At 64.6% G+C, this 111,818-nt stretch carries 110 protein-coding genes (1 of these 110 running past the window's edge); 46 read left to right on the top strand and 64 right to left on the bottom strand.

Going from position 1 to position 111,818, the window contains the following annotated elements; translation table 11 throughout:
• Positions 1-260: 260 nt before the first annotated feature.
• From AB4Z51_RS06295 to AB4Z51_RS06315, 5 genes are all read right to left on the bottom strand, one after another.
• Positions 261-524 (bottom strand): hypothetical protein, encoded by a 264-nt coding sequence (locus AB4Z51_RS06295; protein WP_085403292.1) that lies wholly within the window; start codon positions 522-524, stop codon positions 261-263.
• A complete protein-coding gene (locus tag AB4Z51_RS06300) occupies positions 514-1,356 on the bottom strand; it encodes an enoyl-CoA hydratase-related protein (protein WP_244623263.1) in 843 nt (280 codons plus the stop codon). Before AB4Z51_RS06300 ends, AB4Z51_RS06295 begins: the two co-directional genes overlap by 11 nt.
• A gap of 569 nt (positions 1,357-1,925) precedes the next feature.
• Positions 1,926-3,041 carry a DUF2336 domain-containing protein gene (locus AB4Z51_RS06305; RefSeq protein ID WP_085403290.1) on the bottom strand — a complete coding sequence of 372 codons (1,116 nt, stop codon included), beginning with the start codon at positions 3,039-3,041 and terminating at the stop codon, positions 1,926-1,928.
• 388 nt (positions 3,042-3,429) lie between these two features.
• Positions 3,430-4,158, bottom strand: coding sequence for a sulfite exporter TauE/SafE family protein (locus tag AB4Z51_RS06310; protein WP_085403289.1), 729 nt, complete (start codon positions 4,156-4,158; stop codon positions 3,430-3,432).
• A 47-nt stretch (positions 4,159-4,205) separates the two neighbouring features.
• Positions 4,206-4,394: a hypothetical protein gene (locus AB4Z51_RS06315; protein ID WP_135215561.1), complete on the bottom strand. Its 189-nt coding sequence runs from the start codon at positions 4,392-4,394 to the stop codon at positions 4,206-4,208.
• A gap of 464 nt (positions 4,395-4,858) precedes the next feature.
• Between AB4Z51_RS06315 and AB4Z51_RS06320 the strand changes: the two genes are divergently transcribed.
• The 3 genes from AB4Z51_RS06320 (at position 4,859) to AB4Z51_RS06330 (ending at position 9,408) form a co-directional block, all read left to right on the top strand.
• Positions 4,859-7,963: an ATP-binding protein gene (locus tag AB4Z51_RS06320; protein WP_144030810.1), complete on the top strand. Its 3,105-nt coding sequence runs from the start codon at positions 4,859-4,861 to the stop codon at positions 7,961-7,963.
• A 759-nt stretch (positions 7,964-8,722) separates the two neighbouring features.
• On the top strand, positions 8,723-9,184 hold the full coding sequence (locus tag AB4Z51_RS06325) for a universal stress protein (RefSeq protein ID WP_085403286.1): 462 nt from the start codon (positions 8,723-8,725) through the stop codon (positions 9,182-9,184).
• 95 nt (positions 9,185-9,279) lie between these two features.
• Positions 9,280-9,408 (top strand): hypothetical protein, encoded by a 129-nt coding sequence (locus AB4Z51_RS06330; protein WP_256376431.1) that lies wholly within the window; start codon positions 9,280-9,282, stop codon positions 9,406-9,408.
• A 66-nt stretch (positions 9,409-9,474) separates the two neighbouring features.
• Here AB4Z51_RS06330 and AB4Z51_RS06335 read toward each other — a convergent pair whose 3' ends face one another.
• The 6 genes from AB4Z51_RS06335 to AB4Z51_RS06360 all read right to left on the bottom strand — a co-directional run bounded on the left by AB4Z51_RS06335 (position 9,475) and on the right by AB4Z51_RS06360 (position 13,033).
• Positions 9,475-10,041 (bottom strand): DUF1697 domain-containing protein, encoded by a 567-nt coding sequence (locus AB4Z51_RS06335; RefSeq protein ID WP_085403285.1) that lies wholly within the window; start codon positions 10,039-10,041, stop codon positions 9,475-9,477.
• Between the two features lie 170 nt (positions 10,042-10,211).
• Complete coding sequence (locus AB4Z51_RS06340; protein ID WP_085403331.1) at positions 10,212-10,484, bottom strand: hypothetical protein; 273 nt, start codon at positions 10,482-10,484, stop codon at positions 10,212-10,214.
• A 236-nt stretch (positions 10,485-10,720) separates the two neighbouring features.
• Positions 10,721-10,987, bottom strand: coding sequence for a DUF3551 domain-containing protein (locus AB4Z51_RS06345; RefSeq protein ID WP_085403284.1), 267 nt, complete (start codon positions 10,985-10,987; stop codon positions 10,721-10,723).
• A gap of 154 nt (positions 10,988-11,141) precedes the next feature.
• Positions 11,142-11,651: a DUF2867 domain-containing protein gene (locus AB4Z51_RS06350; RefSeq protein ID WP_063985328.1), complete on the bottom strand. Its 510-nt coding sequence runs from the start codon at positions 11,649-11,651 to the stop codon at positions 11,142-11,144.
• Between the two features lie 162 nt (positions 11,652-11,813).
• Entirely contained in the window at positions 11,814-12,704 is an 891-nt protein-coding gene (locus tag AB4Z51_RS06355; RefSeq protein ID WP_441497170.1) for a sigma-70 family RNA polymerase sigma factor, read from the bottom strand.
• A 20-nt stretch (positions 12,705-12,724) separates the two neighbouring features.
• The gene (locus AB4Z51_RS06360; protein WP_071917696.1) at positions 12,725-13,033 is read right to left on the bottom strand and encodes a hypothetical protein; all 309 of its coding nucleotides are present in this window, start codon (positions 13,031-13,033) and stop codon (positions 12,725-12,727) included.
• 263 nt (positions 13,034-13,296) lie between these two features.
• On the opposite strand from AB4Z51_RS06360, the gene AB4Z51_RS06365 reads away from it, so the two are divergent.
• From AB4Z51_RS06365 to AB4Z51_RS06375, 3 genes are all read left to right on the top strand, one after another.
• Positions 13,297-14,703, top strand: coding sequence for a DHA2 family efflux MFS transporter permease subunit (locus AB4Z51_RS06365; protein WP_085403282.1), 1,407 nt, complete (start codon positions 13,297-13,299; stop codon positions 14,701-14,703).
• A 197-nt stretch (positions 14,704-14,900) separates the two neighbouring features.
• Positions 14,901-15,638, top strand: coding sequence for an SDR family oxidoreductase (locus tag AB4Z51_RS06370; protein ID WP_441497171.1), 738 nt, complete (start codon positions 14,901-14,903; stop codon positions 15,636-15,638).
• Between the two features lie 26 nt (positions 15,639-15,664).
• Positions 15,665-16,162, top strand: a complete 498-nt coding sequence (locus AB4Z51_RS06375) for a DoxX family protein (RefSeq protein WP_167768142.1) — start codon at positions 15,665-15,667, stop codon at positions 16,160-16,162.
• A gap of 43 nt (positions 16,163-16,205) precedes the next feature.
• Here the strand turns inward: AB4Z51_RS06375 and AB4Z51_RS06380 are convergent, their stop codons facing one another.
• A complete protein-coding gene (locus AB4Z51_RS06380) occupies positions 16,206-16,889 on the bottom strand; it encodes a TetR/AcrR family transcriptional regulator (protein ID WP_085403281.1) in 684 nt (227 codons plus the stop codon).
• A 204-nt stretch (positions 16,890-17,093) separates the two neighbouring features.
• Between AB4Z51_RS06380 and AB4Z51_RS06385 the strand changes: the two genes are divergently transcribed.
• The 6 genes from AB4Z51_RS06385 to AB4Z51_RS06410 all read left to right on the top strand — a co-directional run bounded on the left by AB4Z51_RS06385 (position 17,094) and on the right by AB4Z51_RS06410 (position 22,111).
• Positions 17,094-17,927 (top strand): sugar phosphate isomerase/epimerase family protein, encoded by an 834-nt coding sequence (locus AB4Z51_RS06385; RefSeq protein WP_085403280.1) that lies wholly within the window; start codon positions 17,094-17,096, stop codon positions 17,925-17,927.
• A gap of 19 nt (positions 17,928-17,946) precedes the next feature.
• Positions 17,947-19,026 (top strand): Gfo/Idh/MocA family protein, encoded by a 1,080-nt coding sequence (locus AB4Z51_RS06390; RefSeq protein ID WP_094184291.1) that lies wholly within the window; start codon positions 17,947-17,949, stop codon positions 19,024-19,026.
• A gap of 100 nt (positions 19,027-19,126) precedes the next feature.
• Positions 19,127-19,795 (top strand): amino acid ABC transporter permease, encoded by a 669-nt coding sequence (locus tag AB4Z51_RS06395; protein ID WP_085403278.1) that lies wholly within the window; start codon positions 19,127-19,129, stop codon positions 19,793-19,795.
• A 9-nt stretch (positions 19,796-19,804) separates the two neighbouring features.
• On the top strand, positions 19,805-20,446 hold the full coding sequence (locus AB4Z51_RS06400; protein ID WP_063985335.1) for an amino acid ABC transporter permease: 642 nt from the start codon (positions 19,805-19,807) through the stop codon (positions 20,444-20,446).
• A 22-nt stretch (positions 20,447-20,468) separates the two neighbouring features.
• Positions 20,469-21,311, top strand: a complete 843-nt coding sequence (locus AB4Z51_RS06405; RefSeq protein WP_167768141.1) for a transporter substrate-binding domain-containing protein — start codon at positions 20,469-20,471, stop codon at positions 21,309-21,311.
• 41 nt (positions 21,312-21,352) lie between these two features.
• Entirely contained in the window at positions 21,353-22,111 is a 759-nt protein-coding gene (locus tag AB4Z51_RS06410; protein WP_085403328.1) for an amino acid ABC transporter ATP-binding protein, read from the top strand.
• A 53-nt stretch (positions 22,112-22,164) separates the two neighbouring features.
• Here AB4Z51_RS06410 and AB4Z51_RS06415 read toward each other — a convergent pair whose 3' ends face one another.
• The 7 genes from AB4Z51_RS06415 to AB4Z51_RS06445 form a co-directional block, all read right to left on the bottom strand.
• On the bottom strand, positions 22,165-22,962 hold the full coding sequence (locus AB4Z51_RS06415) for an adenylate/guanylate cyclase domain-containing protein (RefSeq protein ID WP_085403327.1): 798 nt from the start codon (positions 22,960-22,962) through the stop codon (positions 22,165-22,167).
• 86 nt (positions 22,963-23,048) lie between these two features.
• Positions 23,049-23,261: a hypothetical protein gene (locus AB4Z51_RS06420; RefSeq protein WP_014497603.1), complete on the bottom strand. Its 213-nt coding sequence runs from the start codon at positions 23,259-23,261 to the stop codon at positions 23,049-23,051.
• 1 nt (position 23,262) lies between these two features.
• Complete coding sequence (locus AB4Z51_RS06425) at positions 23,263-23,448, bottom strand: hypothetical protein (RefSeq protein ID WP_085403277.1); 186 nt, start codon at positions 23,446-23,448, stop codon at positions 23,263-23,265.
• A gap of 79 nt (positions 23,449-23,527) precedes the next feature.
• Positions 23,528-23,740, bottom strand: coding sequence for a hypothetical protein (locus AB4Z51_RS06430; RefSeq protein WP_063985337.1), 213 nt, complete (start codon positions 23,738-23,740; stop codon positions 23,528-23,530).
• Between the two features lie 704 nt (positions 23,741-24,444).
• Entirely contained in the window at positions 24,445-25,638 is a 1,194-nt protein-coding gene (locus AB4Z51_RS06435) for an adenylate/guanylate cyclase domain-containing protein (RefSeq protein ID WP_441497172.1), read from the bottom strand.
• 126 nt (positions 25,639-25,764) lie between these two features.
• Positions 25,765-26,349 (bottom strand): HutD/Ves family protein, encoded by a 585-nt coding sequence (locus tag AB4Z51_RS06440; protein ID WP_085403276.1) that lies wholly within the window; start codon positions 26,347-26,349, stop codon positions 25,765-25,767.
• A 101-nt stretch (positions 26,350-26,450) separates the two neighbouring features.
• Positions 26,451-26,972, bottom strand: coding sequence for a hypothetical protein (locus tag AB4Z51_RS06445; protein ID WP_135215557.1), 522 nt, complete (start codon positions 26,970-26,972; stop codon positions 26,451-26,453).
• 800 nt (positions 26,973-27,772) lie between these two features.
• Between AB4Z51_RS06445 and AB4Z51_RS06450 the strand changes: the two genes are divergently transcribed.
• The gene (locus tag AB4Z51_RS06450; protein WP_085403273.1) at positions 27,773-28,072 is read left to right on the top strand and encodes a hypothetical protein; all 300 of its coding nucleotides are present in this window, start codon (positions 27,773-27,775) and stop codon (positions 28,070-28,072) included.
• A 57-nt stretch (positions 28,073-28,129) separates the two neighbouring features.
• Here the strand turns inward: AB4Z51_RS06450 and AB4Z51_RS06455 are convergent, their stop codons facing one another.
• Genes AB4Z51_RS06455 through AB4Z51_RS06465 form a run of 3 tightly spaced genes read right to left on the bottom strand, consistent with a single transcriptional unit; the run spans position 28,130 to position 30,213 of the window.
• Positions 28,130-28,975, bottom strand: a complete 846-nt coding sequence (locus AB4Z51_RS06455) for an SDR family NAD(P)-dependent oxidoreductase (protein ID WP_085403272.1) — start codon at positions 28,973-28,975, stop codon at positions 28,130-28,132.
• Between the two features lie 10 nt (positions 28,976-28,985).
• Positions 28,986-29,537, bottom strand: coding sequence for a carboxymuconolactone decarboxylase family protein (locus AB4Z51_RS06460; RefSeq protein WP_085403271.1), 552 nt, complete (start codon positions 29,535-29,537; stop codon positions 28,986-28,988).
• On the bottom strand, positions 29,515-30,213 hold the full coding sequence (locus AB4Z51_RS06465; RefSeq protein WP_085403270.1) for a TetR/AcrR family transcriptional regulator: 699 nt from the start codon (positions 30,211-30,213) through the stop codon (positions 29,515-29,517). Before AB4Z51_RS06465 ends, AB4Z51_RS06460 begins: the two co-directional genes overlap by 23 nt.
• Before the next feature lie 168 nt (positions 30,214-30,381).
• Here AB4Z51_RS06465 and AB4Z51_RS06470 point away from each other — a divergent pair, with 168 nt between their 5' ends.
• From AB4Z51_RS06470 to AB4Z51_RS06490, 5 genes are all read left to right on the top strand, one after another.
• Complete coding sequence (locus AB4Z51_RS06470; RefSeq protein WP_441497173.1) at positions 30,382-31,593, top strand: ABC transporter substrate-binding protein; 1,212 nt, start codon at positions 30,382-30,384, stop codon at positions 31,591-31,593.
• A 4-nt stretch (positions 31,594-31,597) separates the two neighbouring features.
• Entirely contained in the window at positions 31,598-32,491 is an 894-nt protein-coding gene (locus AB4Z51_RS06475; RefSeq protein ID WP_085403268.1) for an MBL fold metallo-hydrolase, read from the top strand.
• Positions 32,492-32,502: 11 nt separating this feature from the next.
• Complete coding sequence (locus AB4Z51_RS06480; RefSeq protein ID WP_167768140.1) at positions 32,503-33,471, top strand: Bug family tripartite tricarboxylate transporter substrate binding protein; 969 nt, start codon at positions 32,503-32,505, stop codon at positions 33,469-33,471.
• Positions 33,472-33,502: 31 nt separating this feature from the next.
• Positions 33,503-34,042, top strand: a complete 540-nt coding sequence (locus AB4Z51_RS06485; protein ID WP_135215556.1) for a VOC family protein — start codon at positions 33,503-33,505, stop codon at positions 34,040-34,042.
• A gap of 100 nt (positions 34,043-34,142) precedes the next feature.
• Positions 34,143-34,955: a class I SAM-dependent methyltransferase gene (locus AB4Z51_RS06490; protein WP_085403265.1), complete on the top strand. Its 813-nt coding sequence runs from the start codon at positions 34,143-34,145 to the stop codon at positions 34,953-34,955.
• Positions 34,956-34,965: 10 nt separating this feature from the next.
• Here AB4Z51_RS06490 and AB4Z51_RS06495 read toward each other — a convergent pair whose 3' ends face one another.
• Positions 34,966-35,931, bottom strand: a complete 966-nt coding sequence (locus AB4Z51_RS06495) for a GlxA family transcriptional regulator (RefSeq protein ID WP_135215555.1) — start codon at positions 35,929-35,931, stop codon at positions 34,966-34,968.
• A 265-nt stretch (positions 35,932-36,196) separates the two neighbouring features.
• On the opposite strand from AB4Z51_RS06495, the gene AB4Z51_RS06500 reads away from it, so the two are divergent.
• Positions 36,197-36,490 carry a hypothetical protein gene (locus AB4Z51_RS06500; RefSeq protein WP_085403325.1) on the top strand — a complete coding sequence of 98 codons (294 nt, stop codon included), beginning with the start codon at positions 36,197-36,199 and terminating at the stop codon, positions 36,488-36,490.
• A 151-nt stretch (positions 36,491-36,641) separates the two neighbouring features.
• On the top strand, positions 36,642-37,046 hold the full coding sequence (locus AB4Z51_RS06505; protein WP_063985350.1) for a hypothetical protein: 405 nt from the start codon (positions 36,642-36,644) through the stop codon (positions 37,044-37,046).
• Positions 37,047-37,139: 93 nt separating this feature from the next.
• Here AB4Z51_RS06505 and AB4Z51_RS06510 read toward each other — a convergent pair whose 3' ends face one another.
• The 17 genes from AB4Z51_RS06510 to AB4Z51_RS06590 all read right to left on the bottom strand — a co-directional run bounded on the left by AB4Z51_RS06510 (position 37,140) and on the right by AB4Z51_RS06590 (position 55,619).
• Complete coding sequence (locus AB4Z51_RS06510) at positions 37,140-38,702, bottom strand: L,D-transpeptidase (RefSeq protein WP_085403263.1); 1,563 nt, start codon at positions 38,700-38,702, stop codon at positions 37,140-37,142.
• A 220-nt stretch (positions 38,703-38,922) separates the two neighbouring features.
• Positions 38,923-39,141: a hypothetical protein gene (locus AB4Z51_RS06515; RefSeq protein ID WP_085403262.1), complete on the bottom strand. Its 219-nt coding sequence runs from the start codon at positions 39,139-39,141 to the stop codon at positions 38,923-38,925.
• A gap of 102 nt (positions 39,142-39,243) precedes the next feature.
• Positions 39,244-40,437 (bottom strand): CaiB/BaiF CoA transferase family protein, encoded by a 1,194-nt coding sequence (locus AB4Z51_RS06520; RefSeq protein ID WP_085403261.1) that lies wholly within the window; start codon positions 40,435-40,437, stop codon positions 39,244-39,246.
• Positions 40,438-40,525: 88 nt separating this feature from the next.
• Entirely contained in the window at positions 40,526-41,740 is a 1,215-nt protein-coding gene (locus AB4Z51_RS06525) for an ABC transporter substrate-binding protein (protein WP_167768139.1), read from the bottom strand.
• Between the two features lie 235 nt (positions 41,741-41,975).
• On the bottom strand, positions 41,976-42,671 hold the full coding sequence (locus AB4Z51_RS06530; RefSeq protein ID WP_063985355.1) for an ABC transporter ATP-binding protein: 696 nt from the start codon (positions 42,669-42,671) through the stop codon (positions 41,976-41,978).
• The gene (locus tag AB4Z51_RS06535; protein WP_085403260.1) at positions 42,671-43,462 is read right to left on the bottom strand and encodes an ABC transporter ATP-binding protein; all 792 of its coding nucleotides are present in this window, start codon (positions 43,460-43,462) and stop codon (positions 42,671-42,673) included. Before AB4Z51_RS06535 ends, AB4Z51_RS06530 begins: the two co-directional genes overlap by 1 nt.
• Complete coding sequence (locus AB4Z51_RS06540; RefSeq protein WP_135215553.1) at positions 43,459-44,739, bottom strand: branched-chain amino acid ABC transporter permease; 1,281 nt, start codon at positions 44,737-44,739, stop codon at positions 43,459-43,461. The genes AB4Z51_RS06535 and AB4Z51_RS06540 overlap by 4 nt, the downstream gene beginning before the upstream one ends.
• Complete coding sequence (locus AB4Z51_RS06545) at positions 44,736-45,683, bottom strand: branched-chain amino acid ABC transporter permease (protein ID WP_038936438.1); 948 nt, start codon at positions 45,681-45,683, stop codon at positions 44,736-44,738. The genes AB4Z51_RS06540 and AB4Z51_RS06545 overlap by 4 nt, the downstream gene beginning before the upstream one ends.
• A 119-nt stretch (positions 45,684-45,802) precedes the next feature.
• The gene (locus AB4Z51_RS06550; protein ID WP_085403258.1) at positions 45,803-47,035 is read right to left on the bottom strand and encodes a branched-chain amino acid ABC transporter substrate-binding protein; all 1,233 of its coding nucleotides are present in this window, start codon (positions 47,033-47,035) and stop codon (positions 45,803-45,805) included.
• 245 nt (positions 47,036-47,280) lie between these two features.
• Positions 47,281-48,405 (bottom strand): mandelate racemase/muconate lactonizing enzyme family protein, encoded by a 1,125-nt coding sequence (locus tag AB4Z51_RS06555; RefSeq protein WP_085403257.1) that lies wholly within the window; start codon positions 48,403-48,405, stop codon positions 47,281-47,283.
• Between the two features lie 48 nt (positions 48,406-48,453).
• Positions 48,454-49,491 (bottom strand): tagatose 1,6-diphosphate aldolase, encoded by a 1,038-nt coding sequence (locus tag AB4Z51_RS06560; RefSeq protein WP_085403256.1) that lies wholly within the window; start codon positions 49,489-49,491, stop codon positions 48,454-48,456.
• Positions 49,488-50,447 (bottom strand): sugar kinase, encoded by a 960-nt coding sequence (locus tag AB4Z51_RS06565; RefSeq protein ID WP_085403255.1) that lies wholly within the window; start codon positions 50,445-50,447, stop codon positions 49,488-49,490. Before AB4Z51_RS06565 ends, AB4Z51_RS06560 begins: the two co-directional genes overlap by 4 nt.
• A complete protein-coding gene (locus AB4Z51_RS06570) occupies positions 50,444-51,517 on the bottom strand; it encodes an ABC transporter ATP-binding protein (RefSeq protein ID WP_085403254.1) in 1,074 nt (357 codons plus the stop codon). The genes AB4Z51_RS06565 and AB4Z51_RS06570 overlap by 4 nt, the downstream gene beginning before the upstream one ends.
• A 6-nt stretch (positions 51,518-51,523) precedes the next feature.
• Entirely contained in the window at positions 51,524-52,528 is a 1,005-nt protein-coding gene (locus AB4Z51_RS06575) for a zinc-dependent alcohol dehydrogenase family protein (RefSeq protein ID WP_085403253.1), read from the bottom strand.
• An 8-nt stretch (positions 52,529-52,536) separates the two neighbouring features.
• The gene (locus AB4Z51_RS06580; RefSeq protein WP_085403252.1) at positions 52,537-53,364 is read right to left on the bottom strand and encodes a carbohydrate ABC transporter permease; all 828 of its coding nucleotides are present in this window, start codon (positions 53,362-53,364) and stop codon (positions 52,537-52,539) included.
• Positions 53,365-53,368: 4 nt separating this feature from the next.
• Positions 53,369-54,256 (bottom strand): carbohydrate ABC transporter permease, encoded by an 888-nt coding sequence (locus tag AB4Z51_RS06585; protein WP_063986668.1) that lies wholly within the window; start codon positions 54,254-54,256, stop codon positions 53,369-53,371.
• 61 nt (positions 54,257-54,317) lie between these two features.
• A complete protein-coding gene (locus tag AB4Z51_RS06590) occupies positions 54,318-55,619 on the bottom strand; it encodes an ABC transporter substrate-binding protein (RefSeq protein ID WP_085403323.1) in 1,302 nt (433 codons plus the stop codon).
• A 192-nt stretch (positions 55,620-55,811) separates the two neighbouring features.
• Here AB4Z51_RS06590 and AB4Z51_RS06595 point away from each other — a divergent pair, with 192 nt between their 5' ends.
• Both AB4Z51_RS06595 and AB4Z51_RS06600 read left to right on the top strand, forming a co-directional pair.
• Positions 55,812-56,852: a LacI family DNA-binding transcriptional regulator gene (locus AB4Z51_RS06595; protein ID WP_063985365.1), complete on the top strand. Its 1,041-nt coding sequence runs from the start codon at positions 55,812-55,814 to the stop codon at positions 56,850-56,852.
• A gap of 10 nt (positions 56,853-56,862) precedes the next feature.
• Positions 56,863-57,597, top strand: a complete 735-nt coding sequence (locus AB4Z51_RS06600; RefSeq protein WP_085403251.1) for an SDR family NAD(P)-dependent oxidoreductase — start codon at positions 56,863-56,865, stop codon at positions 57,595-57,597.
• A gap of 9 nt (positions 57,598-57,606) precedes the next feature.
• Here AB4Z51_RS06600 and AB4Z51_RS06605 read toward each other — a convergent pair whose 3' ends face one another.
• Positions 57,607-59,043, bottom strand: coding sequence for a lipopolysaccharide biosynthesis protein (locus AB4Z51_RS06605; protein ID WP_085403250.1), 1,437 nt, complete (start codon positions 59,041-59,043; stop codon positions 57,607-57,609).
• A gap of 353 nt (positions 59,044-59,396) precedes the next feature.
• Here AB4Z51_RS06605 and AB4Z51_RS06610 point away from each other — a divergent pair, with 353 nt between their 5' ends.
• Positions 59,397-60,464 carry an endo-1,4-beta-xylanase gene (locus AB4Z51_RS06610; RefSeq protein WP_085403322.1) on the top strand — a complete coding sequence of 356 codons (1,068 nt, stop codon included), beginning with the start codon at positions 59,397-59,399 and terminating at the stop codon, positions 60,462-60,464.
• 9 nt (positions 60,465-60,473) lie between these two features.
• Here the strand turns inward: AB4Z51_RS06610 and AB4Z51_RS06615 are convergent, their stop codons facing one another.
• From AB4Z51_RS06615 to AB4Z51_RS06625, 3 genes are all read right to left on the bottom strand, one after another.
• Complete coding sequence (locus AB4Z51_RS06615) at positions 60,474-61,427, bottom strand: DUF6492 family protein (RefSeq protein ID WP_085403321.1); 954 nt, start codon at positions 61,425-61,427, stop codon at positions 60,474-60,476.
• A gap of 95 nt (positions 61,428-61,522) precedes the next feature.
• Positions 61,523-62,317, bottom strand: coding sequence for a protein-L-isoaspartate O-methyltransferase family protein (locus tag AB4Z51_RS06620; protein ID WP_085403249.1), 795 nt, complete (start codon positions 62,315-62,317; stop codon positions 61,523-61,525).
• The gene (locus AB4Z51_RS06625; RefSeq protein ID WP_441497174.1) at positions 62,314-65,784 is read right to left on the bottom strand and encodes an ATP-binding protein; all 3,471 of its coding nucleotides are present in this window, start codon (positions 65,782-65,784) and stop codon (positions 62,314-62,316) included. The genes AB4Z51_RS06620 and AB4Z51_RS06625 overlap by 4 nt, the downstream gene beginning before the upstream one ends.
• Before the next feature lie 135 nt (positions 65,785-65,919).
• On the opposite strand from AB4Z51_RS06625, the gene AB4Z51_RS06630 reads away from it, so the two are divergent.
• The 4 genes from AB4Z51_RS06630 (at position 65,920) to AB4Z51_RS06645 (ending at position 74,618) form a co-directional block, all read left to right on the top strand.
• On the top strand, positions 65,920-72,363 hold the full coding sequence (locus AB4Z51_RS06630; protein WP_441497175.1) for an amino acid adenylation domain-containing protein: 6,444 nt from the start codon (positions 65,920-65,922) through the stop codon (positions 72,361-72,363).
• A 142-nt stretch (positions 72,364-72,505) separates the two neighbouring features.
• On the top strand, positions 72,506-72,676 hold the full coding sequence (locus AB4Z51_RS06635) for a hypothetical protein (protein ID WP_014497648.1): 171 nt from the start codon (positions 72,506-72,508) through the stop codon (positions 72,674-72,676).
• A gap of 233 nt (positions 72,677-72,909) precedes the next feature.
• Positions 72,910-73,641: a 4'-phosphopantetheinyl transferase family protein gene (locus AB4Z51_RS06640; RefSeq protein ID WP_085403246.1), complete on the top strand. Its 732-nt coding sequence runs from the start codon at positions 72,910-72,912 to the stop codon at positions 73,639-73,641.
• A complete protein-coding gene (locus tag AB4Z51_RS06645; RefSeq protein WP_441497176.1) occupies positions 73,638-74,618 on the top strand; it encodes an LLM class flavin-dependent oxidoreductase in 981 nt (326 codons plus the stop codon). The genes AB4Z51_RS06640 and AB4Z51_RS06645 overlap by 4 nt, the downstream gene beginning before the upstream one ends.
• Here the strand turns inward: AB4Z51_RS06645 and AB4Z51_RS06650 are convergent.
• The 3 genes from AB4Z51_RS06650 to AB4Z51_RS06660 are packed head-to-tail and all read right to left on the bottom strand — an operon-like array spanning position 74,615 to position 77,620.
• Positions 74,615-75,454 (bottom strand): ABC transporter ATP-binding protein, encoded by an 840-nt coding sequence (locus AB4Z51_RS06650; RefSeq protein ID WP_085403244.1) that lies wholly within the window; start codon positions 75,452-75,454, stop codon positions 74,615-74,617. The two genes, AB4Z51_RS06645 and AB4Z51_RS06650, sit on opposite strands and share 4 nt — an antisense overlap.
• A complete protein-coding gene (locus AB4Z51_RS06655) occupies positions 75,451-76,251 on the bottom strand; it encodes an ABC transporter permease (RefSeq protein ID WP_085403243.1) in 801 nt (266 codons plus the stop codon). The genes AB4Z51_RS06650 and AB4Z51_RS06655 overlap by 4 nt, the downstream gene beginning before the upstream one ends.
• Before the next feature lie 4 nt (positions 76,252-76,255).
• Positions 76,256-77,620, bottom strand: coding sequence for an ABC transporter substrate-binding protein (locus tag AB4Z51_RS06660; RefSeq protein WP_094184296.1), 1,365 nt, complete (start codon positions 77,618-77,620; stop codon positions 76,256-76,258).
• A gap of 19 nt (positions 77,621-77,639) precedes the next feature.
• Here AB4Z51_RS06660 and AB4Z51_RS06665 point away from each other — a divergent pair, with 19 nt between their 5' ends.
• Positions 77,640-77,894: a hypothetical protein gene (locus AB4Z51_RS06665; RefSeq protein ID WP_094184283.1), complete on the top strand. Its 255-nt coding sequence runs from the start codon at positions 77,640-77,642 to the stop codon at positions 77,892-77,894.
• Between the two features lie 87 nt (positions 77,895-77,981).
• Positions 77,982-78,821 carry a Crp/Fnr family transcriptional regulator gene (locus AB4Z51_RS06670; RefSeq protein WP_135215550.1) on the top strand — a complete coding sequence of 280 codons (840 nt, stop codon included), beginning with the start codon at positions 77,982-77,984 and terminating at the stop codon, positions 78,819-78,821.
• A 156-nt stretch (positions 78,822-78,977) separates the two neighbouring features.
• Here the strand turns inward: AB4Z51_RS06670 and AB4Z51_RS06675 are convergent, their stop codons facing one another.
• From AB4Z51_RS06675 to AB4Z51_RS06685, 3 genes are all read right to left on the bottom strand, one after another.
• Complete coding sequence (locus AB4Z51_RS06675) at positions 78,978-80,003, bottom strand: histone deacetylase family protein (RefSeq protein ID WP_085403242.1); 1,026 nt, start codon at positions 80,001-80,003, stop codon at positions 78,978-78,980.
• Positions 80,004-80,131: 128 nt separating this feature from the next.
• On the bottom strand, positions 80,132-81,073 hold the full coding sequence (locus AB4Z51_RS06680; protein ID WP_085403241.1) for an SMP-30/gluconolactonase/LRE family protein: 942 nt from the start codon (positions 81,071-81,073) through the stop codon (positions 80,132-80,134).
• Complete coding sequence (locus tag AB4Z51_RS06685; protein ID WP_441497177.1) at positions 81,030-83,096, bottom strand: PQQ-dependent sugar dehydrogenase; 2,067 nt, start codon at positions 83,094-83,096, stop codon at positions 81,030-81,032. Before AB4Z51_RS06685 ends, AB4Z51_RS06680 begins: the two co-directional genes overlap by 44 nt.
• A gap of 207 nt (positions 83,097-83,303) precedes the next feature.
• Between AB4Z51_RS06685 and AB4Z51_RS06690 the strand changes: the two genes are divergently transcribed.
• Positions 83,304-83,537 (top strand): DUF6894 family protein, encoded by a 234-nt coding sequence (locus AB4Z51_RS06690; RefSeq protein WP_014497658.1) that lies wholly within the window; start codon positions 83,304-83,306, stop codon positions 83,535-83,537.
• A 9-nt stretch (positions 83,538-83,546) separates the two neighbouring features.
• Positions 83,547-83,723: a hypothetical protein gene (locus AB4Z51_RS06695; protein WP_201266224.1), complete on the top strand. Its 177-nt coding sequence runs from the start codon at positions 83,547-83,549 to the stop codon at positions 83,721-83,723.
• A gap of 136 nt (positions 83,724-83,859) precedes the next feature.
• Here the strand turns inward: AB4Z51_RS06695 and AB4Z51_RS06700 are convergent, their stop codons facing one another.
• Entirely contained in the window at positions 83,860-84,633 is a 774-nt protein-coding gene (locus AB4Z51_RS06700) for an enoyl-CoA hydratase-related protein (RefSeq protein ID WP_028149550.1), read from the bottom strand.
• 119 nt (positions 84,634-84,752) lie between these two features.
• Here AB4Z51_RS06700 and AB4Z51_RS06705 point away from each other — a divergent pair, with 119 nt between their 5' ends.
• On the top strand, positions 84,753-86,342 hold the full coding sequence (locus AB4Z51_RS06705; protein ID WP_441497178.1) for a gamma-glutamyltransferase family protein: 1,590 nt from the start codon (positions 84,753-84,755) through the stop codon (positions 86,340-86,342).
• Positions 86,343-86,433: 91 nt separating this feature from the next.
• On the top strand, positions 86,434-86,664 hold the full coding sequence (locus AB4Z51_RS06710; RefSeq protein WP_041955033.1) for a hypothetical protein: 231 nt from the start codon (positions 86,434-86,436) through the stop codon (positions 86,662-86,664).
• A gap of 56 nt (positions 86,665-86,720) precedes the next feature.
• Here AB4Z51_RS06710 and AB4Z51_RS06715 read toward each other — a convergent pair whose 3' ends face one another.
• Genes AB4Z51_RS06715 through AB4Z51_RS06730 form a run of 4 tightly spaced genes read right to left on the bottom strand, consistent with a single transcriptional unit; the run spans position 86,721 to position 90,186 of the window.
• Positions 86,721-88,007 (bottom strand): NAD(P)/FAD-dependent oxidoreductase, encoded by a 1,287-nt coding sequence (locus AB4Z51_RS06715; RefSeq protein ID WP_085403239.1) that lies wholly within the window; start codon positions 88,005-88,007, stop codon positions 86,721-86,723.
• A 12-nt stretch (positions 88,008-88,019) separates the two neighbouring features.
• Complete coding sequence (locus AB4Z51_RS06720; protein ID WP_085403238.1) at positions 88,020-88,751, bottom strand: amino acid ABC transporter ATP-binding protein; 732 nt, start codon at positions 88,749-88,751, stop codon at positions 88,020-88,022.
• Positions 88,748-89,401, bottom strand: coding sequence for an amino acid ABC transporter permease (locus tag AB4Z51_RS06725; protein ID WP_014497665.1), 654 nt, complete (start codon positions 89,399-89,401; stop codon positions 88,748-88,750). Before AB4Z51_RS06725 ends, AB4Z51_RS06720 begins: the two co-directional genes overlap by 4 nt.
• A 26-nt stretch (positions 89,402-89,427) precedes the next feature.
• The gene (locus AB4Z51_RS06730; protein ID WP_085403237.1) at positions 89,428-90,186 is read right to left on the bottom strand and encodes an ABC transporter substrate-binding protein; all 759 of its coding nucleotides are present in this window, start codon (positions 90,184-90,186) and stop codon (positions 89,428-89,430) included.
• Positions 90,187-90,365: 179 nt separating this feature from the next.
• On the opposite strand from AB4Z51_RS06730, the gene AB4Z51_RS06735 reads away from it, so the two are divergent.
• Complete coding sequence (locus AB4Z51_RS06735) at positions 90,366-91,007, top strand: helix-turn-helix domain-containing protein (protein ID WP_085403236.1); 642 nt, start codon at positions 90,366-90,368, stop codon at positions 91,005-91,007.
• A 266-nt stretch (positions 91,008-91,273) separates the two neighbouring features.
• On the opposite strand, the gene AB4Z51_RS06740 is transcribed toward AB4Z51_RS06735, so the two are convergent.
• On the bottom strand, positions 91,274-92,539 hold the full coding sequence (locus tag AB4Z51_RS06740; RefSeq protein WP_441497179.1) for a D-amino acid dehydrogenase: 1,266 nt from the start codon (positions 92,537-92,539) through the stop codon (positions 91,274-91,276).
• A gap of 70 nt (positions 92,540-92,609) precedes the next feature.
• Positions 92,610-93,938, bottom strand: coding sequence for an aspartate aminotransferase family protein (locus tag AB4Z51_RS06745; RefSeq protein ID WP_085403317.1), 1,329 nt, complete (start codon positions 93,936-93,938; stop codon positions 92,610-92,612).
• A 149-nt stretch (positions 93,939-94,087) separates the two neighbouring features.
• On the opposite strand from AB4Z51_RS06745, the gene AB4Z51_RS06750 reads away from it, so the two are divergent.
• Together AB4Z51_RS06750 and AB4Z51_RS06755 are read left to right on the top strand one after the other, a co-directional pair.
• Positions 94,088-94,636 carry a cupin domain-containing protein gene (locus AB4Z51_RS06750; protein WP_014497670.1) on the top strand — a complete coding sequence of 183 codons (549 nt, stop codon included), beginning with the start codon at positions 94,088-94,090 and terminating at the stop codon, positions 94,634-94,636.
• Positions 94,637-94,783: 147 nt separating this feature from the next.
• Complete coding sequence (locus AB4Z51_RS06755; protein ID WP_166082130.1) at positions 94,784-94,936, top strand: hypothetical protein; 153 nt, start codon at positions 94,784-94,786, stop codon at positions 94,934-94,936.
• A 43-nt stretch (positions 94,937-94,979) separates the two neighbouring features.
• Here AB4Z51_RS06755 and AB4Z51_RS06760 read toward each other — a convergent pair whose 3' ends face one another.
• Genes AB4Z51_RS06760 through AB4Z51_RS06770 form a run of 3 tightly spaced genes read right to left on the bottom strand, consistent with a single transcriptional unit; the run spans position 94,980 to position 98,783 of the window.
• Entirely contained in the window at positions 94,980-97,241 is a 2,262-nt protein-coding gene (locus tag AB4Z51_RS06760) for a xanthine dehydrogenase family protein molybdopterin-binding subunit (protein ID WP_135215545.1), read from the bottom strand.
• Positions 97,234-98,289, bottom strand: coding sequence for an FAD binding domain-containing protein (locus AB4Z51_RS06765; RefSeq protein ID WP_085403234.1), 1,056 nt, complete (start codon positions 98,287-98,289; stop codon positions 97,234-97,236). The genes AB4Z51_RS06760 and AB4Z51_RS06765 overlap by 8 nt, the downstream gene beginning before the upstream one ends.
• Positions 98,286-98,783, bottom strand: a complete 498-nt coding sequence (locus tag AB4Z51_RS06770) for a (2Fe-2S)-binding protein (RefSeq protein WP_441497180.1) — start codon at positions 98,781-98,783, stop codon at positions 98,286-98,288. Before AB4Z51_RS06770 ends, AB4Z51_RS06765 begins: the two co-directional genes overlap by 4 nt.
• A 252-nt stretch (positions 98,784-99,035) precedes the next feature.
• On the opposite strand from AB4Z51_RS06770, the gene AB4Z51_RS06775 reads away from it, so the two are divergent.
• On the top strand, positions 99,036-99,686 hold the full coding sequence (locus tag AB4Z51_RS06775; RefSeq protein ID WP_193560905.1) for a TetR/AcrR family transcriptional regulator: 651 nt from the start codon (positions 99,036-99,038) through the stop codon (positions 99,684-99,686).
• A 65-nt stretch (positions 99,687-99,751) separates the two neighbouring features.
• A complete protein-coding gene (locus tag AB4Z51_RS06780; RefSeq protein WP_085403231.1) occupies positions 99,752-100,159 on the top strand; it encodes a DUF4864 domain-containing protein in 408 nt (135 codons plus the stop codon).
• Here AB4Z51_RS06780 and AB4Z51_RS06785 read toward each other — a convergent pair.
• Positions 100,156-101,421 carry an MFS transporter gene (locus AB4Z51_RS06785; RefSeq protein ID WP_071916413.1) on the bottom strand — a complete coding sequence of 422 codons (1,266 nt, stop codon included), beginning with the start codon at positions 101,419-101,421 and terminating at the stop codon, positions 100,156-100,158. The two genes, AB4Z51_RS06780 and AB4Z51_RS06785, sit on opposite strands and share 4 nt — an antisense overlap.
• A gap of 150 nt (positions 101,422-101,571) precedes the next feature.
• Between AB4Z51_RS06785 and AB4Z51_RS06790 the strand changes: the two genes are divergently transcribed.
• From AB4Z51_RS06790 to AB4Z51_RS06825, 8 genes are all read left to right on the top strand, one after another.
• Positions 101,572-102,009 (top strand): hypothetical protein, encoded by a 438-nt coding sequence (locus AB4Z51_RS06790; protein ID WP_167768135.1) that lies wholly within the window; start codon positions 101,572-101,574, stop codon positions 102,007-102,009.
• A gap of 79 nt (positions 102,010-102,088) precedes the next feature.
• A complete protein-coding gene (locus AB4Z51_RS06795; RefSeq protein ID WP_085403229.1) occupies positions 102,089-102,373 on the top strand; it encodes a hypothetical protein in 285 nt (94 codons plus the stop codon).
• 9 nt (positions 102,374-102,382) lie between these two features.
• Positions 102,383-103,807 carry a TolC family protein gene (locus AB4Z51_RS06800; protein WP_441497181.1) on the top strand — a complete coding sequence of 475 codons (1,425 nt, stop codon included), beginning with the start codon at positions 102,383-102,385 and terminating at the stop codon, positions 103,805-103,807.
• A gap of 13 nt (positions 103,808-103,820) precedes the next feature.
• Positions 103,821-105,152: a copper oxidase gene (locus AB4Z51_RS06805; protein WP_085403316.1), complete on the top strand. Its 1,332-nt coding sequence runs from the start codon at positions 103,821-103,823 to the stop codon at positions 105,150-105,152.
• 32 nt (positions 105,153-105,184) lie between these two features.
• Positions 105,185-105,640, top strand: coding sequence for a cupredoxin domain-containing protein (locus tag AB4Z51_RS06810; RefSeq protein ID WP_028149531.1), 456 nt, complete (start codon positions 105,185-105,187; stop codon positions 105,638-105,640).
• 14 nt (positions 105,641-105,654) lie between these two features.
• Positions 105,655-105,957, top strand: a complete 303-nt coding sequence (locus tag AB4Z51_RS06815; protein ID WP_441497182.1) for a copper-binding protein — start codon at positions 105,655-105,657, stop codon at positions 105,955-105,957.
• Positions 105,958-106,371: 414 nt separating this feature from the next.
• Complete coding sequence (gene flhA / locus AB4Z51_RS06820; protein WP_441497183.1) at positions 106,372-108,513, top strand: flagellar biosynthesis protein FlhA; 2,142 nt, start codon at positions 106,372-106,374, stop codon at positions 108,511-108,513.
• A gap of 295 nt (positions 108,514-108,808) precedes the next feature.
• Positions 108,809-109,012, top strand: coding sequence for a hypothetical protein (locus AB4Z51_RS06825; protein ID WP_014497685.1), 204 nt, complete (start codon positions 108,809-108,811; stop codon positions 109,010-109,012).
• 270 nt (positions 109,013-109,282) lie between these two features.
• Here the strand turns inward: AB4Z51_RS06825 and AB4Z51_RS06830 are convergent, their stop codons facing one another.
• The 3 genes from AB4Z51_RS06830 to AB4Z51_RS06840 all read right to left on the bottom strand — a co-directional run.
• The gene (locus AB4Z51_RS06830) at positions 109,283-110,503 is read right to left on the bottom strand and encodes an NAD(P)/FAD-dependent oxidoreductase (protein ID WP_135215542.1); all 1,221 of its coding nucleotides are present in this window, start codon (positions 110,501-110,503) and stop codon (positions 109,283-109,285) included.
• A gap of 115 nt (positions 110,504-110,618) precedes the next feature.
• On the bottom strand, positions 110,619-111,578 hold the full coding sequence (locus tag AB4Z51_RS06835; RefSeq protein ID WP_135215541.1) for a helix-turn-helix transcriptional regulator: 960 nt from the start codon (positions 111,576-111,578) through the stop codon (positions 110,619-110,621).
• Between the two features lie 195 nt (positions 111,579-111,773).
• Positions 111,774-111,818: the end of an anti-sigma factor gene (locus tag AB4Z51_RS06840; RefSeq protein WP_085403224.1), read on the bottom strand. The gene runs 1,017 nt beyond the window's last position; the window shows 45 of its 1,062 coding nt (coding positions 1,018-1,062); its start codon lies off the right edge, out of view; its stop codon occupies positions 111,774-111,776.

Genomic DNA, 111,818 nt, shown 5'->3' on the forward strand with positions numbered 1-111,818 from the left:
CCCTCGTCGTCTACCCAATCCTCCAGACATTCCGGCAAGAGCGTCAGCTGGGATCTGTCCGCGCCTTCAACGAAGCGTCCCATCCACATCCCCCATCAGGAAACGGAGGAATCGTAACCGACTCGTGGCTTTTCACACAGCCAGGGTCAAAAACGGCGCTTGGGAAGTCGGCCGGTCACTTCCGGTCCGCCCCGATAAGCGGACCACTTCGCAGTTCGCTTGCAGTTCGCATTGGGGCCATCAGGAGAAGTAAGCCGTCCTCACTCGATCACTTCGTCGGTGCGGGCGAGGAGCCCTGGCGGTACAGCCACGTCGAGAGCCTTTGCCGTTTTGAGGTTGACTGCCAACCCCGTCCCGATGCACCCAACGACTTCTTTATCCAGCCCGCCGCCATCCCAATGAGGCGTGGCACGTCGCCCAACAGTCGAAGAGCGCCTGCCCTTCGGCGAGACTTGGTAGAACGAAATACGCTGGCGATACGCGAACGCAACACGACCGTCCGCGAGCTTGTTGTCACCGTCCATCGTAAACGGGTGGACGCTTTTGTGCCTCGGCATCACGGCCTTCCTGGAAATCCCTGGTCGTGAGCAGCGCACTATATTGGTCGCCGAGCTTAGCGAGCGCCGTCTGAGAGTCTTCGAGCGCCATATGGGAGGAGGCCAGGGACGTCTTAATCCCGAGAGGGCCGCATGCGGCGATCTTGTTGGCGATCTCGACAGCCTTCGCGAGAGCCGCATCTCGGTTTGGGGCCACTTCCTGAACCGTTCCCATCCGGAGGGCTTCCTTCGCACCCCAATGATCGCCTGTTAGAATGAACCGCATGGCATTTCCCCATCCGGCTTCTCTGGGGAAACGAACCGTTGCACCGCCTCCGGGAAAACGGCCGTGCGTATTCTCATCCTGACCGAACTCCGTGTCTTCCGACGCTACGCGTATGTCCGCTACAAGGAAAAGCTCGTGCGCCATATTCCAGGTGTCGCCATGCACCGCGACAACCAGAGGCTTCGTGAGCGCTGGCCCGGTCCGCCCCAGAGGGTCGATGAAGCCGGGCCCATCCATCATCTTTTTTCCCGACTGAGCGAATGCCTTGTAGGCATCGACATCGACACCTCTGGAGAAGCGGTCGCCATAGCCGAACAGAACCGCCGCACGGAGCGAGGGGTCCCGATCATACTCGTAGTATGCTCTCGCCACGCTTTCTGTCGCATCCGGATCCAGCCGGTTGTCGATGTAAGGCCGATTGATGCCAATCAGTACAATTTGGCCTCTGCGCTCGATGGTGATCTTCGTCTGCTGATCGTACGGGATGTCCGCCATAAGCCTGGACTGCGCAGCCTCGTCGGTTTGTGATGTCATCGACTTGTCTCCCGATTTCTGGGCCTGCAACGCAACCGTCCCGAAAAGAACGGCCACTACTCACCGCTATCGGTGCTGAAAGCTGTGGTGTTGAGCAACGCCAGGCATTGCCCCATAAGCCCTGTTGGCCCCATACCAGGGAGCCGCGCCGCCAGGGAGTTCGAGGCCCATTCTGCCTGCTGGCGTTAACTCGCAGTCGTTCAATATATCCCTATTGGGATATTGCGCCTGAAACGAAGCTGGATTTTGAGTCGCCCACGTCGGGCACTGGGCACTTGCAGAGGTTATCGCGCCAATCGACATCATCGCTGCAATAATGGAAGTCCTGAATCCAATCATAATCGTACTCCGAACGGTTGTTGTTTTCGTGCGGAGCGTTCGCGCTGGCTAGAATCGGCTGCTCTGTTGAAAGCGTTTCCTGCGAATTTTTTTGACAAGGATTAGCTAGGTATGCGCTTGGGAAAAGACACGCAGTGGAAAATCACAGCTGCGCGAACGGCAAATCGGCACGCTCACCATTGCGTGAGCCGCCCCCACATCCACGGATGTCTGACGTCGGGATTGCGGTCCTAGATCATGCGCCGAGGCTGTTGAAAGGAGCCGCCAAAAACCTCCTCCTTTCGCGTTCGGTAGATGGTGACGACCTCCCGGCACGCTTTGACATTCAACCGGTGGAAATCGATCTTCAATTGATCCAGCTCGCCAACGGTTATCCGGTAGTTGGCCGCGCCCAGGAACAGCAGCGCCATTGTGGTGGGCCATGAGAAATCGAGAGACTTGGCCAGGATCAACACCGGCTCGCGATCCTTCTCGATCAATGCCCGTTCCGCGACGTCTATTGGAAGCCCACAGAGCAACGACAGGGCAACGGTGGTCTCGTTGAACTTGAGAGAGTGAGCAAGCTCGAAGACCTTGTCTTCCGTCAATTCGCCTCTCTCGTGCAGTTTTGCCACCGTGCGTTTCGCCGTGAAGTAATCCTTCGACGCCGGGCCAAACCTGGCGTGAATGGCGCCGGTGACATCGACGACGACGCGATGGACCTGATTTTCGATATCCGGACGCTCCCTCTTCAGCTTTTGCCGCACCTCTTCAGAGGCTTTGGCGATCAACTGGTGGAAGAGATGTCGAGGAATATCCTTTCGAAGTCCTACCGATTCAGCGAGGATCGAATCCCCTTCCGACCGCCGCACCAGGTGCAGAAATCCGGATTTGGAGAGGTTCGCCCCGGCATTTGAAGCGACCGAGGTTACGACCTCGGGAGATCCGCGCACCACCAGGACATCGGTGACCGTTTCCGGGACCGTTTGCCGCTTGGAGATTGCAAGCAAATGTTGCTGGCTCTTGTTCTTGGCACACGCAATCAATGTCTCGGTGTCGAGGCGCTCCGACTGACTGAGAACCGGCCATGCGACATCGATGCAGTCGTCGCTTGCCATCTGCCGGGTCAACGCATAGGGCGCGTTTGAGCTGCATGCGAGCTTTCCCGCGAGCTTCGCCCGCGCGCTCGTTTCAATCTCTTGCGCGAGACGACCGATGACCTCACCGAACGTCCAGATCTGCTCCTCGGAATAAGTGCCGGCGATCAGGATGTCCGCCGCATGCCAGAGCGCCCGCAGACAACTCTCGGGATTTCCTCTCGCAACTGCTTCGTCCAACTCGGCCAAGAATGACGTGATAGCAGCCATTGATGCGCTCGCGGTTTGAAAATAATCGAACGACAAAAGCGGATTTCAAACGAATGGGCGATGACACCACTCCAGACCTGAACACGCCGTAAAATCATTCCCGCCGCCTCGGATCGGGCATAAGATTCGCCTAATCAGATCGATCGAATTTTAGGTAGTGCCTGACTTGGAGGAAGCGGACGCCGTCAACACCCGCCCAACGTAGCTGCACCCGCGAGGTCACGCGTTTTGACCAGCAGCAGCCTCCGGCAAGCGAAGGATACCTCGGCTGGGGCAGCAGCACCGCCCACCGAATGGTTCGGCTCACGCTTAAGGGATTACGGCGACAGTGCTACTGCGCGCCGTACTCGAATGGCTGAAATTGTAACTGGAGGCGCGACCGACGTAACTACAATACCAGCAACAGTCCCGAAACCAGCAAGATGCTGAGGATAATTCGCCGGAACAGCGCGTCATCGACGCAGCGAAAGACAAAAATCCCGAGCGCCGTTCCTGCAACGAGCGCCGGGATGCCGACGGCGAAGTCAACCAGGACCTTTGTCGACAGATCTCCTCGGATCAGCATGAGAACAAGTGCGAATATCTGCATGGCGGCGATGAAGGGTTGAACCATTCCGCGCTGTTCGGTTTTCGGCACGCCGTGGATGTCACACCATATGGTCGGTATTGCACCCGGCATTGCCGTCAACCCGCCGACAAAGCCTCCGCCGAAGCCGATCAATGCATTACGTCCCGCATTCATCTGCAGGCGATGAGAAAGCGCCGGCCGGAACAACGTGTAGGCCGCGTAGCAGGCGACGGCGAGACCAAAGCTCTCCCTGAAGATCCGGGCGTCTGCAGCTTGCAGCAACCACACGGCGATCGGAACGCCAAGCAATCCGCCGACGACCAGTCCCGAGCTCTGCTTCCAGCGGATGCTTTTTCTCAAGGCCCAAAGACCCGCGGCTTGCACGGTGATGCTGCAGGCCATCATCAGCGGGACCGCCTCCCGTGGCGGGAGAACGTGAAGGAGAATCGCGCCGGCCACCGCCGAAAAGGCAAAGCCCGCGAGGCCCGAGACGAAAGCGCCGCAAAACACGGCGATGCTGAGCAGGCAAAACGACGCCATGTCGCCCATGAGCTAACCCTTCGTGTCTGTCAAATCCTGGAATAGCGAGCTGGCGATCAGTCCCCGGACGACAGTCCGGGCGGCTCGGGCGGTGCCCCAGCATCGCTCTGGCGGGTCGACGTCAACATCGTGGCTGCAAGAATGTGAAAAATGACAACGCCGATGGCGATCGTTGCGAGCAGCGTATTCTCGCCCGGCGCCGAAATCCGAAGCTTGCGTTCGGACGGCTTTTCACTGACCGGCATTGTCTCGCCCTCCAACATCTGACCGAGAGGCAAACTGGGGCCACGCATTGTCGATCAGGTGGTAGTTCTGCCGAAGGGTGCGCTCTGCCTGCAGCCGTCGCGCATGGTGGAGCGCTTGAAGGAGGCGCCCAAACCAGCCTTCCTTTCGGGAAGACCCCGTGGAGGCGACAAACGAACTCGCTGAAATTGACGCATCGCCTCTGGGTGAAGCTCTGCCGTTAAACAATGGTACGGAGGATGCCACGAGCGACTGAAACATCTTGTGAAGCAACAACCCATAGAACACGCGGGTGAGACGCCGTGCCTTATCTTCCAAGCGCATGACACGAACACCTTGTGTGAGTGACCGGATACGGCTGGAAGTATCGAGCGGGACGCGGGGCCACGCTTTAAGGCGAGCTTAATTTGTTCTTATCGTTTCCTTGATTCTGAAGGGTGTGCTTGCTTTCGGGCCCGCGTACCGGTTGAATATCCGCCTTGCGCACACCTCCGAAGGCATTGTTTTGCTGTACCTATTTGACGAGTTTGTCCTCGACACCGACCGGCGGGAATTGCGCCGTGACGGACGTACGATCCCGTTGCAGCCCCAGGTTTTTGACGTCCTCGAATATCTGATCCGCCACCGCGCCCGGGTGGTGACCAAGGACGATCTGATCAGTGCAATCTGGGGCGGGCGCATCGTCTCGGAGTCGGCGCTCACCACCCGCATCAACGCAGCCCGTACCGGAATAGGCGATTCCGGCGAGGCGCAGCGGCTGATCAAGACTTTGCCGCGCAAAGGCGTCCGCTTTATCGGCACGGTGCGGGAAGCGGCCAGGGAGGTCGAGAACGCGGTCGTACCTCTGAAAACCGAAATCTCCACCCCGGTGGTCGGCCGGACCCCCTCCTTCGAGACGATCGACCAGATGACGCGGCACGTCCTGTCCGGCAAACGGCAGATGGCTTTTGTCACCGGAGAAGCCGGGATCGGCAAGACGGCCTTCATCGCCAAGGCGCTCGAGCAGCTGACGGAACAGGGCTTCGATCAGCTCTATGGGCGCTGCACCGAACGGTTCGGAACCGACGAAGTCTTTCTTCCACTCATCGATGCGCTGGTGAGCCGCTATCGCGCAAACGGCCCGGAACTGATTTCGGCAGTTCGCGCCCACGCACCCACCTGGATCCTGCAATTGCCAGGCGTCATCGACGCATCGGAACGCGCGGCTTTCCAGGACGAAGTGTTCGGCGCGACGCGCGAACGGATGCTGCGCGAATTCTGCGATCTTCTGGAAGCGCTGAGCCTCGACCGCCCCTGGGTTCTTGTTCTCGAAGATCTGCACTGGAGCGACTTCGCGACACTCGACGTCCTGTCTCGGTTCGCACGCGGGAACGGCAACGCGCGCGTGCTGGTCCTCTGCTCCTATCGTCCGGCCGACAGTTCCGTCGGCGGGCATCCCATCCCTCGCCTGCACCGGGACCTCGAGATTCACGGATACTGCAGCGAATTGCGCCTCGATCGGTTGTCGCGTCCGGAGGTCGAGCGTTACCTGGCATTGCGCTTCGGCGACGAGCAGCTTGCCTCCAGCCTGTCAAAGCCGGTATTCGAGCGAACGCTGGGACATCCGTTGTTTGTTGCCACGCTGCTCAAGCACTTGATCGACCAGGAGTCGATCATCGAAATTGACGACGGATGGCGCCTGTCCTCACAGGCGGCATTTGCGCAAGACCGCATTCCGGACAGCCTCGTGAACATGATCGGCCACGAGCTCGATCGCCTCACCGACAACGAGCGGCGTCTGCTCGACGTCGCCAGCGTTGCCGGCGAGGAATTTTCTGCGGCCCTCGTTGCGGCCGGTCTGTCCGACGATGCGATCGACGTCGAAAGGGACATCGAAGCGTCGATCCGGAAGGATCAAATCCTCGCTCGGTCAGGGGTTTCCGAGTGGCCCGATGGCACATATTCGGGCTGCTACGCTTTCCGTCACATTCTCTATCAGAACATCATCTACCAGAATCTGCCGCCGGGGCGCCGCGCACAAACGCACAAGCGCCTGGGCAAGAGGCTGGAGGAGGCCTATGCCGGCCGCACCCCTGAAATAGCGCCTGCGCTCGCACTTCACTTTGAGCAGGGTCGCGACTTTCCGAGCGCGTTGCGTTACCTCCGGGAAGCGGCAAAGAACTCGACGAAACGCCTCGGCCACGCGGAGGCCGCAAGCTATCTCACCCGCGCGCTTGGCATACTCGATCGTTTCGATGCTGCCGACAAATTCTCGACCCGCGTCGCTCTTCTGCGGGAGCGAAGCTGGGCTCTTCGCTCGTGCGGCGACCTCGCCGGCTCCATCCGTGATCTGCGAGACATGATTGCCTGCGCCGAACAAGCGGGCGAGATCAAGCAACAGCTCAACGGCCTTACGGCTGTGAGCAGCCTCTGCTTGCGCGTGGATCGCCACGCCTGCCTTGAGGCCGCTGAAGATGTGCTGTCGCGAAGCCAGGCGCTGGCGGACGACACATTCAAGGCTCTGGTCCAGGGCAGCAGCGCGAGCGTCAACCTGTTCCTCAACGGCTGGCGCAAACAGGACGCCACGCTCTGCGACAGGGCGATCGAGCTGAGCGCGAATGCCACGCATTATGGCATCCTGATCAGGCGCAATGGAATATCCGGTATCGTCGATTGCTGGAGGTCGCGGTACCAGGAGTGCCGCCGCGCCGGCACGGAAGGCAAGCGGTTGGCCCGTCTGGCCGGCGACGTCTACACTTTTGTTCTGTTCAACGTTCTTGAGTCGATCGCGCTTATTCATCTGGGCGAGTGGCGCGAGTTGCGACTTGAAATCACGGCCGGCCTCGAACTGGCCGTCAGGAACGCGAACGGCCCCAGCAGCGCATTGTGCCGGCTGACGCTTGCGTGGTTGCACGTCGAAGCGATGGACTTTGATGGAGCCCGTGAGCTCTGCGAAAGCGTCGACGATAGTCTGCTGGTCGGAGATCAGTCGACCTACTTCCACAAGCGGGCCGTCCTTGCCAAGGCCTATGTCGGGCTGAACGACCCGTCGGGAGCTCGCAGGCAATTTGATGACATCGAGCGCCGCAGGCATGAAGAAGGCATCGATATCGAGTTTACCGCCGCGACGCAGGTGTATCATTGTCTCGGCGAATATTACCTGCAGGTTGACGACTTTACGCAGGCTGAGAGCTGTGCGCGCCAGCTCCACGACTATGTGGCCACGGCTCCGGATCTCAATCACCTGGCCCAGGCCCACGGACTGCTCGCCCGTACTGCGCTTGCCATGGGCAATTCAGCGGAGGCTCAGTTGCAGCTGTCCCGCGCGCTGGAGATCGTCGACAGCGCCGACTTCCCGATTGCTTCCTGGCGGGTGTACCGCACGGCCGCCGAGATCTTCGCGAAGTACGGCGACGTCGACAGAGCGGCGACGTATCGCATGCGATTTGTCGAGACCGTCCGAAGGCTCGCGCAAAATTTCGAACCCGGGGATCGGCTGCACAAGAGCCTGCTCGCCATGTTGGCGACGCGAACAGCGCAACTGGAAGCAATGACCTCTCTGCCTTCGCGGCCCGACAGTGCACGCCATTGACCCGATCCGCCTCGACACGCATGGCGGCCAGGTCTGCAATCTACCGATCGGTCGGCCGAAATGGCGATAAACTGTGCGGCAAGTTGCGATGAAAATGGCCAAGCTACTTTGAGCTTCGGCGCCGCGCGCCAATCCTTGCGAACGCCGGCGAGGTCCGCTGCTCAGCATATCATGGGGTTATCCCCGTGGTCGCAAACTCCACCCGGTTGATCCGAGGGCACTGGCGCAAATGCGTGGTAGGCCGGCGCAGCGATCGATCGCTCGAAGCGGGAGCTCGCCCCCACGCCCTGTTCGGTGTGCCGATCGCCAGTGCGGTGCTCACGCGCCTGGAGCGGCGTGCTGAAGATTGCGGTGACGACCAGTCCGGTCAACAACGCCTTGGACAGGACTGATCCGACGAGATTTTTGAATGGTGTCATCGTGGTGGTTCCTTTCGTTTGGGGGATCCCCCGCGAGGCAAGAGATCCGATCCACCACCCTTAGACGTGCGTTGTCGCGCGCTTATTCCCAAGTCACAACGTAGTTTCCGAGGCGCGTACAATCTTCTCGGACACGAGACAGAGCTCTACGCCAGATTCGGTTGCCTGCATCGAACGTGAATAAAAGTTTAGTTAGCCGAGAGCCGGGCGCGTCCACGCGGTGCGAGGCGAACCTTGTTGAGGCTGTGACGGCGAGACCGAAAACGCGGATGGACCCACGGCGCGTATGAGATCATATTACCCAGGCATCACTTTGTTCGAAGAGCAAAGGATTAATCGAATGTACGCCAACATTCTCTTGAGCACGGACGGATCGGACGTCGCGCGAAAAGGCGTTGAGCATGGCATTGCCCTGGCGAAGGCGTTGAACGCCAGGCTGACGATCATCACTGTGACGGAAGCGCTGCCGGTCGACTATGGGAGCGGACACGCCTCGGGATGGATTCCGACCCAGGAGGAGGTTGACAGCTATGACGCAGCCTGCAAAGCCCGTGCAGGCAAAGTGCTCGATGAAGCGCGCGCCATGTCGGAGCAGATCGGCACGCCTGCGGAACTCCTGCACGTTCCGAATGCGCACCCGGCGACTGCGATCATTGAAACAGCAGAGTCGAGAGGCTGCGACTTGATCGTCATGGCCTCTCATGGGCGTCGCGGCCTCAGGAAGCTGTTTCTGGGCAGCCAGACATCCGAGGTCCTGGTGTACGGAAGCGTGCCGGTGCTGGTCGTGCCAAAACCGGCATAGTGCAGGGCTTACCCGACGCCACTCGGCTGTTCTGCCGGGCGAGCCCAACCGAAACAAGGCGCCAATCGACCGCTCTCACGCGGCAGGAGAATTTTATGGTCAGTGAAAAAGGCCCGAACATCAAAAAGAAGCAGAAATGCAAAAATTGCGAGGGCAAAGGCTTGCTCAAGAAGGGCGAGAAGGTGGTGAAGTGCCAGCGCTGCAAGGGCACGGGGGTGCGGTGATGTTGAGTTGATGACCGCTCTATTCCCGGGGGATTGAGATGACAGTGCACTTCCAAGCAATCGATTTTATTTTTGATCAGCCCGGCTGGATCGGACCGAAGTCACGGCGTCACCGATTCGCCTTAGCGTATTCGTGTTGCGCAACGTGCCGACGCCCTTCAGGCGCCCCGCGCCTAACGCCGAAAGCAAACGCGATCGCGCTGGATCGCCCGTAAAATGGATCCAGAGATCGCCGCCGGCGACGGCTATYCGTTCATCGCTGACATAGCGTGCGAGGGCGTTTTCGCCACCTTTCGGGATTGGACTGCGCATCACGCGAACGGCGACCCTTTGCGGATCAGCGGTCGCTTCGGCACGAAACGGGTTTGCGCGTAGCAGGCGTCGCCACGCGTCAGCGTTGCGAACGATGATTGCGACATGCTTGCCGAACCGCACGTTGAAGGCCGCTTCGAGATTTTCTTCCAACTCGGAAATCGACGCCTTGTCGCTGTCAAACGTCAGATTTCCCGTCGCGCCGATGGTTCTGGGGTCGTGGAGGCCGAGGCCTTGCGCCATGGCACGCAGCTCGGCCATCGCCAATCGCCGGCCGAGCGGGAGAACCACACTGTAAAGCAGGGCCACGTAGGTCGTCATCGTTGGATGGCTCTCGTTCTCGGTCGGCTATCCTGACCAGCTTTATCGTTCACAACGTCAAATATCTTACGGGGTGCAGTCAAGCACTGTCACCGTAGTAGCCCGCACCATGAAGCCACTGGTATTCCGGCCGGCAACATCAAGCTTCGTGCGGTATTCTGGGCGATCCATCACAGAAAGGTCGTGAGCTCATAAGCCAGCACGGCTCCGCCAAGACAGCGCCGCCATGGGTTCACCCCGCGGAAAATCTCGTCGAGGGCCCAAACGATGAGGCCGCCTTTGAACACGATGTCCAGGGCAATAGCGGCATTGCCCGGCGGCTGCCAGATCCAGCGCAGGGCACCGGCCACGATGACGACCCAGAGAACGAGGTTGGGGGCCTGGGCGATCGTGATGTCACCGGTTTCGCGATTCCGAAAGAACCATTGCAGGAACCTGGACATGATCGCGCTCGCCTCTCCGATCGCGAAGATTATCGAGTACTCCGGTCGCCGCGATTCCCGATGTTTGCGATCGAGGGCCGCATCGGGTCTTTCGCGGTTTCGGGAGATGACGACGACAGCGCTGGATTGCTCGCCATCGACGGGCAGCCTATGCGTCCCGACGCATTGCGGCTGCTTCGGTGGAGCAGCCACATCGAACAAGGGCGCCGTCGCCGGCGCCCTTCATCGCTTGCCGCTCAATCCCGGCTGCGATGCAGCACGTGCCGTTGCTGCTGCGGCGCGTAGGCCCGCATCGGGTTGATACCGCAGCTCTCGTTGGTGCCGCTCGCGGTGGCGCGGCACTGCTCATAGGTGGAAAACTCGCAATTGCCGGGGTAGCCCGATTGGCGGCCCTGCAGGCAATAATTGTCTTGCACCTCGGTTGCGGACGCGGCGGTAGAGGATGCCGCGACGGTCAAGGTGGAAACGGCCGCAAGGACGGCGATGGCAAGATGACGATGCATGAGGGAACTCCTGTGTAGCGCTCGCCGGATGCGAGGACTCTCGTAAGCTAACGTTTGAGATCTCGAATACTTCGCAGCCGGAGAGATTAAATCGCTGTTATGTGCCACAGGGGCGGCACGCCCGTGCTCCGCTCTTGCGCCGCGGCGCGCGACCTTACAGTTCAGCTGGCCAGCCCGATCGCTCGGCTCGACGCAAGGACGACTTTACGATCAGGCGATGGAAGGGCGCGATTCCCGCGATATAGGCCCGCCCTCCCAAATGATTGAAGGTCACGACCGTTGTGGCGACAAGTCGGCGGCACAAGGCGGACTCTTCAACCAAAACGGACAAACGGAAGTCGAGATGGCGATCGTCCTCGCCAAGGATAATCTCATGACGACGCCGATCGTAGACCCGAAAGAAATCGATCCTGTCGGTCGCAACGTCATCGCGCAAGTCAGACGATGTCTTAAGACCGAACCCCGCAACCAAAGTGTCCCTTAGAGCCACCAGCCAGCCAACCCACCGCGCCTGACCCATAAGCATATGGGTGGCGAGGCGCTCGGCGTCGCCCGTCGCATGGCTCGGCAGATCGATCGCGAATGCGTCAGCGAAGCCCGCCTTGGCGTAGAGCGGCTTGAGCACCGAACGCTGCGGCAAATCCACTCGAGCAACGCGCGCCATAGATGTTCTGCCCGGACTGAATGGAAGCGAAGAGGCGGTGGAGACCAATAGCACCGGCGGGGCGCTCCAACAAGCGGCGAGGCCCCCGGGCAAGTCGATGCCCCCTCCCCACTCAGCGGTCATTGAAACTGAAGCGCGGACCACGCTGCCGGCCACGCCCACTCACCCTCCATCCACTACGCACTCCGCACCATCGATAACGTAGGCTGCGTGACGAAAATCCCTGATGATGGCGAGCTTGTCGGCGGACCAGTTCAACAGCATGAAATATTTCGCCCGCCCGCTCGGCTCATTCGGATCGAACACCAGGATCGCGGGACGTCCGTCGACCTGCCCCGTCACCAGGTGCCAGTCGCTGATCTTCGAATAATTGCCGAAATAGCGCGACACCTCGGCCTTGCCGTTCAGCCTGGTGCGGTTGATGAGCTCGAGCCTGACGTCATCGGCGATCATGGCGCGGATCGCGTCGAAGTCGCGCGCATTGAAATGGCCGACATAGGCGTTGAGCCGCGTGCGATCGGCCTCCGACAGGCCTGGCTGCGGCACATCGTCAGGCTCCTCGGCGAACTCACGCAGCTGCGTGCGCCCGCGATGCAGCGCGGCCTTCACCGCCGGCAGGCTGAAATCCATGATGTCGCAGACCTCGGCAAGCGAGCAGCCGAGCACGTCCATCAGGATCACGCTGGACCGCTGCGCCACCGGCAGCCGCATGAAGGTGCGCAGGCTGGTCGCAGCGATCTGGCGGCTTTCCACATCATCGAGCTGGTCGGCAATCATCTCCACCTCCTCAGCCGAATGAAGCGCCTCCTGTCGGTTGCGGCGGCGCAGGAAATCCAGCGCGGTGTTGTGCGCGATGCGGAACAGCCAGCCCTCCGTATTGACGACGGGCGTGACCGATTGCAGCGCTCCCATCGCCTTGATCAGCGCATCCTGCAGCACATCCTCACCGTCGATGACCGAGCCGACCATGCGCGCGCAGTAGCGATGCAGCTTCGGCCGCATCTGCGCCAGCAGCGCCTCGATATCGATGGTGGCCGGTGGCTCTGGCGCCATTGTTCCTCCGCCTCGCCTGGTCAGGACTCGTTCAGCATACGGTAGTTGCCGACGATCCTCACATCACGAACCAGCGGCGGCTCGGCGCAGCGGTCGCGGATGCCGTCCTGGAACGCCTGAAACGCCCTGAGTTTCGGGATCGGGCTCGAGCCGTCCTCGGCCGCGGCCTCGACCAGATGGATGAAGGTGTCGTCCTCCAGCCGCAGCGTCAGATAGCGCACGCCGTCCGGCCCGGCCGCCTTCAATTCGGCAAATACCGCCGAAACCAGCTCGGCGTTCCTGTCGGCCAGCTCGGGCTTGGCCTTGTACCTGATCAACGTCCTTTTCATCGCGCTCTCCTTGCTCATCTCGCGACCTGGCTCGCCCATCGCGCGCCATCTTTCCATTTCGGCATGACCCTCCCGGAAAACCGGTGCCCCGCTTTCCGGATCAAGCTCGCGTCAATGGCCGCGTCATCCCCAAGGACGTTTGGCGGCCGGCGAAGGATGCAGCCGGGGAAAAATTATTTCCGGGCGCATCCTTTGCCCCTCCGACCTCGTCTAGCCCACAGAACGCGCCGCGACAGGGTGGCTCGACACACGGAGAGAGGGCGATGCAGACCCCGACCAATCGCGCCGAGAAGAACTGGGTGCTTGGCGTCACCGCGCTGGCATCCTTCATGATGGCGCTGGACGCCATGATCATCACGACGGCATTCGCGACCATCCGCGCCGAATTCGGCAGCCCGGTCGAGACGCTGCAATGGACCGTCAACGCCTTCAACCTGACCTTTGCCGTGCTGCTCCTGACCGGCGCCGCGCTCGGCGACCGCTTCGGTCGCCGCCGCATGTTCGCGGCCGGGATCGCCCTGTTCGTCGTTGCATCGGCGGCCTGTGCGCTCGCCGGCAATGCCACCGCGCTGATCGCCGCCCGCGCGCTGCAGGGCGCCGGCGCCGCTTTGGTGATGCCGCTGGCGATGGCGATCCTGAGCGGCACGTTCGGCCGCGAGGAGCGCGCCCGCGCGCTTGGCATTTTCGCCAGCATCACCGGCTGCGCGCTGATCATCGGCCCCGCCATCGGCGGCTTCATCACCGAACATTTCGGCTGGCGCTGGGTGTTCTGGATCAACCTGCCGATCGGCCTGATCGCGATCGCCCTGGTGCTGGCACGCTTGCGCGAAAGCTTCGGACCGGCTTCCGCATTGGACATCGCCGGACTGGCGCTCGTCGCCCTCGCGGCGCTGGCGCTGGTCTGGAGCCTGTTGCGCGGCAACGCCGTGGGGTGGGCGAGCGCCGAGGTCATGGGCACGCTGATGTCAGGCCTGGTATTCACAGCCGGCTTCGTGCTCTGGGAATTGCGCGCGGCCGCGCCGATGGTGCCGATGCGACTGTTTGCATCGCGCGCCCTCGCCTCCGGCATGTCCGCAAGCGTCCTGTTCTACGCCGCGATGTATGGCGTCTTGTTCCTGCTGCCGCAGTTCCTGCAGACCACGCTGGGCTTCGACGCCTTCGGCGCCGGACTTCGCCTGCTGCCCTGGACCGCGACGCTGTTCGTCACCGCCCCGATCGCCGGCGCGGTCGTCAACAGGTTCGGCGAGCGGCCGCTGGTGGTGACGGGATTGCTGATGCAGGCGATCGGCCTTGGCTGGATCGCGGAGATCGTGAGCCCCACGGTCGCCTACTCCGCCTTGGTCGCGCCGCTGGTGCTGGCCGGCGTCGGCGTCTCGATGGCGATGCCGGCAGCGCAGAACGCGATCCTGAGCTCGGTCGCGGTGGCTGAAATGGGCAAGGCGTCCGGCGTCTTCAACATGGGCCGCTTCCTCGGGGGCATGTTCGGCATCGCTGCGCTGGTGGCGAGCTTCTCGGCCAACGGCGGGGCCTACTCGGCCGCACATTTCGAGAGCGGATTTGCTGCGGCGATGCGCCTCGCCGCAATGCTGTCGTTGGCCGGCGCGATTGCGGGGCTTTTCCTGCCGGCACGGCGACGGACCGCCAGTGCAGCCGCGCCACAGGATGCGTGACGCTGACACAGGCACGGGGCTGCGGTGACGTTGAGGTGGTGACCTCCCTCATGCCAAGGTAAGGGCCGCCAAGCCGTCAGCGGCGGATACCGCACCATTCACTGTTCGCCCCACCCGAACAGTGAAGCCAATTCCAGCGGGATTATCCAGCCAACCTCCCTGCCTATTATCTCCCCATCAAACAGGGAGACCCCACCATGACCACCCAGCACCCACGCACAGCCATCGTCACCGGCAGCTCGAAGGGCATTGGCGCGGCGGTCGCCGAGCGGCTGGCGCGGGACGGCGTCRCCGTCGTCGTCAACTATGCGAGCGGCGCTGCGCCAGCCGAGGCGCTGGTGGCGAAGATCAAGGCCGCCGGTGGAGCGGCGATTGCGGTCAAAGCCGACATCAGCAAGCTGGCTGACGTGCGCGCGCTGTTCGACGCGGCCGAGACGGCGTTCGGCGGCGTCGACGTGCTCGTCAACAATGCCGGGATCATGAAGGTCGCCCCATTGGCCCAGACCACCGACGAGGTGTGGGACCAGACCATCGCGATCAACCTCACGGGCACCTTCTATGCGCTGCGTGAAGCGGCGAAGCGGCTGCGCGAGGGCGGCCGGATCGTGAATTTCTCAACGAGCGTGGTCGGGCTTTATCAGCCGACCTATGCGGCTTACGCCGCGACCAAGGCCGGCATCGAGGCGATCACCCACATCCTCTCGAAGGAGCTGGGCGTGAGGCGGATCACGGTCAACGCGATCGCGCCGGGCCCTGTCAACACCGAGCTATTCCACAACGCCAATCAGCACGACATCTCGCCGATCATCGATCGGACGCCTCTGCATCGTCTCGGCGAACCCGACGACATCGCGCGCGCGATCTCGTTCCTGGTCGGGCCCGACGGCGGCTGGATCAACGGCCAGATCCTGCGCGCCAATGGCGGCATCATCTGAAGCCGCATCGTCTGGAGATCATGACCATGAGCGATGCGATCACGGGCGGGGCCCCACGGCACAGCCCCGCGTCCCTGCTGTTGCCTGGCTTGCGAAATTTCTACGAGATCGCCAATCCCGTTTCCTATGCGTTTCTGCGCGTTGCCTTCGGATTGATCCTGTTCACGCACGGCTTGCCGAAATTGCTCGGCGAGTCCCACGGCGCCATGGCCAATCCGTTCGCGAGCTCCATCAATTTCATCACCAATTCATTGCATTTTCCGGCCCCGGTGGCGTTCGGCTATTTCGTGATGCTGCTGGAAACCATCGGGGCCATCATGCTCGCCGCGGGGCTGTTCACCCGCCTCGTCGCGCCGATGGTCGCCGTGCAGATGGCGATGATCTGCCTTATCCATTACCCCAAATGGGCCTGGATCGATCGCGGCATGGAGTACCCGTTCCTGATGGGCCTCGTTGCCCTGCACATGTCGTTTCGAGGCGGCGGGCGATTCTCGGCGGACCGCTTGATCGGACGGGAGCTTTGAAGGCGCGCCGGAGGGCCCTGCCCGCTCCGGCCGCGCGAGGTCTTCACACCGCCGCCGTTCGATCCCCCCGCACACAACGCCACAGCAGATCGGCGATCTCGGCGCGGCGCTGCGCCCTCGCCTTTGGCGAGGACATGTCGAAGGCGAATTGCGCCTCGAACGTGTGACGGTTGGCGACCGCGAAGAAGCTCAGCGCATTCAGCGTCATATGCAGTTCGACCGGATCGATGCCGGGCCGGATCGCGCCGCAGGCCGCGCCGCGCTCCAGCACCTTGGCAATCTGGCTGATGCTCGGCTGCGTCATCTCCTTGAGCCTGCGGCTGATGGCCATGTGCCGTCCGCGATGGATGTTCTCGATGCTGACGAGGCGGACGAATTGCGGATGGGCCTGGTGGAAATCGAAGGTGAATTCGGCAAGCCGGCGGATCGCGGCCTCCGGCTCCAGCGCCTCGAGATGCAGATCCTCCTCGGCGGCGCGCATCTCCGCATAGGCCATCTCCAGCACCGCGGTGAACAGCTCTTCCTTCGAGTTGAAATAGTAGAAGATCAGCCGCTTGGTGATGTTGGCGCGGGCGGCGATGGCGTCGGTGTTGCCGCCGGACAAGCCGTTCTCGGCGAACTCCTCGAAGGCGATGTCGAGGATCTCCTGCCGCGTCCGCTCGCGGTCGCGCCGCTTGATCGGCACCGGCTTCGCCGCCCGGACGGGCTGCTTCTTCACACCTGGCATCTGGCCCTTCGGTCCTTCACGGCGGCCGGTCGCGGCATCGCCCTCCCTCCATAGCGCAATCGCGGGCCCTTGACATCAATTATCCCATTGGGTAATTATCAATTAACCTATGGATTAATTAAGAGGGAGGAGACACATGCGCCTGACCGGCGACCGCCGCGCCAGCTCCCGACTGCCGCGATTGCCTGTGCGGGCGAGCAGGCCATGACCGCGCTCGGCCTTGCCCATCTCACCGCGTTGGAGCTTGCGCCCACGGCGCTGGTTGCCGAGGCGGCGCGAGCCGGGTTTGCAGCCGTCGCGCTACGCTTCATCCCGGCAACCAGCGACGGGCCGGCCTATCCGACGCAGGTCGGCACCGAGGCCCACCGAGCGCTGAAGCGCGTGCTTGACGGCGAGGGCGTGCGGGTCAGCGACATCGAGCTGGTCCAGCTCAAGCCCGCCATCGACATCTCCTCGCTCGCAGGCTGTATCGAAGCCGGCGCCGATCTCGGCGCCACAGCGATCATCGCTTCGGGCGACGATCCGGATCGGTCCCGGCTCACCGCGCGTTTCGCCGAGCTCTGCCAACTCGCCGCGTCGTTCGGACTGCGCGTCGACCTCGAATTCATGCGCTGGCGCGCGATCGGCAATTTGGCGCAGGCCGCGGCGGTCATCCGCGACGCAGGCCAGACCAACGGCGCCATCCTGGTCGACGCGTTGCACCTGGCGCGCTCCGGCGGCCGCGCCGCCGACCTGATCCCGCTTCCCGACCATTGGCTCCGCGCCGCGCAACTCTGTGATGCCGTCGCCGAAACGCCGGCAACGGACGCGGCCATCATTGCCGAGGCGCGCGCGGGACGGCTGCCGCCCGGCGACGGCGCTCTGCCGCTCGGCGCACTGCTGGAGGCGCTGCCCACTGATGCCGCCCTCAGCGTCGAGATGCCGTTGCCGGCGCTCGACGCGAGAGAGCGGATCGCCACGGCGTTCAACGCGACCAGGAACTTGCTCGAAGGCCAGGCCCGCGGCGCCAGACGCCGCGACTGCCACGGCTGGGCCTAAACCCAACGGAATGCACGAGATGACAAAAATCAGGATTGGCGTGATCGGCGCAGGATTGATCGGGCGCAAACATCTGCGCAAGCTGGCCGAGCATGGCGACTACGAGCTCGCCGGCATCGCCGACGTCAACGCCGAGCAGGTCGCGGCCGAGCAGCCCGGCGCACGCGTCTTCGCGGATTACCGGAAGCTGCTCGACGAGGCGCGGCCCGAGGCCGTGATCATCGCGTCGCCCAATCAGCTCCACGCCGAGAACGGCATCGCATGCGCGCGGGCCGGCATCCATATCCTGATCGAAAAGCCGGTCACCGATACGCTGGAGACCGCCGCCGGCCTGATCGCGGAAGTCCGCAAGGCCGGCATTCGGTCGCTGGTCGGGCATCACCGCCGCCATCATAGGCAGGTGAAGGCGCTCAAGGCGCTGCTTGGCGAGGGCCGTATCGGCGATGTCGTCGGCGTCTCGGCGATCTGGGCCACGCACAAGCCGGCCGACTATTTCAAGGCTGCGCCCTGGCGCTCGCAAGCCGGTGGCGGGCCGATCCTGATCAATCTGATCCACGAGATCGACTTCCTGCGCTTCGCGGTCGGCGAGATCGTCGCCGTGGAGGCCATCGCCGCGAACCGGCAGCGCGGCTTCGCGGTCGAGGATACCGCCGCCGCGCTGCTCGAATTCGAGAACGGCGCGCTCGGCACGTTCTTCCTCAGCGACTGCGCGGTGACGCCCTGGACGATGGAGCAGGGACTCGGCGAGGCGCCGGAGTTTCCGTTCAGCGGACAGAGCAGCTACCGCCTGATGGGCCGCCGCGGCGCGATCGAATTCCCAAGTCTCGATCAATGGACGCAGGAAGGCGGCGCGCAGGACTGGAACAGGCCGATCCAGGCGCAGGCCAATCATGCGGCGTCGACCGATCCTTATGTCGCCCAGCTCGATCATTTCCGCGACGTGGTCCGGGGCGTGACGCCGTCGCTGCAACCGGTCGAGGACGGCGCGCGAAGCCTGCTGGTGACGCTCGCGATCGCAGAGGCCGCGACGGCGCGACGGCGCATCGACCTGCGCGAGCGCTACGCGGGGCTAGGACAAGGCGAGCAGGCAACGACCTAGAGCACGGCTTTCACCGCCGTCGGACAGACGCGAACGGGCCAAGCCACGCCAAGAGGGCGGCCCGGCCACGCCAAGAGGGCGGCCCGGAGGGAGGAGCGAGGTGAACTACAAGTTCGATTTCGGACCCGTGATCGAGGGCCTGCCGGAGCTGCTCTGGGGCTGTGCCGGCACGCTCGGCCTGGCGCTGTCGGGCATGGTGCTGGCGCTGATCATCGGGATCGGCGGCGTGCTGCTGCGCGATTCCCGGCTTGCGTCGCTGCGCTGGCTAGTCATCGCGTTCGTCGAGGCGATCCGCAACACGCCATTCCTCGGCCAGATCTACTTCGTCTTCTTCGCGCTGCCGATGGTCGGCATCCGCCTCGATCCCACGCTGACCGCGATCATCGCGCTCGGCGTCAACGGCGGCGCCTATGCGATCGAGATTATCCGCGGCGGCGTGCAGTCGATCAACAAGGGGCAGGTCGAGGCGGGACTGGCGCTCGGCCTGAGCCGGACCCTGATCTTCCGCCTGATCGTGCTGAAGCCGGCGCTGCGCGCGATTTTCCCGTCGCTGACCAGCCAGTTCATCATGCTTACGCTGACGACGAGCATCGCATCGGCGATCTCGGCCTATGAGCTGACCTCGGTCGGACAGGCGATCGAGACCAATACGTTCCGCAGCTTCGAGGTCTATGGCGTCGTCACGCTGCTCTATCTCGCGATGTCGTGGATGCTGATGCAGATGTTCGCGCGGATCAACGCGCGCTTCCTGCTCTATCCCGTGAAGTGAGGACGGCGCATGGACAAGAACCAGTTCCTGTTCCTGCTCGGCGGCCTGAAATGGACGCTGGCGCTGTCCGCGATCGGCTTCGCGCTCGGCTCGGTCGCCGGCCTCGGCGTCGCACTGGCGCGCACCTCGGGCCGGCGCTGGCTCGAACGTGGCGCGGCCGCCTACATCGCGCTGTTCCAGGGCACGCCGCTGCTGATGCAGCTGTTCGTTGTCTATTACGGCCTCGCGCTCGCCGGGCTGAAGCTCGATCCCTGGGTTTCCGTCTCGATCGGCTTCACCCTGCATGCCGGCGCCTTCCTCGGCGAAATCTGGCGCGGCTCGATCGAGGCCGTGCCGCGCGGCCAGGTCGAGGCCGCCAAGGCGCTCAGCCTCGGCTATCTCGACCGGATGAAGGACGTCGTGCTGCCGCAGGCGATCCGCATTTCGCTGCCCGCGACGATCGGGTTCCTGGTGCAGTTGATCAAGGGCACCTCGCTTGCCGCCATCATCGGCTTCACCGAGCTGATGCGCGCCGGGACCATCGTCTCCAACCAGAACTTCAAGCCGCTGCTCGTGCTCGGCCTGGTCTGCGCGCTCTATTTCGCGCTGTGCTGGCCGCTTTCGCTCTATGGCGCCTGGCTGGAGCGGCGGCTCGTCACCGCGGCACGATGATGAATTCAACACAGAGGAGGGAATGATGACCAAAAAGACAATCCAGTTCAATCGCCGCCACATGCTGGCGCTCGGCGCCGCCGCGATCGCCTCGCCGTTCGTGCTGTCGCGCGCCGCTTACGCGGTGACGCCCGCGGAGATCAAGGCGCGCGGCAAGGTGCTGATCGGGATCCAGGGCGACAATCCGCCCTGGGGGTTCGTCAATTCCTCGGGCAAGCAGGAGGGCCTCGATGCCGACCTCTCCGAGCTGTTCGCAAAAGAGCTCGGCGTCGCCGCGGAATTTACACCGCTGGCCGTCGCCAATCGCATCCCGGCGCTGACGTCGGGACGCGTCGACATCCTGTTTGCGACCATGGCGATGCTGCCGGAGCGCGCCAAGGCGGTGCAGTTCTCAAGGCCCTATGGTGCCAACATCATCACCTTCATCGCGCCGAAGGAGATCGAGATCAAATCGCCGGCCGACATGGGCAAATATGTCATCGGTGTCGCGCGCGGCAGTGTGCAGGACACCGACGTGACCAAGGCGGCGCCTCCCGGCACCACCATCCGCCGCTTCGACGGCGATGCGCCGACCATGCAGGCGCTGCTGTCCGGGCAGGTGCAGGCGGTGGGCGGCAACATCTTCTACGTTCCGCGCCTCAACGAATCCAAACCCGGCACTTACGAGAACAAGCTCGAATTCACCAAACTCTATAACGGCGCCTGCACGCGGCTCGGCGAGAAGGAGATCAACGCCTTCGTCAACGGCTTCATCGACAAGATCATCGCCAGCGGCGAATGGGCCAGGATCTATCCGAAGTGGATCAACAACCCGCTGCCGGCTTTCCCCGACAGCATTCCCGGCATCCCCTTCACCGTCAGCTGAGGGAGAGTGCCATGTCGGTCACAGCCATGTCGGTCGCAGCCATGCCGGTCGCAGCCACGGCGGACACGATGATCGCGATGCGCGGTGTCAACAAATGGTACGGCACCTACCAGGTGCTCACCGACATCAACCTGGCGGTCCGTGCGAGCGAAAAGATCGTTCTGTGCGGGCCGTCCGGATCGGGCAAATCCACCCTGATCCGCTGCATCAATGCGCTCGAGAGCTACCAGAAGGGCGAGATCGTCGTCGACGGCGTCCATCTCGGCAGCCAAGGCAAGGCCGTCGATGCGGTGCGCCGCGAGGTCGGCATGGTGTTCCAGCAATTCAACCTGTTCCCGCACATGACGGTGCTGGAGAACTGCACGCTGGCGCCGATCCGCTCTCGCGGCATTCCGCGCCCGGCGGCCGAGGAGACCGCGCGGCGGCTGCTCGACCGTGTCAAAATCCTCAACCAGGCGGACAAATACCCGGCGCAATTGTCCGGCGGTCAGCAGCAGCGCGCGGCGATCGCGCGGGCGCTGTGCATGGAGCCCAAGGTGATGCTGTTCGACGAGCCGACCTCGGCGCTCGACCCGGAAATGGTCAAGGAGGTGCTCGACACCATGATCGGGCTTGCGACCGACGGCATGACCATGATCTGCGTCACCCATGAAATGGGCTTCGCCCGGCAGGTCGCCGACCGCGTGATCTTCATGGCGGAGGGACGGATCGTCGAGGAGGCGGAGCCGGAAGTCTTCTTCAGGGCCCCGCAGCACGAGCGCACCAAAAAATTCCTCGGCGAGATTCTGCCGCATCATTGAAGCCGTGCCGGCGCGGCGCGAAGGCGGTCCGGTGTCCACCCTTGCCGGACGCCTCACGCCTCCACCCGATACAGCCTCCACCGCTCCGGCACGCCCTTGAGCTGGTGCATGCCGTGATCCCTGAAGCTGATCGTCGATGGTGCCTTCAGCAAATCCTTGACCGCGCTCGAGACCAAGACTTCGCCGGCCCGCGCTTTCGCGGCGACGCGGGTGCCGATGTGGAAGGCGAGACCGACCATTTCGCCGCCGCTGATCGTATACTCGCCCGCATGCAGGCCGACCCTGATCTCTAGCCCCAGCGTGCGCACCGCCTTCTGGATCGCGGTCGCGCAACTGATCCCGGCAGCCGGCGCCTTGAACGTCGCTAGCACGCCGTCGCCCGTCGTCACGACTTCCTTTCCGCGCGAGCTCTTCAGCTCCTTGCGGACGGCTGCGTAATAATGGCCCATCACCTTGGTCCAGCGCGCATCGCCGAGCTTCGCGGCCTTGGCGGTGGAGCCGACGATATCGACGATCAGGATGGTGGCGAGCGCCCGCTTGAGATCGGTGCCGCGCTCGGCGGGGGGGCGCCGGAGCGCGATAGCTCCGGCCAGCGGCTCATAGCGATGGCTGCGGCGCCGCGCGATCGCGGCCTTTGCGTAATCCTGGGCACGCTGCGCCGTGCCGCACCGAACTGTCTTCTCCTGCGGCGAGCGCGTCCAGTAGACCTTGCGCCCGGCACCGGTGCCTTGGACCTCCACGCCGCCCCACTTCAGGAAAACCGCCGAGCCGACGCGCCTGACACACCACGCCTTCGACGTGTATCCCGATACGTTCGACTGATGGACTCCGATGCGAAGGAATTTTGGCATGAACGCGCGGCCAGTCGAAGGAACGTGGGCGGACCTCGGGCCAACGTATTCGCACATGCCTGCATTGGCAACAGGGCTCCTCGCACCTACGCTCCCCGGCGAGCCTCCTGCTTGCCGATCGAGCAGCGCCACGCCGCGAGACGTTCGGCCGGATGCTGCGCCATCCATTCGGCGAGCTGCGGCGCTCCCATCAGACAGGACTGCATCGTCACGTCAGCGAAATCCGAGGTCGTGACGATCTGCTCGTGGCAATCTGTCGGCGACGAGAGGCTGCAGAGCACGGCAATGATCTTGATCATGTCACGAGAGCTCCTTCGACGTACTCGGGCTCTGCGTCGCCGCCCGAGTGGTCGACCGCGGCTCGACGGGCCGCTCGCCGTCGGGATCGGCCCGCGGAAACACGGCGTCATAGTTAGCGCGCGCTTCGCGGATCAGCCGCGCACGCTCGCGCTCGGCTCTTGTGACCAGTCGAACAACTTCGCCCATATCGGCTCCACGGGGTGGCAAGAGAGGAAACTGACCAGACGGCCCTGATTGGGCGACCGGCTCACCGCGCAACCCGCAATCACGGGTACGATTCGTATCGCGTGCCGGCCGAACGCGCCGATGACCTCGCCGCATCGACGCTTGATGCCTTTTCGGCGCGCCGCTGATAGTCATTGGCCAGCATCTCGAGACGGGTCGCGACCACGATGTCCGTCATGGTCCGGGCCGCGCGCAGCAGGCTCTGCGCCGTCTCGAGATATTCCTTTCCTCGTCGTGACATCTGCATGGTCATAGGCGCCTCGCGCGGTTTTCTGAAAACATGTCGACAACCGACGGAAATCGACCGAACCAGTCGCGCTCACCCTGCCGGCGCGTCGCCAAACGTTCGACGCACTTTTTCGAGCAAAGGGGCTTTCGCCAAGAGTAGTAGCGGACTAGGCCAAACTTACCGTCGCACGCGGCACAGCGAGCGGTTCGACTTCCAGAAACTTGGGAACAGTTTGGCATTGTCGTCTCCTCTTGTGGTCGCGTCCGATGTGTCGATCACCTTTTCTGTTGCATCGAGGCAGCCGCATCGACTGTCCTCGACCAAATCTTGCGGCACCGTTCGCAACGCCGCCAGTGAACCCAACCTAGGCGTCCTGCGCGAACATATCTTTCAACAACGCGTCCGATATTGCCCATAAGCACGACTTCCATCGCGCGCAGGGGACGCACCCCGACGATTGCGCGTTTGCGCGATCGCCCGATTCCGGAACTGGATCGACGTCACGGCGACGCACGCATGCACCGTCAATCACGGCACATCGAGGCCATGACGGGCGGCGATGGCGACCGTCGTTCGGAGATGCCGGGGTGTGCGGGACGATGGCAAGCTGGCCGTGGCCGATGAGGATCAGGATTTCTCCGCCACGCCGCGCAATCGGTGGCGCGCGGGTCATCGGCAATCTTGCGTCAGCGAGATTTCAACCGGACGGCTGCGGCGAGCATGCCGCCTCAGCCGTGAAACGCAAACAGCTCGATCGGATCGCTGAAGCCGCGCACCTCGTATTTGCCGACATGCTCGAGCTCGAACTCCCGCTCGACCAGCTCGGCGAAGGCGCGCGAGAGCAGCACCGGTCGTCCGAGCTGCTTGGTCAGGGCTTCGAGACGGGAGGCCATGTTGACGGCGGGACCGATGACAGTGAAGTCGAGCCGGCTGGACGATCCGATATTGCCGTACATGACGTCGCCGACGTGGACGCCGATGCCGTAGTTCAGCGGCGCGCGGCCGGTCCCGTTGTTCCGTTCGTTCAGCGCGGCCATAGCCTGCCGGGCTTCAGTCACGGCGCGCAGCAGGTTTGCGCAGGCGCCGGGCCCGCTGAGCGGGAAAATGGCGAGCAGGCCGTCGCCGATGAATTTCAGGATTTCGCCGCCGTGCCGCGCGATCGGCTCCGACATCGCGTCGAAGTAGTCGTTGAGGAGATCGATGACGTCGTCGCGCGGCCAGTTGTCCGAGATCTTCGTGAAGTCACGGAGGTCGCAGATCATGATCGCGGCACGCACCGTCGTGCCGGTGCCGCGCCGCGTGGCCCCGGCCAGGATGAGCTCGCCGGCATGGGAGCCGACATAGGTCTCGAGCAGCGTTCGCGCCAGGCGGTTCTTGACGCGGATCTCGCTGACCAGCGCCAGCACCGGCAGCACGTTCTTGAGCGCAACCAGATGCGCGTCGTCGAAGCCGCCGGGGCGATCGGTCGCGAAGGTGACGAGATGGCGCTTACCGAGTGTGTGGTGGAGCGGCCAGGCGACGTAGTCGGTCAGACCTTTCGCGCGCATCTCGTCATAGACCGCGTGCCTGCGGCCGAGCGACGGATCGCCTTCGAGGTTCTCGCGGAGTTCGCTCGCACCGTCCAGCATTTCGCTGACAGGGCTGCCGATGAACTCGGATCGCTCGAGCACATCGAAGTCGACCCGCGAGATCTTCGCCTCGCGCACGCCATCCAACCACATGAAGGCGGCGCCGAGCCATTGCGGATGCTGGATCCGGACGTGCATCGTCGACCGCTTGAGCGGAATGCCCGCCTGCTGGAGGCGGATGCACATCTCGGCAAAGATGTTGTCGATGAAGCGCTCGTCGCTCGTGCCGTTGGTCAGCCAGTCGACGACGCCGTCGGATAGCGTGGTGGGGCGATTTTGGTCTGGCGCGGTCATACCCTGCCTGTTCATATCGTGCCTTGCGCGGCGGTCGGCATTGTCGGGGCAGATATCGTGTTCCGGCGCCGCTGCGTCAACCTAGCCAGGTGCATGGATTATGCGCATCCGCCGGGCGGTTGCCATCTAGCCGACGAGCTGAATCGAGCCCAGTACCGCCAGCCCTGAGACGAGTCCCAATCTGGACGCCTCGGTCAGCTCGACCTTCAGCGTGCTGCCGTCGGGAATGACAATATCCTCGCTATTGAGACGAATGCTGCATTCGCCGGAAACCGCGTAAACCAGGTGCGTGCCGGCGGACAAAGGCCGATCGCCGGGTTCCCTGAGTGCCAGCAACTCGATCTCGGCCGCGCCGCGCCGGGCCATCAGGTTGACGACCTCGACGGGACCCGCCTCGAGCGCGGTCACGATCTCCATCTCTCCGGTGAAGCGCACCGTTGTAAAAGGTTCACGCTCGTCAAAATCCTGCGTGGGCGACTTCAGCACCAGCCCACGCCCGCCGACGACCATTTGCAGGCGGTCGATGCCGGGCATGTAGGAGAAGGGCCCGGGCGCCACGATCGGCGTCGAGGCAAAACGCCAGAGCAGGCTGTCCCAATCCTTCGCCGGCGCGTCGGCGCGATGGGCATCCGCGATATCGGTGAAGATGCCGCCGCCGTTCTTCCAGGGCGAGCGGGTGTAGTCTTCGGACTTCAGCAGCGTGGTTTTCATGTCTTGAATTTATCCGGGAAAGCATGTGGCCGAGATCGCCCGCGCATCATGCGCGGGTTGGGCCGGCTTTGCCAACCGGTTTCACCAGCGATGAACTGCCGTCACGCCTTGGCGTCGAGGTTCAGCCTGGTGCTCAGCTCGTTGACGAGCGAATCCACGATCTGGTTCTGATAGGCCGAGATGCCGTTGAAATAGACCGGGCCGCCGGACTGCACCAGCAGGCCGCCGCCGGACACTTCGGCATCCTTGGCACCGCTCTCGGATTGGGTATCGAGCTTGCCCATGGCGTCGTCGAGCTGCGCGGCGGTCTTGTCGTCCATCTCGCCATTGGCTTGAAGCGTGGCGAGCAAGGCCTGGGAGGCACTGCCGAGATCGGCTCCCGTCCCCGTCTCGGCCGTCGCCGAGAACGTGCCGTTGGTCTTGCCGCTGTAGCTCTTGTAGGTCAGCGTCTCCGTGGTGGTGCCGTCGCTGTTGGTTCGATTGTCGAGCAACAGTTCGAACGCGCTGCCATAGGCGCCCGTCGTCAGCATGTTCGGATCGTTCGGATTCTTGTTCTTGCTCGCGCCTGTCTTGTCGGAGCCTGCGGTCCAGTTCGGCGGAACGGTGTAGCTGACGTTGGTCACGGCGCGAATTCCTGTGATCATTGCGCGGAAACATTCAGCAATTTTTGTGCCAGCGAAAGCGCAGTTGATTCCTGTCGGCTTTCCTTGTCGTAGCGCGCGGACTTCGCACAACGCTGCAAAAATTGCCCGGCAGTTTCATCCCGTCGCGCGATTGTGCGGAGCTTGCGCCTCAGTTCGTAGCCCGGATGAAGCGCAACGCAGTGCCGGGGGCAGCTCGCGCGATGAGGCTGTGCTCCCGGATGACGCTTCGCTCCATCCGGCCGCGCACCTCACTCTTTGTCAGGGGCATTGTTGGCCGTCAGCCTTCATGGCCGCACCAAAAGCCTTGCTGTCGAACTTGCCTATCTTCTCGGTGACGGATTTGACGAGATTTGGGGGGACGGATCGCTTCCCCTTGCCCCCGCCGGCGGCAACTTAGGTCAGAAATCTACCCCTTTTGGGTACCTTGCACGAAGCTTGAAGCGCCGCATAATACAGACACTTATCCAAAGGTAACCCGCTCGCGCCTCGGCCAGGCAATTGCGTAACGCGCTCCTCTCAGTGGGAGAATTGCAATGCCCGTGTTGGACTTGCCGTACTGGTTGATCATTGCAGGCTCCGCGTTGGTATTGGGCGGGCTCATTGGCTTAGGGGTCAGCCGCAACAGGCGGGTTGAGAGCGATCCCATTCTGCTCCCGGGCGATTTGACGGCATGGAGAGACGAGGGATCAGAGACCTCGGACCTTGCGGCTATCCGGGATTCGCACAACTGACGGCTTGCGCCCGTGGCCCATTCTGCGGAGCAAACTCTGGAGAGAGACATGACCCTGCACTTTACGCGCGTCGAGACTCCGGTGCATGAACTTGAAATCTGGATGGCGTGCAGCGGCGGATTTTCGTTCGTGATCAGTAACGAAAACCGCACCGGTCCTGGCCTTCACGGAAAGCCGGGCCTGGTTGCCTCATGGCGACCGGTCGAAGAAAACAAGTCCGCGATCAAGCTTGGCGGCTCCCCCTTCAGTACCTTCGCCGAAGCCGAGAAGGCCTGCGAGGCCGTCCTGGAGGCACTTGAGCAGATGAGCGAATCGCAAACGCCGAAGATTGCGTCCTCGCCGCAATGAAGAGAGACTCTGCTCGCCGGGGCATCGAATTCCGCGCCGCCGGATTGTACTGGCGTCTTACATTCCGCTCAGGCCGCTATCCACCGCGAGCGACTGTGCGGTGACGTAGACGCTTTCATCCGACAGAAAGAACAGCACGGCATAGGCGATCTCCCAGGCGGTGGCCTGCCGGCCGAAGGGGACGTGGCCCTTGCCGCGGCTGGGGCGGCCGGCGCCGGCTTCGCGGCCGTTGGGGGTGTCGACGAGGCCGGGATAGACGAGATTGGCGCGGATGCCGCGGCGCGAGCCGAGATGGGCGATGTTGCGCATCAGGCCGCCGAGCGCGGCTTTTGAAGAATCATACGCCGCCATCTGCGATCCCGCTTTCAGCGCGGCGATCGAGGAGATGAAGACGATGGCACCGCCATTGTCGAATTTCGGCATCGCTGCGCGGCAACAGAGCATGGGACCGCGAACGTTGACGTCGTAGATCCTGTTCCACTCCTCGGGGCTGACGGCATCGAGGCCGGTCTTGCCGAAGGTGCCGATGTTCAGCACCATGCCGTCGAGGCCGCCCATGGCGCGATGCGCCTCCTCGATCATGCGCTGGACGTCAGGCTCCGACGTGACGTCGGCAGTGATGGCAAAACCCTCGCCGCCTTCGTCGGTGATGTGCTTGACGGTCTGCTGTGCGGACGTCCGGTTGAGATCTGCCACCGCCACCTTCGCGCCCTCACGTGCGCACAAAATGCTCATGGCGCGGCCATTGCCGATTGGATCGGTGGCGGCGTCGAACACGCGCTGGCCGCCGCCGACGATCAGGATACGGCGTCCCTTCAGGCGTCCCCTGCCCGGCGCTTCGCCCAATGACTCCGCGCTTGGTGGACGGACGTAACGTTCCGGCTTGCTATCGATTTCCGCCATCTCAGCCGCCCTACTTCTTGCCGCCGTCATAGACCTTCATGCCGGCCGCGGGATCGAGATCGGTTTCGGTTGCCTCGGTCAGGCGCGCCATCATCATATAGAAGCCGAGCGCGACGATGGCTTCGACGATCTCCTGATCGCTGAAGTGTCTTCGCGCGGCAGCGAAGGTCGCCTCGGGCACCCGAACATTCTCGACCACCTCGCGGCCGAACTTCAGCAACGCGCGCTCAGCATCGCTTAAGCCGGCGGCATCGTAGTCAGCCCGCTCCACCGCATCGATCTGTCCTTGCGTGCAGCCGACCCCGATCGCGATCGGCACGTGCTGGCGCCATTCATAGGCGCCGCCCTCGAGCTGGGCGGCCTGCAAGATCAAAAGCTCGCGGTTGACGGCTGAGAGCTTCTGCTTGTGCAGGATCGAATTGCCGAGCCGCATCGCCGGGATCATGTTGGCCTCGGCATGGGCCATCATGCGGAAGATGTTGAGCTTGACCGGCATGCGGTCGAACGAGGCGCGGATATCGCCGCTCGTCGTCTCCGGATCAATCAGGGGCAGCCTTGCCACGCGTTTCTCCCTTGGGTTTTCGTTTCTTGTTGTCTTCGCCATTGCCCGCCGCGATCAGCGACAGGAAAAAGGCGAGATAGCGGTCGATCGCCTCGATCACCTTCGGCCGCGGCGAAGGTGCTGCGCCCATCACGTAATGCTCGAGGCGGATGTAGATCAGGCCGGCCGCGAACAGCCGCGCGGTCTCGCGCGGATCGGGTGTCGAGACCAAGCCGGCGAGCGCAAAACCGCGAAAGTAATCCGTCATCATGCTCTGCTCGCGCGCGTAAAAATGGTCGGCGAATTTGGCGCGGATGCCGGGCACGCGGTTACGCTCGGCGGTGATTACTTTCTGGAATTGGTGCTCGCGCGGGTCGGACCATTGCTCGACGAGATCAAGCGCGAACTGACGGCAGAACGCGGCCGGCTGGCGCGCCAGCTGCTTGTAGCGCGGCTCTTCCAACCGGCTCGCCGAACTGGCGGGGCCGTGCTCGGCCACGATCGCTTCGAGGATCGCGGCCTTGCCGGAGAAATGATTGTAGAGGCTGCTTTCGCGAATGCCGACGCGGCGCGCAAGCTCGCGCATCGAGGCGCCGCCATAGCCGCTCTGCGCGAACAGATTGAGCGCTTCGGAGAGGATGCGCTCGCGGGTCGTGGGCGCAGCCGCTTCCGCCGCGCTGGAGGTGTGGACAGCCATTTGGCTTGACTAACGAACGATCGTTCGCTAGTCAACCGTACGAACGATCGTTCGTTTCGCCAGTCTGGCGGCAGCGGTCGCGGCCCCGCAAGTCCGCTTCGGGCGCTGTTCTCGCGTTTCAACTCCGCTCCAATGAGAGGCGGAGAGCAATTTTGGGGAGACGACCTCATGGCGCGCTTTGCCCGCCTTCGCCTTCGTGCGGCCTGCATCCTGTTGCCGCTGCTCGCAGCCAGTGCCGTTCAGGCCCAAAGCGCGAAATACGATCCCGGCGCCGACGACAAGACCATCAAGATCGGCACCACCGCGCCGCTGAGCGGGCCAGTGTCCGCCTTCGCGCAGATCGCGAAATCGGCGGAGGCCTATTTCCGCAAGGTGAACGACGACGGCGGCGTCAACGGCCGGCGCATCCAGATGATCATCGCCGATGATGCCTACAGCCCGCCGAAGACGGTGGAGCAGACCCGGCGGCTGGTCGAGAGCGAGGAGGTGCTGCTGATCTTCGGCGGCGTCGGCACGCCGACCAACAGCGCCGTGCACAAATATCTCAACGACCGCAAGGTGCCGCAGCTCTTCCTGGGCTCTGGCGCCGCGAAATGGGACGATCCCAAGAACTTTCCGTGGACCGTTGGCTGGCAGCCGACCTATCGCGACGAGGCGATCGCCTACGCGAAGTACATCAAGGCGAGCCATGCCAACGCGAAGATCGGCGTGCTCTACCAGAACGACGATCTCGGCAAGGATTATCTGAAGGCGTTGGAGGAAGGGCTCGGCAGCGGCGAGGCCATTGTCGCGCGCGCGGCTTACGAGACCTCGGCGCCGACGGTCGATACGCAAATCCTGCAGCTCAAGACCGCAGGCGCAGAAATCGTGCTGGTGGCGGCAACGCCAAAATTCGCGGCGCAGGCGATCCGCAAGATCGGCGAGATCGGGTGGAAGCCTGTCACCATCATCTCCAATGTCTCGGCCTCGATCAGCGGCGTGCTGGAGCCGGCCGGCAAGGACAATTCCACCGGCGTGATCTCCAGCCAGTACCTGAAGGACGCCACCGATCCCGCATCGAAGGACGATGCCGGCTACAAGGAATGGCCGGCGTTCATGGACAAGTATTTGCCGGATGCCAACAAGAACGACTGGCTCAACGTCTACGGCTACACTATCGCTCAGACGCTGGTGACGGTGCTGAAGGCGTCCGGAAACGACCTCACCCGCGCCAATGTGCTGAAGCAGGCCACGACGCTCAAGGACGTAAAGCTGCCGATGCTGATCAACGGCACCGCGGTGAACAATTCGCCCGAGCACTACACGCCGATGACGAGCCTCCAGCTCATCCGCTTCGACGGCACGCGCTGGGTGCCGTTCGGCGATCTCCTGAAGAACTGAGCCCATGCGGCAGGTCAGGATCGGCAGCATGCGGATCGATCTCGTCAGCGAGATCCCTTCGCTTGCCTTCGAGAAGACCTGGCTGTTCGCCAACGTCACCGACGAGGTGATCGCGGAGAACCGGAGCTGGCTCGATCACCGCTATATCGAACCGGAGACCGGACGCTTCATCCTCAGCCACCACTCCTATCTCGTGCGCACGCCGCGCTGGACCGCCATCGTCGACACCTGCTGCGGCAATCACAAGCCGCGGCCGCGCGTGCCGGCGTGGGACAACCTCAACCGGCCTTACCTCGACAACATGCAGGCGCTGGGCGTTGCCCCTGAAGAGGTCGACTTCGTGATGTGCACGCACCTGCATGTCGATCACGTCGGCTGGAACACGCGGCTCCTCGACGGCCGCTGGGTGCCGACCTTCCCCAACGCACGTTATCTGATGGGACGCGAGGAGTACCGCCACTTCGAGGCCGCGCACAATGCCGCGCCGAAACGCCCGGTCAACCACGGCTCTTTCGAGGACTCCGTGCTGCCGGTCGTCGCCGCCGGCCTCGCCGAGCTGGTCGAGACCGATCATCGCGTGTTCAGCGATCGCGACGCAGGCTTACGCTTTGCGCCAGCGCCGGGCCACACCGCCGGCAACATGCAGATCCACCTCAATGGCGGCCACGATCATGCGGTGATGTCAGGCGACGTCATCCACCATCCCATCCAGTGCGCCGCGCCGTGGCTGTCGAATGCCGCCGACATCGATCCGGCCGCGGCGGTCGCGACGCGGATGGCGCTGCTGGAGGAGCTCGCGGACACGCCGAGCTATCTGCTCACCGGCCATTTTCCGGCGCCGACCGCCGGGCGCGTGATCCGGCACGGCGAGGCCTACAGATTTCATTTCGAGGATTAGGGGAAGCCATCATGATGCTGCGCACCGTCACGCTGTCGTTGCTCGCATTGCTGTCGGCGGCGCTGCCGGCACGCGCCGAGGATCCTGCCGCCTACCCCACCCACAAGATCAAAATGCTTCTGCCCTATGCGGCCGGCGGCGGCGGCGACGTGATCGGCCGCTTGCTCGCCGACAAGATGGGCAAGACGCTAGGACAGGGCGTCTATATCGAGAACCACACGGGTGCTGCCGGCACACTCGGCACGCAGATGGTCGCGGCGTCGCCGAACGACGGCTACACCATCACCGTCGGCGGCGTGACCACGCATGTGCTGGCGCCGGCGATCTATCCAAAACTGCCCTACGATTCGATTAAGGATTTTACGACGATCGGACGCATCGGGACGTCCTCGATCATGCTGGTGGCGACCAAAGACTTTGCTGCCAATGACATCAAGGGCCTGATCGCGCTTTCCAAGAAGGGCGAGCCGATCCAGTACGGCAGCTGGGGCGTCGGCTCGACCGGACAATTCTGTGCGGAAATCCTGATGCAGCAGACCGGCATTAAGATGGATCACGTGCCGTTCAACGGCATCGCCAAACTCGCGGGCGACCTGCTTGGCGGCCACATCTCGCTCGCGACGCTCGACATGGCGACCGCGACGCCGCTGGTGAAGGACGGCTCTATCAAGGCGCTGGCCGCCTGCGGCGAGCGCTCGCCGAGCCTGCCTGACGTCGCAACCTACAAGGAACAGGGCGTGCCGTTCGACCGCAGCCTGTCCTGGGCGATGTATGGTCCCGCCGGCCTCGCGCCGCCGATCGCACAGAAATTGTCGGCGGCGTTGAAGGACGCGCTGGGCGATGCCGAGGTGAAGGAGAAGCTTTTGGGGCTCGGCATCACGCCGCAATACGTGCCTGGCGACGAGCAGCGCGACATCAACGCCCGCGACATCGCGGCCTGGAAGCAGGTTGCCAGGGACGCAGGCATCGAAGTCAAGTGACGATCGCGAGCGATCAGAAGGGAGCGCGGGCATGAGCCGCATTTTCGGCGCGGTGCGCCAGAACGGATACGTCGTGCGGGACATCCGGGCCGCGATGAAGCATTGGATCGAGGTGATGGGCGTCGGCCCCTGGTACTACATGGACCGCGTCAAGACCGACTGGTTCCGCCATCGCGGCCAGGACTCCGCGGTCGAGATGAGCATTGCGCTGGCCAATTCCGGCGATCTCCAGATCGAGCTGATCCAGCAGCGCAACGATGCGCCCTCGCTGTACAAGGAATTCCTCGACGCCGGCCACGAGGGCCTCCAGCACATGTCCTACTGGAGCCACGACTATCAGGCGCTCTACGACAAGGCACTCGGGCTCGGCTACAGGATAGGCCATGAAGGCCAGATCGGCGGAGACAAGGGACGCTTTGCCTATTTCGACACGCAGGCCCATCCAGGAACCATCATCGAAATCTCCGACATCAGCGGCACCAAGGGGCCGTTCTTCGAGAAGGTCCGGCAGGCGGCGATGACCTGGGACGGGACGCGGCCGATCCGCGAAGTCGGCGGAGCGAAACCTTAAAATCCGACCGCAGGATTGCGACCGGAAGAGGCCGCAGATGCGGTACGACCGCGATCCATGGTAGCATGAACCTCGTGTCCGAACCTTCAGCGAGGCAAGCATGTCCAACACTGACAAGGTTTTCGCCGGCTCGATTCCGAAAATCTACGACGAGTATCTCGTCCCGCTGATCTTTGCCCACTACGCCGCCGACATCGCGAAGCGTATCGCGGCTCTTTCCCCGTCGACGATACTGGAAACCGCGGCAGGTACCGGCGCCGTTACGCGGGCCGTGACCGCGGCGCTGCCTCCCGGCATCCGTTACGTCGCAACCGATCTCAACGAGCCGATGCTCGCGATCGCGGCGCAGCGCCAGGGTGAGGACCCGCGCATGACATGGCGTCAGGCGGATGCCACCGCCCTGCCCTTTGACGAAGCCGCGTTCGACGCGGTCTGCTGCCAGTTCGGTGTCATGTTCTTTCCCGACCGCGTCAAAGGCTATGCCGAGGCAAAGCGGGTGTTGCGACCGGAAGGCACGTTCGTATTCAACGTCTGGGACCGCATCGAGGAGAACGTGTTCGCTGACGACGCCACCGCCGCGCTCGGAAAAATGTTTCCCGATGATCCGCCCCGTTTCATGGTGCGGACGCCGCATGGCTATCACGACAAGGCCATTATCAGAGCCGATCTGGAACAAGCGGGCTTCCGCCACATCTCGATCCAAACGCTTGCTGCGGTGAGCCGCGCGCCGTCGGCCGAGTATGTCGCGATCGCGCTCTGCCAGGGTACGCCGCTGCGGAGCGAGATCGAGGCCAGGGATGCCAGCAAGCTTCAGGCTGCGACCGACCTCGTCGCCGAGGCACTCCGATCGCGCCATGGGTCCGGAGCGGTCGAAGGCAAGATTCAGGCGATCGTGATCGAGGCTCGGCCGTAGGTGCGGACCCTCAGCGCAGGTTTGCGCGAAGCTCGCGCACGCCGCGTCCGAGCCGTTCCCGCAAGAGCGTCCGGAGCGTCGCGCCGTCCTCATAGCCGACCTCGGCGGCGATCGCATCGACGTCGAGACCGCTGCCATGCAGCAGTGACTGCGCGCGCTCGACTCGCAGATCCTGAAAGTAGGAGAGCGGAGACTTACCGAGCACCGACTCGCACCGGCGCTGCAAGGTGCGTGCGCTCGTCGCGAGCGCACTGGCGGCCTCCTGCAGCGAAAACCCTTGCTTGAGATGTTCGCGCGCCCAGCGCTCGAAACGCTGGATGAGCGGATCGGCCTGCGCGAGGTGATTGGGAATGATGAAGGGCGCCTGCAGGGAGCGCAGGTCGGCGAGCAGATAGCGCGACACGACGGCCGCGAGCTCGGGGCTCGCCTGGCGTATGAACCACAGCGCAAGATCGAGATGCCCCATCGCAGCGCCCGCCGTGACGACGCGGTCCGATGTCACCAGCATGCGTGCCTCATCGAGACGAACATTGGGGTAGCGTTGGCGAAACAAGGGTGACAGCCACCACGTGGTGGTCGCGTCCCGTCCATCGAGCAGCCCCGCCTCCGCCAGCACGAAGGTACCGATGCAGGACGCGGCGATGCGCGCGCCCTCGGCGTACCAGGACTGGAGCTGTTTCACTGCCTCTCTGACATCGCGCCGGTCGAGCGCCGGAATCAGCTGTTCCGGCCGGCTCGTATTCAACGCCGGCACGATGACCCAGTCCGGCTTCAGATCGGATGTTACCGATTTGACGGGGATCGCAAAGCCCTGCCCGGATCGGACCTTCTTCCGCACGCCGACAATTGAGACATCGAAGTGGGGCGCTCCGCCCGTTTGAGCGGCTGCGAAATTGTTGGCGATGGTGAATGCATCGAGCGTCACGGTCAGCCCGGTGTCCCAAAATCCCTCCAGGGCGAGCAATTGAATGCGCATGGCGGAAACGCTCTCAAAGTTGTCGTTTACGACACTACCGTTCGAACGGAAGCAAGCCTAGCTTGCGATGCAACGGCAACCGGAACGAAGGCCTTCATCGCGATCGATAGATAAGAGCAATCATCTGAACAAACAAAGCTATTCCAGATGTTCGCTCGAGGAATCGATGGCGTAAACGCCTCTAAAAATGGCGTTTTTGCCAACATTGCAGGAGGCCCTTGATCCGATGCCGTCCACTGACAAGCAGCAATCCAAAGGAGCCCACATGAAAGTCATCGCCATCGGTAACATCGGCAAGGCACCGACACCCGAGCAGCGGCAGCAGATCATGCCGAGGGAAGTGCCGGCCACGCTCAAGCTCTATCTCGACGGGAAGATCGAGCAGTTCTGGTTTCGCCAGGACAAGCCCGGCGTGATCTTCCTGATGAACGTCGAATCCCTCGAACAGGCCAAGGCGACCGTGGAAGCACTGCCGCTCGTCACCCACGGCTTCGCCACTTACGAGCTGATGCAAGTCGGTCCGCTCGCGCCGCTGGGCATGCTCATCCAGGGCAGGTGACCGCGCGTCAGACCGACGCGACGCTTCCACCAACCTTCCGAACCGGCCCGCATCGCCGCCGTTCCACGGCGGCGATGCAACGTGCGGCAATCGCTGCCGGCGAAGCATGACTAAATGAAGAGCGTAAACCTCGGAACATGGAGGATTTCAAATGAAGCTTACACTCGCTGCCGGTCTCCTGGCATTCGCCCTGTGCCTGACCTCCGCCGTCCCCGGACGAGCGCAATCACCCACGCCACCGACACCGACCACCCGAATTCTCGCGATCGGCACGGTAAACCCCGGCGCCGATGTCGCCGCTGCGCGCGCCATCCTGCCGATGGAAGTGCGCGAGACGGTGAAGCTCTATCTCGATGGCAAAATCGACCAGTGGTACTCGCTGCAAAATCGTGTCGGCGTCGCGTTCATCCTGAACGTCACGGATATCGCGGCCGCTCATGACATGCTCGAAAAGCTGCCCCTGGGGCAGGCTCATCTCATGAGCTTCGAGCTGATCCCGCTTGGCCCGCTCAATCCGCTTCGGCAGTTGCAGGGCATGTCGACGGGTCCACAGTAGACAGCCGGTATGCCCGTCGTCGGCGCCGCTGCGGTCGCCGACGACAAATATCTTCAGCTCAGGCGATGACGCGGCCCAGCGCGGCGCGCCGTCCTACCAGAAGCCCCGCTGCATCGGCTGCGCCGGCTGATAATACTGATACTGGCCGCGGCGGCGCGGATTGACGGGCTGCGGGTTCGGCTGCGGCTGGAAGAAGAAGCCGAAGCCGTTGCCGCCATTGCCCCAGCTGTCATCGCTTGCCATTTCCATCGGCGGCGGCGCGGTCGGCTTGCGGGTGATGAAGCCGCCCTGCGGATGATTGCTCAGCACCGCGACGAACTCGGTGCGGTAGTTGGTCTCGGCACTCAGCGGCTCGTCCGAAATCACGATCGACGAACGCGGCAATGCCGTCGGCCCGATGCGATCCCAGACGTCCTGCGGAATGGTGATGCGGTCGAGCGCGTCCTTGGCGTCGTCGCCGTTCTCGATCGTGACCACGCTCCAGCGCAGGCCGGTATCGGCCTTCGCCATCGCGGTGAAGATATGCGTGCCGAGCGGCTGGTCGGGATTGCGGATGGTGACGGGCACCTCGATGCTGGTGTCGAACACTTCGCCGCCGCCATCCGGCGCCGGCTTGTGCGTGTTCCGCCGCACGTAGAGCTTCTGCGTCGCGCGGCTGATGTAAACGGACACCGGCTCAAGCGCGAGCTTGGCGTCGGTCGCAGCCGTCACGGCATCGGCCTTCCTGGTTGCCGCGACCTTTGCGGCCTCCTTGGTGGCGGCAACGGCGTCGCGCTTCGGCTGCGCGGTGGCCTTGGCGGCATCGAGCGCCGACGCAGCGTCGGCGGCCTTGGTCGCAACCTTCTGCTTCAGTTCCTCGGCCTGCGCCCGCGCCTGATCGGTCTTGGCGGCCGCGATCTTCTTGTCGGCGAAAGCGAGCTCGGCGTCGGCCTTGGCCTTCTGCTGTTCCAGCTTGCGCAGCGATGCGGGAAGCGACGCGGCCTCCTTCGCGGCCGCGGCCGCAGCCTTCTTGGCCTCGGCGGCAGCCTGGATCGCCTCCTCGGCTTCAGCGGAGAGCTTGTCGGACCGGTTCGGCACGGCCGCGATGGCCTCGCGCTTCGGCACGAACAGCGAGGGATGAGTGAAATCGATCGGGGCCGCGTCGTTCGGCGAGATGATCACGCGCATGCCGATGTTGGTTTTGTCGAACAGGCCCTCGGCAAAGCCGAAGGGCATCCGCACGCAGCCGTGCGAAGCGGCATAGCCGGGCAGCGGCCCGCCATGCAGCGCGATGCCGTTCCAGGTGATGCGCTGCATGTTGGGCATCCAGGCATCGTCATACATGGTCGAACGGTGGTCCTTGTCCTTCTCGACGATGGCAAAGACGCCGGCCGGCGTCTCGCGTCCCGTCGTGCCGGTCGAGACCGGCGCACGCAGGATCCAGCCGTCGGCATCGTAGAAGGTGACCTGCTGGCTCTTGATCGACACGATCGCCATGATCGGCTCGCCGGCCTCGCGCGGCGCCACCGCCTCGGCCGGCTGGCGGGCCTGCTTGGCCGCCTCGGCGCTTCCGCTCAGCGCCGTCAGGGCAACGGCCGTTGCGAGCGCAACAAGTCCGGGGGGCCGCCAACGCCGCATCGCCGTGGTGGATTGCGCCGTCGTCATCAGGTCTTTCATGCCATTCCCCGGTCCAGTACCAGTCCGCGCCTTACGTCGATCACGTCAGATTGCGATCTTTGAATTAAGAATTCGCAGCCACCTTGCGTTCCGTATCCGGCAATATTCGGACCTATCAGGCGGCAAATCTCTCATATACGAGGGCTCGCGCGGGCGGAAGATGGGCTGGGGCCGGAGCTGGCCCGGGGCTGGTCACGAATCGCTGCGGCACAATGTCCGGTTAGTGGGTACGGCGCCCGATCAGCCGGGTCATTGCAGCGCCGAACAGGCCGAACAGCGCATACACCATGAGCGGCAGAGCGTGCGCGGCAGCCTGCCCGACCGGTTCGTGCTCCACGATTAGCAGGACCGCGAACACGGTCAGGCTCAGGAGGACGCAGATGAGGGCGGCAGCAAGGCCCAGCCTGCGCAGAACGAAGGCAAAGTCGGCGGTGGTCATGACCGCATCCGGGGCGAAGATGAACAGACCTACGCTAGACCCGCCCGCGACAGCAGGATGTGACCGTCATCACAGAGAGTCGGTTCCCGAACGCCGGCCGGCTCAGGACGCGACACCAACCGCCTTGCTGTCGACCGCCGCCTGGATTTCCGCATCGCTCAGGCCGGCCTCGCGCAACACCTCGCGCGAATGCTCGCCGAGGCGCGGCGCCATGCGATGGATGCCGGCCGGGCTTTCCGAGAATTTCGTCGCGGGCCGCGCCTGCCGGATTCGGCCTTCGGTCGGATGATCGATATCCGCAAACAATGCGACGGCGGCGAGATGCGGCTGCTCGCCGATCTCGGTGAGCCGGGCGAAGGCGGTGTGCGGCACGTCCAGCCGCAGCAGCAATTCCTCCCACTCCGCGGTGGTGCGGGTCGGCCCGATCTCGCTCATGCGGTCATAGACCTTGTCGATGTTCTGGGAACGAAGCACGGGATCGCGCACCCCGAGTTCCTCGATCAGCTCGGAACGGCCGACAGCCTCGAAGAAGGCGCACCAATTGTCTCCGGAGTAAGGCAGCATCGTCAGCCAGCCGTCCTTGGTCTGCACCGGGCGCCGGTTCTTCATCCGCTTGTAGCCGGTCGGGCCGATCGGCGGATCGAACGCGTGTCCGCCCAGCATCTCGATGCTGTTGAAGCCGGCGATGGTTTCCAGCATGGGGACTTCGACCATCTGGCCCTGCCCGCTGCGCTCGCGCCGGAACAAGGCCGCGGACACCGCGCCGACCATCGCCATCGCGCAGATCTTGTCGCCGATCAGGCTCGGAACGAATTCCGGCTCCTCGTCCGATCCGATCGATGACGCAAGGCCTGAAGCCGCCTGGATGATCTCGTCGAATGCGGGGCGCGCCGCCCACGGCCCGTCCTGGCCGAAGCCGGTCGCCGCGGCATAGATCAGCCGCGGATTGAGCTTTGCGCAGGCCTCGTAACCGAAGCCGAGCCGCGCCATCGCCGCGGGTCGCACATTGGTGACGAGCGCATCGACCGTCGGGATCAGTTTTGCCAGCGCGGCCTTGCCGTCAGGATGCTTCAGGTCGAGCGCGAGGCTGCGCTTGTTGCGGTTGACGGCCATGAACTGGCCGCTCATGCCGCGGTTCCGGAACACGCCGGTGTAGCGCCAGGTATCGCCCGCGGGCGGCTCGACCTTGATGACATCGGCGCCCCAGTCGCCGAGCATCTGCGCGGCGTAGGGGCCGAACAGCACGCTCGTCAGATCGAGAACGCGGATACCGCTGAGGGGACCGGTCGGTGTCATCGTCGTTTCACTGTCGTTGGAGGAAGCAACTGTGGGATAAGACGGGCGGGCAAGGCTGTGCCAGCCCGCCCGTCACACTGCGTCGATCCTATTCGCCGATCACGTCGCCGAACAGCTCCCAGGACTTGCCGTTGAAGCGCGCCATCTGCAACTGCCGGATCGGCGTCACCTGCTCGGCCGAGGTGTTGAGCTTGATGCCCGGCAGCAGCATCGGCAATTCGACGTCCTTGAACGACTGCGTCTGCTTCATCAAATTGGCGCGGGTGAGGTCGTTGCCGGCGCGCTGCAGCACCAGCTCCATGATCTGCGCCATGGTGTAGCCGGTGACGTTGAAGACGTCGGCCGGATCGGCGCTCGAATTGTACGTCTTCATCCACTCGCGCCAGGCTTTCATGCCGGAATCATTCTCCCAGCGCGGATCACCGGGATCCTTCTGGAAAGCACCGGTGACGATGCCGACGGAATTGTCGAGCCCGGCCGGCACCAGCACGGAGCCGACGGAGTTGGAAACGGCGGGAAGGATGATCTGCGGCTTCCAGCCGAGCTCGGCGATCTTCTTGATCGCTTGCGCCGCGAATTTCGGCGTGCACTCGTTGAAAACAACGTCGGCGCCGGCGGCCTTGAACTTGACGATCTGGGAGTCGACGGTCGGATCCGATGTCTCGTAGGTGGCCTCGGACACGATCTGGTTGACGTGCTCCCCTAACCCTTCCTTGAAGCCGGCGAGATAGTCGCGCCCGGGATCTTCGTTCGGCGTGATGACGGCGATTTTGGCATTCGGCTTGTTCGCAAGAATCCACTTGGCATAGATGCGGCCTTCGGTCCGGTAGGTCGGCTGCGAACCGGTGGTCCAGGGAAAATGCTGCGGATCGTTCCAGCGGCTGGCGCCGCTCGACGGGAACAGCTGCGGGATCTTCTTGGCGTTGAGGTATTTCTGCGCGGCGATGTTGGGACCGGTGCCGAGCATCGAGAACATCGCCAGCACCTCGTCGCTCTCGGCGAGGCGGCGAATCTGCTCGACCGTCTTCGACGGCGAATAACCGTCGTCCATGCTGAGCAGCTCGACCTTGCGGCCGTTGATGCCGCCCTTGTCGTTGAGCATCTTGAAATAGGCGATCTCGGCGCGGCCAATCGCGGAATAGGCGGAGGCCGGTCCCGAGTAGGGCATGGTCTGCCCGAGCTTGATCGACGTGTCGGTCGCGCCGGTGTCGTAGTTTCCGGCCGTCGCGGCCGAAGCGGCGCCCAGCGCCGCAAGCAGAGCAACGACTCCACGGACCAGTTGTCTTCCCGACATGCTCGGCATCTCCTTCCCAGGCAAGACGCATCGACGCGCGAGCTCACAGGCTGCCGCCGGCGCCCTCCACTTTCTTCTTGGTTATCATCGGCCGCATCGATTGCGATGCCGGCGAGCGCGACGATACAAGGATTATGAAGCGTGAGATGTAGCGAAGAATTCAGATGCGTATGCGCGGCTTGCAGCCGTTCTATTTTGCGCGCTCGTTACACGGCAATGTGAGCGTCAGACCTCGAGCCATGCGTCAGACTTCAAGCCATTCCTGGCGCACGGCGGCATTGGCCTTGAGCTCGTCCGGCGTCCCCTCGAACACGACGCGGCCGTGACCCATGATGTAGACGCGCTTCGAGATCCGCATCGCGATCGAGAGCTTCTGCTCGACCAGCAGGATTGCGACGCCGGCCTGCGCGATGCGCGCAATGAGATCGCCGACCTGCTGCACGATGAGCGGGGCGAGACCCTCGGTCGGCTCGTCGATCATGATCAGGTCCGGATCGCCCATCAGCGTCCGGCAGGTGGTGAGCATCTGCTTTTCGCCGCCCGACAGCACGCCTGCGGCCGTATCGGCACGCGCGGCGAGATTGGGGAACATCTCGAGCATGTCCTCAAGCCGCCATTTGCCGGGGCGGCGCGTGTCCTTGACGCCGAGCAGGAGGTTTTGGCGAACCGTCAGGCTCGGGAAGATATCGCGATGCTCGGGCACATAGCCGAGGCCGAGGTGCGCGATCTTGTAGCTGGGAAGGCCGGCGATGTCCTTGCCCTTGAAGCGGATCGTGCCTTGCGGCGCGACCTCGCCCATGATCGCCTTGACCGTGGTCGAGCGGCCGACACCGTTGCGGCCGAGCAGGCTCACGACCTCGCCCGCGGCGACGTCAAGGTCGACGCCCTGGAGGATGTGGCTCTTGCCGTAATAGGCGTGGAGATCCCTGACCTCGAGCATCAATGCGCTTCCTCGCCGAGATAGGCTTCCTTGACCTTCGGATCGCGCCGGATCTCTTCCGGCGTGCCCGAGGCGATGATGTGGCCGTAGACCAGCACGGAGATGCGGTCGGCAAGGCCGAATACGACGCTCATGTCGTGCTCGACGATGACCAGGGTCTTGCCCTCGGTCAGTCGCCGGATCAGCGACACCGCGCGGTCGGTTTCGGCGTGGCTCATGCCGGCGGTCGGCTCGTCGAGCATGACGACCGTGGCCCCGCTCGCGATGGTGATGCCGATCTCGAGCTCGCGCTGCTCGGCATAGGTCAGAAGTCCCGCCGGAACATCGCGCCGATGGGTGAGATGGATGTCGTCCAGGATCTGGGCCGTGCGCTCGCGCACTTCCGGCAGGCTGTCGACGTTCTTCCAGAAGGCGTAGCGATGCCCCGTCGCCCACAGCACGGCACAGCGGACGTTCTCCCAGACCGACATGCGGGCGAACACGTTGGTGACCTGGAACGAGCGCGACAGGCCGCGCCGGTTGATCTCGAACGGCCGCAGGCCGGAGATCACATCGCCGTTCAGCTTCACCTCGCCCGAGGTCGGCTTGATGTGGCCGCTGATCAGATTGAACGTCGTGGATTTTCCGGCGCCGTTCGGGCCGATGACGGCGTGACGCTCGCCTTTCGCGACGCTGAGGTTGAGGTCGCGGATGATGCCGACATTGCCGAAGCGCTTTTCGACGGCGCGGACTTCGATGGCTGCGTTCTTTCCAGATACCGCTCCGCTCGTGCCAGATACCGCTCCGCTCATGCCAGATACCCCCGGTCACGGGCGACCGTCGCAGCCCTGTCCCACGCGTCCGCGATCCTCCGCCAGCTCAGCCGCGCGACGAACGCACCGCCGACGACGAGAACTGCTGCGGAAATCCACGTCACCGGGGACTTCGCATTGAAGGGAATGCCGAACAGGTTGATCGGGTCGCCGCCGGAATAGCGCGCGACCGTCTCGATGGTGAGGATGACGCCGCAGGCGAGCGCCAGGGTCGGCACAATAGCGACGAGATAGGACGGGATCACCGTCCACAGCGTTCCGGCGCGAACCAGCGGCCGGTGCATCATCAACAGGCCGGCGATACCGCCCGGCGCGAACATCACGATGCCGATGAAGATGATGCCGAAATAGAGCTGCCAGACGCTGGTGAGGCCTGTCAGCCCGAGCTGGAGATAGGTCACCAGGATCGCGCCGAGGATCGGCCCGAAGAAATAGGCGATGCCGCCGATGAAGGTGGAGAACAGCACCAGACCGGACTGGATCGCACCGAGCAGCGCGGAGTTCGCGATCTCGAAATTGATCGCGGTCAGGCCGCCGGCGACGCCCGCGAAGAACCCGGCAAAGCAATAAGCGAGATAGCGAACGACGTGAGGATCGTAGCCGATGAACTGGACACGCTCGGGATTGTCGCGGACGGCATTGCTGATCCGTCCCAGGGGCGTCCGGGTCAGCGCGTACATCACGATGGCCGACAGCACCAGCCAGAACGCGATCAGATAATAGACCTGAAGCTGCGGCCCGAACGACCAGCCGAACATCTTGGGCAACGCCGTGCGATCCGTGGTGATGCCGGCCTCGCCGCCGAACACCGAGCGCAGGATCAGTGAGGACGACGCCACCAATTCGCCGATGCCGAGCGAGATCATCGCGAACACGGTGCCGGCGCGCTTGGTCATGACCCAGCCGATGATGACAGCGAAGACGAGACCACCGATCCCGCCGAACAGCGGAATGAACGGCAGCGGGATCGGCCAGCCGTGCGACACCACCGCATTCATCATGTGGCAGGCCGCGAAGCCGCCGAGGCCGTAATGCACGGCGTGACCGAACGACAGCAGTCCGGTCTGGCCGAGCAGGATGTTGTAGGACAGCGCGAAGACGATCGCGATGCCGATCAGGCTGAACGACGTCAGCGAGCCGCCGGAGGAGAAGATCAGCGGCAGGACGATCAGCGCTGCGATGCCGATCAGCCAGACGCCGTAGAAGCGCAGGCCGTCGCCGGCGGGCTTCGATGTCGAAATCGGTTTGGCGGTCATGACTCGCGCGTCCCCATCAGGCCCATGGGGCGAACGATCAGAATGAGCACCAGCAGCATATAGGGAACGATCGGCGCGACCTGCGCGATCGTGACGTTCCAGATGTCGGTGAGGACCGACGGTCCCGTCGACGGATCGAGCGGTCCGAACGCACTCGCCAGCGAGCCGTTCAGCGCCACCGCAAAGGTCTGCACCAGTCCGATGACGAGCGAGGCGATGAAAGCGCCGGGCAAGGAGCCGAGGCCACCGAACACGATGACGACGAACAGGATGGGCCCGAGTGCTGCGGCCATGTCCGACTGCGTCACCAGGGCCGGTCCGGCAATGACGCCGGCAATGCCGGCGAGCGCGCTGCCGACGCCGAACACCACCATGAACACGCGCCCGACATTGTGGCCGAGATGCCCGACCATGTGCGGATGCGTCAGCGCCGCCTGCACGATCAGGCCGACGCGGGTGCGCTTGAGCACGACCAGCAGCGCCACGAAGATCACGACCGACACGGCCAGCATGAAGATCTTGTAGGCGGGATAGTTGGTCGAGAAGATCGTGAAGGCCGGGAAGTCGAGCAGCGCCGGCACGCGATAGTCGACCGGGCTCTTGCCCCAGATCATCGACACGATTTCTTCGATCGCAAAAGCCAGACCGAAGGTCAGCAGCAATTCCGCGACATGGCCGTGCTTGTGGGTGTTGCGCAGGCCGTAGCGCTCCACCGCCATGCCGATGGCGCCGACCAGTAGCGGCGCCAGCACCAGCGCCGGCCAGAAGCCGATCCACTTGGTGAGCTGGAAGCCGAAGAAGGCGCCGAGCATGTAGAAGCTGGCATGCGCGAAGTTGAGCACGCCCATCATGCTGAAGATGACGGTCAGCCCGCTCGACAGCAGGAAGAGCAGCATGCCGAACAGCACGCCGTTCAGGGTCGAAATGACAATGAGTTCAAGCACAGCGCACTCGTCTCTGTCCGGGGCCTGATGGCCCCGGTGAACATCGCCCAATCAAGAATAGTCCGGCCACCGCCTTCCCGCGACCGATGTCGGCCGCGGGAAAACGACGGATGTCGTGATTACGGCCGCGCCATCTTGCAGGTCGTGGGGACCATGGCCTGCGCCGTGTCGACCTTGGAGACGAGGTGCCAGCCCCAGCCGGTGTTTTCCTCGTCGAAGGGCTCATTCTCGGTCAGCTTGCCGAAGGAGGAAATGTAGATCGGCTGAAGGAACTGGTGGTCGTCCTTGCGCATGATGCCGGTGCCGCCGTCCAGAACCTCGAACTTCAGGTCCTCGAGCGCCGCCGCCACCTTCACGGGGTCGATCGAGTTGGCCTTCTCGGCAGCCGCCTTGAACATGCGCATCTCGTTGACCGCACGCGGGTACCAGAGCGACAGATTGACCTTGGCGCGGAACGCCTTCTCGTAATCCATCGCAACCTTGTTGCCGGAATTCGCAAAGCCTTCGGTGATCTGGAAGACCTGATGATCGAGACCGGTCTGCTTGACGGCAGTGGGGCCGCCGGCGCCGCCGGCATAATAAGTGTACCAGTTGACCTTCAGGCCGGCGTCAGCGGCAGCCTTGAGCAGCAGAGCGAAGTCCTGGCCCCAGTTGCCGGTAACGACGCTGTCGGCGCCGGACGCCTTGATCTTGGCGATATAGGGCGAGAAATCGGTGACCTTCAGCAGCGGATGCAGCTCGTCGCCGACGATCTGGATGTCGGGCCGCTTGGCGCCGAGCATCTTGCGCGCGTCGGAGCGGACGGACTGACCGAACGAATAGTCCTGGTTGATCAGGTACACCTTTTTGATCGAGGCGGTGTCCTTCATGTAGTTGGTGAGCGCCTCCATCTTGATGTCGGAGCTCGCATCCCAGCGGAAATGCCAGTAGCTGCACTTCTCGTTGGTCAGGCTGGGATCGACGGCGGCGTAGTTGAAGTACAGCACTTCCTTGCCGGGATTGCGCGTGTTGTTCTTGGTGACGAAATCCGACAGCGCCGCGCCGACGGACGAGCCGTTGCCTTGCGTGATGTAGTGGACCCCGGCGTCGATCGCCTTCTGGGCCTGCACCAGGCTTTCCTGCGGATTGGTCTTGTTGTCGAGCGGCACGATCTCGATCTTGTGGCCGAGAATGCCGCCCTTGGCGTTGAGCTCGTCGGCCAGATACTGGAATGTCTTCAGACCACCCTCGCCGACGCTGGCACCACCGCCGGAGAGCGGATCGATGTAGCCGATCTTGAGGGTGTCCTCAGCCGACGCGGCATGACCGAGCATCGGGGCGATCACGGCAATGGCCAAAGTGAGCTTGCGCATTTTTTCGTTTCCTCGCTGGCTATCGACTTTAGTCGATGGGCTTTTTGCGCATGTTGCAGCGCAATTGCAGATCCCTAATGAGCAGAACGAACTTTGATTTTCAAGCTCGGCGAGACATGGCTCCGGCCATCGTTATGAAATGTGAAGGCGGCTACCCGTCTCGCCGGCAGCTTTCCGCGACGAGGAATAGAACGCAAGGGGAAACTGGCCTGCGCGGCGCCTGACGACGCAGGTGTCGCAGCCGTCTACAGGCTGCGATAGTTCGCGATTCCCGACAGGTCGGGCGTGAATCCGAGCCCCGGTTCCTCGCCGAGGACGATCGTACCATCCGTGACACTGGCAACGGCACCGCAGAACCGGTCGCGCAGCGGATTGTCGTTGGCATCGACCTCGAGCCAACCGTCGCCGCCGATGCCCGCCAGCAGATGCGCCGAGGCGAGCAGTCCGATGCCGCCGCCGAGATAATGCGGGCAGAACGTCTTGCCCGCCTTCAGAATGTCGCGCGCGACGCCAGCGCATGCGCTCAGTCCGCCCCATTTCGCGATGTCGGGCTGAACGACGCCGAGCACGTCTTCGGCCAGGACGTCCTTGAATCCCTCGACGCTCGAAATGTTCTCGCCCGCGGCAATCGGCATTTTCGCGGCTGCCCGCAGCCGGCGCCATTCCTCGCGCGGCCGGTCGGCGCGGATGGGCTCCTCCAGCCATCGCAGATCGAACGCGGCCAACCGCGGCACCATCTCCAGCGCCTGATCGACCGACCAGCCCTGATTGGCATCGGCAGCGAGCATGCCTGCACCGACGATCGCGCGCAGCGCGGCCAGATTGGCGAGGTCGGTCTCGGCACCGAAGCCGACCTTCAGCTTCAACGCGCGATGGCCACGCGCGAGCGCGGCTTCGGCCGTCTGCGCGGCGCCGCCCGGATTGATGCCGCTGGCATAGACCTTGATCCTGCGCGACTGCCCACCGAGAAGCCGCCACAGCGGCAAGCGCCGCCGACGCGCGGAGAGGTCCCACAGCGCGAGATCGATGCCCGAAACAGCCTGCGCGAACGGACCGGGCTCGCCGCATTGAAGCGCCAGCACTTCGGTCCCCTTCGTCAGGACCTCGAAAGCCTGGGCGGGACTGTCGAACCTGCGCCCGACAAGCCCCGGAGCCAGCACTTCATTGACAAGCCGGGCGCGGTGCTCGGCGCCCGGTGCAGGAAAGTTGGACCAGGCTTCGCCCCACCCCTCGACACCGTCCTCGTCGAGCGCGCGAACGAAGACGGCCGGACGGTTGAGCATCTTGCCGAACGACGTCACCACCGGCGTCGCCAAGGGATAGCGATAGCAGAAGGCCTCGATCGAGCGGATGGTGAAGCTGTCAGTCATGTTGCAGATCCTGCGATCGAGTTGAGACCACGCGGGACCGTTACCATCTCAGTAGGCGCGCGCGAAGTCACCTTCCTGCTTGATATCAGCGAACACCGGGAAGCGCGCCTTCCACGGCGTGCCCTTGGCCGTGGTCAGTTGATTGAGCCGTTCCAGCACCCCGAGGCCATCCTTGCGCAGGCTGGCCGACACCGCTGCGCGGTCCGGAAAGTTCTTCAGGACGGCATCCAGCCAGATGGTACGGCCCGCCAGGAAACCGCTTGCGCCTGCGGCATAGGAGTAGTCGAGCACGCGCTCGAACTTTTCAGGCGCAGCGCCGCCCGACAGCAACACCCAGGGGATGCTGCGTTCGCGGCAGATATCACCGATCGCATCGAACTCCTTCTGCGCCGCCTTTGCTTCCGTGCTGCCGTCACGCGCCGGCAGGCTGTTGGCTGCAAGCGGGCTCTCCAGCTTGAGAAGATCGACGCCGTATTCAGGCTTTGCGAATTCACGCACGCTGTCGATGACGAGGCCCGGGAGCTTGCCGGGCGATTCCACGTAATCGGCCGTGTGATTGGCGCTGCCGAGGAACGGGTAGACCAGCAACTCGAGCACGTACGGGATATCGTGACGGGCGCAGTCTTCGCCGATTTCGCGCACGAAACGCTTCTGGTGCTCGTTCACCGCGGCATCGGCGTCCGGCCGGTACCAGGCCAGCACCTTGACGGCGTCGCCGCCCATGGCGCGGATCTTCTCCACGCTCCAATTGGTGATCGCGCGCGACTTGCGGCCGCCCGCGGTTTCCTCAACGCGGTGCTCTTCCAGCGTCATGATCAGACCGCAGCGCGGCGGCAGCAGGTCGATCGCGGCAGGCACTGCGAAGTTCGGGTCGAACAGCATCGAGCTGCAATGCGGCGCGAGGTTCTCGACCAAGAGACGCTTGGCCGCCGTGACGTCGGAATATTCGACCTGGTCCCGCGTGATCCCCTTTGCCTTCGCAATGGCATCGAACAATGGCGGCCGCTGATCCAGCGCGACCATGCGAAAATGGCCATCCGCGTCAGCAAGCCGTGCCAGGCCGCGGTTCTTTCCAATCGTTCTCATGGCTTCGTCCTCATGAATACAAGACACTCGTTGATATCGGGGATTCCGTTCCGGCCGCCGGCGTGGCGGCATTTCATGGCGGCCGTCGCCGCCGAAAACGCCATGGCGGCGCGCACATCGAGGCCGGCGCCGATCGCGAGCGCATAGGCGCCGTGGAAGACGTCGCCCGCGCCCGTGGTGTCGACGACGTCGACGGCGTAGGCGGCCTGCCGGTGCAGCTGGCCGTTCTCGTACCAGCTCACGCCGCCCTCGCCGCGCGTAACGGCGATGACGCGGCAGCCGAAGCGCGCAAGGGCTGCGAGAGATCTATCTTCGGCCGAGCCGGCAAAGGCGGCGAGCGCGGGCTCGGAGAAGATGGCGTGATCGGCTAAGGGCAGCAGCCGCTCGAATACCTCAGCATCGGCCATGTCGCCGTCGAGCACCGTCGGAATGCCGCGCGATCGCGCTTCCCGAAACAACGTCGCGGCGCCTTCGACCCAGCGCGGATCAGCCAGCACGGAGGACGCGCGCGCTACGGCTTCGAGCGGAAGCCAGTCTGCGGTCTCTGGGTAAAGGCCACGGAAATTCACGATCTGCCGCTCGCCGCTGCTATCGACGATGATCCCGGAGACCGACGAGCGGCCATCGGGGAACAGCCGGAAATTCTCGACATCGACGCCTTCAGCGGTGAAGGCCGATTTCATCTCATGGCCCGCGGCATCATTCCCTGCCCGCCCCCAGAACGCGACGGATGCGCCGAGCTTTGCCACCGCAACAGAAGCGTTGGCGGCCATGCCGCCGCCGAGCGTGCCGTACTCGACCGCCTTGATCTTCTCGCTTCCACCCGCGAACGGCCGATCGACGCGCCAGACCTGGTCGAGCGCGGACAGGCCGAGGCAGATCACGTGCACGGGCTTCGTGCCGGACGCGAGGTCCGCCAGCGCCGAGAGATCGCCGATGTTTGCCGACGCACTCACCGCAAGACCTGTCCGTTGGATGCAGCGAACAAATGCGTCTTGCCCGACTGTGGGCGCAGATTGATGCGATCACCAACCTTCGGCCGCAGCGCCGGATCGACCCGCGCGATGGCGGAGCCGCCGGCGAGATCGAAATGGATCAGCGTGTCCGAGCCGAGCGGCTCGACCAGCCTGACGTTGATCGCGATGCCATCAGCGGCATCCGCAGCCACAGCAAAATGTTCGGGGCGAATGCCCAGCACGGCGTTGCCGGCCTTGCTCAGGCAGCCAGCGGTCTCGCCGTCCAGCGGCACCACCGTTCCGCCTTGCGACAGGATCGCGCGCTCCTGACGCCATTCGACCGGGAAGAAATTCATCGCGGGCGAGCCGATGAAGCCGGCGACGAACTGGTTGGCGGGCCGCTCGTAAACCGTCTCCGGTGTATCGTATTGCTGGATCGTGCCGCTCTGGAGCACGACGATCCGGTCGGCCATGGTCATGGCCTCGATCTGGTCATGTGTCACGAAGACCATGGTGGTCTTCAGCTCCTGCGACAGCGCCTTGATCTCCGCCCGCACCTGCCCGCGCAGCTTCGCATCGAGATTGGAGAGCGGCTCGTCGAACAAAAAGGCCTTGGGATTGCGCACGATGGCGCGGCCCATGGCGACGCGTTGGCGCTGGCCGCCGGACAACTCCTTCGGCTTGCGGTCGAGATAGGGCTCGATGTGCAGCAGTGCGGCCGCACGCCTCACGCGGGCGTCGATCTCGGCCTTCGGTGTGCCTCTCAGCTCCAGCGCAAACGACATGTTGTCGTAGACCCGCATGTGCGGGTAGAGCGCGTAATCCTGGAACACCATCGCGATATCGCGTTGCGCAGCCTGGACGCCGTTGACGCGCCTGTCGCCGATGTAGAGATCGCCCGACGAAATCGGCTCGAGGCCCGCGATGATCCGCAGCAAGGTCGACTTGCCGCAGCCGGACGGGCCGACGAACACGACGAATTCGTGGTCCGCGATCTCCAGATTGAGATCGGGGATCACGGTGAAATTGCCGTAGCGCTTGGTGAGGTTGCGGATCGAGATCGAAGCCATGATCGCTCAGTCCAGTGCCAGCACGGGCTTGATCAGCTCGCCCTTGGCGAAGCGGGCGAAATTCTCTGGCAGAGCCGACAGGCCGAACTCGCCATCGACCAGGACGCGGTACTCGTCCTTGTATTTGCGCAGCAGCTCGACATTCGGCTCGAAATCCGAGACCGGGAAATAGAAGGTCCGGATCATGTAAAAGTCCTTGCGGCGGAAGACCTTGCCTTCCTCGATGGTCCAGGGCGCGGCGTTCTCGCCGACCAGCACCAGCGCACCGCGCGGCAGGACCAGCTCGATGCCGAGGTTGCGCGCCGCATGGGCGCCGGAGCATTCCATGATGAGGGCGAAGCGCTTCGAGGTATCTCCGACCGGGTGCGCCTTTGCGCCAAAAGACTGTGCGATCTTCAGCCGTGCCGCGTTGGGATCGGCAACGTGGATGTCGTCGTAGCCGAGCGCGCGGAGCGCCAGCACGACGCCAAGGCCGACAGGCCCCGCGCCCATGACGAGAACTGGACCGGCCTCGCTCGGCGGCACCACGCGGCTGACAAAGCGGACGGCGTGGCCTGAGGTGCCGATGGTGTCGAGCAGCAGCGGCGCAAGGCTGTCCTCGATATCATCAGGCACCGGCAGCAGGCAGTTTTCCGGCACCGGCACATATTCGGCATAGCCGCCGGGCCTGTTCCAACCGATCAGGCTGGAGACTTCCAGGCACATCTGGGTATCGCCGCGCTTGCAAGCGGGGCAGTGGCCGCAGTGCAAGGGGATATAGACGGCGCAGCGGCGGCCATGCAGGCGATGACCGGGCTGTTCGACGACACCAAAGATCTCATGGCCGGCGGTGAACTCGGCGCCCTTGTGCCAGAGCTTGAAGTCGGAGCCGCACAGCGCGGTGCGCGAGACGCGGACGAGCACTTCACTTGGGCCGACATCGGGCATCGCGACGCGCTCGATGGTGATGCGGTCATTGCCGTGGAAGACCGCGGCCTGCATGATCGAGTTCGGACGGGGCGACACGTTCATTTCGATACCTAGCCTTTCACCGCACCGAGCGTCAGTCCGGACACCAGCCAGCGCTGAACCAGGGCCGCCAGCACCAGCGGCGGCAACGCGATCAGCGTCGCCGCAGCCATGAGAGCGCCCCATTGCGTTGAGCCCTCACCGATGAAGTTGAAGGCCGCCGCGATCAGCGTCTTGGTGTCGCCGTTGGAGAGCACCAGCGCAAACAGGAAGTAGTTCCACGAAAACACGAAGGCGAGGATCGCCGAGACGGCGACGCCTGATGCCACCAGCGGCAGCGCGATGCGCCAGAGGATGCGCGTGACGCTGCACCCATCCACCTGCGCCGCCTCGAACACGCTGCGCGGAATGCCGTCGAAGGACGGCAGCAAAACCCAGATCACGATCGGCAGCGTGATGACGGCATGGCTGAGGATCAGCGCGGTGTAGGAGCCGATCATGCCGACCTGCCGGAACATCACGTACCACGGCAGCAGGAACAACGTGCCGGGCGCCATGCGCGCGGCGAGGGTCAGGATGGCCGGCCACGAAATCCGCGTCCAGGAGACGGCGAAGGCAGCAGGAATTCCAAACAGCAGACCGAGTGCGGTCGAGCCAACGGTGACGATGAGACTGTTGAGCGCGTAGCTGAGGAACGGTGTGGTCCTGGTCAGCTCGACATAGTTTTCCAGCGTCGGCGAGAAGCTCAGCGTCGGCGGATAGGCGGTGACCTCGAACGACGGCTTGAACGAGGACAGCACCATCCAGACCGTCGGCGCCATGATGAGCACGCCGGCGAGCAGGAGCTGCACCGTGTTGAGCCAGCGGATCCAGCGGTCGGTGTTGGCGGCATCGTTCATGACATCACCAGGCCACTGCGCCGCGCAAGCGGTTGAAGGCGAGCACGGCGCCGAACACGATCGCCGTCAGCGTCAGCATCAGGGCGCTGGCATAGCCGATGTTGAAGAATTCGAAGCCGACCCTGAAGCCGTAGATGTTGAGCGTGTTCGAGGCGTTGCCCGGGCCGCCCTGGGTCGTGATGTAAATGATGTCGAAGAAGCGCAGCAGGTCGACGCTCCGCAGGATCGCCGCGGTGACGATGGTCGGTAGCAGCAGCGGCAGCGTGATGCGCTGGAAAGTCCTGAATGGAGACGCGCCGTCGATCTGCGCCGCCTCGTAGACGCTCGGCGGCAGGGATTGCAGGCCGCCCAGCACGATCAGGGCGACATAAGGCGTCCACTGCCAGCTGTCGATCAGAGCCACGGTCGGAATGACCCAGGTCGGCGAGGCCAGCCAGTCCGACGGCGGCAGGCCGAACGACTGAAGGATATAGTTGGCAGCACCGAGCGACGGATCGAGGATCACCAGCCACATCATACCCGCCACCACCGGCGGCATCATGAAGGGCGAGATGAACAGCGAGCGCACGATGCCTGGCAGCCGCTTGGCGTGGAACAGCACCAGCGCCAGCCAGACGCCGAAGACGAGCTGCAGCACCAAGGACAGCACGAACAGCGCAATGGTGATCCACAGCCCGTGCCAGAATTCGTAATCGGAGATCAGCTTCGAATAATTGGCGAGGCCCGCGAAAGACTGCTTGCCGGTCGAGGAGAAGGTCTGGAAGCCGAGCCAGATCGTATAGACGACCGGAAACGCGATCATCGCGACCGTGAAGACCACGGCCGGCGCCGAGAGCGCCGCCATCTCCAGCTTCTGCCGGTCCTGCGTGAGTGTCGCAGCCGTATCAGACATGCGTTCGTGTCCTCGATCGAGTTGGGTGCCGGCAGGCAGCAAGCCTGCCGGAATGAGGCCGTTAGTTCAGCGCGATCAGCGCATCCAGCGCCTTGTCGGCATCCGCGCAGGCCTGATCGACGGTCTTCTGCTTCAGGATCAGATCCTGTACCGCCTGCCCGATGAACTCGCGCGATTGCGGATTGGCGACGATGGGATAGCCGACCTCGGAGGAGCCCTTCGTTGCGAGCACGTCGAGCGCGGCCTGCCATTCCTTGCGGACCGGCTCCTCGTCGATCCACTTGCGATATTCGGGATCCTTGGCGACCGACGGACGCGGCGGGGCAATGCCCTGAAGCGCCATCTTCTTCTGCACCTCTGGGCTGGTCGCCCATTGCACGAAGTACCAAGCCGCATCCGGCTGCTTGCTGTGCGAGGACACTGCCATGCCCCAGCCGATCGTGGTCGGCACCTGGCCGGCATCGCCCGCCGGGAACGGCAGCAGGCCGGTGTCCTTCAGGCGCGCGCCGCCTTCCATCACCGTGCGCAACTCATTCGACGACTCAAACGCCATCGCGGCGCGGCCGCTGCGGTAGAGCGCCGAAATCTGCTGGAAGCTGTAGTTGACGACGCCAGGCGGTCCGAAATCGCGCAGCAGCCGGCTATAGGTGTCGAGCGCTTCCTTGCCCTTGGCCGAGCAGAGGTTCGACTTGCCGTTTGCGACATAGCTGCCGCCGATATTGTGCAGCATGTTGCTGAAGGTATAGGCAATCGCGGGCTTGAGGCCGCGCGAGACGAACGGCGTCACGGTGCTGTCGCAGCTCTTGATCTTCTCGGCAGCGGCCTCGACGTCCTTGATCGTCTTCGGCGCCTCGAGACCGCACTTTTTGAAGATGTCGGTGCGGTAATAGAAGATCGGGCCTTCGATGTTCATGGGCATGCTGGTCAGCTTGCCGCCGAAGGTCGCGGCCTTCAGCAGGGCCTGGCTCAACCCGTTGGAGTCGTATTCCCTGGCCACCTCGTTCTTGGCCATCGCGGTGAGATCGCCGTACCAGCCGGCGGCGGCGAACTGCTCGCCCTCGCGCGAGGGCAGCGTCATGAACACGTCCACCTCGTCGCTGTTCGCATTCATGACGGTCACCAGACGCTGGCGCATCTGCTGTTCCTGATAGCCGTCGACCTTGAGGGTCATGCCGGTCAGCTTCTCGAAATCGGCCTTGTAAGTCAGCAGCGCCTGCGACACCGGATTGTTGTTGGCGAGAAAGGTGACGGTCTTGCCCTTGAACTTCATCCAGTCGAAATCGGCGGCGTGCGCCTGCGCGGTCGCCGCAGCAATCGCGAGAACGGGCAACGCGACGTGGGTCGCGAGCATCCTGGCCTTCATCGAACTCTCCTCCCGGCTGGCCGCCTTAAGCTGGCGGACCATTTTGAACACGTTTGAGCAGCGCTTGAAAACGGTTACAAAATAGACCTCGCATTCGCCGTGTCAAGCGATGGACAAGCCGCACAATCTGCGGCAGATTTGCGACATTGCCGCTACCATGCGGTTCGCTATGCCCGATGTAACGTTACATTCATGAGACTGACCAACGCCAAGTCTGTGAAACAGGGCATCCGCGCCGTGGCGGCCCGCGCCGGCGTCTCGACGGCATCGGTCTCGCGCGCCCTCAACAACCCCGACGCGGTGAGCCCTTCCTTACGGGCGCGCATCGAGCAGGCCATCGACGCGCTCGGCTACATCCCGCACGCGCCGGCGCGCATCCTGTCGTCACGACGCTCGCGCACGCTTGGCGCAATCGTACCGACGATCGACAACACGATGTTCGCACGCGGCATCGCCTCGCTGCAGCAATATCTGTCGTCGGTCGGATACATGCTGTTTCTCACAACGAGCGGCTACGATCTCGACGTCGAATTGCAGCAGGCGCGCAATCTGATCAGCCGCGGTGTCGACGGCCTGGTGCTGCGCGGCGATTGCCATCACGACGGATTACGCAAGCTGCTGGCGGACAATGCCGTACCGTTCATCAATGTCGGCATCTACCAGCCCGACCGGCCCTATCCTTGCGTCGGCACCGACAACGAAGCCGCCGCCCATCGCGCCGCCGCGCATGTCATCGAGCTCGGCCACCGCCGCATCGGGATCGTCTCGGCGCTCCAGCGCAACAACGACCGCGCCAGCGCCCGCGTCGCCGGCTTTCGCCGCGCGCTGACGGAGAACGGGCTCGAATTGCCTTCGCAATGGCATGTCGAGGTGCCCTATACGCTGGACGACGCGCGCGAGGCGGCGCGCTATCTCCTAGGCCTCGAGGACCGCCCGACAGCCGTGGTGTGCGGCAACGACGTCATCGCCTATGGCGTGCTGCTCGAAGCCGAGCGCAGCGGTTTTTCGGTGCCGCGTGACCTCTCGGTGGTCGGCTTCGACGACCTCGACTGGAGCCGGCATTTGCGGCCGAGCCTGACCACGATCCACGTACCGACCGGAGAAACCTGGCAGCGCGCCGGTGAATATCTGGTGCGCAGCCTCGCCGGCGAGCAGACCATCATGCATCGCGAGATCGACTTCTCGCTAGTCGTCCGCGAGTCGACGGCTGCGCCTCCGAAATCCCTGAAGTGAGACACTCCCGATGAATCCGAACTTTTCCCTCGCCCCCGGCTTCCATGCCGTCGTGATCGGCGGCGCCGGCGACATTGGTGCCGCCATCAGCAATCAATTCTGCGATCTGGGTGCGACGGTGTCTGCAACGGGCGCGAACGAGGCCGATCTTGCCCGCACCCTCCTCAAACCGCGCGCGGGCCTCACGCTCGCAACGCTCGATGTCACCGATGACGAAGCCGTCACGTCCTTCGCCCGGAAGCACAAGCGCGTCGACGCGCTGATCAATTGCGCCGGCATTCTCGCGCGCGACAAGGAATTTGAGATCGAGACCTTCATGAAGGTGCTCGACGTCAATCTCACCGGCACGTTCCGCACCTGCATGGCCTTTCACTCCCTGCTCGCGGAGCAGACGGGATCGATCGTCAACATCGCTTCGATGAACGCGACGCTGGCGCTGCCGCGGATTCCCGCCTATTGCGCCAGCAAGGGTGGTGTCGTGATGCTGACCAAGGCGCTGGCTTTGAAGTGGGCCGAAGAAGGCATCCGCGTCAACGCGGTCGCGCCCGGCTATATCGAAACCGCGATCAACGCCGCCGGCCGCAGCGACCTTGCGCATTATCAGCGCATCGCCGATCGCACCGCCTTCAAGCGCTGGGGACAGCCGGAGGACATTGCCGGCGCCGTTGCCTTCCTCTGCATGCCGGCTTCGCAATATGCGACCGGCACCGTCGTTGCCGTGGATGGCGGCTTTCTGGCGGGGTAGCGCGCGGGTCTATACGCCCAGCGCCTTGCGGTTGAACGTCCGCAGGAAGCGCAGCGACAACGTCCGCACATTCGCGACGTTGAGCAGCCAGGCCGCAGCGGCGTAAGCAACCCCACCCGCGGAGCTGACGACCATCAACGCCACGATACCGGTACCGCCGACCTGCGTCCGCGCAACGAGGATAGCGCCCGCCATCGCCGCAGCCGAAGCCGCAACGCCGGCGAGGCGGTTGACGTCGAACGGCACGGGATGGGCGCGGCGCATCAGGGCGACGGCGACGACGAAGCCGAGCGCTTCGGTGGCGAGCGTGGCGAGCGCCGCGCCGTAAAGGCCGTAGCCCGCGACCAGCGCGAACATCAGTGCCACGCTCAAAACGAGCGTGAGGAACGACTGCGCCGCCAGCATGAACGGCCGCTCGGCGAGCTGGAAGCTGATCTGCACATAGAATTGATTGGCGATGCCGAAGAAGCGCGCGAGCACCAGCGTCGGCAACAGCGCCGATACGCCGGCGCGAAAATCGACGCCGACGAGCGTGCCCGCGACCTGGTCGGCCGCGAGCGCGAGCCAGACGGCGACGGGTGCGACGACGACGAGCAGCAACTCAAGGCTCTCGCTCAGCCGCTCCCGCGTCGTCTCGCTGTTTTTCTCCGACAGCGACCGGAACACCAGCGGCACGGTCGCAGCGGCGACGCTGGAGGCGATCATGACCATGAACTGGCGCGGCAGATCGGCGGCGACGCCGAAAATGCCGGCGGCGTCCTTGCCGAGCAGATAAGCGACGATGAGCCGGTCACAGGCCGAATAGACCGCAACGGACAATCCGGCCAGCGTCAGCGGCAGGCCGTAGCGCGCCAGCTGCATGAACTGGCTGCGCTCGAAGCGCGCGATCTTGGTGCGGTCGCCGACGAGATTGAGAATGATGCCGGTGAGCGAGCCCAGGCCGAACGCGGCGAGCAGTCCCAATCCACCCCAGCCGAGCCAGATGCCGAGCAGGCCAAAGCCGACGCTCGACACGCTGCGGACGATCGAGATCGCCGCGAACCTGTAGGGGCGCAGTTTGGCGCGTTCGAATTCCTGGCCGACATCGACAGCATTGGCCATGATCGCGACGAACATGCTGGCGAGCAGCAGCTCGACGCTGAGGTCGCTGCGGAACAGAATGACCAGCGGCGTGGTGGCGCAGAGGACCGCGGCCGTCAGCCCGAAGGCGACCATCGCCGTGCCGCGAAAATCCACCTCCGCCGACATCGCCTGATAGCGGGACACCGACAGCTTGATCCAGGCGAAGAAGATCGCGCCCAATATGCCGGCGAGGCTGATGCCGACGACATAGACGCCGTACTCGGCCGGCGTCAGCAGCCGCGTGTAGGCCGTGACCGCGAAGAAACCCACCGCTGCGGGCAGGATGTAGGCGACGAGATAAATCGAGAAATGGCGGTTCAGCATGCGAGCACAGGACCGGCAACGGTGTTGCGATGGTGACGGCCGTTAATCAATGACCTTGGCGGGGCGAACGAACTGCGCCGCAGCATCTCTCAAGAGTGTCACATAAGTCTGCAGATCGGGCGGCGAATGAGGCTGAGAGGCCGCTTTCGCGCGTTAGCGTTAAATTTGCCCTTTCCCTGGGGCGGTTCGAGCGATCACGACACGAAACCCTGATCCAGACTGGAACAGCGATGCAGCGCCACGCGCGTTGCGCACCGGACATCCGCAAAGGTTAACCCAACGACAGGAAACCCCGGCGTCGCAAGGCGCCGCTTGGTACGATGGCGCGTTGGTTCCAAAAGGAACGTCCCACCGTGACCAGGCTCGACAGACGCGAATTTCTCCTTGGCGGCGCCGCAGCACTCGCGGTGGGGGCAGCGGCGTCCGCCGCGCCGGCATCAAAACTCGCGCAGCGCCGTCCGGGCTTTGGCGCTGCTGCGACGCTCTGGGACCTGCAAGCAGATCCCAGGCTCGGCGAAGCCATCAGTACCTATTGCACCCAGGTGGTGCCGGTGCTCGAGCTGAAATGGCCGATGCTGCGGCCGAACGCGCACACGTTCAACTTCGAGCGCGCCGACGCGATCCTGGATTTCGCCAGGGAGAACGATCTGACAATGCGCGGTCACGCGCTCGCCTGGTATCACGACATTCCGGACTGGACCAAGCAGATCAAGGATTCCAAGGGCGTCGAGCGCGCCTATGTCGACCACATCGGCACCGTCGTGTCCTATTACAAGGACAAGCTGACGTCGTGGGACGTCGTCAACGAGCCGATCCCGGACAATCCGAAGAAGATCACCGACCGGCGCGACACGTTCTGGACGCAGCATCTGGGCAACCGCTGGATTCCGCTGGCCTTCCGCACGGCGGCCGCGGCCGATCCCTTCGTCAAGCTCGCGATCAATGAATATGACATCGAGTCGGCGAAGGACTCGTTCATTGCCAAGCGCGCGGCGTACCGCAACCTGATCATGGACCTGCTCGACCAGGGCGTGCCGCTGCACGCTGTGGGCCTGCAATCGCATCTGCACGCCGAGCTCGAGATCGACACGCATGGGCTCGCCGAGTTCGTCACCGAGCTGCGTTCCTGGGGCCTCGAGGTGCTCGTCACCGAGCTCGATGTCGACGACCAGAAACTGACGGGCAATCCGGCAGAGCGCGACGCCATCGTCGCCAAGCGCGTCGACGATCTCCTGACCGCGATCTCGACCAGCGGGCCGGTGCGCTCGATCCTGACCTGGGGCCTCTCGGATCGCTATAGCTGGATCAACGGCACCTTCGCCCGCGCGGACAAGCAGCCGAACCGCCCCTTGCCGCTTGACGGCGAGTTCAAGCCGAAGCCGTTCATGGACGTCATCAGCAAGTTCACGAGGGACGCCTGAGACGCGGCCTTAGCGCGTCTTCGCCGGCACTTCGAATTCGGCCGCATCACCCATATCTTCAGGAGACAGGCTCGGGCTGCGTCGATCCCGCGAGCTAAGGCGGAACACGTCGCGGATGTCGTCGATCGAGGTCGACGAATAGGACTGGATGCAGAGCGCGACCTGTTCGGGCGAGGCCGCGCGCATCATCGCTTCGATGGCCGGACGGTCGAGGGGCGTCTCATCCCAATGCGAGACGGCGATGCTGTCCTCGGTGACCCGATGGGTGGCCAGATGCGCCGGAGAGTTCGCGACGAAATGGCCGTACATCAGATACTCCGAGAACTTCTTCTTCCGGCACAACGCCAGAACCCAGTTCAATCCCGTTGCCGACTTGATGGCGTCGGTCATCGCGCGCGCGGTGTCCTTGTCCCAGACCAGCGCGTTGCCGACATAGTCATCGGCGGGGAAGGACCGGTCCTTGATGCCGAGCAACTGATCGACTGTGCGCAGCCACAGCCCATGCAACGGGTGGTCAGCGCCGATGTCCTTCGGGGTGACGAACAGCGGCGTCTTCTCTCCGCCGGCATATTGGCCGGCGTCGAATTCGCGGAAGAACAGATTGTCCGAATCCAGGATGCAGACGCGCTGCTCGGATGCGTTGAGCACGCCGGCGATTTTCAGGATCTGCTGGATGTGCCAGCCATGCACCGGCGACGACAGCAGCGACAGCCAGACCCGGCGCTTGCTGAGGAACTGAAGCGAGGGCGGCAGCGCCCAGAGCCATTTCGGCAGATAATTCGAGGCCGGAACGATGACGCGCTTGTCGGATGCAAACGGCGCGAACAGCGGCACGTCCTCATCGTTAACGAGAACATAATGCCGCGTGTATCCCGAGAGCCAGGTGTCGATGCTCTCGCTGAGCAGCGAAAAGCGTTCGATATCCTTGGCGTAGCTGGCGGTCAGCAGGGCAACGGAATGCATGGAGCGCGCTCGAATGGCCATCAAGCCGCACTCATAGCCGCACCGCGAGATGCTGGAAACTCACAAACGGAATCAAGGTAAAACGAAACGAAGCATTAGCCATCCGACGGCAGCCCCTGCTCGATGCCGCGAAAACGCAGTGGCGCCAGCGCGGCGGCGCGCTGCCACCAGTCGGCGACGCGGTCGTCGAGCGCGGTCACGCCGCGACCCTGGCCGGGGAAGATCCTGATCTGCTGCACCGCCTCGGCCTCGAACCCCCTGCCCTTGCGCGTGATCTTGAGGGCGGCGCCCTCGCGGTCGCGCTGCGTCAGCGGCGCCAGGAGGCGGCCGCGCGGGCGGAGCGACTGAAGCCAGAGCGGATGCGGGTGCGGGAAGCCGGCATGCACGATGATCACGTCGGCCGGCTCGCCGATCTCCTCACATCCATCGCCATGCACGACCTCGACATTGCGATAGGGGCGAAGGTAGTTCGCGGCACGCGCCGCAAGCCGCCCGTCGCATTCGATTGCATGCACCCTGCCCCTGGGCCCCACGATCTTCGACAACACCGCCGAAAAATAGCCGAGACCGCAGCCGATCTGGACCACGCGGTCCTTCTCCCCGACGTCGAGCAGATCGATGAAGTGCGCCCACAGGCTCGGCAGCCCGGTGTCGAGCCTGCGGCGCGCATCGATCGCGACCAGCACATTGTCGTAGAGATGAACGGGATCGGGATCCGGCGTCAGCCGGTAGCTGCGCGCCGCCTCGCTCTTGATGCGCCAGGGTCCCTTCGCCAGAAAATCCTCGCGCGGGATGGCGGCGAGCGCTTCGAGCAGGCGTGGCGAGGCGATCCGCTCTCGCTTCGCGATCAACTCGACGTAGCGCGCACGCGCGGCGGCAAGATCGCTCATTTCATCGCATCGGCCTGTTCAAGGACGGGCACGTCTCCGCCGAGCTCGCTGAGGAGCTGCATCGCCTGCTTCAGGTCCGGGGTATAAAAGCCCTCGCTGAACTTGCCGACGATCGGCAAAAGCAGGAGGCTTGCGTGCTCGCGCTTGCCGGCTTGGTGCGACAGGCGCGCAAGGCTGACGGCGGTCCGAAGCTCCCATGACAGCGCGCCCTGCTTGCGCGCGGTCTCCAGCGACAGGGCGAACAGGTCCTCCGCCTCCTGCACCGATGCCGGATCACCGTCCGACATCGTGATCTCGCCCTGCAGGCGATAGACCTCGGCGAGATAGGAGTGATCGCCGGTCCGTCTCGCGGTCGCGAGCGCGCCGTCCAGCGCGCGCAAGGCGGCATCGCGCATCCCGACCTTGGCATAGGCTTCCGCAAGGAGGCAGCGGAACCAGCAGCCGGCGAGCCAGGAATCCATCGCCTCGTATTCGTCGAGGCCGAGGCGCATCTGGCTGAGACCTTCGTCGGCGTCGCCGAGCTGGGCCAGCGCCCAGCCGCGCAGGATCGCCGCCTGCTGCTTCCAATGCAGGAAATTGTGCTCGGTGGCGATGATCATGGCGCGGTTGGCGTGGTCGCGCGTGCCCTCGACGTCGCGCAAATGCTGGCACAGATAGGCGCCGAACACGAGCGCGAAGGCGAGCGTGAAGGGATGGCGGATCTTCTCGGCATTCGCGATCGCCTGCTCGCTGTGCTGGCGCGCCGCGTCGGGCCGGCCGAGGAACCAGAGGAGATAGCCGAGATAGGACAGCGAAACGACGCCGGGATCGGTGCCGTGCCGCTCCATCAGATCGGAGTGCAGATCAGGACTGTAGAGGTTGATGCAGCGGTGCAGATGGTGCTGGGAAGCGGCAAAACGGCCGCGATAGAGCATCGTCATCGCGATCGAGCGGTGCGCCTCGATCAGATAGCCGGTCTGCTGTGCCGGCTGGGTGCGCTCGTTCAGCCGCTCGCGCTTGGCGAACTTCAACAGCTCGACGCTGAGATCGTGCGCGCGGCTGAGATCGGCACGGATGAAATGGCAGACCCAGAGCCCGCGCGTGGCGGCGAAGGCCTTCTCGTCGTCGTCGAGCTGCTGACCGAGCTCGAGCGCGCGGATGTAGTTCTCCTCGACCTCCTGCACAGCGTAGCCCTTGGCGGCAATCAATGCGTTGCCGAGCGCGATGCGCAGCTCCAGCTCCATCTCGTCGGCGCCCTGCATGCGCGCATTGGCCTGGACGACGCTCAAGCCCCGGCGCAAATGCCCGATCGCCTCCAGATTGGCGCCGCTCTTGGCCGCCTGCTTGCCGGCCTTGAGCCAGAAGCTGGCGGCGCCCTCGCTCTGGCCGGATTCGGTGAGGTGATGGGCCAGCAGCTCCGGTTCGCGCTCGGTCTTCTCCGGATACATCTCGGCGAGCACCTGCGCGATCCGCGAATGCAGCTTGCGCCGCTCGCTGTGCAGCAGGCTGTCGTGCGCGGCGTTCTGGATCATCACGTGCTTGAAGGAGTAGAGCGCGCCGGGCGGATGGCCGCGGCGCATGATCAACCCGGCCTCCTCCAGATGATTGAGCGCGGCCTCGATCTGCTCCGCCGGCGTGTTGGCGACCGCGTGCAGCGTCGCGTAGGAGAACTCGCGACCGATGGTGGCGCCGATCTGCGCGATTCGCTTGAACGGCCCCATCCGGTCCAGCCGCGCCATCAGCGAGTCGGTGAGGGTCGCCGGGATCGCGAGCTGCCGCCATGGACCCGACAGCACGTAGCGCCCGTGCCGCTCGGTCAGGAGGTTGGATTCGAGAACGGTCTTGGTCAGCTCTTCCAGGAACAGAGGCACGCCGTCGGTCTTGACGATGATCTCCTCGACCACCTCCTTGGGAAGCTCGCGGCCCGCGACGCGCTCGACCAGCGTCGTGCGCAGCTGCCGGCTCAGGCGGTTCAGCACCAGCGTGGTGATGTGCGAATGCGCGTTCCAGCTCGGCTGGAATTCGGAGCGCGCGGTGATGATGACAAGGACCGGCTGGTTCTGCACCCGGGCGACGAGGAGGTCGATCACCTCGCGGGAGGTCGGGTCGATCCAGTGCAGATCCTCAAGCGCGATCACCAGCGGCATGTCGCGCACAAGGCCGAGGAAATGATTGACCAGCGCCGCGACGGTCGCATCCTTCTGCTGCTGCGGCGACAGGTCGAGCGGCGGATAGCGGTCTCCGGTCGGGATCGACAGCAGCGCGGCAAACAGCGGCGTGACCTGCTCGATGTCGCCATGGGCGGCCGCGATCGCGGTCTCCAGACCCGCCAGCGAGGTCGCGGATGGATCCTCGCGGTCGAGGCCGAGCGAGAATTTGAGCTGCTCGGAGAATGGATAGAACGCCGTGGAGGTGTAATAGGGCGAGCACTGGAACGAGACGTGTCCATGGCGGTCGCCCGCGATCCGGTCGAAGATCTCCTGGATGATGCGCGACTTGCCGATGCCGGGCTCGCCGAACTTCACCACGACCTGGCCGTCGCCGTCCTTGACCTGCTGCCAGCGTCCCATCAGCAGCGCGATCTCCTCCTCGCGGTTGACGAGCGGTGTCAACCGCCCGCCCATGGCAGCGGCGAAGCGGGTCTCCGCTCGCGAGGCGCGCACCACGTGCCAGGCCTGCGTCTTCTCCGAGATGCCTTTCAGCGCATGGACGCCGAGATTGCGGTAGTCGAACTTGCCCTTCAGCAGCGACTGTGTCGAGGACGAGATCACGACGCCGTTGGGTGGCGCCAGACCTTGCAGGCGAGCGGCGAGGTTGACGGTTTCTCCGACCGCGGAATCGCGCTCCTCGGTGCCCTGGCCAACGAGGTCGCCGACCACGACGAGGCCGGTTGCGATCCCGATGCGGACGGCGGGGGCGTGGCTCAGCGCACCGCGCGGCTCGATCGCGCGCGCAGTCGACAGCACCCGCACGATCTCGAGCCCGGCGCGCACCGATCGCTCGGCATCGTCCTCATGCGCGGTCGGATAGCCGAAATAGACAAGGATACCGTCGCCGACGAAGCGCGCGGCAAACCCTTCGTAATGCTTCACCACCCGGACGCAGGTCTCGCGAAAGCTCGCGATCATGTCGCGCACGTCTTCCGGATCGAACTGCACCGACAGCGAGGTGGAATCCACCATGTCGCAGAACATGGTGGTGAGCTGACGCCGTTCGGCACCGACTTCCGCCCGGACTTGCGGGCGCGCCGCCGCATCGGGCTTCTCTGCGGTCTCAGCCTGGAATAGCGCCGACATCGCGCGCCGAAGCCGCTTGCGATCGCCGAGCGGCAATCCGAGCTCGACCAGGTCGGATTCCGTCAGGTCCCCCATCACATCGAGATCGAGGCGGTGCTGCGCGAAGAGATCGGTGTAATGTCCAAGACCGACGCCTTCGAGCCAGCGCTTCAACCCGCCTTCAGTCCCCGTAACAGGCTCATTCTCCAGCATGGTGATTCTGCCCGACCTTCACTCCGTCGAAGGGCTTTAGGCCCCTCAACCACAGATTTTGGGGCCCGAACTTCACCTCAGACTGGACGCGCTCCCTAAGTCTTGGGAAGAATAGCTCAATCAGATCAAAAGGGAATGGCATTGTCCCACATTGCATCCGTGGCGGGAGAGGATTCGGACAGCGCAGGCGCCGAAACCAGGACGTTTGCCGATATCGGCGGCCTTCTCGACTTTTATGCGCGCAAGACGCCGTCGGCACCGGCTCTCCTCGCGCCGGGCCGGCCGGCCCTCACCTACGGCAAGCTGGGTGAGTTGGTCCAGCAACTGGTCCGCACCCTGCGGGGGCTCGGCATTGCGCCTGCCGACCGGATCGCCGTTGCGCTGCCGCGCGGCGCCGACAGCGCGCTGGCGCTGATCGCGGTCGCCTCGGCCGGCGCCTGCGTCCCGGTCAATCCCGATCTGACGGCCGACGAGCTGCAACGCTATTTCAGCGAATTGAAGCTGACCGCGCTCGTCACCCGGGCCGACATGAATTCACCAAGTCGTGACGTTGCCAAGGCGCTCGATATCGCGGTGATCGATTTCGTGCCGGGGCCGAACGACAATCTCGGCGGCTGCGCGTTCATCGGCCCGGCAGTCGGGCCCGCCAGCACGAGCGGCGCCTCGCGCGGCGACGATGACGCCTTCATCCTGTTGACGTCGGGCACGGCGGCGCGGCCGAAAATGGTGCCGCTGACGCAGCGCAATGTGTGCCTGTCCGCATACAATGCCGGCCGCGTGCTGTCGCTCGCAGCCCACGATCGCCTGCTCAATGCCCTGCCGCTGTTTCACGCCCATGGTCTGATCTCCGGCCTGCTGACGGCACTTGCCGCGGGCTCCAGCGTGATCTGCACCAACGGTTTCGACGCATTGTCCTTCTTCGGCTGGATGCGGGAGCTGCGACCGACCTGGTACACGGCGGTGCCGACCATCCATCGCGCGCTGCTGACGGCGGCCGAGGCCGACCCGGACCGCGCCCGCTCGTCGTCGCTGCGCGTGATCCGCTCGGCCTCATCCTCGCTCGCGCCCGCGATCCTGAACGGGCTGGAGGCGATGTTCGGCGTTCCCGTGCTCGAGACCTACGGCATGACGGAAGCGGCCTCGCAGATCTCCGCCAATCCGTTCGAGCTGCGCAAGGTCGGATCGGTCGGCCGCGCTGCGGGCCCCGAGATCGCGATCATGGACGGGGCGGGCCGCACGCTTGCGAGCGGCGAGCATGGCGAGATCATGCTGCGCGGGCCGAACATGAGCCGCGGCTATTATAATGACGAGGCCGCGACACGGACCGCCTTCCGCAACGGCTGGTTCCGGACCGGCGACCTCGGCTATCTCGACGCCGACGGCTATCTCTTCATCGTCGGCCGCATCAAGGACGTCATCAACCGCGGCGGGCAGAAGATCTCGCCCCTGGAGGTCGAAGAGGTCCTGCTGAGCCATCCGGCGGTGCTGGAGGCCGGCGTGTTCGCCGTCCCGCACCAGAAGCTCGGCGAAAACGTCGCCGCCGTCGTGGTGCTGCGCCCGAATTCCGAAGCAACTCCGGACCAGCTTCGGCAGTTCGCGCGCAAACGTCTTGCGGCCTACAAGGTGCCGAGCCTGATCCGCGGCGTGGCCGCACTGCCGAAAGGCGCGAGCGGCAAGGTCAAGCGCAACGCGCTGGCCGATCTGATCGCAACCGCGGAGCATGGCGTCGAAGCGCAATTGCCGCGCAACGCGCTGGAGACCCAGCTCGCGGGGATCTGGGCCGGTCTGTTGGAGCTGCCGCAGGTCGGCATCGACCAGGATGTCTTCGCGCTCGGCGCAGACTCGCTCGCGGCGACGCAGATGCGCTCGCGCTTGCGCGAACGCTTCAATGTCGACTTCTCCTTCGAGGATATCTTTGATTGCGCCACGGTCTCAGCGCTTGCGGCCCGGATCGAGACCGCCACAACCCATCGCGAGACGATGGTGCCCGCATGGCGCCAGGCGGCTGCGGCAGACGCGCCGCTGTCGTTCCAGCAGCAGCGGATGTATGTGCTCTCGCGGCTCGATCCGACCCGCTACAATTACAACGTCGTCGAAGTCGCCGTTCTCAAGGGCCTGGTCGACGTCGCCGCGCTTTCTGCGAGCCTCGCCTCGATCTGCGCGCGCCACGAGGCGCTGCGCTCGGTCTTCACCGAACGCGAGGGCGAGCCGGCGCAGCGGGTGCTGCAATCACCTCCGCGATTCGAGCGGATCAAGCTCAAGCCCTGCGCCGCGGACAAGCAGGGCGCAATCATCCGGCGCGAGGCGCTCGTGCTCGCGCAATATCCGTTCGATCTCGCGCGCGAGCCGCCGCTGAAGGTCACCCTGCTGTCGTTCGACAAATCCAGCCACGCGCTGGTGGTCAACGTCCATCACCTCGTCACCGACGGCTGGTCGCAACGGCTGTTCTGGGAGGAGCTTGCCGCCCACTATGCCGCTGCGCGCAAGGCAAGCGCGGTGACGTTGCCCTCGCCCGCCTTCCAGTATCGCGACTTTGCGCTATGGCAGCAGAGCTGGGCTCGGACGCCGGCGGCGAAGGAGCAGCTCGATTACTGGCGGACCCAGCTCGACGGTGTCACCACACTGCCGCTGCGGACCGACCGGCCACGCCCGGAGGTCTGGAGCGGTCACGGCGCCCGTCACTATCTCGAATTCTCCAAGGCACTGTCGGCCGATCTGCGCGCGCTGAGCCAGGACCAGGGCGTCACGCCTTTCATGACGCTGCTCGCGGCTTTCCAGTGCCTGTTGTTCCGCCACACCGGACACGAGGATGTCGCGACGGGATCGCTGATCGCCAACCGCAACCAGATCGAGAGCGAGCGACTGATCGGGCTGTTCGCCAACACCCTGATCCTGCGCAACGATTTCGGCGGCGATCCGGGTTTTGGCGAAATGTTGCGGCGGGTGCGGCAGGTCACGCTGGATGCCTACCGCAACCAGGACCTCCCGATCGAGGAAGTGCTGCGCGCGCTGCAGATCGCGCGCCGGAGCGACGGCAACCCGCTGTTCCGGATCATGTTCATTCTCCAGAACGCCTCGATCGAGGCGGCGCGTTTCCCCGGCCTGTCGACGCGGCGGCTGGAGGTCGACCCGAAAGTCGCGCGCTTCGACATCACGCTCGAACTGGTCGAGGCCGACGGCCGCTTCACGGGCTTCTTCGAATACGCCACCGATCTGTTCGACGCTGCGACCATCGAAGGCATGGCCGCTCAATTCAAGACCCTGCTCAAGGCCGTGATCACCAATCCGGAGCAGCGCATCTCGCGCCTGCCGCTCCTGACGGAGGCCGAACGCCGGCAGTTGCTGGCGAAAGGCCAGGGCGTGGTGGCCAATTTCACCACGCGCGGCAATCTTTGCGAACGCCTCGAGCGCCAGGCGAAGAAGACACCAAACGCGATCGCCGTCTCCGACGGCCGCACCTCCCTGACTTATCGGGAGCTCGCCCGCCGCAGCCAGGCGGCCGCACGCTGGCTCGCGCGCGAAGGTGTTGGCGCCGAGAGCGTTGTCGCCTTGCTTGCAGATCGCGGGCCCGACCTGCTCGCCGCGATGATCGCCGCGCAGCGCGTGGGCGCAGCCTTCCTCAATCTCGATCCCGACCAGCCGCCGGCGCGGCTTGCGACCATCCTCGGATCGAGCTGCGCCCGCATGCTGCTGACCGGGCGCGCCCAGTCGGCCATGGTCGAGGCGCTGCTCGAGCCGCTGGTCGAGCGCATCCATGTCGCCGAGCTCGAGGACGCGATCGCACCCGGATCGACCAGGCCGGCCCGCGCGGCGCGGCGCGCGGCCGCGAGCCTCGCCTATCTCATCTACACATCCGGCTCCTCCGGCGCGCCGAAGGGCGTCATGATCGAGCAGCGCGGGCTGTCGAACCATCTGCCGTCGCTCATTTCCGAGCTCGGCCTTACGGCCAGGGACGTGATCGCCCAGACTGCGCCGCAGAGCTTTGTCATCTCGGTCTGGCAGTTCCTTGCCGGTCCCATGGTCGGCGCGCGCGTCCATGTCTGCGACAACGCAATCGTGCAGGACCCGATCCTGCTCGCGCGGGAGATCGAGCGTGAAGGGATCAGCGTGCTCGAGATCGTCCCGTCGCTACTGCGGGTGATCCTCGACCGCATGGACGACGCGCAAGTCCAGCGCGCCTTTGCGGGATTGAGGCTCCTGATCTCGACCGGCGAGCCGCTGCCGGTCGATCTCTGCCGCAGCTGGTTCGCCCGCTGCCCGAAGGTGTCGCTGATCAACGCCTATGGCGCATCAGAATGTTCCGACGACGTCTCGCTGCATCGCCTGACCAAAGCGCCGGCGGCGGCGACGAGCAACGTCCCGGTCGGCGCGCCGCTGCCCAACACCCAGCTCCATGTGCTCGATCAAAACCTCCAGCCGCTGCCGGTCGGCGTGRTCGGAGAGCTTTGCATCGGCGGCGCCGGCGTCGGCCGCGGCTACATCAACGATCCCGCGCAGAGCCGGCAGCGCTTCCTGCCCGATCCGTTCTCGCGCCAGGAAGGCGCGCGGCTGTACCGGACCGGCGACCTCGCACGCCGCCGCGCCGACGGCACCATCGAATGCCTCGGCCGCGCCGACCATCAGGTCAAGGTCCGGGGCTACCGTATCGAGCTCAAGGAGATCGAGAACGCGCTTGCCGACCATCCTGCGGTGCGCGCCGGAATCGTCGAGCCGCGCCGCGAGGCGAGCGGCGATGTCAGGCTGATCGCCCATATCGTCGCAAGGGCCGGCAGCCAGAGCAGCGCCAGCGCGCTGCGCGACTTCCTGAAGAGCCGGTTGCCGGGCCATGCCATCCCGTCCGCATTCCTGTTCCTGGACCAGATACCGCTCAATGCCCATGGCAAGATCGACCGGTCGGCGCTGCTGGCGCCCGCGCAGCAGGACATCTCCCCACCGGACGCCGCCGTGCCGGCGCGGCACTTCACCGAAAAAGTGCTCTCGGACATCTGGGTCGACCTGCTGAAGGTCGAGAGCCTCGGCGTGACCGATAATTTCTTCGATCTCGGCGGCCATTCGCTGCTGGCGGGCCAGGCGATGGCGCGCGTCGCCCGTGCGCTCGGCGTGTCCTTACCGATCAAGACCATCTTCGAGGCTCCGACGATCGAAGAACTCGCCCGGCGGGTTGACGAGGCCGTGGCAGCAAAGCCGCGCAAGCCGGCAACAGGCATGTTGCGGCCTGCTGAAAGCGGGCTCCCAACGCTCTCGATCGCACAGGACCAGATGATGCGGATCGAGCAGAACCTGCCGGGCCTGCCGCTGTTCAACCTGCCCTTTGCCTTCCGCCTCCAGGGCCCGCTCGATCCGACCACCCTCGCGCAGGCGTTCGGCGACATCGTGCGCCGCCACGAATCACTGCGGACCGGGTTCGGCCGGAGCGGCGAAGAGCCCGTCAGCCGCATCGCGACACCCGGTGAACTCGGACCGGCCCTCACGATCGAGGTCATCGGCGACGGACGTCCCCACGACAACAAGCGGCGCAAAGCCCTCGAACTCAGGAAGATCGATCTCCTGATCGAGCAGGAGACCTACGCCCCGTTCGACACTGCGCGGCCGCCGCTGTTGCGGGCGCGGCTGTTGCGGCTCCATGCCGACGATCATGTGCTGCTGCTGACGCTGCATCATGCCATTGCCGACGGCTGGTCGATCGGCGTGCTGTTCGAGGAGCTGTCCAACCGCTATGCGGCGCTGGCCGGACGTCCGTCCGTGCCGCTGCCGAAATTGCCGCTCGCCTTTTCGGACGTCGCCCGCTGGCAGCGCTGGTGGTGCGGCACCGACGCCGCCCGCCGCCAGGCCGCCGACTGGACGGAGAATCTGCGCGGCGCGGCCCCCGTCTTCGACGGCGAAGCAAGCCCCGGCGCGTCCACCGGGCATCACCCCGTCAGCCTCGAGCGCGAGCTGATCGGCCGGCTCACGGCGTTCGCCGGCCGGCATAACAGCACGCTGTTCATGTGCCTTCTCACCGGCCTGAAAGCCCTGTTGCTGGCGCAGAGCGGCCGCAGCGACATTTCGGTCGCCACCGCCATGGCCAATCGCGCCCAGCCGGATACCGACCGGGTCGTCGGTCCGTTCGAGAACACGGTGATCGTCCGTACCCGAATCACGCCGGAGCTGTCGTTCGCGCAAGCCCTGGCCCGGGTACGCCAGAGCGTGCTCGACGCGCATGCGCGCCAGGAGCTGCCGTTCAACATCCTTGCCGACCATCTGGAGCAGGAGGGGATCGAACCGGCCTCGCTGCTGCAGGTCTATTTCACCCTGCAAAATCCGCTGCGCCAGCCGCTCGATCTGGCTGACGTCACGATCGAATCGATCGGCAACGTCGCGCGCGAAGGCCAGCCGGTGCTGCCGATCGACCAGACCTGGCTGTCGCTGATGCTCAAGGAGCGCCCCACCGGAATAACCGGCTCATGCAATTACAAGGGCGAGCTGCTTGATGGCCGCAGGGTCCGTGAGTGGATGGCGAATCTCGTCGCGCTGCTGGATGCGGCCGTCGCCCACCCCAACACGCCGCTCGGCCGATTACTCGCTCGCAGGGCGGCATGACCGGCTGTACGGGACGGGAGAACACAGGTTCACTCGCCAAAGCTGTGAATGACCAAGTTGCATCTTGATTATTTGGCGCCAGCGCGCAAGATTATTCCCTCGATTTGATTTGGACGATTATTTTCAACCGGGGGAGTATGTTATGGGTTTCATCAAATTTACCAAGGGTACCTCGTTGAGCGACAAGGACCGCAAGGCCCTGCAAAAGCTGCTGGGCGCCGAGAAGAAGAAGCTCCAGTCCGCGCTCAAGGATGTCGACGCCAGCCTTTCGATGCTGGGCGGAGCGAAGAAAGCCAAGAAGAAGAAGAAGTAAGGATCGTCGGCCGGGACGCCGCACGAATCCTCAGGCTTCATTTTCCGGATATGGGCCGCTCGCTTGTCGAGTTGGGGTCTCGCACAAGCTTGCGCCTGTAAACCGGCCTGCAAATCGACAAGAAATTGCCCGGGTGGACCGTTAGAAGCGGTCCGCTCAGTTGATTCTTGCTCAGTTGATTCTTCCGTCAGGGCCGGAGACTTGGCCTCCGCCTGACGCCATGGGCCTTATTGATGGCAGACGACAGAATTGAACTGTTTGTCGGACTGATCGAGACCATTGACGCTCCGGGCGCAGTCGATGCGTGCCGGCGCCTGCTCTCGGTCGACGAACGGATCCGCGCCGATCGCTTCATGTTCGAGCGGCATCGGCGGCAGTATATCTTCGCGCACGCGATGCTGCGCCTGGCGCTGTCGCAGGCCGCGCCGGACGTCGCACCCACCGATTGGTCCTTCGGGGCCGGTCGCTACGGGCGGCCGTTTGTCGCGGCGCCCGCGACCTCGACCGCGCTGCATTTCAGCCTGTCCCATGCCGATGGCTGCGTTGCCTGCGTCGTGTCCGGGCATGAGACCGTCGGCGTCGACGTCGAAACCGTGTCACGGCGTGTCGCGCCCCTGTCCACTGCGCTTCGCTTCTTTGCGCCGGAGGAGGTCGAAACGTTGCGCGGACTGCCGGAGCCCGCCGCGATCGAGCGCTTTTTCGACTATTGGACGCTCAAGGAGGCCTATCTGAAGGCAAGGGGGTTTGGGCTCAATCTGCCGCTCGACGCTTTCGCGATGCAGGTGTCCCGGGAGGCCATCGAGATCAGCTTCAAGCCCGATATCGCCGACGATCCGCATGCATGGCGCTTCTCGCTGTGCTCGCCGTCGCCCTCGCATCGCCTCGCGATCGCCGACGGCTCCCGCGCGGACGGCGGCCTTCCCATCACCCGCAATTCCTGGCCGTTCCAGGAAGCGGCTGAATGACGCCCCCGCGGCTGCGCGTCTTTCCCGCGATCTCGCGCAACCGCGATCCCAAGAAATATGTCGGCGAGCTGATGCGGGTGGCACAGTTCGCCGACCGTAACGGCTTCGAAGGCATCCTGCTGTTCGAAGGCAACGACGTGTTCGTCGAGCCCTGGGCGATGGCCCAACACATCATGGGTGAGACCGCGCGAAGCTCGCCGCTGATCGCGGTCAATCCGGTCTACATGCACCCGTTCACCGCGGCAAAATTCGTCTCGTCCTTTGCGCAGCTCCACGGCCGCAAGGTCTATCTCAACATGATCACGGGGACCGCGGTCAGCGATTTGCAGGGGCTGGGCGACGAGCAGTCGCATGCCGACCGCTACGTCCGGCTCGGCGAATTCGTCGCGCTGATGCGCCAATTGCTGGAAAGCCCTCGCCCGGTGAATTTCGAGGGCCGGTTCTACCGCGCGAGCAATCTGCAACTTCGCCCGCGCCTGCCGGCGGAGCTGATGCCGGAATTCCTGGTCGCGGGCCAGTCGGAGGCCGCGCAGCGCGTGGCGAAGGAGACCGGCTGCATCAAGATGCAGATGCTGCCGCCCGATCTCGATCGCGGCCTCGATGCGCCCGGAATGAACTTTGGCATCTTCGCCCGCGAGGGACGCGACGAGGCACGGCAGGCGGYAACGGCGCGTTTCCGTGACAATGCCGATGACCGCGAGCTGCTCGCGCTCACCGTGGAGAACAGCGATTCCGTGTGGAAGCGGCGGCTGTATGAAGGCCAGAGCGGCGAGCTCGCTGACAATGGCTACTGGCTGCTGCCGTACCTCACCTTCCAGGCCGACTGCCCCTATCTCGTCGGCAACTACATCGAGATCGGCGCAAAGCTGAAGGATTTTGCGGCGAAGGGCCTGACCACGATCATGCTCGACATGGTCGCCGACGAGGCCGAGATGCAGCACGTCCGCAAGGCGCTCGCGGCGAGCGGGATGTTCTAGGACGTCACGCCGAGCGGACTGAGCCGTGCCAACGGCTCGCTGCCCTCCGGCCGTCGCAAAAGCTGCATGACATGACGCTTCAGGCGTACGAACTCGGGTTCGGTCACGAGATCGTGGCTGCGTGGCCGCGCGAAAGGCAGCACGACATCCTCGATCACCCGGCCGGGTCTTGCGCTCATCACGACGATACGATCGGCGAGGAACAATGCCTCGTCGATGTCGTGGGTGACGAAGACGGTTGTGGTCGGGATCTTGCTCCAGATGTCGAGCAGGACCTCCTGCATCATGCCGCGCGTCTGCGCGTCGAGCGCGCTGAAGGGCTCGTCCATCAGCAGCACCCGCGGCTGGTTGATCAGGACCCTCGCAATTTCCACGCGCTGCTGCATACCGCCCGACAATTGCGTCGGATAGAACGCCTCGAAGCCGGAAAGGCCGACCAGCTTCAGGATCGCGTCGGCGGCGCGGTCGCGCTCCCTCCTCGCGAGACCCCGCATCTTCGGGCCGAAGGCGACATTGTCACGCACCCGCTTCCAGGGAAACAGCGTGTGCTGCTGAAACACCATGCCCCGGTCCGGGCTCGGACTCTGGACCTGCTGGCCGTCGACCGTGAGACGTCCAGCCGTGATCGGCAAATGCCCGGCCAGCGCGCCGAGCAGCGTGGATTTGCCGCAGCCGGAGGGACCGAGGACGCAGACGAGCTCGCCCGGCGCAATCGCGACATCGAGACCGCTGACCGCTTCGAATGCATCACCGCCCGCTCCGAGCGAGATCGAGACATCGGCGAAGTCGATCCGACCGACGCTCTTCGTGCCGATATCCGCGACCCGAATGTTCATCGCGCCACCTTCGGGCTCCGCCAGGGCATCAGAAGCCGCCCGGCCGTCGTCAGCAGCCAGCTGGATCCCATGCCGAGCAGACCGATGATCAGCATGCCGACGATGATGTCGGCGTAGTTCTGGAGCGTGTAGGCTTCCCAGGTGTAATAGCCGATGCCGAACTGGCCTGAGATCATCTCCGCGGTGACGAGGCAGAACCACGAGGTGCCCATGCCGATTGCAAGCCCGGTGACGATGCTGGGCGCGGCGTCCGGCAGCACGACCTCCCTCAGGATCGCCAACTCCCCCGCGCCGAGGCTGCGGGCGGAGGCAACCAGCCGGCGGTCGACATTCGCGACACCGTGGACGGTGTTCAGCACGATCGGAAACAAGGCACCGATGAAGGTGATGTAGATCATCGAGAGTTCGGACGACGGAAAGATCAGGATCGACAGCGGTATCCATGCCACCGCCGGTATCGGCCGCAGCAATTCCAGCGGCGGCAGCAAAAGATCGCTCGCGGCGCGTGACCGGCCGATGGCAAAACCAAGGATCACGCCGATCACGACCGCCGCCCCGTAGCCCGCGAACACCCGCCAGAGGCTACTGGTGATATGTGCCGTCAATTTCGGCGAACGAAACAGGGCGAGCGCGGATTGAACGACCTCGACCGGCGGCGGCACGTTGCGGAAGGTCACGATCCCCAGATTGAGATGCGTGGTCGAAGCGACCTGCCAAAGGGCAATGCAGGCCAGGATCGAAAGGCCGCGGACCATCCAGCGGATGCCCGCAGGCCGCGCCTTGATAGCGGTGGCCATCGCCTCACCGGCTCGCGACGAGGGACTCGCGCGCGGCCGCGAAGTCGAGCACCGCGCCACCGTTCTTCTTCGACCAGCCCTCGGCCGCCTGCTTGAGCAGGAACGCGCTCAGCTCGCCCTTGGATGACCGCACGAACCAGGCCTGGTTTGCGAACAGCTTGATGCCGCTCTCGCGATCCTGAGCGTAGACGACGCGGATGGTCTTGCCGTCCTTCTCGAGGCCGGCGAGCGCCTTCAGCGCGTTCTCGGGCGAGGCATAGTGGCGTACATGAGCCTCGTCCTTGACCCAGATCTGCGCGACGCGGCTGTAGTCGTTGATCTCGGCGCCCGTCGCAGCGTCCTTGGCGCGAAGCGGAAGCTGCGCATAGTTCTTCAGTTCGGAGTCGTAATCGCGCCCCGCCTGCGCCGCCGCGATACGGATGAACTTGTCGGTGACGAACTGGTTGATATCGAGATCGCTGTCCGCGCGCTTGAGCAGCTTCAGCGTCTTGATCGAGGTTGCGACCGCCTGGCGGTACTCCGGCTTCCAGGTCACATCGCGGGTCTGGAGACCGAGCGGTCCGTGAAAGAGGTAATCGACCTCCGCCTCGATGCCGGTCACCTTCGCGATCAGCTCGCTGTACTTCTCCGGCTCTTCAGCGATCAGGCGATCCGCTTCCAGCGCTGCGCGCAGATAGGCGACGACGATCTCGGGATATTTCTCGGCGTATTCCGCGTCGACCAACCCACCGTGGAATGTCGGGGCATTGGCCTGCGCGCCGTCAAAGATCTTGCGCGCGAAGCCGCGCCACGGAAACAGTTCGGCGAACGGAACGAAGTCGGCATGCGCCTCGACCTTGCCTGCCTGCAAGGCCGGCCCCGCAACCTCCGGCGCCTGCGTGATGATGTTGACGTCGGTCTCGGGATTCCAGCCCTTGGCCTCGATCGCGCGGAGCAGCATGCCGTGCGAGGTCGAGGCGAAGGGAACCGAGATGGTCTTGCCTTTGAGCTCATCGAGCGATTGCACCGGCGAGCTCGACGGCACCACGATGCCGTTGCCGCTGCCCTTGGTGCTGCCGGACAGCACGCTGATGAAGAGGCTGCGGCGTCCGGCCTTCTGGAACGCCACGCCGTTCAGCGAGCCCGGAAAGTCAGCCATCGCGCCGAAATCGAGCTTGCCTGCGACCATCTCGTTGGTGAGCGGCGCGCCGCTCGTAAAATTCTTCCACTGGATGTCGTAGGTGACATCCTTGTACTTGCCATCATGGGGCAAAAATTTCTCAAGCAGCTTGAGCTCGCGGATGAGCAGTCCGCCGGTCGCGCAATTGATCGTCGTGTCCTGCGTCCCGACCGCCACACGGATCGTCTCCGCCTGGGCCGGCGCGAACATCGCAACGGTGATGGCCACAATGGCCACACTGAATCTCAAAGAGCTGAATTCGATCATCGAACTGTCCTCGGGAGGCCGGGCGCGTGCCGGCGACAACGCTGGCCGGCACTATCGAAGGCGCGGCGCAACGCTTGAAGCAATTACTTGCATCGCTGTCGCAGGACGTTCGCGCCATGATTCCGTCGCGCAACGACGCAAAGGATTTTCTCAGGACGGAGCCATGGACAGAGGAATCATTCCACTGCCGATCGCCGCGCGTATCAAGCTTTGCTAAGTGATTTGGAACGATCGCAAAGAGATGGACATCGCACCATCGCCGCACTTACCTATTCGCAGCCCCCTGGAGAGCTGACGGATTGCGATGACCATACTCAAGGAAGCTGCCGCGATCGAGCCTGCCGCTTTCGCCGACCGGCCTCATGCAGGCGTTCCGTTCGACTGGATCGACCACAAGAAGACGCGGCGGGTCCGCAGCACACGTGCAAGGCCCGCAAGCTCGGCGCTGTTCATGAGCGAGACGATCGACGGGCTGAATGCCGGCGCGCATTTCCTCGACCGTTTGTCCGCGTCGGAGCAGGCGCGCGTGCACGCGGCCGGCCGCATCATCTCGGTGCCGCAGGGCGAAATGGTATTCAGCCAGGGCGATGGCCACGACGGCATCTTCATCATCCGCCGCGGACAGGTGCGGGTCTATTACACCGCGCCGTCGGGACGCGAGATCACGCTCGCCTATTGGACGCCGGGACATTTCATCGGAGGCCCCGAGATATCCGGCGGTGGCATTCACATGTGGTCGGGCATCGCCATCGAGGCCTGCGAGATCACGACACTCTCCGGGCCGGCGCTCGAGAAGCTGTTGACCGGCATGCCGAGCTTCGCGCTGGCGCTGATCGACGGCCTCATCGCCAAGGGCAAATGCTACTCCTCGATGGCGCAGATCCTCGGCACGCGCTCGGTGATCGAGCGGCTGGCGCAGTTCCTGCTCACGCTGTCGGAGTTGCACGGCACGGCCGACGGCGACACCATCATCATCAACCGCAAGATCACCCATGACCAGATCGCGGCCATGGTGGGCTCGACCCGGCAATGGGTGACGATGATGCTGAAGCGTTTCCAGAACCGCCGCATCATCGCCATCGACGGCAGCACCATCCAGATCAGGCGGATCGACCTGCTGGAGCAGATCCTTTTCAAGGACTGAGGTTCGCCTCTCCAGCGCCAGCGCTTTGGGCGTTGAAGCACCCTCAGCGTCATGGCCGGGCTTGTCCCGGCCATCCACGTCTCACCCCTCGGCGCAAAGAACGTGGATGCCCGGGACAAGCCCGGGCATGACGACCTACGCGGGGAGAGGTGAAGCTCACCGCGCCTCTTCGAATCCCGCCAGCACCGAGGTCAGGTTCGCGCCCAGAATATCCGAGAGATAGCCGCCCTCCTGCACGAACACGGTCGGCAGGCCCATCTTCGCGATCGCCTGGCCGATGCGGCGGAAGCCCGGCGTGGTGACGGCGAGGCCCTTCAGTGGATCATGCTCGGAGGCATCTAAGCCGAGTGCGATGACGAGGGCGCCGGGGGCAAAGGATTCGATCGCCCTGCGCGCGACATCCATCGCCTGGATGTAGCCGTCGTCGCCGGTGCCGATGGCCAGGGGGACGTTGAGATTGGCGCCGAGGCCGGGTCCTTCGCCGCGCTCATGCGCGTAGCCCCACACATAAGGATAGTACGCGATGGGGTCGGCGTGGATCGACACCGTGTAGACGTCAGGGCGTGCGTAGAAGATTCCTTGCGTACCGTTGCCGTGGTGGACGTCGACGTCCAGGATCACGACGCGCTCGTGCTTCAGACGCAGATGCGCCGCGGCGATCGCGCTGTTATTGAGGAAACAGAAGCCGCCGGCCATGTCGCGGTAGGCGTGATGGCCGGGCGGACGGCAGAGTGCATAGGTCGCATCCTCGCCGTCCATCACCATCTGCGCTGCCGTGACCGCAACATCGGTGGCAGCGCAGGCCGCGGCCCAGGTGCCGGGACCGATCGGCGCCGCGGTATCGGCGGTGTGCCAGCCAAGCTTGCCGACGATGTGGGTCGGATAGGTCGCGGCATGGCGCACGGGATGGATGTTGCCGATCATCTCCGGGCCGGAATCGCCGAGCGCGGTCCAGGCGTCCCAGGCTTCGCTGAGGAACGACAGATATTCCGGGCTGTGAATCCGCGCACGCGGCCCCTGTCCGAATGTCGTCGGTTCGACCAGTTGATGCTTGCCGTCCTTCAACCCCTTGAGCAGGCGATCGGCGCGCTCGGGCTGCTCTGTGGTGCGCTTGACGACACCGCGAACCAGGAAGAATTGCGGATCGTGGCTGCGATGCAGTTCGGTATGGACGGCTTTCACTCAAACACTCCGTGGTCGCGTTGACGGTGCCCACAGATGTCTAAATGCCTGCGGCGGCCAGATGCAAGCAAGAAGAATGCCGCCGCTTTGGTGCTGCTCTGCGCCGGAGGCAGACCGCCCGTGATGCTCTAGCAGCGCCCGCGCTGGAGGCAGTGCTCGCGGCCCTGCTGGTCGGTGCGGAAGGACTCGACGAAGCCGCCCTGACGCTGGGTGACGAAGACGGTCTTGCCGTCGCTGCCGCCGAAGGCGAGATTGGTCGGCTCCTTGCCCTTCAGCGCAATCTCCCGCTCGACAGCACCATTGGGCTTCATCAGCGCGATGGTGCCCTTGAGGATGCGCGCGACATAGAGACGGCCGGCGACGTCGGTGCGCAGGCCGTCGACGGTGTCGGGCTGGAAGGCTTTGACGAGTTTTGCGCCRGTGAGCTCGTTACCGCGGACGGTGTAGGACCAGATTTCGCCGCTGCTGGATTCCCCGACATAGAGCGTCTTGCCGTCAGGGCTGAGGTCGATGCCGTTGGTGGTGCCCATCGCGCGCGGCGCGGGCATCACCTGCCCCTGCACCGTGCCGTCCGCAGATTTGGCGATGCGCCAGATGTGGCCTTCCCTGCCCTTCCAGTTCGGATCGCTCGCATAGATCGTGCCGTCGCGCGCGACCGTGATGTCGTTGGGCTGGTTCATCTCGTCGGAATGAAACCAGACGACGGGCTCGCTCGCGCCCTTCGGGACAGCGAAGATGTTGTGCTTCTTGTAGTCGGCAATGAACATGGTGCCGTCACGCGCAAAGCGGATGGCGTTGCCGACGCTGCCCGCGGGCAGTGCCGTAAACTGCTCCGAAGCCGCGCCGCCCACCGGCAGCTTGCCGATGGTGCCGGGCTTGCCAAAGTTGACCACGAAGAGATTGCCGTCGAGATCGGCCGCCGGCCCTTCGATGCCGAAGGTGTATTCGCCCGACGGCGTCACCTGCACGCTTTCGAACAGCTTTGTTTCAGCATGGGCCGGCGATGCCGCGATGACGAGAAGGAGGCTACTGCACAGGCACCAGAAATTCCTGCCGAATGTAATAGCCATCGTCGTCGCTGCACTCGCCATTCAGATAGGGATCGGCAGGCCGGAAGAATCGGCTGAAGCCGGGTTTGTCTACAGCGCTCCTTTGTGTCACGACAACGACCTTGGCGGCCGGTATTTCGCCGCATTCCTTATTGGTCTTGCCAAAGAACTTGCGCTGCGGCGGGCCGGACTTGATCTGCATCCGCGTGCCCGGAACCATTTTCGCAACCAGCAGGTCCGCGGTATCGAGCACGCGCGTGTAGCCAGGTTCGGTCCTGGGCAGGCTTTCGCCGCCCGGCGGCATCAGCTTTTCGGCGCCGATACCGCGCAGCCGCGTGCGCAGCTTGCCGGAGCCTGGATCGCCCGGATAGATCCAGCCGTCCTGCGACAGCATGAAGCGTAGCACCGTCGCGTCCTTTTCCGCATCCGATTGCCCTGCCTTCAGGCCGAAATCCGAATGGCAGCCGACGCAGTGCTTTTCGACGAGCCCCTTACGCAGCGTGGTGAGCCGGATGCTGTTCTGCGCGTCTTTTGCGACGAAGGCGGCAAGCTGATCGATCAGCGCCTGGCTGCGCATGTCGCAAGGCAACGGCGGCGGATCGCCAGCAGCGCGATCGATGCGGATTACCGTCTGGTTCTTGTCCTCGACCAGCCAGATTGCGCCGTCCTCCGCGACCGTCATGCCGACGGGCGCTCCTTGCGGCCGCGCGCCGTTGACGCGGTGCCAGCCTGCGATCAGCTCGTCGAACGGCGCGGCGGCGACGTCGCCGGCGTCGGTCTGAAAGCTGTGGGTCGGATCTGCCGCGCAACTGACGTGGTAACGCACCGGCGCCGGGGCGGGCTTCGGGAAGCCATGGTCGTCGACGTCATAGACGAGGACGCGGCTGCCGGTCGGGCGATAGCCGTGCAGGCCGACCAGCAGCTTGCCTTCCAGTTCCGGGAATTTCGCGCCGTGATAATAGAGCATCGCGAGCGGCGCGCCGTGCGGCGGCATCAGCGAGAACGGCGCCTTGTAGAGCGCATTGGCCGTGCAGAGCGATTTGTAGACCCCGGATTGCAGCACGAGCTTGAATTCGGGGCTCGGCGTCGACAGGTCGTAGCAATAGGGCCAGCCATAGTGCCTGCCCTGCTCGATCGCGTTGATCTCCTCGTTCGGCTTGAAGATGTTGGGCAGGTCGCGCCCGTTCTCGCCTTGCAGGAAGGCGTAGCCGGCATCGGGAAAATTCGGATGCAGCGCCAGCGCCATCGAATTGCGCAGGCCGCGCGCGTAGACGGTGTGCGGCGGGTCGGGATCGGCCGGCTTCAGCGCCGGGAAGGTGCCGCCCGCGGGCGGTGTGAACAGCCAGATCGAGGCCATCGCGGACGCGCCCTCGGCCGCCGCGCATGGCCTTGTGATCGGCGCCGGCGTGATGCAGTCGTCGCTGTGCGAGCCGACATTGACGAACAGCCGCCCGTTCCTGTCAAAGACGAACTGCTTGAGCGGATGCGCGCTCTCGTCGAGCCTGGTGCCGTCGGGCAATGTGATCCGGCGGCCGGGCATGTGCCGGATGATGGTCTCGACCGTGCTGCGGGGATTGTCGGCGAGCGGATCGAACCGGAAGATCGTCTCCGCGGTCGAGGCGTACAACTTCTTGTCCGGGCCAATGACGAGGCCGAACGGATATTCGATGGCGGTCAGCAACTCCTTGAACCGCTGCCCCTGGGGCGCGCGGGGATCGAGCAGCAGCAGCCGTCCATCGGTGTGGCCCCAGCCGCCCATGTCGGCGACCACGAACAGGTCACGGCCCGGCACCTGCATGATCGAGCGCGGAAATTTCAGGCGATCCTCTTCGCTGGCGACGAGGCCGGCGCAGAATCCCGCCTTCATGTCGATCTGGATTCTGGGAAAGGCGAGATCGCCGCTGCCACAGGTTTCCGTGCCGATCGCGTAGCCGCTTTTCCTCACCGGCTCGGAGGAGGCTCCCGGGGCAAGACCGAACAGCGCTCCGGCGACGATCGCCGCAAGCAGGCTTCGGCGTTCATGCCAGAATGTGAGCTGGTTCACGGCGGTCCCCCGGACTTTCGGTCCAAAGTTGTTCCATGCCATGGGAACGCCGTCCAGTTGATCATCACCCCCCTGTGATCAAACCCGCTCGGGCCTTCGCAGCGACCAATCTCCGTAGATTCCCTTACCGGGCTCGCCCCGAATGTTTCGCAAAGGCCTCGGGTGGTATCGATTTGCCATCCCAGTCGCTCCCGACAGGAGACGCATATGGTCCAGGTCTATTTTCACTGCTCCAACACCGAAGGCACGCTGATCGATCGCAGCGGCACCGCGGTGGCCAGCCTGACCGAGGCGCGTGACCGTGCGGCCCAGATCATGCACTCGATGATCTACACCCCGGGTGCCGAAGACTGGCGCGACTGGGTGATCCATGTCAGCGGCTCCGACGGCGAGGAGATCTTCGACCTTCCCTTCACCGCCATGCTCGGCAAGCCGCATTGAGGTGATGTCGTGCTGTTCGCTTCATTAACCCTGCTCTGCCAGCCCCTCAACCTCGTCGCCACCAAGTGGCAGAAGCTGGTGCGGATCGCAGGCAACCCCTACCGCCCCGAGCTGCACTACATGCGCGGGCCTGGCCCGAAATGGCACGCCAAATATCGGGCCAGCCGGCTGGATCGCAGGCTCTGAGCGCCGCGGCTCTTTTCCTGCTAACGATCTCTCGTCATGCCCGGGCTCGTCCCGGGCATCCACGTCTTGGCCACCACGAAAGAACGTGGATGGCCGGGACAGGCCCGGCCATGACGACCAGCGAGCACAGGTCACTTCACTTCCCCGTAAACTTCGCCTTGCGCTTCTCGACGAAGGCGGTGCGGCCTTCGATGGCGTCGGCGCTCTTGCGGATCGTGGCCTGAACCTCGATCTCGCGGCGGAACTGCGCCTCGTAAGCCGCATGCTCGCTCTCCTCGACAAGCGCACGCGTTGCGACCAAAGCGCGCGTCGGGCCGTCCGCCAGACGGCGCGCCAGGGCCAGCGCCTCGTCCATCAGCTTCGCATCGTCGACGACCTGCCGCACCAAGCCGATCTCCTGCGCGCGTTCGGCCGTCAGGGGCTCGTTCAGCAACATCAGCTCGAGCGCGCGCTGCCGGCCGACCAGCCGCGGCAGCAGCCAGGTCGAACCGAGGTCAGGCACCAGGGCGATCCGGCTGAACACCTGGATGAAGCTCGCCGACCGCGCCGCAACAATCATGTCGCCGGCCATCGCAAGGCTGAAGCCGCCGCCGGCCGCGACGCCGTTGACGGCGACCACGACAGGCACGCGGCATTCGCGCAACGCCTTGAACGCCGGCCAGTAGAACCGCATCACGCCGGCGGCGATGTCCTCGCCCAGCGCTTCCGATGCCTTCAAATTCTGTCCTGAGCAAAATCCGCGCCCCGCGCCGGTGAGGATCAGTGCGCGAATGCCCTCATCCCCAGTCATCTCGGCGACGGCGGCAGCGAGCGCGCCGAGCAGGTCCGGCGTCATCGCGTTCAGACTCGCCGGCTCGTCGAGCGTCAAGATCCCAACCGCGCCATCCCGCGCCTGTTTCACACCTGCCATGCCGCTTCTCCCTTTGGATTTTCTCGTTGGCGGCAATGTGCCATCCTTCGCGCGCCCCGCCAATGCTGCAGCTTCCGCGTGAAGCCAGAACAACCGAATCCAGAGATCAAGACGACATCATGCCTCATCAGTTCAGCCTCGCCCAAGCCGTCCGCAAACCCGCCGTCACATCCAAGGGCGGCATTGTCGCTTCGCAATCGCGGCGGGCGGCCGAAGTGGGCGCGCAAGTGCTGGCGGCAGGGGGCGACTGCGTGGACGCGATCGTCGCGACCACCTTTGCGCTGAACGTGCTGGAGCCCTGGAACAGCGGCATCGGCGGCGGCGGCGCGATGGTGTTGTACCGTGCCAAGGAAAATCGCACCGAGGTGATCGACTACGGCATGTGCGCGCCACAGAGCCTGCGCACCACCGACTACCCGCTCAGCGGCGAAGGCGCGGCCTCCGATCTGTTTCCGTGGCCGCGGGTCAAGGACGATCGCAACATCCACGGCCCCGGCTCGGTCGCCGTGCCCGGCGTCGTCGCCGGCATGGAGGAGGCGCATCGCCGCTACGCCAAGATGCCGTGGAAAGACCTGGTCGCACCGGCTGCCGCGCTCGCCGGCGAAGGCCTGCTGGTCGATTGGTGGACCACGCTGACGATCGCGGCATCGGCAGCCGATCTCAGGCGCTATCCCGCGAGCGCGGCCGCGTTCCTGAAGGATGGCCTGCCGCCGAGCGCGCCGTGGGGCATCAAGTCCGAGACGCGGCTGCCACTGGCCACGTTGAAGGCGACGTTGTCACACCTCGCCGCTGCCGGTCCGCGCGATTTCTACCAGGGCGACCTCGCCAAAAGCATCGCATCCGACATCAAGGCCGACGGCGGCTCGCTGTCGGTGGAGGATCTCGCCGCGTTTCGCGCCCATCTGCGCGAGCCGCTGGCGATCCCCTATCGCGACGGCAAGGTGTATGCGACGCCGGAGCTCACGGCCGGACCGACAATGGCGCATGCGCTGCGGCTGTTGCAGCAGAGTCTGAAGCCGGGAAGCGCACCCGACGCGACCACCTACAGCGAATATGCGCTCGCCTTGCAAGCGGCCTTCCGCGAGCGGCTCAAGGACATGGGCGATGCCGACGGCAAGCGCTCGCTCGGCGCCGAATATCTGGCGCCCGCCTGCACAACGCATTTCTCCGTGGTCGACTGCCACGGCAATATCGCAGCGGTCACACAGACCCTGCTCTCATCCTTCGGCTCGAAATACGTGACGCCGCACACCGGCATCGCCATGAACAACGGCATCATGTGGTTCGACCCGACGCCGGGCACCACCAACTCGCTCGCACCAGGCAAGCGCTGCCTCTGCAACTACACGCCCGTCATCGCCGAAACGAAGGACGGCAAGCGTCTCGCGGTCGGCGCCTCCGGCGGCCGCCGCATCCTGCCGTCGGTGATGCAGCTCGTGTCCTTTGCGATGGATTTCGGCATGGACCTCGATACAGCCATCCACCAGCCGCGGATCGACGCCAGCGAAGGCGCGGTCGTGATCGGCGACATCAGACTGCCGGCGGACGTACGCAAGACACTTGCCGCACGCTTCGATTATGAAGAGACGCAAGTGCAGGCCGTGCCGCAGAAGTTCGCCTGCCCCAGCGTGGTGATGCGCGAGGGCGATACGAATTCGGGCGCGGTCGAGATCTTCCAGCCCTGGGCCGACGCTGTCGCCGAATCCTGAGCGTCACGACTCCTCCGCATTTGCACGCGACACCGCGATCGATGTTCGTTCGTCGAACGGACAGATGCGTGCCTAACAGGAGAGATTTCGGATGAAGAAACTTGCGCTCGCCGCAACACTGATCATCGCGGCCGGCTTCACCATGCCAAACGCCGCATTCGCCAGGGGCGGCCACGGACATGGTCATGGCCATGGTCACGGCCATCATGGCGGATACCATGGACATCGCCATGCCACTCCTCCCGGATGGCATCACGGGCGCAAGGTCGGCTGGCGCGGCAGGGGCTGCCCGCCCGGCCTGTGGAAACAGGGCCGCTGCTGACGCCCTATCTGCAAGTCATGCAAGGCGTCGCTCCTGACGGGGCGGCGCCTTCTTCTTCAAACGCCCAGCCGATCCCGCACCCGGCCCGCGATCACAGCAGTCGTAACCCCCAAGGGCCAGAACGCGTGCATCGGGATCGGCTTGATGCCTGTGACCGGCATGTCGATCTCGGCCTTGGCACCGCCGATCAGCCGGCGCGCGAGCTGCGCGCCCATCGCGGTCGAGAGCGCGACGCCGCGGCCGTTGCAACCGAGCGAGATCAGGACGCTCTCCGTCGGCTCGTGCACATGGGGATAATGATCCTTGGTGATGGCGAGCCGGCTGTTCCAGCCGTGCGTCCAGGCGGCGCCCTTGAGCTGCGGCCATAGCCGCTCGGCATAACGCATGAGATAGGCGACGTCGTTGGGCGACTTGATCCAGCGCATCGGGCCGCGGCCGCCCATCAGCAGGCGGTTGTGCTGATCGATGCGGTAATAGACCGTGATGTGGCCGCTCTCGTAGAGCACCGGCCGTGTCGGCATGATCGAGCGGGCGACCGCGTCGGAGAGCGGCGCGGTGGCGGCAATCGAGGAGAATACCGGCACGATGGTACGGCGGAGCGCCGGCCAGAGATCGTCGGTGAAGCCGTTGGTGGCGAGCAGGACCTTGTCGGCATGCACCACCGCGTGCGGCGTCTCGATGCGCCAGCGCGCGCCGTCGCGACGGAGCGACAGCGCCGGCGTCTCGCCATGGACCTTCGCGCCCGCGGAGATCGCAGCGCGCGCAAGACCGCGGGCGTAGCTGAGCGGATGGAGATCACCGCCGCGCGTGTCCAGCATCGCGCCGATGTAGCGGTCCGTGCCGGTCATCTCGCGCAACTGCTCGCGGTTCAGATATTGCACCGGCATGCCGCGGCGGATGCATTGCTCCGCCGTCTTCTCGATCGCGGCGGCGCTGGCCTCGTTGTAGGCCGCGCGCAGCGTGCCATTCTGCCGCGCTTCGCAAGGGATCTGGTAGCGGCGGATCAGGTCGTGCGTGAAATTGGTCGTGCCGTAGGAGAAGTCGATCATGCGGCGGCCGAGCTCGGCGCCGAAATCGGCCTCGATCTGATCGGGGTCGTGCTTCAGGCCTGGATTGGTGTGGCCGCCATTGTTACCCGACGCGCCCCAGCCCGGCTCCTGCGCCTCGAGCACCAGAGCCTCGACACCTTGCTCCGCCAGATGCAAAGCCGTGGACAGCCCGGTGTAGCCGCCACCGACGATAGCAACGGAGACGGTCTTGTCGACATCGAGCGGCGGCGTGGCAACCGGCGCGACGGCGGTGTCGGCATAGAGCGAGGGCGGCAGAGGCAGGCGCGTCGTCATGACAAGGACCGATCAGAGCGGATGTAGCACGCGGCGCAAAAAGTCCTGCGTGCGCGGGTGCTGGGGTTGATTGAGGACGGCCGTCGCCGCGCCCTGCTCGACGATGACGCCGCCGTCGATGAACAGCACGCGGTCGGCGACGTCGCGGGCAAAGCCCATCTCGTGGGTGACRACGACCATGGTCATGCCGTCATCGGCGAGCTTGCGCATCACGCCGAGCACGTCACCGACCAGTTCGGGATCGAGCGCCGAGGTCGGCTCGTCGAACAGGATCGCCTTTGGCTGCATCGCGAGTGCGCGCGCGATGGCGACGCGCTGCTGCTGGCCGCCGGAGAGCTGCGGCGGATGCGCATCGGCCTTTTCGGCGAGGCCCACCTGACCGAGCAGCGCGCGGCCGCGCTCGAGCACCTGCGCACGCGGCTCCTTCTTTACAAAGAGCGGGCCTTCGACGACGTTCTCCAGCACGGTCCGATGCGGGAACAGGTTGAAGCGCTGGAACACCATCGAGACCTGGGTGCGGACCTTCACGATGGAGGACGCATCGCGATCGACCTTCAGTCCCTCGACGTTGATCTCGCCGCGGTCGTAGCTTTCCAGCCCGTTGATACAGCGCAGGATCGTCGACTTGCCGGAGCCCGAAGGGCCAATGATGCAGACCACCTCGCCCTTCTGGACGGAGGCCGTGATGCCCTTGAGCACCTCGTTCTGGCCAAAGCTCTTGTGGACGTCGGTGAGCTCGATCATTTCTTGCCCGCCCGCTTCTCGAAGTGACGGACCAGCAGGATCAGCGGGATGCTCATGGTGAGATACATCAGCGCCACCAGCGTGAACACGTTGGTGTTCTTGAAGGTCGAGGACGCGATCAGCTTGCCTTGAAGGGCGAGCTCGGCGACCGTGATGGTCGAGGCCTGCGACGAATCCTTCAGCATCATGATCATGACGTTGCCGTAGGGCGGCAGCACGATGCGCACCGCCTGGGGCAACACCACGCGGCGCATGGTCAGCCACCAGCCCATGCCGATCGACTGCGCCGCCTCGATCTGGCCCTTGTCGATCGCCTCGATGCCCGCGCGGAAATTCTCGGCCTGGTAGGCCGAATAGGCGATGCCGAGCCCGAGGATCGCGGCCTGCAAGGCCGACAGCGTGACGCCGAGATCCGGCATCACGAAGTAGAGATAGAACAACAGCACGATGATCGGGATGCCGCGGATCACGTTGATCAGGCTGGCGCTGAGCATCGACAGCACCTTGATGCCGGAGACCCGCATCATCGCCCAGATCAGACCCAGCACCGTCGAGAGCAGCAGCGAGCCGATGGTGACGACGATCGTCAGCGCGACGCCGCTCATCAGGATCGGGAAGAATTCGACGGCGTCGTGCCAGAAGCCTTTCATCGGTTAGCCTTACCAGCCTCTGTCGATCAACCCTGCGCCTTCTGACCCCACTTCTCGAGGATCTTGTCGATGGTGCCGTTGGCCTTCAGCTTCGCCAGCGAGGCGTTGATCTTGCCGAGCAGCGCGGCCTCGCCCTTGCGGACGCCGATGCCGACCGAACCGACCGTGACGGGCTTGTAGCCGTCGACGAGACGCACCTCGGGGAAACCGCCCTGCTTCAGATTGTAGGCGAGGATCGGATAGTCGGCGTAGCCGGCCTTGAGGCGACCGGTGTTGACGTCGCGCAGGATGTCCGGGATGTTGTCGTAGGCCTTGACGTCGGCGAACAGGCCGGACTTCTTCAGCGCATCGACGAAGGCGGTGCCGACCTGGGCGCCGACCGTCTCGCCCTTCAGATCATCCTGCGTGGCATAGGCCTTGGTGTCGCTCTTCGGGACCACCAGGCCTTCGCCGTAGGTGTAGATCGGATCGGAGAAGTCGACGACCTCCTTGCGCGGCGCGGTGATGAACATCGCCGCCGCAATCATGTCGATCTTGCCCGATGTGAGCGACGGGATCAGCGCCGAGAACGCCATCGGCTCGATCTGCACGCTGAGGCCGGCGTCCTTGCCGATCTCGGTGACGATGTCGACCATGATGCCCTGGATGGTGTTGGTCTTGGTGTCGAGGAAGGTGAAGGGAATGCCTGTCGGCGTCGAGCCGACCTTCAACGCCTGCTGCGCCGAAGCCGGCATCACCGCTGCAATCGCGAGCGCCGCGACCGCGGCCAGACCAAAACGCTTCATCGCATCCCCCTTTGGGCTTGGCCGATGTCGGCGCTCGCGCATGTCGTGATCAGACGTTGCGGGCCAAGCCGTTTCGGCCTATTTTCACCAATATGAAAATTTGGTCACACTTTCGCGGGCGATGCAAGCGATTTTCATGCACATGAAGGAAGCGGTTTGACGTGAGCGGTGGCAAAAGAATGCGCAAACCGGCCGCCGCAAAGCCGGCGAAGGTGAAAGCCAAGGCTACCACCAAGCCGGCCGAGCCCGCGATGGATGTCGCGGTCGGCCGCCGTATCCGCGATCTCAGGCGTGTCAGACAATTCTCGCTCGAGACCGTCGCGGCGCGCACCGACCTGTCGATCGGCTTCCTCAGCCAGATCGAGCGCGGCCTGTCGTCGCCATCGCTGCGCGTGCTGGCAACGCTCTCCGACGTGCTCGGCGTCGGCATGGCCGCTTTGTTCGGTGCGAGCCCAAGTCCCGACGGCGCCTCCGGCCAGGTGGTGACGCGCGGGCTTCAGCGGCCGGAACTGAAACTCTGGCGCAGCGGAATTTCGAAGCAATTGCTGAGCGCTGCGGGCAGCGACAACCGGCTCAACCTGTTCCTGGTGCATATCGATCCCGGCGGCTCCGCGGGCGACGAACTCTATACCCATGACGGCGAGGAAGCCGGCCTCGTGCTCGAAGGCGAGATGATGCTGACGGTGGACAGCGAGACGTGGTCGCTGAAGACGGGCGACAGTTTTCGGTTCGCGAGCCGAAGGCCGCACCGGTTTTCCAATCCGGCACAGGATGCGAAGGCTGTGGTGCTGTGGGTGAATTGCGTGACAGGGGCGGGGTAGCTTCTTTTCGCGCCGCGAGCGCAATTCCAGTCCTGTCATCCTGAGGCGCTCGCGCAGCGAGCCTCGAAGGATGCACGGCTCCGATAGAGCCGGGCCGTCGCCCTTCGAGGCTCGCTGAAGAAGCGGCCACCTCAGGGTGACGGAGAGGGAGTGAGTGAGCGATGCCTCTCCACCGTCATTGCGAGCGCAGCGAAGCAATCCAGGCTGCCACCGCGGAAAGATACTGGATTGCTTCGCTGCGCTCGCAATGACGAGCAGATGGAGTCTTAGCCGAACCGATACTTGTACCGGTCCACCGTCAGCGCGCTCACATCGACCTCCGGCTTCTTGCCCGACAGCATGTCCGCGAGCACGCGGCCGGAGCCGCAGGACATGGTCCAGCCGAGCGTGCCATGGCCGGTGTTGAGGTGGAGGTTGCCGTATTGCGTCGGGCCGATCACCGGCGGGCCGTCCGGCGTCATCGGACGCAGGCCGCTCCAGAACGTCGCCTTGGAGAGATCGCCGCCGCGCGGGAACAGATCGGTCAGCGAGTGATCGAGCGTGGCGCGGCGGGCGTCGTAGAGCTGGCTCGAATAGCCGGAGATCTCGGCGGTGCCGCCGACGCGGATGCGATTGCCGAGGCGGGTGATCGCGACCTTGTAGCTCTCGTCCATCACAGTCGATTCCGGCGCGCCGGAGGCGTCCTTGATCGGCACCGTGATCGAATAGCCCTTCACCGGATAGACCGGCAATGAGATGCCAAGCGGTGCAACGAGCCGCGACGACCAGCTTCCGAGCGCGAGAACGTAGGCATCGGCCTGCAACGTGCCCGCACTGGTCACGACACCACTGACGCGCGCGCCATCCGTGACGATGCGGTCGATGCCGGTGTTGAACATGAAGCGAACGCCGAGCGCTTCGGCATGCTTGGCCAGCGCCTGCGTGAACATGTGGCAGTCGCCGGTCTCGTCCTGCGGCAAGCGAAGCCCGCCGGCGAACTTCTCCTTCACGGCGGCGAGCGCCGGCTCGACCGCGATGCAGCCCTCCCGGCTCAACACCTCGAAAGGAACGCCATACTGCTTGAGCACGGCGATGTCCTCACCGGTGCCATCGAGCTGCGCCTGGTGACGGAACAGCTGCAGCGTGCCCTGTGAACGCTCGTCATACTGGATGCCGATGTCGCGGCGCAGGTCGCGCAGGCAATCGCGGCTGTATTCCGCGATCGGGATCATCCGGCTCTTGTTGACCGCGTAACGCGCGCTGGTGCRGTTGCGCAGCATCTTGGACAGCCAGACCCACATCACAGGGTCGAGCTTCGGCCGGATCACCAGCGGGCCATGCTTCATCAGCAGCCATTTGATCGCCTTCACCGGCACCCCGGGGCCGGCCCAGGGCGACGAATAGCCGGGCGACACCTCGCCCGCGTTGGCGAAAGAGGTCTCCAGCGCCGGCTCGGGCTGACGGTCGACGACCGTCACCTCATGTCCGGCACGCGCAAGGTAGTAGGCAGAGGTGACACCGATGACACCGCTGCCGAGGATCAGAACTTTCACGCTTCGTCAAACTCCCGCGGCATCACGCTCGCCGCTGCAAGAACAAACTCCGCAACGGCGAGAGCAATTATCAGGCCACCCGCTTGATGGCGTCGCCGAGGATCGAGACCATATCGTCGATATGGCTCTTCTCGACGATGAGGGGCGGCGACAGCGCGAAGCTATCGCCGCTCATGCGGAAGTACAGACCGCGATTGAAGCAATCGACCATGACGTCGTAACCACGCGCGCCGACCGCACCGTCACGCGACGACAGCTCGACAGCGCCCATCAGGCCGCAATTGCGGATGTCGACGACGTTCGGCAGGCCCTTCAGCGAATGCAGCGCATCGCCCCAGTACCCGGCGATCGACGCACCGCGCGTGAGCAGACCCTCGTCCTTGTAGATGTCGAGCGTCGCGATGCCGGCGGCACAGGCGGTCGGATGCGCGGAATAGGTGTAGCCGTGGAACAGCTCCATCTGGTTCTCCGGGCCGACCATCAGGCCGTCGTGAACCTTGCGGCTCGCGAACACCGCGCCGCAGGGAATGGTGCCGTTGGTGATGCCCTTGGCCGTCGTCATCAGGTCCGGCGTGACGCCGAAGAAGTCGGCGGCGAACGGCGTGCCGAGGCGGCCGAAGCCGGTGATGACCTCGTCGAAGATGAGCAGGATGCCGTGCTTGTCGCAGATCTCGCGCAGACGCTTAAGATAGCCCTTCGGCGGCGGCAGCACCGCGGTCGAGCCCGGCACCGGCTCTACGATGACGGCGGCGATCGTCTCGGCGCCATGCAGGCCGACCAGACGCTCGAGATCGTCGGCGAGCTCGGCGCCATGCTCAGGCTGGTCCTTGGCGAAGGCGTTGCGGGTGAGATCGTGGGTGTGGCGGATGTGGTCGACGCCCGGCAGGTGGGTCGCAAACGCGCGGCGATTGGCGACCATGCCGCCGACCGACATGCCGCCGAAGCCGACGCCGTGATAGCCGCGCTCGCGGCCGATCAGACGGGTGCGGCTCGCCTGGCCGTTGGCGCGGTGATAGGCGAGCGCGATCTTCAGCGCAGTGTCGACCGACTCGGAGCCGGAGTTGGTGAAGAAGATGCGGTCGAGGCCCTTCGGCGCGATCTCGGCGAGACGCTCGGCGAAGTCGAATGCCAGCGGATGGCCCATCTGGAACGACGGCGCGAAGTCCAGCGTCATCAGCTGGCGCTCGACCGCGGCGGCGATCTGCTTGCGGCCGTGGCCGGCATTGACGCACCAGAGGCCGGCGGAGCCGTCGATCACCTTGCGGCCGTCGACGGTGGTGTAGTGCATGCCCTCGGCCGAGGAGAACAGGCGCGGCGCCTTCTTGAACTGACGGTTGGCCGTGAACGGCATCCAGAACGAGTCGGTCTTGATAGTGTTCGGAATCTGATGAAGGGTCACGGGCCACGCTCCTTTGCTGACCGGATAGCAGAGGCACGGCTTCGGAAGCGCAACAAGTCCTTTTCTGGTCACCTGCAAGCCATTGATTTCACTGGGGCTGCCGGTCCATATTTGCGCGATCCGCAACACCTGCAACAGGGACCAGGGGCATGAGCGTCGACATCGGTGGACGGCTGCGATTCATCCGGGCGCACCACAAGCTGTCGCAGCGCGAGCTCGCCAAGCGCGCCGGGGTCACCAATTCGACGATCTCGCTGATCGAATCCAACCAGATGAACCCGTCGGTCGGCGCGCTCAAGCGCATCCTCGACGGCATCCCGATGGGGCTCGCCGAGTTCTTCGCGCTGGAGCCGGAGTCGCGGCGCAAGATCTTCTACCGTGCGGAGGAGCTGACCGAGGTCGGCAAGAAGCCGATCTCGTATCGCCAGATCGGCGACAATCTGTTCGGCCGCAGCCTGCAGATCCTGAAGGAGCGCTACGAGCCCGGCAGCGACACCGGGCGCGTTCACCTCGTCCATGACGGCGAGGAAGGCGGCATCGTGATCTCGGGCAAGCTCGAAGTCACCGTCGAGGACGAGCGCCGCATCCTCAATCCCGGCGATGCCTACTACTTCGAGAGCCGTCGCCCGCATCGCTTCCGCTGCGTCGGCGGCAAGCCGTGCGAAGTGATCTCGGCCTGCACGCCGCCGACGTTTTGAGGCGCATCGACATTATCCGGAATCTTACGGAGTGCCCCGGTGTCTTACGGAGCTTGAGGCATCTCAAATTCCGCGCGTCGATCCTCTATATGTTGCGAACCCAAGCCGAGGAAACATTCCGGCGCCGCTTCATAACTGGGCTCGAAGATGAAGATCACGCTCGCCAATGCAGAGGCTGCGCTCGATGAAGTGCAGCGCGACACCGACAAGCTCCATTCGCAGGAGCTGCGTAAGGCTATTGCCGACTACATCGAGACGCAGCGAGAAGCGCTGAAGGCGCTCCGCAAGAAACTGCATTAGCAGGACGCGGCGGAACGAGAAGATCTCGTCCCGCCTTTTTGCCTCAACGCTGGGTCAGCAACTCCTCGATCTTGATCGGGAAACGACGCACCCGCACGCCGGTCGCATGCCACACCGCGTTGGCGACCGCGCCGGCGCTGCCGGTAATGCCGATCTCCCCGACGCCCTTGATGCCGAGCGCATTCACATGCGGATCGTGCTCCTCGACCGTGATCACGTCGAGCGGCGGCACGTCCGCATTCACGGGGATGTGGTACTCGCCGAGATTGGCATTCATGATCCGGCCGCTGCGGCGGTCGGTGATGGCTTCCTCATGCAGCGCGAAGGACATGCCCCAGATCATGCCGCCGAACAGCTGGCTCTTCACCAGGTGCGGATTGACGATGCGCCCAGCCGCGAAAGCGCCGACCATGCGGGTGACACGGACCTGGCCGAGTTCGGGATCGACCTTCACCTCCGCGAACACCGCGCCATGGGCGTGCATCGCATACTCCTCCATCGCCGCAGGATTTGGCGCACCGGTGCCGCGGGCCTCGATCTCGGCAACGCCCGCACGGGCGAGGATCTCGACGTAGCTCTCGCCGCGGCTCTCGTCGTCGCGCCGGATCAGCCTGCCGTCGCGCGCGATCACGCCGGCATTGCCGGCACCGAACAGCGGCGAGCGCTCGTCACTGGTGGCGAGATCGGCGAGCTTTGCGACCACGGCCGCACCGGCGCTATGGATCGCAGCACCCGCGGTCGCGGTGTGCGCCGAACCACCGGCAATGCCGGCGTCGGGCAAGTCGGATGAACCAGCCTTGAACTCGACACGGTCGATGTCGAGCCCGAGTTCGTCGGCCGCGATCTGGGCGAGTGCCGTCCAGGCGCCCTGCCCCATGTCATGCGCGCCGATTTCCATCGCGCCGGAGCCGTCGCGGCGGATGACCGCGCGCGCTTCGGCCTGGAACATCAGCGCTGGGAAAGTCGCCGTGCCCATGCCCCAGCCGACGAGAAGGCCGGCATCATCACGCATCTGCCGGGGCTGGAGCGAACGCTTCGACCAGCCGAAGCGCGCCGCGCCCTGCTCGTAGCAAGCACGCAGCGCCTTGGACGAAAACGGCTTGCCAGTGATCGGCTCGACCTCGGCGTAGTTCTTCAGGCGGAAAGCCAGCGGATCGATGCCGCACGCCCAGGCCATTTCGTCGATCGCGCTTTCGAGCGCGATCGAGCCGGTGGCCTCGCCGGGCGCACGCATGAACAGCGGTGTACCGGTGTTGACGCGCACGGCGTCATGCGAGGTGCGGATTGATGGGCTGGCATAGAGTGTATGCGAGGCGTCCGCCGCGGGCTCGTAGAAATCGTCGAACGTGCTCGACACGGTCCGGGCGTGATGATCGAGCGCAGTCAGGCGCCCTTCGCCGTCCGTGCCAATGCGCAGCCGCTGACGCGTCGGTGCACGGTGACCGACCGGGCCGTACATCTGCTCACGGCGCAGTACCAGCTTGACCGGCTTGCCGACCAGCTTTGCGGCCATGATGCCGAGGACCGGCGGACCGGCCATCAGCCCCTTCGAGCCAAAGCCACCGCCGAGGAACGGGCTGCGGATGTGGATCTTGTCATGCGCGATGCCGAACAACTCTGCCACGCGCGCAAGCGACAGCATCAGACCCTGGGTCGGCATGTCGATCTGCAAATTGTCGCCATTCCATGCGGCCACTATCGCATGCGGCTCCATCGCGTTGTGATATTGCGGCGGCGTTTCGTAAAGCGCGTCGATCTGCTTCTCGGCCGCGGCAAGGCCGGCCTCGACATCGCCGAGGTGATTTTCGGTGGGGTTGCCGACGCCGACGACCGGCGGCACGTAACTCTCGCCGGCATCGAGACCGACCAGCGCAGGCAGCGTCTCGTAGCGCGGCGCCAGCAGCACCGCGCCTTCAGTCGCGGCCTCCAGCGTCTCGGCGATCACGACGGCGATGGGCTGGTTGGCGTAGCGGACCTCATTGCTCTGCAAGACCTCCATCCGGAACACGAACGGATTGGTTTTGATTTCAGGGTCGATCGCAAGCTGTGGCTTGTGGTCTGGTGTCATGACGTCGACGACGCCGGGATGGCGTTTTGCGGCGGCGACATCGAGCGAGGTGACGCGGCCATGCGCGATGCTGGCGACCGCCATCACGGCAAGCAGCATGCCGGGCGGATGATTGTCGGCGGCGTAGGTCGCCTGCCCCTTGACCTTGAGGACGCCGTCGCGGCGGGTCAGCGGCTGACCGATGTTCGAGCCGTGGCGCAGATGGGCGGGAGAGCTGGACAGATTAAGCTCAGGCATGGATGGCTCCGGACGTCGAGGCAAAGGGAGAGGCCGGCAGCGCGGGGATGCGCGCGGGCGTACCGGCGGCGGCAAGGGTCAGCGCGCGCACGACGATGCGGCGTGCGAGCTCGATCTTGAAGGCGTTGTCGCCGGACGGCTTTGCGTCGGTAAGCGCGCGCCAGGCGGCTTCCTGAAAAGCGTCGCTCGTCGGCGCGACGCCCTTGAGCACATCTTCCGCGGCGCGGGCACGCCAGGGCTTTGCGGCGACGCCGCCGAGCGCCAGCCGCGCCTCCGCGATCTTGCCGTTCTCGATCCGCAACGCAGCCGCGGTCGAGACCACGGCGAACGCGTAAGACGTGCGCTCGCGAACTTTCAGATAGCGCGCATGTGCGGCAAAGCTGCGTGCGGCAGGCGGCAGGCGCACCGCGACGATGAGGTCGCCGGGTTCGAGCGCCGTTTCACGCTCGGGCGTATTGCCCGGCAGGCGATGTAGCGCGTCGAGCGCGATCTCGCGGCGGCCGTTCCTGCCCTCGATCTCGACGACGGCATCGAGCGCGACCAGAGGTACACAGAAGTCCGACGGATGCGTGGCGATACAGCTCTCGCTCCAGCCGAGCACGGCATGCGTGCGGTTCTCGCCCTCGCGCGCGTCGCAGCCAGAGCCCGCCTCGCGCTTGTTGCAGCGGCTGGCGGTGTCGTAGAAATAGGCGCAGCGCGTCCGCTGCAGCAGATTGCCGCCGACGGTCGCGGCATTGCGCAGTTGCGCGGACGCACCGGAGAGCAGCGCCTCAGCAACGGCCGGGTAGGACTTCGCGAAGTTTGCGTCATGCGCGAGATCGGCGTTGCTCACCAGCGCGCCGATGCGCAACGATCCGTCGGCGAGAGTCTCGATCTGATCGAGTCCGTCGAGATGCGTGACATCGACCAGCCGATCCGGTCGGCTGACGCCGCCCTTCATCAGATCGAGCAGATTGGTGCCGGCGGCGAGATAGGCAGTGCCCGGCTTAGCGGCCGCCGCAACGGCCTCGGCCACTGTGGCCGGCCTGATATAATCGAACGGTTTCATGCGGAGCGCCTCTGATTGGATTCGTCCGTGCCGGCCTGGGCTTCCAGCACGGCATCGACGATGCCGGCATAAGCGCCGCAGCGGCAGAGATTGCCGCTCATGCATTCGCGGATGCGCTCGGGATCGTTGCCGGCCTGCGCCTCTTGCATCATGCCGATCGCGCTCATGATCTGGCCGGGCGTGCAGAAGCCGCACTGAAAGCCGTCATGTGCGATGAAGGCCGCCTGCACGGGATGAAGCTGGTCGCCGCGCGCGACGCCTTCGATGGTGAGGATGTCGGCGCCGTCATGGCTGATGGCCAGAGCAAGACAGGAGTTGGTGCGCTTGCCGTCGACGAGAATGGTGCAGGCGCCGCACTGGCCGCGATCGCATCCCTTCTTGGTTCCGGTCAGATGGAGGCGCTCACGCAGGAGATCGAGCAGCGTGACGCGCGTATCGTCGAGGACGAAGTCGCGCCGCGCACCGTTCACGGTGAGGCTGATGGAGTGGTTCATACAAGGCTCCGATCAGATATGGACATGAGTCATCGGCCAGCGCGCCACCTCCGTGGCCGCTGTCGATATGCGTTGGCCAGGCGGAACCCAGCCAACATCTCAAGGAAGATACGGAGGCACCCTCCGCTTAACAAGGGTCGCCGAAAAATATTTGGAATTCGTCAAAAGCCCATGCGCAGACAACGCGATGCAGCCTTGCAAGGGTTCATTGCGAGGGTTCAATCTAACCAATTCGTGATCTACATTACCGTCATGGACGACCAGACCGACCAGATTCGGAAGCCCCGCGCCGATGCCGTGCGCAATCGCGAGCGCGTGCTCGAGGCGGCGAAAATCGTGTTCAACGCGGGCGGTCCCGAGGCAAGCCTGGAAGCCGTCGCAAAACGCGCCGGGGTCGGTATCGGCACGCTCTATCGGCATTTTCCAACTCGCGAGGATTTGTTCGAGGCGGTGTACCGGCGCGAGGTCGAGCAGCTCAGCGAGCTCGCTGAGCAATTGAAGAACGCCAAGGACCCGGTCGACGCGCTGCGGCGCTGGCTGCGCTCCAATGTCGAATTCGTTGCCACAAAAAAGGGCATGTCGGCCGCGCTGGCGCTGACGTTCCAGAGCTCGTCGGAACTCGCGGCGTTCTCGATGGACCGGCTCACCAAGGCGATCGGCTCGCTGCTCGACCGCGCGGTCGCGGCCGGCCAGATGCGCGGCGATGTCAGCCCGGAGGATCTGCTCAGGGCACTCGTTGGCATGTGTTACATGCACGACCAGCCGGGCTGGCAATCCTCGGTGCTGCGCATGCTCGACGTGTTCGTGGACGGGCTGCGGGTGCAGCCGGCCGGCAAGTCCGGCACCAAGGCCAAGGCGCGTGCCGCCAAGCCCGCAAAGCCCGCGGTGAAACGGAAGCGATAGCACGCCGTATTTCGCTGAGGGCGTGCTAGGATTGGCATCGCCGGGATTTCAACGCGGAGCCTGTCATGCGCATCGCCACCTTGCTCGTCGCCCTTATGATTATCCTTGGTGCCGCTCCAGCATGCGCCGCCGACGTTACTGCGGCACAGGGCGTGATCCGCGCCCAGGAGCAGGCTTTCGCGCGCGACGATGCGGCCGCGGCCTATTCCCACGCCGCGCCGGCGATCAGGGAAATCTTCCCCGCCCCTGACATCTTCATGTCCATGGTGCAAAACGGCTACGCGCCGGTCTACCGGCACAAGAGCTTTGAGTTTGGCGAGAGCAGGAGCGAAGGCAACTGGATCTCCCAGCACGTCCACATCATCGACGCCAACGGCGAAGCCTGGGAAGCGCTCTACACACTCGAGCAGCAGGCGGACGGCAGCTACAAGATCACCGGTTGCTCGCTGCTGAAGGTGGGACGAGAAGTCTAGGTCGCAAAACCCGGTCCCGTCTTGACCGCGTTCATTCGCGACCGGATCAGCAGCGTCAGCACGATGCCGACATTGAGGGCATTCCACGCCACGCCGTTCGCGAACGCCGCAGCGTAGGAGCCCGTCGCGTCGAAGATGACGCCCGACACCCAGCCGCCGAAGGACATGCCGAACACCGAGGCGAAGATCACGATGCCGACGCGGGTTGCCGCCTCGCTCGCCGGCATCGCCTCGCGCACGATGATGGCGTAGCTCGGCACGATGCCGCCCTGAAACAGGCCGAACATCGCGGAGATCAGATAGAGCGAAGTCAGGCTGTCGAAAAACAGATAGAACACCAGCGCAAAGCCCTGCGCCAGCGATCCGACCAGCAGCGTGCGGATGCCGCCGATCTTGTCGGCAAGGTAACCCGAGCCGATGCGGCTGACGATGCCGCAGGCCATCATCAGCGACAGCATCTCGGCGCCACGCGCCACGCCGTAACCGAGATCGCCGCAATAGGCGACGATGTGCACCTGCGGCATCGCCATGGCGACGCAGCAGGAGATGCTGGCGATCGAGAGCAGCACGGTCAGCGTGTTGGTCGAAAGCTTGAGATCGACCTGCGGCGGCCGCGCATTGGCGTGATTGCGGACCTTGTCGTCGCCCATCTGTGCGCGCAGGACCAGCACCAGGATCGTCATCAAAACCACGCAAACGAGGGCGATGCCGATATGCGTGGTGCGCCAGCCGATCGTCTGCATGCCCTCGCTGATGAGCGGCGGCCACATCGTGCCCGCGACGTAATTGCCGCTCGCGACGATGGTCACGGCAAGTCCGCGATAGCGCTCGAACCAGTGCGAGGCCTCCGCCATCAGAGGCGCGAAGGTCGCCGAGGTGCCGAGCCCGATCAGGAAATAGGCCGCGACGAACTGCCAGAGCTGGGTCGAGAGCCCCGCCAGCACGTTGGCAACGCCAATGAAAGCGATGCTGATCGCCATCGCCGGCACGATGCCGAACTTGTCGGTGATCTTGCCGGCGATCACGCCGCCGAGGCCGAAGCCGAACATCATCAGCGTGAAGGCCAGCGACACCGCTGCTCGCGTGGCGGCGAACTCGGTCTGCACGACGGGAATCACCACGACGACCGCCCACATGCCGACGCCGCCGATCGAACCGATCAGCAGCGCAAGCAACAGCCGCACCCAAGCCTGACGCGAATCAGGGGTGAATGAGGCCGGTCTCTGTCCTGGAAGATTTGGCGCGTGCACAGGCCGGACCATGTTCGCTGACCGCCTTGGGGTCAAGCATCGTGCCGCGATATTGGGCATGCGCGGTGCACTGCGGTAAGAAGATGCTTGGCGAAGCCGCGCTTTGCCATTAGTTTGCAATCTGCGTGTGCAACATTGCCGCGCGAGGAGCCTATCGGCGGAATGCTGTTGCGATTGACGCGATCGATGCGGATCAGGGTGGGGCGGATCATCGCCCTCGCCTATCTGTTCTGCGTGCTCGCGCCGGCAGCAGCCCTCGCCTGGGGCAGCGGCCCGGCGCCGTGCCTCGACGACGCGCTCCTCGCCGATCTCGTGCCGGTGCATCACGAGATGCAGGCCGGCCACGTGCATGACGGTGTGTCGCATGACCACGCAGGCCTGCACGCGCATCACCAGGCTGCCGCACAGGATGCGCCAGCCCAACATCACCATGACGGCAAGGCTGGCCCGTGCTGCGCGATGATGTGCGTGACCGCCCTGCCGGCCGACCTGCCCGGCATCGCCAAGCCGCTGCAGCCGATTTCCGCCTGCGCGCCCGAGATCGTGGTCAGCCTGCACAGCGCGGCGCCGCCTCAGCGCTACCGCCCTCCCATCGCCTGATCTGACGCGACGACGTCAGGACCGCACGCGCATCCGCGCGCGCGAACCTGTGGTCTCTACGACAGATCAGGGATGACTCATGCTTACGCTTTCCGGGGCGAAGTTCGCCGCCGCATCCGCGGCGCGTGGACGACACTTTCGATTCAATTGGCCGCTGCTGGCCGCAATCGCATTGATATTGTCCGGCTGCATGCCGGCAACTGTGCCCGTGGCCGGCGCCGATCCTGCCGATCCGGCGGCGAAGGTCGCGCGCGTCGGCTATCGATCGACGATTGCGCCCTATACCAGCCTGCGGCCCGCGACGCCGGGGCCATGGCGCGACCGCAACGACGCTGTCGCACCGCAGCCGAAGCAAGACCGGTAGGGGCGCGCCATGACGCATCATTTTGCGCGGGGCCTGCTCGTGCTCACTGCGCTGGGACTCTCCGGCTGCATGGCATTCTCGCCGGACGGAGGCATGACGACGGTCTCGGAGCTCACCAGCCAGACCATCAACAAGGACGTCGCCTTCGTGCGAACGGCCGAAGGCGCGGAGGCCGTCAACGCGACCGTCCGCCGCTTGCTGGCACGCACGCTGACCACTGAGACGGCCGTGCAGATCGCGCTGCTCAACAACAAGGGATTGCAAGCGACCTATAACGAGCTGGCGCTGGCCGAGACCGAGTTGGTCGAGCAGAGCCTGCCGCCCAATCCTGTGTTCTCGATCTCGCGCATCGCAGGCAATGGCGCGAGCGAGATAGAGCGTCAGGTAGTTGGCGACATCCTCGCGCTGGCCACCCTGCCGTTCCGCTCCGACATCGCCCGCGACCGTTTCCGTCAGGCGCAATTGCGCGCGGCGTTGGCGACGCTGCGGCTGGCCGCGGATGTCCGGCGCGCCTATGTCCGCGCAGTCGCCGGCAACGAAATGGTGGCGCTGCTCACCGACGCGAGGGCGACGGCGGAATCGACGGCGCAGCTCGCGGTCAAACTCGGCGACACCGGTTCGATCAACAAGCTCGACCAGGCCCGCGAGCAGGTGTTTTATGCCGAGACCACGGCCGACCTCGCCACCGCGCGGCAGGCGGCAACGAGCGCGCGCGAAAGGCTCGCGCGCCTGATGGGGCTGTGGGACGGCGGCCTCGACTTCCGTCTGCCCGATCAACTGCCGCCGCTGCCGCGCCGGCCGCAGGCACTGCCCTCGATCGAGGCCGATGCGGTGGCCCATCGCATCGATCTTCAGATCGCGCGGCTGGAGCTGACGGCGCTGGCAAAGTCACTCAACCTCACCGAGGCGACGCGCTTCGTCACGCTGCTCGACCTCGCCGGTATCTCCCGCCGCACCCAGGATCCCGAGGGCCCGCCGTTCCGCGAACGTGGTTTTGACGTGCAGTTCCAGATCCCGATCTTCGACGGCGGCGAGGTGCGGGTGCGGCAAGCGGCGGAGACCTACAATCTCGCCTTCAACCGCCTGACCGAGCGCGCCGTCAACGTTCGCTCCGAGGCGCGCGATGCTTATCGCGCCTATCGCTCCAGCTACGACATCGCCAGCCATTATCAGCGCGAGATCCTGCCCCTGCGCAAGATCATCACCGAGGAGATGCAGCTGCGCTTCTCCAGCATGCAGGTCGATATTTTCGCGCTGCTCACCGAAGCGCGGCAGCGCCTGGCGTCGCTGCGCGGCGCGATCGATGCCAAGCAAAAACTCTTCCTCGCCCAGTCCGACCTCCAGACTGCCGTCAACGGCGGCGGCGCACCTGCGTCGGGCGGCGACACTTCAACCACCATCGCCGCGGCAGCGCCTGCCGATGGCGGTCACTGAGATGGAGGCCAACATGTATTCCCGCCGAGGATTTTTGGGCACCGCCGCGCTTGCCAGCGCGTCAGCCGTCAGCGGCCGTGTGCAGGCCGCGTCCATTCCGGAAGCGCCTCACATGGACAAGGTGGTGATGCAGCCGCCGCTGCATCCGATCAGCGGCCCGGACTACCGCCCCGTGGTCACGCTGAACGGCTGGTCACTGCCGTTCCGCATGAACGGCGACTGGAAGGAATTCCATCTCGTCGCCGAACCCGTGGTGCGCGAGTTCGCCGAAGGCATGAAAGTGAATCTGTGGGGCTATAACGGCCAGTCACCGGGCCCGACCATCGAGGCGGTCGAAGGCGACAAGATTCGTGTCTTCGTCACCAACAGGCTGCCCGAATACACCACCGTGCACTGGCACGGCATGATCATTCCCAGCGGCATGGACGGTGTCGGCGGACTGACGCAGCCGCACATCCAGCCGGGAAAAACCTTCGTCTACGAGTTCGAGATGAAGAAGAGCGGGACCTTCATGTACCACCCGCATTCCGACGAGATGGTGCAGATGGCGATGGGCATGATGGGCATGGTCGTCGTGCATCCGCGCGATCAAAGCTTCCGGCCCGTCGACCGCGACTTCGTCTTCGTGATGAGCACCTATCGCGTCGATCCCGGCACATACCTGCCGCAGGTCAACGAGATGACCGACTTCAACATGTGGACCTGGAATTCGCGGGTGTTTCCCGGCATCGATCCCTTGCCGGTCAGGCTCGGCGACAAGGTGCGCGTGCGCATCGGCAATCTCAGCATGACCAACCATCCGATCCATCTGCACGGCCACAGCTTTGCGGTGACCTGCACCGATGGCGGCTGGATTCCGGAGAGCGCGCAATATCTGGAGACGACCACCGATGTACCCGTGGGCGCGGTGCGGGTGTTCGACGTGCTCGCCGACAATCCCGGCGACTGGGCGTTCCACTGCCACAAGTCGCACCACACCATGAACGCGATGGGGCACGAGGTGCGCAATCTGATTGGCGTGTCGCGCAAGGACCTCGCCAGGGCCGTCGGCAAGCTCGCGCCCGATGCCATGGCGATGGGTTCGACCGGCATGGCCATGGGCAACATGGAGATGCCCGCGCCCGACAACACGCTGCCGATGATGACCGGCACCGGTCAGTTCGGGCCGATCGAGATGGGCGGCATGTTCACGGTGATGAAGATCCGCGACGACCTCGCGCGCGACGATTACCGCGATCCCGGCCCCTACCAATTCCCGCAAGGCACCGTCGCCTACGAGGTCACGCCGCCGTCCGCCGAGCCGGCGCGGCAGCAAGGCGCGCCGATGAAGAACATGAAGATGTGAGCGTTTCGATGAACCACCAACTGGAGAACAAGATGAAGAAGACGATCAAACTCGGACTTGCGCTGGCTGCGCTTTCGACCGCACCGGCGTTTGCCCACGACCAGCACGGGCACGGGACCTTTTCGGCCGGCGAGCCCGGCGATCCCAGGAAGCCCGCGCGCACGATCGAGATCCTGCTGAACGAGATGGACTACGCGCCCGCCAGGATCGAGGTCAAACGCGGCGAGCAGATTCGTTTCGTGCTGCGCAATGTCGGCAAGGAGGACCATGAATTCCTGCTCGCCACGACGAAGGAGAATCTCGCGCATGCCGTGGAGATGAAGAAGCATCCGCACATGGAGCACGACGATCCCAACGGTGTCCGGCTCGCACCGAACAAGACGGCCGAGATCCTCTGGAAGTTCAGCAAGGCCGGCACGTTCGAATTCTCCTGCCTGATTCCCGACCACCGCGACTACGGCATGGTCGGCCACGTCACCGTGAAGTAACAAGGAAGACTCCCATGAACCGCACCATCCGTATCGCCACAGCGCTGGCGCTGACCGTCGGCCTTGCCGCCGAAGCCTTCGCGGCCCAGGGCGCCGCGATCAGCGGCGAGGTCAAGAAGATCGACGAAGGCGCCGGCAAGATCACGCTCAAGCACGGACCRGCGAAAAGCCTCGGCATGGATGAGCCCATGACCATGGTCTATCGCGTCAAGGACCCCGCTTTGCTCAAGCAGGTGAAGGTCGGCGACAAGGTGACCTTCGAGGCCGAGGAGGCGGCCTCGGGGTATACGGTAACGACGATGCAGAAGGCGCAGTAGGGCTACGTCCTCCGCAGCTGATTTCGGCGCCAAACGCTTCCACAACGTCATGGCCGGGCTCGTCCCGGCCATCCACGGCTTGGGCGCGACATGAAGAACGTGGGGATCCCCGGGCCTTCGCCGCGCCGAAGCGGCTTGGGCCGCGCAGGCGGGACAAGCCCGGGCATGACGACTTCGTCCCTGCCAGGTGCCCGAAACACCCCGGTCTGACCTCCTGCCGCACCCTCCGTTAACCCTTTGCTAACCATACACCCGGCAAGAATTGCCGAGTGAAGTCGAGTGTCGTCAGCCGCGTAGAACGGGAGGTTCCCCGTGGACGCCAGTGCGGTGCCTCACTTTCGAAACGGCGGCCCTTCGGCCGCCGCGCAGACATTTGGGGCGCGCGGACGGCAGTCGCGCGGGGGAGCAGCTACCATGGTCGACGTCACCGCGGGACAGGGCGTAGGCAGCACGAACGCCGGCTTCCCGACCCTTACCGAGATCGGCAACATCCTCAAGCGCGGCGATATCGCGCTGGCGCTCGGCGTCCTCACCATCCTGGTGGTGCTGATCCTGCCGCTGCCCGCGATCGTGCTCGACCTGTTCCTGGCGATCTCGATCACGCTCTCGATCCTGATCCTGATGACGTCGCTGTTCATCCAGGCGCCGCTGGAATTCTCCGCCYTCCCGACCGTCCTCCTGATCTCGACGATGCTGCGCCTGTCGCTGAACATGGCCTCGACCCGCCTGATCCTGTCGCACGGGCACGAGGGCACGGATGCCGCCGGTCACGTCATCGAAGCCTTCGGCAGCTTCGTGATGGGCGGCAATTTCGTCATCGGTATCATCGTCTTCGCCATCCTGATCATCGTCAACTTCGTCGTCATCACCAAGGGTTCGGGCCGTATCGCCGAAGTCGCCGCCCGCTTCCACCTCGACGCCATGCCCGGCAAGCAGATGGCGATCGACGCCGATCTCTCCGCCGGCCTGATCGACGAGAAGGTCGCCAAGCAGCGGCGCAAGGATCTGGAGGACGAGAGCGGCTTCTTCGGCGCCATGGACGGTGCCTCCAAATTCGTTCGCGGCGATGCCATCGCGGGCCTTTTGATCGTCTTCATCAACATCGTCGGCGGCATGATCATCGGTGTCGCGCAGCAAGGCCTCTCCTTCGCCGATGCCGGGCGCAGCTACACGCTGCTGACCGTCGGTGACGGCCTCGTCACCCAGGTGCCGGCGCTGATCGTTTCGACCGCGGCCGGCCTGCTCGTCTCCAAGGCCGGCGTGTCCGGCGCCGCCGACAAGGCGCTGATGAAACAGTTCTCCGGCTATCCGCAGGCGCTGGCGATGTCCGCGGCGGTCATGCTGGTGCTGGCGGCGCTGCCGGGCATTCCGACCATCCCCTTCCTGGCGCTCGGCGGCGGCGCCGGTGCGCTCGCCTGGCACGCCCGCAACCGCAACCGGGCGACTGCCAGGGCTGACGAAGTTGCAAAGACCGCACCCGCTCCGGGAACGCCGGGTTCACCTGGCGCCGCTGCGGCCGAAGAGCCGATCTCCGCCGCGCTCAAGATCGACGATCTCAAGATCGAGCTCGGCTATGCGCTACTGCCGCTGGTCAACGGCCCTGATGGCACCGACCGCCTCACCGAGCAGATCAAGGCGCTGCGCCGCTCGCTCGCGATCGAGATGGGCTTTGTGATGCCCGCCGTGYGCATCCTCGATAACGTCCAGCTCGAAGCCAACACCTACATCATCAAGATCAAGGAAGTGGACGCCGGCACCGGCAAGATCTGGCCGAACCAGTTCATGGTCATGGACCCCGGCGGCAGCCAGGTGCAGGTGCCCGGCATCCATACCACCGAGCCGACCTTCGGCCTGCCCGCAACCTGGGTCGATGCCAGCCTCAAAGAAGAAGCCTCGCTCAAGGGCTACACCGTCGTCGACGCCGCGACCGTGCTCTCGACCCACCTCACCGAGCTGCTCAAGGCCAACATGTCGGACCTGCTCTCCTACGGCGAGGTGCAGAAGCTGCTCAAGGAGCTGCCGAAGGAGCAGGGCGAGCTGGTCAAGGACATCGTGCCGGGCCAGGTCACGGTCTCCGGCATCCAGCGCGTGCTGCAGCTGCTGCTCGCCGAGCGCATCTCGATCCGCGACCTCTCGACCATCCTGGAAGGCATCGCCGACTCGCTCGCCTTCTCGCGCAATCCCGCGACCATGGTCGAGCATGTCCGCGCCCGCCTCGCGCGGCAGATCTGCGCGCAAAACACCTCCTACAGCGGTTATCTGCCGCTGATCGCGCTGTCAGCGCGGTGGGAACAGGCCTTCGCCGAATCCATCATCGGCCAGGGCGAGGAACGCAGCCTCGCGATGCAGCCCTCGAAGCTGTCGGAATTCATGACCGGCGTGCGCGAGGCCTTCGAGCGCGCCGCGCGCGAAGGCGAGGCGCCGGTGCTGGTCACGTCTGCGGCAATTCGTCCCTTCGTACGCTCCCTCGTCGAGCGGTTCCGGGCCCAGACGACGGTGCTGTCGCAGGCTGAAATCCACCCCAGGGCGAGATTGAAAACGGTCGGAAGCATCTGATTTGCCTTAAGAAGCCGTATGTTTTTCGGCCACAGGCAAATGGTTTTTGAGTTCCTGGCGCCTTGTCGACCAAATGCAAACAAGGCGCCTCGCAAGCACATTACACCTTTGAAATAATTATATAATCGAACGATTGAGGGGTCGCTTTCGATCGCGATCTTTCACGTCCTGTCACGCTCTTGTGATCGCCCCTTGGGAACGAATCCCCCCAATACTAGGTTGTTGGGGACCGGAAGCATGAACCTCCCCCAACAGGGTAGCGACTACTTCGGGTAGATGGCGGCAGGAGCCTTCCATGAACCACTCGATTTACAGCGCCGATCGCTCGACCCACTTGAAAATCGTGGTCGTAGCCCTCGTCGCCGGCATCGCGGTGGCAGGCTTCGGCATCACGGCGGCGCGCACGGGTTCGGACGAAGGTCTGACCCAGACCGCCCGCGTCATCAAGGCCGGCAAGCCRGTTGTTATCACCAGCTCGAACGCATCCCTCGTTCGATAAGGAGATTTGACGAGTTTTGTGAATTCACGCGGCTCTTTACCAGCCCCCCAAAGTCGCCACGTGGATATGTAGACGACCCCAACCCCAAGTCGACTACGGAAAGCGCCCGCCCCCCACGGGCGCTTTCTCATGTCTGGGGTACCTCGTCATTGCGAGCGTAGCGAAGCAATCCAGACTGTCGCCGCGGTAAGATTCTGGATTGCTTCGCTACGCTCGCAATGACGGAGCAATTGGCACAGCCGCGATCCTCCAACCAGCCCCGATCAAATTCTACCGCGCCCCATAAGTCGGCGGCGGCGCCTGGACCGTCGGTGCTGCCGCAGCGAAGAGCTCGGCCTTGCTACCGGTGAGCGGCGGGTAGATGCGCTTGCAGTTGATGGTCTGCTTGGTCGCCTTTGCGGCCGCGCCAGTGGTGCGAACCTCGCGATCCCACCCTTCGGTATAGAGCGCGCCCCAGCCGCCGAGGTCGAGCACGGTCACGTACCAATCGATGCGCAGCGGCAGCATCGGCAGGCCCGCCAGATCGGCTACGACGTTGTGACCGGCGAAGCGGCCCATGGGACGGGCGAACTGGCAGGACATCACCGTCGGGTGCAGTCCATCGACCACGCTCGAGGCGACGTCGCCGGCGGCGAACACGCCCGGCACATCGGCCACCCGCATGAAAGGATCGACCAGCAGGCGGCCGAGGCGATCGCGCGCGCCCGCGAAGCTCTCGGCCAGCCGGCTCGCGCGCATCCCGGCGCACCAGATCACGGTTTGCGCCGGGATGAACTCGCCCGAGCTCAGGTGCATGCCGGCGGCCTCGACGGACACGACGCGCACGCCAAGCCGCGTCTCGACGTCGAGCGAGGCCAATGCCGTCTCGATGACGGGACGCGCATGCGCGCCGATGGTGGCGCCGACCGCAGGGTTGGGATCGACCAGGACGATGCGGCGGCTGCCGGTGATGCCGACGCGCGCCAGCCTGTCCGGCATCTCGGCCGCCACCTCGATGCCGGTGAATCCGGCGCCGACCACCACGACAGTCGAGCGCCCCGGCGAGGGCGCGCTGTGTCCGAGCGAGACGAGATGATTTTCGAGGATGAGCGCGGCGGCATAGGTATCGACATCGAAAGCATGCTCGGCAAGGCCGGGGATGGCGGGACGCATCACTTCGCTGCCGAGCGCCAGCACCAGGCGGTCGTAGCTCAGCGTCTCCTCGCCCCCGCTCGTGACGAGCGAAATCTCGCGCCGTGCCGGGTCGATGGCTTCGACCTCGCCAATGCCATGAGTGACGCCGATCGGATCGAGCAGTTGCGGCAACGGCAGTGCGACCTCGCTGAGGTCGGCCTCGTAATTGCGCACGCGGATGTTGTGATAGGGATTGCGATCGACGACACGGATCTCGATGTCACGGCCGGCCGCGCCGATCTCGTCGCGCCTGCGCGCGGCGCCGATGGCCGCCCATAGACCCGCAAACCCCGCGCCGAGCACGACGATACGCGCCATGTCCGTTTACTGCTTTGTCCAAGAATTCCGGCGGCCTGCCCGCGCAGGCAGATATAGCTCATTCGACCGGATCGACCAACTGCGGCGGCGCCGCTCCGCTGCATAAAATCGCGGCTCAGGCCTCGCGCAGCTCCGACGGCGTCGCGCCAAAACGCTTGCGGAAGGCGCGGTTGAAATAGGACAGGTCGGAGAAGCCCGAGGAATGCGCGATGTCGCTGATCTTGCGCGCCCTCGCGCGGGGATCGCCGAGCAGCTTGCGCGCCAGCACCAGGCGCTGCTCCAGCACGAATTCGGTGAAGGTCGTGCCGGCCTGCTCGAACAAGCGTTGCGCCTGGCGCGGGCTGAGCCCTGAGCGCGTCGCGATCTCGGACAGACAGAGATCGTTGCGGCCGAGCGCGGCCATCACGTCGGCACGCATGAGATCGAGACGGGCCGCCGCATGTCCGCGACCGCGCGCGAGGCTTGCATGCTCCGCATCGGTGCCGAGCAGCAGGCCGACGAGATCGATCACGTGCTGCGCGGTCAGGCGCTGGCCGACGGCGTCGAGATGCGGCGCGTGGTTGGCGGCGAGTGCGTGGTAGCGGAAGATCGTCTCGGCCACCGCGCCGTCCGAGAGCACTTGCGACAGCTTGTCCTCGGCACGCGGATTGATGTCGAGCAGCGCGCGGCGCGGCATGCGGATGCTGGTGAAGCGATCTTCCTGGGTGTGGCCGACGGTGCCGGTGACGCCCATGTCGACAAGCACCATCTGCGCAGGCGCAAGTTCAACGGTGTGGCCGTTCTGCCCGACGCGGACTAGACCCGCATGCGCGGCGATCAGGACCAGATCGTCGCTGCCGTCGGCCAGATGGCTCTGCGTGCGCGAGTATTGCGCGGAGGCACCTTCGGGAATGGCCAACGCGATATTGTCGACCACGCTGACCTGGAGCCGGCAATCGATGTTGTCGCCATGGCTCGGCCCGACGTCGAGGCCGCAGGGACCGAAGGCCCGCTCGCGCCAATGTTCGAAGGCCGGACCATGCGGAAGGCCCGCATATTGGTGGACGAAGATGCCCGGCGTCTTAGCTGCGTCCATCTGACTTCTAGCCCCTTTTCCGGCGCCATGATGTGCGGCGCCGACTGCAAATTCCCGGCATTTGACGCCGTGGATTGCGGGGAGGTTCAACGCGGGAGTGGATTCGGCGGGACTTGTCGGGGTGCGACGGCTGGACGGACCTTGGCGACGGTCGAGCGCCGTGTGCGCTCCATCCGGGCTACGGCGCCACGACACCTACTTCTTCGCGGGCGCCTGCGGCTGAGACGGCGGCACGGTCTC

The sequence above is a fragment of the Bradyrhizobium sp. 2TAF36 genome (assembly GCF_052114925.1).
In the GTDB taxonomy this organism is placed as follows: Bacteria; Pseudomonadota; Alphaproteobacteria; order Rhizobiales; family Xanthobacteraceae; genus Bradyrhizobium; species Bradyrhizobium barranii.

Excerpts from the sequence above, each read along its gene's own strand:
- AB4Z51_RS06770 (WP_441497180.1), bottom strand. The coding sequence starts at position 98,783 with ATGAACCACTCCATCAGCCTCACCGTGAACGGTGCGCGGCGCGACTTC.
- AB4Z51_RS06640 (WP_085403246.1), top strand. The coding sequence starts at position 72,910 with ATGGCAGACGACAGAATTGAACTGTTTGTCGGACTGATCGAGACCATT.
- AB4Z51_RS06510 (WP_085403263.1), bottom strand. The coding sequence starts at position 38,702 with ATGAAAGACCTGATGACGACGGCGCAATCCACCACGGCGATGCGGCGT.
- AB4Z51_RS06425 (WP_085403277.1), bottom strand. The coding sequence starts at position 23,448 with ATGGGCGAAGTTGTTCGACTGGTCACAAGAGCCGAGCGCGAGCGTGCG.
- AB4Z51_RS06455 (WP_085403272.1), bottom strand. The coding sequence starts at position 28,975 with ATGGCGGAAATCGATAGCAAGCCGGAACGTTACGTCCGTCCACCAAGC.
- AB4Z51_RS06415 (WP_085403327.1), bottom strand. The coding sequence starts at position 22,962 with ATGCCAAAATTCCTTCGCATCGGAGTCCATCAGTCGAACGTATCGGGA.
- AB4Z51_RS06620 (WP_085403249.1), bottom strand. The coding sequence starts at position 62,317 with ATGAGCGATCTTGCCGCCGCGCGTGCGCGCTACGTCGAGTTGATCGCG.
- AB4Z51_RS06615 (WP_085403321.1), bottom strand. The coding sequence starts at position 61,427 with ATGCATTCCGTTGCCCTGCTGACCGCCAGCTACGCCAAGGATATCGAA.
- AB4Z51_RS06555 (WP_085403257.1), bottom strand. The coding sequence starts at position 48,405 with ATGACTGACAGCTTCACCATCCGCTCGATCGAGGCCTTCTGCTATCGC.
- AB4Z51_RS06705 (WP_441497178.1), top strand. The coding sequence starts at position 84,753 with ATGCCTCATCAGTTCAGCCTCGCCCAAGCCGTCCGCAAACCCGCCGTC.
- AB4Z51_RS06420 (WP_014497603.1), bottom strand. The coding sequence starts at position 23,261 with ATGATCAAGATCATTGCCGTGCTCTGCAGCCTCTCGTCGCCGACAGAT.
- AB4Z51_RS06570 (WP_085403254.1), bottom strand. The coding sequence starts at position 51,517 with ATGGCTTCGATCTCGATCCGCAACCTCACCAAGCGCTACGGCAATTTC.
- AB4Z51_RS06550 (WP_085403258.1), bottom strand. The coding sequence starts at position 47,035 with ATGCGCAAGCTCACTTTGGCCATTGCCGTGATCGCCCCGATGCTCGGT.
- AB4Z51_RS06540 (WP_135215553.1), bottom strand. The coding sequence starts at position 44,739 with ATGACCGCCAAACCGATTTCGACATCGAAGCCCGCCGGCGACGGCCTG.
- AB4Z51_RS06435 (WP_441497172.1), bottom strand. The coding sequence starts at position 25,638 with ATGACCGCGCCAGACCAAAATCGCCCCACCACGCTATCCGACGGCGTC.
- AB4Z51_RS06345 (WP_085403284.1), bottom strand. The coding sequence starts at position 10,987 with ATGCATCGTCATCTTGCCATCGCCGTCCTTGCGGCCGTTTCCACCTTG.
- AB4Z51_RS06775 (WP_193560905.1), top strand. The coding sequence starts at position 99,036 with ATGGACGACCAGACCGACCAGATTCGGAAGCCCCGCGCCGATGCCGTG.
- AB4Z51_RS06735 (WP_085403236.1), top strand. The coding sequence starts at position 90,366 with ATGCGCAAACCGGCCGCCGCAAAGCCGGCGAAGGTGAAAGCCAAGGCT.
- AB4Z51_RS06710 (WP_041955033.1), top strand. The coding sequence starts at position 86,434 with ATGAAGAAACTTGCGCTCGCCGCAACACTGATCATCGCGGCCGGCTTC.
- AB4Z51_RS06750 (WP_014497670.1), top strand. The coding sequence starts at position 94,088 with ATGAGCGTCGACATCGGTGGACGGCTGCGATTCATCCGGGCGCACCAC.
- AB4Z51_RS06410 (WP_085403328.1), top strand. The coding sequence starts at position 21,353 with ATGCCGGTCGCAGCCACGGCGGACACGATGATCGCGATGCGCGGTGTC.
- AB4Z51_RS06650 (WP_085403244.1), bottom strand. The coding sequence starts at position 75,454 with ATGAACATTCGGGTCGCGGATATCGGCACGAAGAGCGTCGGTCGGATC.
- AB4Z51_RS06730 (WP_085403237.1), bottom strand. The coding sequence starts at position 90,186 with ATGAAGCGTTTTGGTCTGGCCGCGGTCGCGGCGCTCGCGATTGCAGCG.
- AB4Z51_RS06305 (WP_085403290.1), bottom strand. The coding sequence starts at position 3,041 with ATGGCTGCTATCACGTCATTCTTGGCCGAGTTGGACGAAGCAGTTGCG.
- AB4Z51_RS06790 (WP_167768135.1), top strand. The coding sequence starts at position 101,572 with ATGCTGTTGCGATTGACGCGATCGATGCGGATCAGGGTGGGGCGGATC.
- AB4Z51_RS06655 (WP_085403243.1), bottom strand. The coding sequence starts at position 76,251 with ATGGCCACCGCTATCAAGGCGCGGCCTGCGGGCATCCGCTGGATGGTC.
- AB4Z51_RS06400 (WP_063985335.1), top strand. The coding sequence starts at position 19,805 with ATGGACAAGAACCAGTTCCTGTTCCTGCTCGGCGGCCTGAAATGGACG.
- AB4Z51_RS06530 (WP_063985355.1), bottom strand. The coding sequence starts at position 42,671 with ATGCTCGAGGTCAGGGATCTCCACGCCTATTACGGCAAGAGCCACATC.
- AB4Z51_RS06520 (WP_085403261.1), bottom strand. The coding sequence starts at position 40,437 with ATGACACCGACCGGTCCCCTCAGCGGTATCCGCGTTCTCGATCTGACG.
- AB4Z51_RS06535 (WP_085403260.1), bottom strand. The coding sequence starts at position 43,462 with ATGAGCGGAGCGGTATCTGGCACGAGCGGAGCGGTATCTGGAAAGAAC.
- AB4Z51_RS06635 (WP_014497648.1), top strand. The coding sequence starts at position 72,506 with ATGGGTTTCATCAAATTTACCAAGGGTACCTCGTTGAGCGACAAGGAC.
- AB4Z51_RS06440 (WP_085403276.1), bottom strand. The coding sequence starts at position 26,349 with ATGAAAACCACGCTGCTGAAGTCCGAAGACTACACCCGCTCGCCCTGG.
- AB4Z51_RS06835 (WP_135215541.1), bottom strand. The coding sequence starts at position 111,578 with ATGGACGCAGCTAAGACGCCGGGCATCTTCGTCCACCAATATGCGGGC.
- AB4Z51_RS06805 (WP_085403316.1), top strand. The coding sequence starts at position 103,821 with ATGTATTCCCGCCGAGGATTTTTGGGCACCGCCGCGCTTGCCAGCGCG.
- AB4Z51_RS06310 (WP_085403289.1), bottom strand. The coding sequence starts at position 4,158 with ATGGGCGACATGGCGTCGTTTTGCCTGCTCAGCATCGCCGTGTTTTGC.
- AB4Z51_RS06385 (WP_085403280.1), top strand. The coding sequence starts at position 17,094 with ATGACCGCGCTCGGCCTTGCCCATCTCACCGCGTTGGAGCTTGCGCCC.
- AB4Z51_RS06475 (WP_085403268.1), top strand. The coding sequence starts at position 31,598 with ATGCGGCAGGTCAGGATCGGCAGCATGCGGATCGATCTCGTCAGCGAG.
- AB4Z51_RS06330 (WP_256376431.1), top strand. The coding sequence starts at position 9,280 with ATGGTCAGTGAAAAAGGCCCGAACATCAAAAAGAAGCAGAAATGCAAA.
- AB4Z51_RS06700 (WP_028149550.1), bottom strand. The coding sequence starts at position 84,633 with ATGGCAGGTGTGAAACAGGCGCGGGATGGCGCGGTTGGGATCTTGACG.
- AB4Z51_RS06525 (WP_167768139.1), bottom strand. The coding sequence starts at position 41,740 with ATGCCGAGCATGTCGGGAAGACAACTGGTCCGTGGAGTCGTTGCTCTG.
- AB4Z51_RS06465 (WP_085403270.1), bottom strand. The coding sequence starts at position 30,213 with ATGGCTGTCCACACCTCCAGCGCGGCGGAAGCGGCTGCGCCCACGACC.
- AB4Z51_RS06390 (WP_094184291.1), top strand. The coding sequence starts at position 17,947 with ATGACAAAAATCAGGATTGGCGTGATCGGCGCAGGATTGATCGGGCGC.
- AB4Z51_RS06810 (WP_028149531.1), top strand. The coding sequence starts at position 105,185 with ATGAAGAAGACGATCAAACTCGGACTTGCGCTGGCTGCGCTTTCGACC.
- AB4Z51_RS06795 (WP_085403229.1), top strand. The coding sequence starts at position 102,089 with ATGCTTACGCTTTCCGGGGCGAAGTTCGCCGCCGCATCCGCGGCGCGT.
- AB4Z51_RS06600 (WP_085403251.1), top strand. The coding sequence starts at position 56,863 with ATGAATCCGAACTTTTCCCTCGCCCCCGGCTTCCATGCCGTCGTGATC.
- AB4Z51_RS06450 (WP_085403273.1), top strand. The coding sequence starts at position 27,773 with ATGACCCTGCACTTTACGCGCGTCGAGACTCCGGTGCATGAACTTGAA.
- AB4Z51_RS06690 (WP_014497658.1), top strand. The coding sequence starts at position 83,304 with ATGGTCCAGGTCTATTTTCACTGCTCCAACACCGAAGGCACGCTGATC.
- AB4Z51_RS06485 (WP_135215556.1), top strand. The coding sequence starts at position 33,503 with ATGAGCCGCATTTTCGGCGCGGTGCGCCAGAACGGATACGTCGTGCGG.
- AB4Z51_RS06800 (WP_441497181.1), top strand. The coding sequence starts at position 102,383 with ATGACGCATCATTTTGCGCGGGGCCTGCTCGTGCTCACTGCGCTGGGA.
- AB4Z51_RS06605 (WP_085403250.1), bottom strand. The coding sequence starts at position 59,043 with ATGCTGAACCGCCATTTCTCGATTTATCTCGTCGCCTACATCCTGCCC.
- AB4Z51_RS06830 (WP_135215542.1), bottom strand. The coding sequence starts at position 110,503 with ATGGCGCGTATCGTCGTGCTCGGCGCGGGGTTTGCGGGTCTATGGGCG.
- AB4Z51_RS06300 (WP_244623263.1), bottom strand. The coding sequence starts at position 1,356 with ATGACATCACAAACCGACGAGGCTGCGCAGTCCAGGCTTATGGCGGAC.
- AB4Z51_RS06580 (WP_085403252.1), bottom strand. The coding sequence starts at position 53,364 with ATGAACGATGCCGCCAACACCGACCGCTGGATCCGCTGGCTCAACACG.
- AB4Z51_RS06625 (WP_441497174.1), bottom strand. The coding sequence starts at position 65,784 with ATGCTGGAGAATGAGCCTGTTACGGGGACTGAAGGCGGGTTGAAGCGC.
- AB4Z51_RS06755 (WP_166082130.1), top strand. The coding sequence starts at position 94,784 with ATGAAGATCACGCTCGCCAATGCAGAGGCTGCGCTCGATGAAGTGCAG.
- AB4Z51_RS06715 (WP_085403239.1), bottom strand. The coding sequence starts at position 88,007 with ATGACGACGCGCCTGCCTCTGCCGCCCTCGCTCTATGCCGACACCGCC.
- AB4Z51_RS06480 (WP_167768140.1), top strand. The coding sequence starts at position 32,503 with ATGATGCTGCGCACCGTCACGCTGTCGTTGCTCGCATTGCTGTCGGCG.
- AB4Z51_RS06355 (WP_441497170.1), bottom strand. The coding sequence starts at position 12,704 with ATGGCGCCAGAGCCACCGGCCACCATCGATATCGAGGCGCTGCTGGCG.
- AB4Z51_RS06725 (WP_014497665.1), bottom strand. The coding sequence starts at position 89,401 with ATGAAAGGCTTCTGGCACGACGCCGTCGAATTCTTCCCGATCCTGATG.
- AB4Z51_RS06660 (WP_094184296.1), bottom strand. The coding sequence starts at position 77,620 with ATGTTCGCGCCGGCCCAGGCGGAGACGATCCGTGTGGCGGTCGGGACG.
- AB4Z51_RS06780 (WP_085403231.1), top strand. The coding sequence starts at position 99,752 with ATGCGCATCGCCACCTTGCTCGTCGCCCTTATGATTATCCTTGGTGCC.
- AB4Z51_RS06505 (WP_063985350.1), top strand. The coding sequence starts at position 36,642 with ATGAAGCTTACACTCGCTGCCGGTCTCCTGGCATTCGCCCTGTGCCTG.
- AB4Z51_RS06665 (WP_094184283.1), top strand. The coding sequence starts at position 77,640 with ATGGCCACACTGAATCTCAAAGAGCTGAATTCGATCATCGAACTGTCC.
- AB4Z51_RS06670 (WP_135215550.1), top strand. The coding sequence starts at position 77,982 with ATGACCATACTCAAGGAAGCTGCCGCGATCGAGCCTGCCGCTTTCGCC.
- AB4Z51_RS06315 (WP_135215561.1), bottom strand. The coding sequence starts at position 4,394 with ATGCCGGTCAGTGAAAAGCCGTCCGAACGCAAGCTTCGGATTTCGGCG.
- AB4Z51_RS06785 (WP_071916413.1), bottom strand. The coding sequence starts at position 101,421 with ATGGTCCGGCCTGTGCACGCGCCAAATCTTCCAGGACAGAGACCGGCC.
- AB4Z51_RS06585 (WP_063986668.1), bottom strand. The coding sequence starts at position 54,256 with ATGTCTGATACGGCTGCGACACTCACGCAGGACCGGCAGAAGCTGGAG.
- AB4Z51_RS06590 (WP_085403323.1), bottom strand. The coding sequence starts at position 55,619 with ATGAAGGCCAGGATGCTCGCGACCCACGTCGCGTTGCCCGTTCTCGCG.
- AB4Z51_RS06470 (WP_441497173.1), top strand. The coding sequence starts at position 30,382 with ATGGCGCGCTTTGCCCGCCTTCGCCTTCGTGCGGCCTGCATCCTGTTG.
- AB4Z51_RS06375 (WP_167768142.1), top strand. The coding sequence starts at position 15,665 with ATGAGCGATGCGATCACGGGCGGGGCCCCACGGCACAGCCCCGCGTCC.
- AB4Z51_RS06500 (WP_085403325.1), top strand. The coding sequence starts at position 36,197 with ATGAAAGTCATCGCCATCGGTAACATCGGCAAGGCACCGACACCCGAG.
- AB4Z51_RS06495 (WP_135215555.1), bottom strand. The coding sequence starts at position 35,931 with ATGCGCATTCAATTGCTCGCCCTGGAGGGATTTTGGGACACCGGGCTG.
- AB4Z51_RS06765 (WP_085403234.1), bottom strand. The coding sequence starts at position 98,289 with ATGAAACCGTTCGATTATATCAGGCCGGCCACAGTGGCCGAGGCCGTT.
- AB4Z51_RS06490 (WP_085403265.1), top strand. The coding sequence starts at position 34,143 with ATGTCCAACACTGACAAGGTTTTCGCCGGCTCGATTCCGAAAATCTAC.
- AB4Z51_RS06595 (WP_063985365.1), top strand. The coding sequence starts at position 55,812 with ATGAGACTGACCAACGCCAAGTCTGTGAAACAGGGCATCCGCGCCGTG.
- AB4Z51_RS06515 (WP_085403262.1), bottom strand. The coding sequence starts at position 39,141 with ATGACCACCGCCGACTTTGCCTTCGTTCTGCGCAGGCTGGGCCTTGCT.
- AB4Z51_RS06360 (WP_071917696.1), bottom strand. The coding sequence starts at position 13,033 with ATGAAAAGGACGTTGATCAGGTACAAGGCCAAGCCCGAGCTGGCCGAC.
- AB4Z51_RS06350 (WP_063985328.1), bottom strand. The coding sequence starts at position 11,651 with ATGGCGCGCGTTGCTCGAGTGGATTTGCCGCAGCGTTCGGTGCTCAAG.
- AB4Z51_RS06340 (WP_085403331.1), bottom strand. The coding sequence starts at position 10,484 with ATGTCCAGGTTCCTGCAATGGTTCTTTCGGAATCGCGAAACCGGTGAC.
- AB4Z51_RS06380 (WP_085403281.1), bottom strand. The coding sequence starts at position 16,889 with ATGCCAGGTGTGAAGAAGCAGCCCGTCCGGGCGGCGAAGCCGGTGCCG.
- AB4Z51_RS06405 (WP_167768141.1), top strand. The coding sequence starts at position 20,469 with ATGATGACCAAAAAGACAATCCAGTTCAATCGCCGCCACATGCTGGCG.
- AB4Z51_RS06365 (WP_085403282.1), top strand. The coding sequence starts at position 13,297 with ATGCAGACCCCGACCAATCGCGCCGAGAAGAACTGGGTGCTTGGCGTC.
- AB4Z51_RS06295 (WP_085403292.1), bottom strand. The coding sequence starts at position 524 with ATGGACGGTGACAACAAGCTCGCGGACGGTCGTGTTGCGTTCGCGTAT.
- AB4Z51_RS06560 (WP_085403256.1), bottom strand. The coding sequence starts at position 49,491 with ATGAGAACGATTGGAAAGAACCGCGGCCTGGCACGGCTTGCTGACGCG.
- AB4Z51_RS06325 (WP_085403286.1), top strand. The coding sequence starts at position 8,723 with ATGTACGCCAACATTCTCTTGAGCACGGACGGATCGGACGTCGCGCGA.
- AB4Z51_RS06575 (WP_085403253.1), bottom strand. The coding sequence starts at position 52,528 with ATGAACGTGTCGCCCCGTCCGAACTCGATCATGCAGGCCGCGGTCTTC.
- AB4Z51_RS06760 (WP_135215545.1), bottom strand. The coding sequence starts at position 97,241 with ATGCCTGAGCTTAATCTGTCCAGCTCTCCCGCCCATCTGCGCCACGGC.
- AB4Z51_RS06430 (WP_063985337.1), bottom strand. The coding sequence starts at position 23,740 with ATGACCATGCAGATGTCACGACGAGGAAAGGAATATCTCGAGACGGCG.